The organism is Rhodococcus sp. OAS809, from assembly GCF_040546695.1.
GTDB classification, from domain to species: domain Bacteria; phylum Actinomycetota; class Actinomycetes; order Mycobacteriales; family Mycobacteriaceae; genus Rhodococcus_F; species Rhodococcus_F qingshengii.
Window position 1 is genome coordinate 117,844 of the sequence record NZ_JBEPOI010000002.1, and the last position, 115,343, is coordinate 233,186.

Below are 115,343 nucleotides of genomic sequence, written 5' to 3' on the forward strand. Positions count from 1 at the left end.
CGGTTTGGGCTTGGAGCAAGAGACGTTGCACCACACCGACTTCGGTCTCCGAACTGATGCCGCGCTCGACCAGCGCGACGAAGTCGCGTGCCTTCAGTTCGGCTTGACGGGTCATTTCCCACGCCGCCGACCAGACCAGGGTGCGGGGGAGTGAGTCGGTGATGTCGCCGACCCGCTCGATCGCCGTCGCCAACGATTCGGGATCGAGTCGCACGGAGCCGTAGGTGAGATCGTCGTCGTTGACCAACACGAGTGCACCGCGGGCGACGCCGACAAGTTCGGGGACATCCGTGCTTTCCACAGCATCGAGGTCGAGTTCGACGCGATGGCTTCGTACCAACTTGCCGTCGACGTCGTCGTAGATTCCGATGGCGATCCGGTGGATTCGACGCTCCCCGGCGCCTGGTGCAGCACCGTCCTGCAGGACGGCGAAGCGGGTGAACTTTCCGTCTGCGTCGACATCGAAGTCGGGGCGCAGGATGTTCAAACCGGTGGTCTTGAGCCACTGCCGACCCCAGTCGGAAAGGTCACGGCCCGAGGACTTTTCGAGTGAGCCCAGCAGATCGTCGAAGGTTGCGTTTCCGAATGCGTGCTCACGGAAGTACTCACGCAGTCCGGCGAGGAACGGCTCGAGTCCGACGTATGCCACCAACTGCTTGAGGACGCTGGCGCCCTTCGCGTACGTGATGCCGTCGAAGTTCACCTCGACGGCGGCCAGGTCCGGAATGTCCGCGGCAATCGGGTGCGTCGACGGCAACTGGTCCTGGCGGTACGCCCACGACTTCTCGACGTTGGCGAACGTCGTCCAGGCGTTCGCGTACTCCGTGGCCTCGGTCTGGCACAGGACCGAAGCGAAGGTCGCGAACGACTCGTTGAGCCACAGGTCGTCCCACCACGCCATCGTGACGAGGTCGCCGAACCACATGTGCGCCATTTCGTGCAGGACCGTTTCGGCACGACGCTCGTACGAGTAGCGGGTCACCTTGGAACGGAAGACGTAGTCCTCGAGGAATGTCACGGCGCCGGCATTCTCCATCGCGCCCGCATTGAATTCGGGGACGAAGAGCTGGTCGTACTTGCCGAAAGCATAGGGAACACCGAAGTTGCGGTGGTAGAAGTCGAATCCCTGCTTGGTCTCGGTGAACAGTCGCTCCTCGTCCATGAACTCGGCCAGCGAAGCGCGGCAGAAGATTCCGAGCGGGATGTCGCCGTGCTCGTCGGAGTAGTTGTCGGTCCACTGCGCGTAGGGACCGGCGATGAGCGCCACCAGGTACGTGCTCATCTTCGGGGTGGTCCTGAAGACGTGCTTGCCTGGATCGGCGGCAAGGGTCTCGACGACCGCGGAGTTGGAGATGACCTTCCACGACGTGGGAGCGGTGACGCGGACGTCGAACGTGGCCTTGAGATCAGGCTGATCGAAGCACGCGAACATGCGCTTGGCGTCGGCCGTCTCGAACTGTGAATAGAGGTAGACGGAGTCATCGGTCGGATCGACGAATCGGTGCAGTCCCTCGCCGGTGTGGGAGTAGATGCAATCGGCCTCGATGACCAACTCGTTGTCGGCAGCGAGGTCGGGCAGGCTGATGCCCGTCGACTCGTCGTAGCCGGAGACGTCGAGCGCGGTGCCGTTGAGGACCGCGGAATGGACTCTGGCCGCGACGATGTCGATGAAGCTGCTTGCTCCGGCCGTGGCGGTGAACGTGACGGTGGTCTTCGAGGAGAACGTCTCCTCGCCGGGTGCGTCTTTGCCGTCGGTGAGATCGAGTTCGATCAGGTAGTTCTCGACGGTCAGGATTGCTGACCGTTGCGCTGCGGTTTCGCGTGTCAGGTTCGGTGCGACCACAAAGATCTCCTCGTAGATGGTGCGGATCTATTACGTCCATCCCATCACGAAGAGAACGACTTCACTCAAGCGGACACTTCTGCCAGCGGAATCTCCGGGTCGGCCAACCGCTCCGGATCGACGGGACGCGAAGACGCGACCAATTCCTTGATGGCGTCACCGGCATCCCAGATGTTCACGTTCATGCCGGCGAGCACCTTGTTCGCGGAATCGAGCCAGAATGCCAGGAACTCGCGCTTGTCGACGTCGCCGCGAGTGACGACACGGGAGTAGCCGCCGTGCGGTGCGTGACCTACGTATTCCATTCCGAGGTCGTACTGATCGGTGAAGAAATACGGCATGCGTACGTACTCGGCGGGCCGTCCCAACATGGTCTCTGCGGCCGTCTCGGGTTGGTTGAGTGCGTTTGCCCAGTGCTCCACCCGAATTCGTGCATTCAGAATCGGATGCTGTGCGGCCGCGATGTCACCCACTGCGACCACGTCGGGGTCGCTGCTCTGCAGACCGGCGTCGACGAGAACCCCGTTCTCGACGTCGATACCCGCCTCCGATGCCAACTCGGTGTTCGGCAATGCGCCGACAGCGATCAACACGGCGTCGGCCGGAATCACGGTTCCATCGATCAAAGTGACGCCCGAGGCGTGACCGCCGTCGACAGAGATTGCGGTGACGTCCGTGCCGGTGCGTAAGTCCACCCCGTTCTGGCGGTGCAGTGCGGCGAAGACCTCACCCATTTCCGGGCCGAGGGTCGATTCGAGCGGAAGTCCGGCATGCTCGAGCACGGTGACGTCGACGTCGAAACCGCGAGCCGACGCGGCAATTTCGAGGCCGATCCAGCCGGCACCGATCACGACGAGCTTCTTGTCGGCGGCCAGGGTGCGCAGCAGCGCGGCGGCCTGATCGACTGTTCGCACGTAGTGAACGCCCTCGGCGTCGGATCCCGGGATGTCGAGGCGCCGCGACCGCGAACCGGTGGCCAAGGCGAGCTTGTCGTAGCTGATCGTGGAACCGTCCGGAAGTGACACGGTGTGCGCAGCGGGGTCGATGGCCGTTGCCGTCGTTCCCGGGCGAAGATCGACGCGATGGTCGCGAAACCACTCGCCGTCGTGGACGGTGAATTCGGGGAGTGTCTTCTTGCCGGCGAAGAACTCTTTCGACAGCGGCGGACGCTCGTACGGGAGGTGGTCTTCTTCACTCAATACGGTGATCTCACCGTCGAAATCTCTGTCACGCAGGGCTTCTGCGATCTTTGCGCCCGCGAGCCCGCCGCCGACGATCACGAATCTCCGGTTGGTGCTCATTACTGAACCACTCCTTCGTACTCGTTTCTTTTCGACACTACTGCGATCGGGAGGTGGTTCGGGGGAAAGCGCGGGAAGGATTGCGGGTTCATGATTGTTGGCAGAACGGGAGTATGTCCCCGAACTGATATGACCTGACCGACATGAACTGATAGGGAGTTTCTTCGTGAGCGCAACCTCGAGCAAGACCACGGACACTGCTGACTTCTGGTTCGATCCGCTCTGCCCGTGGTGCTGGATCACCTCACGCTGGATTCTCGAGGCCCAGCAGGTACGCGACATCGAGGCCAAGTTCCACGTGATGAGCCTTGCGGTTCTCAACGAGGGCCGTGACCTTCCCGACGAGTACCGGGAGATGATGACCAAGGCCTGGGGCCCGGTCCGTGTCGCCATCGCTGCAGCGCAGCTGAAGGGTGACGAGATCCTGCTGCCGCTGTACACGGCTATGGGGACGAAGATTCACAACGAGGGCAACAAGGACTTCGCCGACGTCATCAAGTCGTCCCTCGCCGAGGTCGGCCTGCCACCTGAACTGGCCGAGGCCGCCGACACCGACAAGTACGACGAGGCTCTGCGCGAGAGCCACCACAAGGGCATGGACGCCGTCGGACCCGACGTCGGAACCCCGACGATCCATGTCAACGGTGTGGCGTTCTTCGGCCCCGTGCTCTCACGCATCCCGCGCGGCGAGGACGCAGGCAAGGTGTGGGACGGCGCAGTCGCGCTGGCCGGCTACCCCCACTTCTTCGAGCTCAAGCGGACCCGCAACGAGGATCCTCAGTTCGACTGAGCGGCAGTGAGCGCCGGATTTCGGTAGAGCTGACCCGGCCGGAAGAACAGATGCCCTGGGTGCGTGCGGTTGCGAAGCGCAGCCGCACGCCAGGTCAGCACCGGATGCGACGACAAGATGTTGACGAACCACGGGAAAAACCCGGATTCGAGTGTCGCCCGATCGGCCAGTTCGTCGAACCCGACCAGACCCACCAGATACTTTCCCGCGCCGAGGACGCCCATCGCGCCCGGTGCACCCTGCGGACGCATGTGAAAGCCGAAGTTGTCCGCCGTGTACTCCATGGAACGCGACAGCGAAGACCCGATCACCGGAATGTAGTTCGACGCGAACTGTCCCCACTGGCGCCAGTACGACGCATGCCCGGCAGCGATGTGGCCGACCTCGTGGCCGATGATGAATGCGAGCGCATCGGGCTCGCGTGCCTGCCCACCGACTTCGAACAGGTCGCTGTAGACGACGACGAAACGGCGAAATCCGTGCCCCGACGCGAACGCGTTGATCCGTCCGTTCCCCAGCACGACGTAGGCATCCGGCGGAGTTTTCATGCCGAATCGTGCCGCAGCCTCGGCAACCAGCTGATACCCCTCCGGAAACTGTGAAGGCGTCATCTTGATTCCGTTGACCTGTTGCGATCCGTACAGCTGACCTCGCGCGAGGAACAGCAGGATCGGAGCCGCGAGCACCACGAGGATCCACGTCGACAGATCACCCGCAGCGATCAGAACGATCGCCACCACATAAGTGACGACCGTCGTCAGCACCGCGAGCACGAGTAGCGGGATTTCCCACGGGTGGCGAACGGCGTCACTGCCCGGTGACACACGAACGGCGGGTGCAGCGGCCTGGCCGTTGACGGGGTACATGGGCACCACGATAGGTGTGCTCGCGCGGTGATGCGTGTTCCTGAAAGTGTGACGTCGACCCGGGTGCGCCCGGCTGGTCGGGCCTGAGAGAATTGTCGCCATGCGCGTATACCTGGGTGCCGACCATGCCGGATTCGAACGTAAGAACGAGATCATCGAACACCTGAAAGCGAACGGCCACGAGGCCATCGACTGTGGTGCTCACGAGTACGACGCCGTGGACGACTACCCGGCTTTCTGCATCGAAGCCGCAAAGCGCGTCGTCGCCGACGAAGGCAGCCTGGGAATCGTCCTGGGTGGCAGTGGCAACGGCGAGCAGATCGCAGCGAACAAGGTTCCCGGCGCACGGTGCGCCCTCGCTTGGAGCGTCGAAACGGCGAAGCTGGCACGTGAGCACAACAACGCTCAGCTGATCGGCATCGGCGGGCGTATGCATTCCCTCGAGGAATCGCTTGCCATCGTCGACGCTTTCCTCGCCACCGCATGGTCGGGTGAAGAGCGCCACCAGCGTCGTATTGACATCCTGTCCGAGTACGAGAAGACCGGCGTCGCACCGGCTCTGCCGCAAGCCTGATCCGAAAGTTGTTCCGTGCCTGAAGGTCATACCCTGCACCGGCTGGCACGGTTGCATGCCCGCAAGTTCGTCGGTTCACCGGTCCGCGTCCTCAGTCCGCAAGGCAGATTCGCCGAGGACGCGCGCCTGGTGGACGGACACGTACTCACGTCCTCGGATGCCTGGGGAAAGCACCTCTGGCACACGTACGACAACGGTCTGACAGTTCACGTACACCTCGGGTTGTACGGAAAGTTCACCGACGCCGCCCTGCCGATGGAAGAACCGGTAGGCCAGGTCCGGATGCGAATGGTCGGTGCCGACTTCGGCACCGACCTTCGTGGTCCCACCGCCTGCGAAGTCCTGCTACCTCCTCAGGTCGCCGCGATCGAGGCCAGACTCGGGCCGGACCCACTGCGCCGCGACGCGGATCCAGAGAAGGCCTGGTTGCGAATCTCCAAGTCCAAGACGGCAATCGGCGCCCTGCTGATGGACCAGGCGGTCCTGGCGGGTGTCGGCAACGTCTATCGCGCCGAACTTCTCTTTCGTCACGGAATCAACCCTGAACGACCGGGGAATCTCGTCTCTCACGGCGAGTGGACCGCCATGTGGGCAGACCTAGTCGAATTGATGAAAGTCGGCGTCAGGCGGGGGAAGATGCACGTCGTTCGCGCCGAGCACGACAACGGAGATCCGGCGTACGCGAAGGATCGTCCGCGTACCTATGTCTACAGAAGAGCAGGATCGCCGTGCCGCGTGTGCGGCACACCGATCCTGCATTCCGTCATGAAGGCGCGAAACCTGTTCTGGTGCCCGGTGTGTCAGTCGGCTTAGAAGTCGAAGCCGCCGAAGTCCCCACCACCACCGAAGTCCCCGAAGTCGCTGCCCTCACCGTCGTAGCCGCCGTCTGCGGTGTAATCCGTGTTGTCCATACTTCCTTGGTCCGCACCGGAATCACCGGCGTCCATGCCCTGATCGCCGGAGTCGCCGGCTCCCGTATCGGCGCCGGGATCGCCACCCTGGGCGAAAGCTTCTGCGCCGTAAGGAACCCCGGCCATGCCGGAGAACATGGTCGAGAACAGCATCATCGAACCCAGACCCCAGGCGCCGGCGACGAGGGCAGGCTTCCACCAGGGTTCGGAGTACCAGCCGGCCGGGACCGGGCGTCCGGCGACTCGGCCACCGGGGTAGTAGTTGGGTGTGTGCGACGACGGATTGGGTGATGCGGCGACCTTGCGGCCCTCGAATTCGACCTCACGGTCTTCGGTGACCGAACCGGCAGCCTTCTGTCCGTCGATGGAAGGAACTTCCGGTCCCGGATCCATGCCCATCGCCACCCGTGCCGCGCGGATGTAGTAAAGCCCTTCCAGTGCAGTCTGTTTCGCGAGACGTGCTTGGACCGGCGTTGCGGCCTGATCGATCTGCGAGCCTGCGGCGTTGTACCGTTCGGCCGCGTCGGCGAGGGCTTGGCGCGACGCGTCGTCACTGCCGGTCAGGTTGTAGACCTGACCGCCGAGGCGTTCGATCGACTGCCGGGCATCGGCTTTCGCATCGTCGAGTTGTGTTGCGCTGTGGCCGGAACCGCGTTGCTGGCTTTTCATGACCAGGAATACGACTACGGCCAGAACGACGAGTATGAGAAGAATCGTGGTCACGTGGCCTCCCGAGCAGAATCGATCCGGACAACTCCAGGATACGTACCGCAGGGGAGTGGTCTGAGTGGACAAAGTCGGAATACAAAAGATCCGCACCGGCTGGGCCGATGCGGATCTTTTGTGGAGTTTCCCTCCTGATGGAGGGGATGACGGGAATCGAACCCGCGTGATCAGTTTGGAAGACTGAGGCTCTACCATTGAGCTACATCCCCGTGCATACGACAACTCGGGATCGCCGTGTTCGTCGTCTGCGATACGAAACTGTACCCAATGCCCCACCGGATTTCATAATCGGGGGGTCAGAGAAGTTCGAGACCGTCGTTCACCTGGGGAATTGGCGAATTGCTCGGCGAGTCGGGGTGTCTCGGCCGCAGGCGCGACTTCTGATTCCGGCTCTGAATGGCAGTTGAGGCAAGGCTGTATGTGGCTGCCGTCGGATGACATACTGACGGGGTCGACAGCCGGGCCGTGTACAAATGGCGGTCGGGTTCGTGAGAGAGTAGTGAGCGCGATAGGGTTGTGCGCGGTCACCGATGGTGGCTGCCCTTGGTGGCCCGCTGTCTTAGTGGCCTCGGATGGCCGTATCGTGTGTTTCATGTGATCGGAAACGGGATGTAGCGCAGCTTGGTAGCGCATCCGCTTTGGGAGCGGAGGGTCGCAGGTTCAAATCCTGTCATCCCGACAAGTACGTACATGGCACTTCACCTCCAGTAAGTCCGGGAGTGAAGTGCCGCGCCAGACAGCAGTACCGATTCAACACAAGTTGTGAGCAAGACCAGACGAAGGAGCGAAGTTTCGTGAAGAGCACCGTCGAGCAGCTCAGCCCGACGCGAGTCCGTATCAATGTTGAGGTGCCCTTCGCGGAACTCAAGTCTGATTTCGACAAGGCCTACAAGGCCCTCGCGCAGCAGATTCGTCTCCCCGGCTTCCGTCCCGGCAAGGCTCCGGCCCGCCTCCTCGAAGCGCGTGTCGGTCGCGGCGCTGTGCTCGAGCAGGTCGTCAACGACGCTCTGCCGTCGCGTTACTCCGAGGCTGTCACCAGCGCCGGCGTGAAGGCCATCGGCCAGCCCGAGATCGAGGTCACCAAGATCGAAGACGGCGAGCTCCTCGAGTTCACCGCCGAGGTCGACGTGCGCCCCGAGATCGAGCTCCCTGACTTCAGCTCCATCAACGTCGAGGTCGATCCGATCGAGATCACCGACGAAGCCATCGAAGAGCAGCTGCTTTCGCTGCGTCAGCGTTTCGGCACCCTCACCGGCGTCGACCGCGCAGTCGAGGACGGCGACTTCGTCTCCATCGATCTGTCGGCCACCGTCGACGGCGAGAACGTTGCCGAGGCAACCGCGAGCGGACTGTCGCACGAGGTCGGTTCGGGCCAGCTCATCGAGGGCCTCGACGAAGCCATCATCGGCCTCAAGGCGGGGGAGTCCAAGGACTTCACGTCGACGCTGGTCGCCGGCGAGTACGCAGGCAAGGAAGCTGTTGTCACCGTGACCGTGCAGACGGTCAAGGAGCGCGAGCTTCCGGCTGAGGACGACGAGTTCGCTCAGCTCGCCAGCGAGTTCGACACCCTGGAAGAACTGAAGGCTGACCTCCGTGAGCGCGTCGCACGCGTCCGCAAGGTCGAGCAGGCCGGTCAGATCCGCGACAAGGTTCTCGAGCAGCTGCTCGAGACCGTCGAGGTTCCGTTGCCGGAGGCTGTCGTCAAGGCTGAGGTCGACGCTGCACTGCACGACGCCGTTCACGGTCTCGATCACGACGAAGAGGCACTGAACAAGCTCCTCGAAGAGCAGGGCAGCAGCCGCGAAGAGTTCGACAAGGATGCACAGGAAGCCGCTGAGCGCTCCGTCAAGACGCAGCTCTTGCTCGACTCGATTGCCGATGCGGGCAACGTCACCGTCGGTCAGGACGAGCTCACCGAGCGCATCCTGTTCCAGGCGCAGCGTTACGGTATGGCTCCTGAGCAGTTCATCCAGCAGATCCAGCAGGCCAACCAGCTCGGCGCCGTCTTCGCAGACGTCCGTCGTGGCAAGGCTCTCGCGTCCGTCGTCGAGTCGGCCGGTGTCAAGGACACCTCCGGCGCAGTTGTCGACACCGCAGAGCTGTTCGGCAGCAGTGAGGCCGAAACCGAAGCGGACGAGTCTGATTCCGCCGAGAGCGAAGACAAGTAAAAACGCAGGCGGACGGGTGTTTTCACCACGATCGACTGCACTGAGTTTTCCGCTTTGAGCGAAGTAGGGCGGCACCGGGACTCCGGTGCCGCCCTACTTCGTTACTGTCTGTGTCAGTAGAAGTGTTTCGCATAGACGATCCACCGCACAAGTAGATCCACATAGAAGGCAGGTACCGTGACTTCCAATCACCTGGAGACTTTGCAGAGTCCCGCCATGACTTCAGCGACCGCTGGGTTGAACCTCAGCGACTCGGTGTACGAGCGCTTGCTGCGAGAGCGCATCATTTTCCTCGGTACCCAGGTCGACGACGACATCGCCAACAAGCTGTGCGCACAGATCCTGCTGCTCTCGGCCGAGGACCCGACGCGAGACATCTCGCTCTACATCAACTCGCCCGGTGGATCCGTGACCGCAGGTATGGCGATCTTCGACACGATGCAGTTCGCCGAGTGCGACATCGCCACCTTCGGCATGGGCCTTGCGGCGTCGATGGGTCAGTTCCTGCTCTCGGCAGGCACCAAGGGCAAGCGCTACGCGCTTCCTCACGCCCGCATCATGATGCACCAGCCGTCCGCCGGCATCGGTGGTTCCGCCAGTGACATCGCGATCATGGCCGAGCAGTTCAAGCACACCAAGCGCGAAATGGCCGAGCTGATTGCTCAGCACACCGGCCAGACGGTCGAGCAGATCACCGCGGACTCCGATCGTGACCGTTGGTTCACGGCGAAGGAAGCTCTCGAGTACGGCTTCGTCGACCACGTCGTCTCCCGTGCGAATCAGGCCGGCGGCACCGGCAACTGAGCCGGTACGCCCATCCTTTCGCTGCCCAATTCATACTTTGGAGAACTGATGACCAATCTTTTCGGAGCTAACTCGCTGGGCGGCCAGGCGCCGTCGGGCCCCCAATCGCGTTACATCCTGCCCCAGTTCACGGAGCAGACCAGCTACGGCGTCAAGACGTCCGACCCGTACAACAAGCTGTTCGAGGAGCGCATCATCTTCCTCGGCTCGCAGGTCGACGACGTGTCCGCCAACGACCTCATGGCGCAGTTGCTGGTTCTCGAATCGCAGGATCCGGACCGCGACATCACCATGTACATCAACTCGCCCGGTGGTTCTTTCACCGCGCTGATGGCGATCTACGACACGATGCAGTACGTCCGTGCCGACATTTCCACCGTCTGCCTCGGTCAGGCTGCTTCGGCAGCTGCCGTGCTTCTGGCCGGCGGTACGCCGGGCAAGCGCTTCGCGCTCCCCAACTCGCGCATTCTGATCCACCAGCCGGCTACGGGCGGCATCCAGGGTCAGGTTTCCGATCTGGAGATCCAGGCTGCGGAGATCGAGCGTATGCGTCGGCTCATGGAGAGCACGCTGTCGCTGCACACGGGCAAGGATCCGGAGACCATCCGCGTCGACACCGATCGCGACAAGATCCTCACGGCCGAGCAGGCCAAGGAGTACGGCATCATCGACGACGTGCTGGCTTACCGGAAGCTCAGCGCACAGAAGTAGTCGATTTCCGCCTCGTGTCGAGGATCTGTATCCCGATTCCCGACACGAGGCGGACACGTCGAGAAGTGCCTGGTGGAGCGCTCGCCAGGCTGAAATCTCGACTCTTTTCTTTTTTATCCGCAGGCGAAACGCCGAGAACAGGTCGACCCCGTTCGGGATCTGCGGGTACCGTCACTTCACGGGCTGGTTCTCGACCGGCGTTCTGCGATTGTTCGACCAGATTTGTTCGATCAGTTTGTCTGATCTGACAACTACCGAAGTACTGCGGAGCGTCTCGACCGATCGAGTGGCGGCGAGTGCACGTACATGATGGAAAGTAGGGACCTCACGAGATGGCACGCATCGGCGACGGCGGGGATCTGCTCAAGTGCTCTTTCTGCGGTAAGAGTCAGAAGCAGGTCAAAAAGCTCATTGCAGGACCCGGGGTGTACATCTGCGACGAGTGCATCGACCTCTGCAACGAGATCATCGAAGAGGAATTGGCCGAATCGAGCGAGGTCAAGCTCGACGAGCTTCCCAAGCCTGCGGAGATCCGAGAATTCCTCGAGAACTACGTCATCGGTCAGGACTCCGCCAAGCGGACGTTGGCCGTGGCCGTCTACAACCACTACAAGCGCATTCAGGCCGGCGACAAGGGCCGTGACGCGCGGGGTGAGACGGTTGAGCTCGCGAAATCCAACATCTTGATGCTCGGCCCCACCGGCTGTGGCAAGACGTATCTCGCTCAGACTCTCGCGAAGATGCTCAACGTCCCGTTCGCCATCGCTGACGCGACGGCGTTGACCGAGGCCGGTTACGTCGGTGAGGACGTCGAGAACATTCTGCTCAAGCTGATTCAGGCTGCCGACTACGACGTCAAGCGCGCCGAGACCGGAATCATCTACATCGACGAGGTCGACAAGATCGCCCGTAAGAGCGAGAACCCGTCGATCACGCGTGACGTGTCCGGCGAAGGTGTTCAGCAGGCGTTGCTGAAGATCCTCGAAGGTACGCAGGCGAGCGTCCCGCCGCAGGGTGGCCGTAAGCATCCGCACCAGGAATTCATTCAGATCGACACCACGAACGTGCTGTTCATCGTCGCGGGCGCTTTCGCAGGTCTCGAGCGGATCGTCTCCGATCGTGTCGGCAAGCGCGGTATCGGATTCGGTGCCGAGGTTCGGTCGAAGGCCGAACTGGATACGGTCGATCGTTTCGCCGAGGTCATGCCGGAGGATTTGATCAAGTTCGGTCTGATTCCGGAGTTCATCGGCCGACTGCCGATGATCGCGTCGGTGACCAACCTCGACAAGGAATCGCTCGTTCAGATCTTGTCGGAGCCCAAGAACGCTCTCGTCAAGCAGTATCGTCGCCTGTTCGACATGGACGGCGTCGAACTCGAGTTCACCGAAGAAGCGCTCGACGCTATCGCCGATCAGGCGATCTTGCGTGGAACCGGCGCTCGTGGCCTGCGCGCCATCATGGAAGAGGTTCTTCTTCCGGTGATGTACGACATCCCCAGCCGTGACGACGTCGAAAAGGTGGTCGTCACCGCGGAGACCGTCAACGACAACGTACTTCCGACCATCGTTCCGCGTAAGCCGGAACGTGGCGAGCGTCGCGACAAGACGGCGTAGAACTTCAAAACGACTGTGGCCCGGTATCTCTCGCGAGATGCCGGGCCACAGTGGTTCGTGCAACACAGTGGTTCGTGCAGGGTGTCTGTGGGGTGGTCGGCTAGATCGGGTTGCCGAGCTCCTTGAGGGGGGTGCGGAACGTCTCCTTGGCGGTGAACGCCGAGATCGCGCAGATGACGCAGGCCACCGAAGTCAGAATGGCAACGGGCATCCAGTGTGTCTTGTCGCCGCCCATGAGGGCGTTGCCGATGGCGGGGGCAAAGCCTGCGAGGGCGAAGCCGACCTGGGTGCCGATCGCAATGCCCGAGTAGCGGACCTTGGTGTTGAACATCTCGGAGTAGAACGACGGCCAGATGGCATTCGGGGCAGCGTAGAAGACGGACATCAATCCGATTGCGGCGAGGAAGATCAGGGGAACGTTGCCGCTGGCGATTGCGCCGAAGTACACGTAGATGAACACCGCGCTACCGAGGGCGCCACCGATGAACAGCGGCCTGCGACCGATCCGGTCGGAGAGCATCGCCCAGGCGGGCTGACTGAGCAGGGCTACGGCGTTGGCTGCGATGGCAACCCAGAGCATGGTCGACTTCGGAATCCCCACTTCTTCGGTGGTGGCGAAAGCGAGACCGAAGACGGAGAAGATGGTCGAGACGACGGCGATGAAAGCGCAGCAGATCACGCGAATCAGATTTGCGCTGTGGGTGCGAAGAAGATCGGCAACAGGCAATTTGGCGACGGTCTTGGATTCCTGCTGCTCGGTGAACTCTTCGGGCTCTTCGAGCTTGAGACGCATGATGTATGCCGCGACCAGAACGATCAGGCTGCCCCAGAACGGGATTCGCCAGCCCCACGTGTAGAGGATGTCGTCGGGGAGCGCGGCGATGGGCAGGAATACGAGGCTGGCGAGGATGAAGCCGGCCTGGGTGCCGTTGAGGGTCCAACTGCAGAAGAACGCGCGTCGGCCTTCGGGGGCGTGTTCGAGCGTCAGTGAGCTGGCACCGCTCTGTTCACCGGCAGCGGAGATGCCCTGGGCGATTCTCATCAGGACGAGAAGGATCGGTGCAAGAACTCCGATCGAATCGGCGCTGGGAATACATCCGATGAGGAAGGTGGCTGCGCCCATCAGAATGAGCGTGAGCAGCATGATCTTCTTGCGGCCGACGCGGTCACCGAAATGGCCGAGGACTACAGCGCCGAGGGGACGCGCGACGTACGCGACACCGAAGGTGGCCAGCGAAAGTAGAGCCGCATGCCCGCTGTCCGGGAAGAACACCGTGGGGAAGATGAGCGCAGCGGCGGAGGCGTAGATGTAGAAGTCGTAGTACTCGAGCATGCTGCCGAGAAACGACGACGTTGCGGCGCGCTTGACCTTGGTCGTGTCCGGCCTTGCCAAGGATCCCGCCTCGGGCCCGGACGGTGTAACCGTGCTAGCTGACATGCTCATCTCCTGGGTGGAAGCGTCGTGGAGGCTCTACATCCGCCGATTGTGTTCGTATAAAGAACGTCTGTGCGGAGAGCGATACAAGGAATGTAACCGACGCCACAGCAACTACACAAGATTATTAACCAAATAGTTCATAAAAATCTACTGGCGGTCACGCTGCTCGTCGAAACCGCAGTTCAGAGAGTTAGGAGGCCGGCTGTGCTGCGGCCGCCACCAACTGCTCCACCTGTTCCTCGGTGATCCCGAGGCCGAAGGTGGCGAGTTTTCCGAGCGGCATCGAGCCTGCGAGTGCCATCATCTCGGGGCTGACCGCCTGTGCACCGTCGCCCGCTGCGGCAGCCATGGCGGCGCCGAGAACTGCGCTGCCGACGGGATGGGCGAGCCATTCGCCGATGGTCGACATGGCGTCGAGCGTGCCGACGCCGACGTTCCCGGCCAGGGTGATCGTGTCGGTGGTTGCGATGTCCCGAGACGAGAAGCCGACGCGGATCTCGTAGTCGCCGGCCTCGATCGCCCAGTCCTTTTCCGTGACAGACCAATAGGCAAATGCCCTGCTGTCGAGCGTGATGGTCACAGTCGCGGATTCGTCGGGGTCGAGGTGGACCTTGGCAAAGCCTTTCAATTCCTGCGCGGGTCGATCGATGCTTGCCGAGGCGTCGTGGACGTAGACCTGAACGACGCTGCTGCCCGATCGGTCGCCGCTGTTGCGCACGGTGACGGTCACTTCGGCGGAGTTCTCACCGGCCTCGACGGAGGTATCGGTGATGTCGAAGGTGGTGTAGCTCAGCCCGAACCCGAACGGGTACGCCACTTCGCGCAGCGCGGAGTCGTAGTAGCGGTATCCCACGTACAGGCCTTCGCCGTAGCGGACGTGCTGCTGTGATCCCGGGAAATGCAGATACGACGGATTGTCTTGGAGGCGAAGCGGAATGGTCTCCGTCAGGCGGCCGGACGGATTCGTGAGGCCGAACAGAAGATCGGCAATCGCCGAGCCGCCCGCCTGGCCGAGTAGCCAGCCCTCGAGGATTGCGGCGGCATGATCCTTCCAAGGCTCGATCGAAACCACACCGCCGTTGGCGAGCACGACGACCGTGTTCGGGTTCGCGCCGTGGACCGCTTCCAGCAGGGCGATCTGGTCAGCCGGCAGTTCGATGTCGGTTCGGTCGAATCCTTCGGATTCCGTGGCGGACGGTAGTCCGAGGAACAGCACCGCGACGTCGGCGCGGCGTGCGGCGTCGACAGCCTCGGTGACCATGTCGTCGTCCGGAGTGCCGTCGAAGGTGAAGCCCGGTGCGAAAGTGACGCGGTCGGCGCCTTCGAGGTCGAGTATCGCGTCCAAGGCATTGTCGAGCTTGGTTGGAACCACCTGCGAACTGCCGGCCCCCTGGTACCGCGGGCTGCACGCGAATTCGCCGATCACCGCGACGGTTTGCCCGCCGGGGGTCAGCGGCAGCAGTTCTCCGTCGTTCGCCAGCAATACAGCGGACTCCGCTGCAGCGGTCCGCGCCAGTTCGTGGTGACGCTCGACGTCGTACGTGTGGCCCTCGGTGCGCGCGGCGGCGGTGCGTGCCACCAGCGTCGCCAGGCGCTCGGCGGCAGTGGTGAGCACTGATTCGTCCAGGTCGCCGCCGCGCACGGCGTCGACGATCTGGGTATCGGTTCCGGTCGGCGGCATTTCCAGGTCGAGGCCCGCGGCGAGTGCCGCCACGCGGTCGTTGACCGCTCCCCAGTCCGAAACGACGAGGCCGTCGAAGCCCCACTGTTCGCGGAGTACCTCGGTGAGCAGCCAATGGTTCTGGCTCGAGTACACACCGTTGATCTTGTTGTACGAGCACATGACCGTCGTCGGGGCCGCGGTCTTGACGGCGTATTCGAAGCCGGCCAGATAGATCTCGCGCAGCGTCCGTTCGTCGACGTCGGCACTGACTCTCATCCGGTCGTGTTCTTGGTTGTTGACAGCGAAGTGCTTGAGCGAGGTTCCGACGCCGCGAGACTGGATGCCGGTGATCAGCGCTGCCGCGACGCGGCCGGAGAGGAATGGGTCCTCGGAGACGTATTCGAAATTCCTGCCACACAAGGGTGATCGTTTGATGTTGATGCCTGGGCCGAGGAGGACCGAGACCTGTTCGGCTTTGGCTTCGTCGCCCAGAGCCTCACCGACCTGGCGGATGAGGTCGAGGTTCCACGACGAGCCCAACCCGACCGCCGGTGGGAAACATGTCGCTGGAATGCTGTGGCCGAGTCCGAGTGCGTCGCCGCCCTCGGGCTGTTTCCGGACTCCGTGCGGACCGTCGGTCAGGAGTATCGATTCGATTCCGGCAACGGACTGGCTGTGCCAGAAATCCGAGCCGGACGTCAACGACGCGTTCTCCTCGAGTGAAAGCCCGTCTACGTAATTCTCGGTCACGTCATTCCTCCCGGTGGCAGCTGTGAGTTCCACTCACCACCGTAGGGGGATTTTTCGGACTTCGGGGTGGGTCAGGACGGCGCCTTCGAGGTCAGGAAGGCAACAACCATGTCGCCGAGCATGGTTCGAAGATGCTCACGATGCGTCGAGTCGGTCAGGTCGCGGTCGAAGAGCGCTTTGAAGGTGTAACGATTGGCGATACGAAAGACGCAGTAACTGCTGATCAACATGTGAATATCGAGAGCATCTACGTCGGAGCGGAATGCTCCCGACTGCTGTCCGTCGTGGAGGATCTGCGAGACCAGGTCGGCGGCGGGGGCGCCGAGACCGCTGAGTAGCTCGGATTTCTCGATGTGCTCACCGCGGAGCATGTTCTCGTTGGCTACCAGCCGAATGAAGTTCGGGTGTTGTTCGTGGTGGTCGAAGGTGAGTTCGGCCAAGGCGCGGACTGCTGCCGTGGGTTTCAATCCCTCGAGGTCGAGTTCACGTTCCTGCGCACGAATGACGCTGTACGCGTGTTCGAGGACGGACTTGTACAGCCCTTCCTTGTCGGTGAAGTAGTAGTAGATCATGCGCTTGGTGGTGTGAGTCTTGGTTGCGATCTCGTCCACTCGGGCGCCGGCAAAGCCTTTGTCGGCAAACTCCTCGGTGGCGACGGCGATGATGTTCACCCTGGTCAGATCGCTGTTTCGGCGTCGTTTCTCCGGCTTCGACACCACGGAGTTCACTGACTGCTCGGAAACCATGTGCTCACTCTATCTGTCAGCAGTTTGTCGACTTTGCTTGTCGAGTCCGCGTCGGGGGAGTAACGTCCAGTGAACTAACTCACTAGTTCGTACATTAGTTTCGAGCGTCAACCCCGAGGTGCCCCTGATGACTTCATCTCTACCGATTCTGGTCCTCAACGGGCCCAACTTGAATTTGTTGGGCCAGCGCCAACCGGAGTTCTACGGGAGAGACACGCTGGACGACGTAGTTTCCCGCTGTGAAGCGGCGGCCGCGAAGTTCGGAGCGGTGGTCGAGGCAAGGCAGTCGAACCACGAGGGCCAACTGATCGATTGGATCCACGAGGCCAGGGGAAACGTTGCGGGCATCGTCATCAATCCCGGTGGGTACTCGCATACCTCCGTTGCGTTGCGTGACGCTCTGGTCACACTCGATGCCCCCGTCGTGGAGGTGCACATCAGCAACATCCACAGTCGCGAAGAATTCCGTCACCACTCGTATGTCTCCGGCATCGCCGACGCCGTCATCTGTGGATTGGGAATCGACGGATACAGCGCCGCAGTCGAATTCGTCTGCATCCGAGAAGGGAAGAACTGATGAGCGATTCGATGCTCTGCGGTCTGATCGGCACCGGAATCGGAGCCTCTTTGACTCCGATCATGCACGAGGAAGAAGGGCGCAGACAGGGTCTTCCGTACGTCTACCGCATCCTCGATCTCGACGTGATGGGCATGGCGCCGTCGGACATCGGTGAACTTCTCACCTATGCACGACGTTTCGGGTTCCGCGGCCTCAACATCACTCACCCGTGCAAGCAGTTGGTGATCGAGCACCTCGACGAGCTCTCGCCCGATGCGAGCCGGCTCGGCGCGGTGAACACGGTCCTCTTCGACTCCGGCAAGGCGATCGGACACAACACCGATTGGTCGGGCTTCGGCCGAAATTTCGACGACGGACTTCCCGGAGCACAGCTCGATCGTGTCGTGCAGCTCGGTGCCGGCGGAGCCGGTGCGGCGGTTGCCTATGCCGCGCTCACCCGTGGCGTCGGGACACTGACGTTGGTCGATTCGAGCCTGCCTCGCGCGCAGGAACTTGCACAAACCTTCGCGCAGCAGTTTCCGGCGCAGGTTGTCGAGGCGCGGCATACGAGCGACCTCGCCGAAGTGCTCGGCAAGGCAAACGGATTGATCCACGCGACGCCGATGGGAATGGCGGCTCATCCCGGAATGGCGTTCTCGCCAGATCTGCTTCGCCCTGATCTGTGGGTGGCCGAAATCGTCTACCGTCCACTCGAAACCGAACTGTTGCGTCAGGCAAGGTTGATCGGAGCCCCGACGCTCAGCGGAGGCGGAATGACTGTCTTCCAGGCCGTCGACGCGTTCCGGATCTTCACGGGCATCGAGCCCGACAGTAAGCGCATGCTCGCGCACATGACGGAACTTGTACACGGCGAACAGACTGCGGCAGCGCTGTGAGTGCCCCGGTCCGGACGTCGATCGCGACGGTATCGCTCAGTGGCACTCTCGAGGAGAAGCTCGACGCCATCGCTGCTGCCGGCTTCGACGGCTTCGAGGTGTTCGAGCCGGATTTTGTTGCTTCGCCGTGGTCCCCGAAGGAATTACGAACGAGGGCTGCGGATCTGGGCTTGACCCTCGATCTGTATCAGCCGTTCCGTGACTTCGACACGGTGGACGAGGCCCAATTTGCTCGGAATCTTGTTCGAGTGCAACGCAAATTCGAGCTCATGGATCAACTGGGGTGCGAGACGCTCCTGGTGTGCTCCTCGCCCCTGCCGACCGCAAGTCACGATGACGGTCAGTTGACAGAGCAATTCGGAGCTCTCGCCGAACTGGCGTCCGAGCACGGCAAGAAGGTTGCCTATGAGGCGCTCGCGTGGGGTGCCCACGTCAACACGTACGGCCATGCGTGGCAGATCGTCGAGGGCGTCGACCATCCTTCGCTCGGTACCTGTCTGGACAGCTTTCACATCCTCTCGCGCGGTGACGATCCCGCCGGAATTCGCGAGATTCCCGGCGAGAAGATCTTCTTCCTCCAGTTGGCGGACGCTCCGTTCTTGGCGATGGACATCCTCCAGTGGAGCCGGCATCACCGAAACTTCCCGGGGCAGGGCAGCTTCGATCTCAATGCGTTCGCTCAGCATGTCTACGCCACCGGTTACGACGGACCGTGGTCGCTCGAGATCTTCAACGACGTATTCCGCCGCGCCGACACCCAGCGGACGGCAATCGACGCTCATCGGTCGCTCCTGCATCTGGAAGAACAGGTCGCCGCCGCGAACCCTGCCGCCGGTGGACCCACGCTGTTCACCGCCCCGGAGCGCACACCGCTCGAAGGAATCGTGTCTCTGCGAATCGCGGCGGGTCCGGCGAAACAGGACCAGGTGCACTCGATGCTCTCCCGCGTCGGTTTTCATCTGGTCGGACGGCACCACGATCACGATTTGCAGTTGTGGCGGCACGGACCGCTCACCGTTGCCGTGGATGCGACTGCGGGCACGGTGTGGACGGCGCCCGGGCTGCCTGCGGATCTACCGGTTCTCACTCAGATCGGCATCCGGGCAACCGAACCCGAGGTGTGGGGAGAGCGCGCTCTGGCTCTCGAAGTGCCGGCGACGCGCGTGCAGTTGCCGGGGTCGAGCGACGAGAACTCCGAGGTACCGGACGTCGTACGCCTGAAGGTCACCGATGCGACATCGATCGACCTTCGTGGCCCCGGCAGCGCTGCAGCGTGGGAATCGGCATTCGAGATCTACCCGCTGCCCGCCGAGCGCAATCGTGAACAGGGCGCAGTGTTCACCGGGATCGACCACGTGGCACTGGCGGTTCCGGCCGAGAGCTGGGACGGCATCATGCTGCTCCTACGGTCCGTGTTCGAGATGCAACCACACGAGGGGCAGGACGTCACCGATTCTGTCGGCCTCATGCGAAGCCAGGCGCTCACGCTCGTTCAAGGCGGTGACGGACATACCCTGCGCATCTCGCTGAACATGGTGGAGGGAAGTCGAAGTGGGCTGCCGACGGTCCGTCGCGGCGGCGTCAGCCACGTCGCCTTCGCGTGTGAGAACATCTTCGGTGCCGCTGCGTCCATGCATGACTGGGGATTTGCTCCGCTACCCATTTCCCCGAACTACTACGACGATCTGGACGCGCGTTTCGGACTGAATCCGGAACTGCTCGACCGGATGCGCAGCACCGGAATTCTTTACGACGCGGACGCTCACGGCGAGTTCTTCCACCTGTTCACCCCGACCGTCGGGGGAGACCTGTTCTTCGAGGTCGTGCAGCGGGTGGGTGGATACGAGGGCTACGGGGAAGTCAACTCCGCTGTGCGACTGTCGGCTCAGTTGCGTGCGAGTTCGACGTGACCTCGACTCGGTGCGGGTGCGAGTAGACGTTCATCGAATCGCCGCGGATGAAACCGGCGAGAGTCAGCCCGGACTCCTGCGCTAGTTCCACTGCCAGCGACGACGGCGCGGAGACAGCACCGAGGATCGGAATGCCGGCCATGACGGCCTTCTGGACGAGTTCGAACGACGCCCGCCCGCTGACGATCAAGATCGTGTCGTAGAGGGGCACTCGGCCGTCGGTGATGGCCCAACCGATCACCTTGTCGACGGCGTTGTGACGGCCGACATCCTCGCGCAGTGCAAGGAGTTCGCCGGTGGCGGTGAACAATCCGGCCGCGTGCAGGCCACCGGTGCGCTCGAAGATCCGTTGGCTCTCCCGCAGTGTGACCGGCATGGCCGACAGGATGGTCGAGGTGACGGAAGTCGTGTCACCGACCAGCGGATGTCGCGTCGTGGTTCGGACGGCGTCGAGCGAGGTCTTGCCGCACACTCCGCACGCGGAACTGACGACGGTGTTGCGGTCGGTGGTGTGGTCGGGCAACGGCACTCCGGGAGCGAGAGCGATGTCGAGGACGTTGTACGTGTTCGCACCGGATTCGTCGACGCCGTCGCAGTAGCGGACGACGCTCACGTCGTCGCGGGTGGCGATGACACCTTCGCTGAGAAGGAATCCGTGCACGAGATCGACGTCGTTGCCGGGGGTCCGCATCGTCACTGCCAGCACCTGACCGCCAACTCTCATTTCGAGTGGTTCCTCGACGGCCAGCGTGTCGGGGCGCGTGACGACCCGATCACCCGAGATTCGAACGACCGGTGTTCGTGCGGTGACTCGTCCCATCTCAGGCGCCCGATGCTTCGAGTCGAACGGTGACGGCCTTCGACACCGGCGTGTTCGACTTGGCTGCAACGTGTTCGAGGGGAACGAGCGGATTTGTCTCGGGGTAGTACGCCGCAGCATTGCCGCGCGGGGTGTCGTAGGAGACGATGCGGAATTCCGTGACCCGACGCTCTTCGAGTGTGCCGTCGGGTGTTGTCCACTCGGACACGATGTCGACGAGATCGCCGTCACGGAATCCGAGCGCGGTGATGTCTTCGGCGTTGACGAGGATGACTTTGCGTCCGCCCTTGATGCCGCGGTATCTGTCGTCGAGGCCGTAGATCGTGGTGTTGTACTGGTCGTGGCTGCGCATCGTCTGCAGAATCAGGCGCCCACTCGGAGTGGGTATCCAGTGCAGGTCGTTCACGCCGAAGTTGGCTTTGCCGGTGTGCGTGCGGAACTCACGCGAGTCACGCGGCGGGTGGGGGAGTTGGAATCCGTCTGGCTCTCGAACGCGGGAGTTGTAGTTTTCGCAGCCTGGCACTACCCGTGAGATGGAATCGCGGATCAGATCGTAGTTGCCCTCGAAGGCCGACCAGCGGACGGAGTGATCGTTGCCGAGTAGTTCGCGGGCGAGTTGGCAGATGATGGCGACTTCGCTACGCAGGTAGGGGCTGACCGGTGTGAGGCGTCCGCGCGACAGGTGCACCATGGACATCGAATCCTCCACGGAGACAAGCTGCTTTCCGCCGGCTTGGACGTCGAGGTCGGTGCGTCCGAGGGTGGGGAGGATGATCGCGGTCTGCCCGTGGACCACGTGACTGCGGTTCAGCTTGGTGGACACCTGCACGGTGAGTTCGCATTGACGCAACGCTGTTTCAGTCGCTGCGGTGTCCGGGCTTGCCTGGATGAAGTTGCCGCCCATCGCCATGAAGAAGCTTGCCTTGCCTGCGTTCATGGCGCGGATCGCGTCGACGGTGTCCCATCCGTGCTTGCGGGGACTCGAGATCGAGAACTCGGTATCGAGCGCGGCCAGGAACTCTTCCGGCATCTTTTCCCAGATGCCCATCGTGCGGTCACCCTGGACATTGGAGTGTCCTCGCACCGGACAAACGCCGGCACCGGGTTTGCCCATCATTCCACGCATGAGCAGCAGGTTGACTGCTTCTTCGATGGTGGCGACTCCGTGTGTGTGCTGAGTGATCCCCATGGCCCAGCAGGTGACGGTTCGCTCGGATCGGGCAAGTGCGGCAGCCGTTTCCTCGAGCTGTGCCATCGACAGACCCGTTGCCTCGAGTACCGTGTCGAGATCGACCGCGCGGATGTGCTTCTCGTATTCGTCCCAACCGGCGCAGTACCGGTCGACGAAAGCGCGGTCGACGACCGTCCCGGGAGCGCGATCTTCCTGCTCGAGCAGCAGCTTCCCCAGGCCTTGGAACAGCGCCATGTCGCCGCCCAGCCGGATCTGCAGGAACTCGTCCGCGATGTCGACTCCGTGCCCGATCACGCCGGACACCTTCTGTGGATCCTTGAACCTGCGCAATCCCGCCTCGGGTAGAGGATTGATGGCAATGATCTTGGCGCCGTTGCTCTTTGCCTTCTCCAGCGTCGAGAGCATTCGAGGGTGGTTGGTGCCGGGGTTCTGTCCGGCGATGAGGATGAGATCGGCGTTCTCGAGGTCGGGAACCGTCACCGAGCCTTTGCCGATGCCGATGGATTCGGTCAGTGCGCTTCCGGACGACTCGTGACACATGTTGGAACAGTCGGGCATGTTGTTGGTGCCGTAGCTGCGAATCATCAACTGGTAGAGAAACGCGGCTTCGTTGGACGTGCGACCGGAGGTGTAGAACACCGCTTCGTCCGGCGATGCGAGGCCGTTCAGATGTTCGGCGATCAGTGCGTACGCGCCGTCCCAGTCGATCGGCCGGTAATGGGTTGCTCCCGGCGTCAGGACCATCGGGTGCGTCAGTCGCCCCTGCTGTCCGAGCCAGTAGTCGGTCTTGCCTTCGAGATCGGCGATCGAGTGCTCCGCGAAGAATTCGGGTGTGACGGTGCGAAGCGTTGCTTCCTCGGCAACAGCCTTCGCTCCGTTCTCGCAGAATTCGGCGGGCTTGCGATGTCCGGGAGTCTCCGGCCACGCACACCCCGGGCAGTCGAAGCCGTGTCGCTGGTTGAGTCTGGTGAGCGTTCGGGCGGTCCGCAAGGCTCCCATCTGCTCGATTCCTCGTTGCAGCGACACCAGAACGGCCGGAACTCCGGCGGCGTAGTCCTTGGGGTGCGTGACTTCGAGATCCGATTCGTCGATGTCCTTCGAGGGGCCCTGGCGCGTCATGTCTCCATAGTGGCCCGAACGGCGCGGTACTGCCATCGAATGGGCCGGTCGAACTAGCCGGAATGAAGCTTTCATCGGCTAGCCTTACCTACCGAACCAGCAGACTTTAAGGGGTAGGAACATGGATCGAACGGACGCAGGTCGGCTGACCCGGCGCGGATTTCTGATCGGCACGTCGGGAGCGTTGCTGGCATTCGCCGCAGCCTGCTCCAGTTCGAACGACGAGGACACACCTCCCAGCGGTGACTCTGCGGAATCGATCACCCACAAGTTCGGGGCTACGGAGTTGCCCAAGGATCCGCAGCGGATCGTCAGTGTCGGATACAACGATCAAGATGCGATCCTGGCGCTCGGTGGGACCTTGGTTGGAACCTTCGACTGGTACGGCGATTACCCCTACGGAGTGTGGCCCTGGGCGCAGCCGCTGCTGAACGGGGCGACTCCCGAGATCATCGGAACTGCGGGCACCACCATTCAGATGGAGAAGGTCGCTGCCACGACACCCGACCTCATTGTCGGCACCTACTCCGGGCTCACTCAGGCGCAATACGACAAACTCAGTGCCATTGCGCCGACGGTGGCGCAGCCCAAGGAGTTCGCGGATTACGGAATCCCCTGGCAGAACCAGACGACCATCATCGGCGAAGCGTTGGGGCAGCAGGGTAAGGCCACCGAGCTGATCGCCGGCGTCGACCAGAAGTTCGCCGACGTGAAGACGGCCAATCCGGCGTTTGCCGGCAAGACCGTTCTGGTCGGCGCGTTGAAGGGGCCGGGGCAGTTCGGGGTCTACGGACCGGAAGACCCGAAGGTGCGGTTCTTCACCGAACTCGGATTCGTGAATCCGCCTGTCACCGATCAGATCACGGGTAACTTCGCCGAGATCAGCACCGAGCAACTCTCGCTCGCGGACGTCGACGTACTCGTCTGGTACGCCGGTGGCGGCTACGGCGACAAGCTTCGCGCGGAGCTGGACAAGACCCCGATCTACCAGGAACTCGACGTCGTGAAGGACGGCCGCGCGATCATTCTGGAAGACGCTGCTGCCGAAGCCATGACGTGGAGCACCGTACTGAGCTTGCCGTACGCGCTCGAACAGATTCCGCCGCGGATTGCGGGCTTGCTCGTCTGATCGGTTCAAGGACAGCGCTGTTCAAAGTCCAGTGATTCGGACAGTCGGCGGTACTCTCGCCTCATGGGTGTACACGTACGGCCGGCTGTCCGATCCGATATTCCGGCACTGTCGGCAGTGTTGGCCGAGGCGTTCGAAGATGATCCCTTGATGGCGTGGATGTTGCCGGACGAGGCCACCAGGGCTGATCGCCTGACGAAACTGTTTGCCGCAGAAGCTCGTTACCACCACCTCGCCGGGGGCGGCGTCGAGGTGGCCACCGACGACAACGGCCTGATCGGCGGGGCAACTCTGTGGGATCCGCCGGGGCGGTGGAAGCAGTCGTGGATTTCCGGGCTCGTGAGCCTGCCCGCAATGGTGCGTGTCTTCGGCAGGGGCCTACGACACGCGGCCGAGGTCAGCTCCGTTCTCGAAGGAGCACACCCGAATTCGCCGCACTGGTATCTCGCGACCGTCGGGACCGGCAGCGCGGCGCGCGGTGGGGGATACGGCAAAGCGCTGCTGAACTCTCGGTTGGAGCGTTGTGACCGTCAACATGTCGACGCTTACCTCGAGAGCAGCAAGGAATCGAACATCCCGTACTACAACCGCTTCGGTTTCGAAGTGACCCGTGACATCGTCATGCCAGGCGGCGGGCCGACGATCTACGCAATGATGCGTCAACCGCGGGGCGCGTGATACGAACTAGTGGTGACCCAGATTCCCGAGCTCCACGCAGGCACACCGTTCGACGAACTCGACGACTACATCGCTCTGGCCAGGTTGTCCGGCCTGGTGTTGTCACCTGACGGCTCGCTGCTGATCTGCGCGCGCGCCGTTCTCGACGACAAGAGCGCCGAATACGTGTCCTCGTTGTGGGAGATCGACCCGGAAGGCCGGCGTCCTGCGCGTCGGTTGACCTGGGGTTCGACCAGCGAGTCCGGTGCTGCCTTCGCGTTCGACGGCGACGTGCTCTTCACTGCCACGCGAGCCGTGCCGGGCGAGAGTGATCCGCAACCAGCACTCTGGCGCCTACCAGCGGCGGGCGGAGAAGCTCAGCTGCTGATCTCGCGTCCCGGTGGTGTCTCGTCGGTATCAGCGGCGAAGGCGGCGCCGACGTTCGTGGCCCAGACGTCGGTCATGGCTTCGGCGATCAGCCTCGACCAGGACGATCAGGTGCGATCGGCGCGCAAGGACAAGAAAGTCACGGCGATGCTGCACACCGGTTATCCGGTGCGCCACTGGGACCACGACCTGGGCCCCGATCATCCGCATCTGGTTGTGGCCGAGACGGATTCGAAGGAATCCGTCGAGTTGCGGGACATCACACCGACGGCAGGCGCAGCGCTGCGGGAGACGTCGACCACGATTTCCGACGACGGTCTCTTCGTCGTGACCACGTGGACTGTCGGCGATGCGAGTGCCGCCCGCCGATCGACGTTGGTTCGGATCGACACGGTGACCGGTGACCGAGTCACGCTTGTCGACGAGGCCGACGCGGACGTCTACAACCCGGTGCTCTCGCCGGACGGAACCAAGCTCGCGTTCATCCGGGAGACACTCACCACACCGGAGTCCGCACCACGAATGACTCTGCAGCTCTACGACTTCGGATCCGGTGCCGTGACCGGCGTCGCCGACGGCTGGGATCGCTGGCCTACCTCACTTGCCTGGCTACCCGACGGATCCGGGCTGGTCGTCACCGCTGACGACGGCGGCCGCGGTCCGATCTTCACCATCGACCTGTGGGGCCAACCAGTGCGCCTGACAGCCGACGACGCGGCGTACACCGACGTTCGAGTGGCGCCGGACGGTGAGTCGATCTACGCGTTGCGAGCCTCGTACGAAGCGCCCCCGCACGTGGTGCGGGTCGATCTGCGATCAGGTGAGATCACCGCACTTCGTGGGCCCGACACTTTGCCGGAGCTGCCGGGAACACTGACCGAGATCACCGCGCGTGCCGAGGACGGTTCGACGGTGCGTAGCTGGTTGGCGCTGCCGACGGGCGCCGCGCCGCATGCACCGGTGCCATTGCTTCTCTGGGTCCACGGCGGCCCACTCGGTTCGTGGAACACCTGGTCCTGGCGGTGGAATCCGTGGCTGCTCGTCGCCAAGGGCTATGCAGTACTGCTACCAGATCCCGCGCTCTCGACCGGATACGGCCAGGACTTCGTCCAGCGGGGGTGGGGTCAGTGGGGCAAGGCGCCCTTCACCGATCTGATGGCGATCACCGATGCTGCTGTCGCCCAGCCCGAGATCGACCCCAAGCGAACAGGCGCGATGGGTGGTTCGTTCGGTGGTTACATGGCCAACTGGATTGCCGGACATACCAACCGTTTCGACGCCATCGTCACCCACGCGAGTCTGTGGGCACTCGATCAATTCGGCCCGACGACGGACGCTGCCTGGTACTGGCAGCGCGAGATGTCGCCTGAGATGGCCGTCGAGAATTCGCCGCATCTGTACGTCGCGGACATCACGACTCCGATGCTGGTCATCCATGGCGACAAGGACTACCGGGTTCCGATCGGTGAGGGCTTGCGACTCTGGTACGAACTGCTTGCCGAGTCAGGTCTGCCCGCCGACGACGACGGGAAAACGGACCATCGCTTCCTCTACTTCCCCGACGAGAATCATTGGGTGCTCAAGCCGCAGCACACCAAGATCTGGTACGAGGTGGTCACCGCGTTCCTCTCCGAGCACGTTCTCGGCGAAGATGTCGCGCTACCGGAGATTCTGGGCTGAACCCGCGCGTGCCTCGTTCGGATGAAACACCGAACGAGGCACGAGCGTCTTCGCGTGGATCCGGACCGGAATCAGGCGCCGGGGCAACGAACGGTGTACGACCACTCGGTGTGGTCAGGGCCCGTGACGCGAACCAGAACGGACGACGCCCCACCGGCGGGCACGTTGACGACAGCTGAACCAGTTCCCTCGTTGATGTTGTCGCCGATGTATCCGGTGCTGTGGATCAACCGACCTTCGTAGTACACCTCGATCAGGTCCGGGACGTTTTCGGTCTCGTAGCCGAGCACGAACGAGGTCGGGCCACCGCGGCCGAGTTCGTGCTTGGTGCTGGTGATTCCTGCGCCGCCCGAGACGGTCGAGGCGTCGCAGCGCTGCGTGGGCGCAAATGATCCGCCGCCGCCGCTGCCGCTGGCCAGGCCACTGAGAATGTCCCTGACGTTGCCACTGGCCAGGCCGTTGACGATGTCCATCGCGCTGGTCGAGCCGGCGTTCAGGCCGCCGAGGACGTCGTTGAGGTTCCCAGTGGCGATCCCGCCGACGATGTCACCCACGCTGCCGCTGGCGATGCCGTTTGCGATGTCGTTCCCGATATCGCCGACGCTTCCGTTGATCGTGGCGCTGCCACTGTCGATGCTTCCTTGCACACTTTCTTCGATGCCGGGGGCAGCAGACGCAGTCGCCGGAAGCACGAGGGCAACCGCCGCTCCGATCGTCGCGGCCGCCGCCAAGGTTCGAACGCCGGGACGGCGAGAACTCCAGTTGTTCAACATATTTGCTCCACAGGTCGTTGGTCGGTCGTCCTTCAGAGCGATCCTGTCAGCGGAGCGGATCGGTGAATATCGTTTGTTCGGCTGACCCCGGACTGCGGGGCAGTCGTTCGTGTGCGCTGCGGCGGCCGACGGGCGAATTCGTTCACGACGGGGGAGTCATTAGGATCAAGTGGTGACCAGTGCAGCTCCAGAGAACCCCCAGACCCCCGCCGACGCCCTACCCAAGAGCTGGGACCCCAGCGCGGTAGAGGCCGATCTGTATCAAGGCTGGGTAGACGCCGGGTACTTCCAGGCCGACGCGACCAGCGACAAGCCCGGCTACTCCATCGTGCTGCCGCCCCCGAACGTCACCGGCAGCCTGCACATGGGCCATGCCCTGGATCACACCCTCATGGACGTGCTCAGCCGTCGCAAGCGGATGCAGGGCTACGAGGTGCTGTGGCTGCCAGGCATGGACCACGCCGGTATCGCCACGCAGTCCGTCGTCGAGAAGCAACTCGCTGCCGACGGAAAGACCAAGGAAGATTTCGGCCGCGAGCTGTTCATCGACAAGGTCTGGGACTGGAAGCGCGAATCCGGTGGAACCATCGGTGGCCAGATGCGGCGCATCGGTGACGGCGTCGACTGGAGTCGTGATCGTTTCACGATGGACGAGGGCCTCTCCCGCGCAGTCCAGACAGTCTTCAAACGCATGTTCGACGAGGGCCTGATCTACCGCGCCGAGCGTCTCGTGAACTGGTCGCCGGTGCTGCAGACCGCGATCTCCGACATCGAGGTGAAGTTCGAGGACGTCGAGGGTGAGCTGGTTTCCCTGCGCTACGGCTCGCTCGACGACAACGAGCCGCACGTCATCGTCGCGACCACTCGCGTCGAGACGATGCTCGGTGACACCGCAGTAGCGGTCCATCCCGAGGACGAGCGCTACAAGCACCTCATCGGCACCACTCTCGATCATCCGTTCACCGGGCGTCAGATCCCGATCATCGCCGACGACTACGTCGACCCCGAGTTCGGAACCGGCGCTGTGAAGATCACGCCGGCTCACGATCCCAACGACTTCGAGATGGGCCTGCGGCACAACCTGCCGATGCCCACCATCATGGACAAGACCGGCAAGATTGCCGACACCGGAACCGAATTCGACGGAATGGACCGCTTCGAGGCTCGCGTCAAGGTTCGCGAAGCTCTCGCCGAGCAGGGACGCGTCGTCGCCGAGAAGCGCCCGTACCTGCACAGCGTCGGGCACTCCGAGCGCAGTGGCGAGGCCATCGAGCCTCGTCTCTCGTTGCAGTGGTGGGTCAAGGTCGAGACGCTTGCCAAGGCTGCGGGTGACGCGGTTCGCAACGGGGACACCGTCATTCACCCGGCGAGCCAGGAGCCACGCTGGTTCGACTGGGTCGACAACATGCATGACTGGTGCATTTCCCGTCAGCTCTGGTGGGGTCACCGCATTCCGGTCTGGTACGGCCCCGAGGGTGAAGTTGCGTGCTTCGGTCCTGACGAAACGGCGCCGGAAGGCTGGGTCCAGGATCCCGACGTCCTCGATACCTGGTTCTCCTCCGGACTGTGGCCCTTCTCGACGATGGGCTGGCCGGACAACACGCCCGAACTCGAAAAGTTCTATCCCACCAGCGTTCTCGTCACCGGCTACGACATCCTGTTCTTCTGGGTCGCCCGCATGATGATGTTCGGCACCTACGTGTCCGAGGACGAGTCGATCACCGCCGGTTCGGGTAAGTCCGGCGCGCAGATGCCGTTCAAGGACGTGTTCCTGCACGGACTGGTCCGCGATCAGTACGGCAAGAAGATGTCGAAGTCTCGCGGCAACGGTATCGACCCACTCGACTGGGTCGATCGTTTCGGCGCCGACGCCCTGCGATTCACACTTGCACGCGGCGCCAACCCGGGCAGCGACCTGTCCGTCGGTGAGGACTCGGCGCAGTCCTCGCGCAACTTCGCGACCAAGTTGTTCAACGCGACCAAGTTCGCTCTGATGAACGGCGCTGCCCCCGCGCCGCTGCCCGCTCGAAGCGAACTGACCGACGCCGATCGTTGGATCCTCGACCGTCTCGACACGGTCCAGGCCGAGGCGGACGCCGCATTCGATCGCTACGAGTTCAGCAAGGCGTGCGAAGGCCTGTTCCACTTCGCGTGGGACGAGGTCTGTGACTGGTACCTCGAACTCGCCAAGGTGCAGTTCGCCGCCGACGAGGCCGTCGCCGCGAACACCCGCGCCGTGCTCGGCAACGTTCTCGATGCACTGCTCCGCCTCCTGCACCCGGTCATTCCGTTCGTGACCGAAACCCTGTGGAAGGTGCTCACCGGCGGCGAGTCCGTCGTCGTCGCCGAATGGCCCGTGTTGTCCGGTGAGGCAGTCGACGCCCAGGCCGCAACCAGGATCGAAGACACGCAGAAGCTGATCACCGAGGTGCGACGATTCCGAAACGATCAGGGACTCAAGCCTTCCCAGAAGGTCCCGGCTCGTGCGTCCGGGCTCTCGGAGGCCGGCATGGACGGCCAGTTCGCCTACGTGGCGGCGCTGGCCAAGCTGACCGAACCCGAAGAGGGATTCACCGCGTCGATCTCCGTCGAGGTGCGCCTGAGCCAGGGCACCGTCACTGTCGACATCGACACCTCGGGCACCATCGACCTCGGCGCCGAGAAGAAGCGGCTCGAAAAGGACCTCGCGGCAGCGCAGAAGGAGCTCGTCACCGCTGACAACAAGCTGGCGAACGAGGCCTTCCTGGCGAAGGCGCCCGACGCCGTCGTGGACAAGATCAAGACACGTCGCCAGATCGCCGTCGAAGAGATCGAGCGCATCACGGGACGTCTGAAGGAGTTGGCCGACAAGTGAGTTCGTACGAACCGTCCCAATTCGACGCTCAGAGTTCGGTTCCGACTCCGGTCGACATCGCCGAACTGGCGCTGGTGGAAGCAGAACTCGACAAGCGTTGGCCCGAGACCAAGATCGAGCCGTCACTGACTCGTATCGAGGCGCTCATGGATGTCCTGGGCTCGCCTCAGCACAACTATCCGTCGGTGCACGTCACGGGAACCAACGGTAAGACGTCGGTGACGCGCATGATCGATTCGTTGATGACGGCTCTGCATCGTCGCACCGGGCGAACCACCAGCCCTCATCTGCAGATCGCGACCGAGCGGATCAGCATCGACGGTCATCCGATCTCGCCGCGGCTCTACGTGGACACGTTCCGCGAGATCGAGCCGTACGTGCAGATGATCGACGCACAGTCGGAGGAAGCCGGGGGACCGGCGATGAGCAAGTTCGAAGTGCTCACCGCCATGGCCTATGCGGCCTTCGCGGAGGCGCCGGTCGACGTCGCCGTGGTCGAGGTCGGCCTCGGCGGACGCTGGGACGCCACCAACGTGATCGACGGGCAGGTTGCGGTGATCACGCCGATCAGCCTCGATCACGCCGAGTACCTGGGCACCGACCTGGCCGGGATCGCGGAGGAGAAGGCCGGGATCATCAAGAAGGGCCGCGAGGACCTGGTTCCGGTGGACACCGTCGCGATCATCGCCGAGCAGACACCCGAAGTCATGGAGGTATTGCTGCGGCGTGCTGTCGAGGTGGAGGCCGCGGTCGCTCGTGAAGGCTCGGAGTTCAAGGTGCTTGCTCGCCAGATCGCGGTGGGCGGACAGCAGCTCGAACTTCAAGGCTTGAGCGGTGTGTACACCGACATCTTCCTCCCCCTTCACGGTGAGCATCAGGCGCGCAACGCCGCGCTCGCGCTCGCTGCCGTAGAAGCGTTCTTCGGTGCCGGTCCGGATCGACAACTGGATCAGGATGCAATCCGCAACGGGTTCGCCTCGATCGTCAATCCTGGTCGCCTCGAACGTGTTCGGAGTGCGCCGACGGTCTTTCTCGACGCCGCCCACAATCCAGACGGTGCCCGCGCTCTCGCGGCCGCACTGGCCGCCGAGTTCGACTTCCGCAAGCTCGTGGGAGTGGTCAGCGTCATGGCGGACAAGGACGTCGACGCCATCTTGACTGCATTCGAATCCGTCTTCGACGAGATCGTCGTCACCCACAACGGGTCACCCCGGGCGATGGACGTCGAAGAACTGGCGAACATCGCCGTCGCGAAGTTCGGCGACGAGCGCGTCGTCGTTGCGCCGGTGCTTGCCGACGCCTTGGAAGTCGCGATCGAAATCGCCGAGCAGGTCGCCGAACCCGGTGAGGCCGTATCAGGGGCGGGTGTGGTGGTGACGGGATCCGTCGTGACCGCAGGCGCCGCCCGCACGCTGTTCGGAAAGGACCCCGCGTGAGTACCCCGTCAGATGCCAATCCCGAGTCCGGAGACCACGAGCCCGGAGACACTGCCGGCGAGTTCGGGCCGCCGACCAAGGACCCGTGGAAAAGCTTCCGCGGAGTGATGGCCGGAACCCTGATCCTCGAGGCGATCGTCGTGCTGCTGGCTTTGCCGGTTGTCGCGGTCGTCGGCGGAGGCCTCACCGCGGCCTCCGCGGGATTCATCATCGGGTTGGCGGTACTGATGATTCTGGGTGCGGGCATCCAGGGCAAGCCGTGGGCGATGGGGTTCAACGTCGCGCTGCAGGTGATTCTTCTGTTCGGTTTCTTCGTCCACCCGTCGATCGCCGGTGTGGCGATCACCTTCGGGATCGTCTGGGGATACCTCGTCTACCTGCAGAGAGACATCAAGCGCCGGATGGACAAGGGCCTGCTTCCCGGTCAGCGGGACTGACCATTTAGGCTGTCCGCTGTGACTGAGCGCACCCTCGTACTGATCAAGCCCGACGCCGTTGCCCGTGGATACGTAGGAGAAATCCTCAGCCGTATCGAGCGCAAAGGCCTGACAATTGCAGCACTCGACCTCCGCGTAGCTTCCGAAGAGGTGGCTGGTAGCCACTACGCAGAACACGCCGAGCGTCCGTTCTACCCGAGCTTGTTGGAGTTCATCACCTCCGGTCCGCTGGTGGCCGCAGTGCTCGAAGGCCCCCGAGCCATCGCTGCTTTCCGTCAGTTGGCCGGCGGAACCGACCCGGTCGACAAGGCTCTTCCGGGTACGATCCGCGGCGACTTCGGACTCGAAGCGCAGCAGAACCTCGTTCACGGCAGCGACTCCGTGGAGTCGGCAGAGCGTGAAATCGCTCTGTGGTTCCCCGCGCTGTCGTCCATCTGAATCTCCGATCGGGCCTCTGGCCCACATGAACGGGCCTTCGGCCCACATCTCCACAGCGAATTCTCGGCACGTATCCCACATCGGTGCGCCCTTTGCAGTTGCAGGCGCGTTGGTGTGGGATACTGCTTTCAGTTGAACCGCAATTTGTTTTACGCACGTTCAACCGGATGACACCTAGGTTCGATGCCCTTTCATCGCTGCTCCAGGTCAACAGGAAATCCCTGGACCTCTGCACGCTGGATGATCAGGCGCTCGCGCACAGGACAACGGCCATCCAGCCAGGCACTTCATGTGCTCGCAGTGAATAACGGGCATTGCGGACCATGCGGAGCGAGACCTTACAATCTCGTACTCACTTCTGAGTGCGAGTACACACAGCACGCTCCCGCGTGGCCGCGTGACAACTCGACTTCTGGGTTGGACGCGCCCGGGGGCTGAGGAGACTTACGTGGCCGATCAATCCCCAACCGAATCAGATTCCAGCACCACCCCGGAATTTCCCGACAAGATGCGCGTACACGCGCTGGCGAAGTTGCTCGGCGTCACCAGCAAGCAGGTCCTTGCCGAAGCCGCAGCGCTCGGTACCGAATTGCGCAGCGCGCAGTCGAGTCTCCACCGTGACGTCGCTCAGCGGATTCATGCCTCGTTGACTTCCGCGGCCGAGGCCATCGAGCCCGTCGTCGCCGAGCTCGACACCCTCATCGACCCGGTTGTCGAGGCGCCTGTTGTCGAGGAGCCTGCTGCAGAAGCTCCCGTGGAGGCTCCTGTTGCAGAGGCTCCGGCCGAGAAGCCTGTCAGGGCTCGTCGCACCCGCAAAAAGGTCGTCGTCGAAGAACCTGCAGCAGAAGAAGCAGTGGATCCGGCTGTCGCCGAGATCAGCGCTGGACTCGACGCCGCTGCTGCGCTGCAGAGCAAGGAAGCCGAGCAGTCCGATCTGTTCACTTCCTTCGAGGCGCCGCAGACCCATCAGCCCGAGGTGGCTCCCGCCGCGCCGCAGGTCCCGCTGTTCCTGCAGCCGGATCTCGAAGCCGCCGAGGTAGCTCCGCGTCGCCGTCGCGCACGCCGCGAGCCTGCTGCACCGGCGGTCGTCGAAGAGAAGCAGACAACCGCGGAAGCCGAAACCGTCGTTCCCGAGGCAGCGCCGGTTGCAGTTCCTGCCGTCGAAGAGCCGGCTGTGACCGCACCGCAAACCGAGGGCGAGAGCGCCGAGTCCGAGGACGAGGACGACGATCAGCCGCGTCGCCGTCGTCGTGGACGCCGTGGACGTGGACGTGGTCGCGGTGAACAGGGTGGCGAGCAGGGTTCGGACGAAGAGTCGGATACCGCTACCGAATCGGAGCAGGAATCTGCCCCTGCGGCAGTCGAGAAGCAAACCGACGACGCTGCCGGCGAAGAATCCGGTGATAAGTCCGAGTCCACCGCTGATGCGGATTCCGAGAATGCCGACGATTCCGATCTCGATGCCGACGGATCGAGCCGCCGTCGCCGCCGTCGTCGTCGTCGCAAGACCGGCACCGACGGTGCCACCGACGCGACTGCGACGTCCGAGGACGATCCGCCGAACACCGTCGTTCACGAGCGCGAACCTCGCAACAAGACCCGCGTCAAGGACGAGGTCCAGGGCATCAGTGGTTCGACACGTCTGGAAGCGAAGCGTCAGCGTCGCCGCGACGGTCGTGACGCCGGCCGACGTCGCCCACCGATCCTGACCGAGTCGGAGTTCCTCGCGCGTCGTGAGGCCGTCGATCGCGTCATGGTTGTGCGCGATCGGGCAGACAGCGGTCAGCCGCATGCGACTACACAGGTAGCAGTCCTCGAAGACGGAGTGCTGGTCGAGCACTTCGTCACCAACTCGGCGTCCGCGTCGATGGTCGGCAACGTGTACCTCGGACGTGTCCAGAACGTGCTCCCCAGCATGGAAGCTGCGTTCATCGACATCGGACGTGGCCGCAACGGTGTTCTCTACGCCGGTGAGGTCAACTGGGAGGCTGCCGGTCTCGGTGGCAACTCGCGCAAGATCGAGCAGGCTCTCAAGCCTGGCGATCAGGTGCTCGTTCAGGTCAGCAAGGATCCGGTCGGCCACAAGGGTGCTCGACTGACGACACAGATTTCGCTTGCCGGTCGTTTCCTCGTCTACGTGCCCGGTGGTACGTCCACGGGTATCAGCCGCAAGCTTCCGGACACCGAGCGCAAGCGTCTCAAGGAAATCTTGCGCGACATCGTGCCCGCCGACGCGGGCGTGATCATTCGCACGGCGTCCGAGGGCGTCAGCGAAGAAGAGTTGGCGCGCGACGTGACTCGTCTGCAGGCTCAGTGGGCCGGCATCGAGGAGCAGGCTGCGGCTGCGGACACCGGTAAGTCCGGCAACCCGCAGGCGCTGTACGAAGAGCCTGACATGCTGGTCAAGGTCATTCGTGATCTGTTCAACGAGGACTTCTCCAAGCTGGTCATCGAGGGCGAGAAGGCGCACACGACGGTCGAGAACTACATCAACTCCGTTGCGCCCGACCTGCTTCCGCGGCTCGAGAAGTACACGCCGAACAACGGTATCGACGTCTTCGCGGCTCGCCGTATCGACGAGCAGTTGGCCAAGGCACTCGATCGCAAGGTGTGGCTGCCGTCCGGCGGCACCCTGGTGATCGACCGCACCGAGGCCATGACCGTCGTCGACGTCAACACCGGCAAGTTCACCGGAGCCGGCGGAAACCTCGAAGAGACCGTCACCCGTAACAACCTCGAAGCGGCCGAGGAGATCGTTCGCCAGATGCGCCTGCGGGACATCGGCGGAATGATCGTCGTCGACTTCATCGACATGGTTCTCGAATCGAACCGGGACCTGGTCCTGCGTCGGCTCACCGAATGCCTGGGTCGCGATCGCACGCGCCATCAGGTGTCGGAGGTCACGTCACTCGGGCTCGTGCAGATGACGCGCAAGAAGTTGGGCACCGGATTGGTCGAGGCCTTCTCGACCACCTGTGAGCACTGCCACGGCCGCGGCATCATCGTCCATTCCGAGCCCGTCGAGGTGAAGTCCTCGGACGACGGAGGATCGCGTTCGGGCTCGCAGCGCAGTGATTCCGGTACCTCGCGCAAGAACAAGCGTGGCCGCGGAGACAAGTCGGCTTCGACCGAGTCCAACGGACAGGAAGCTCCGGCGCCGGAGGTTCCGGCCGTCGACGCGACGGTCAAGCGGGCTCATCCGGTGGCATTGGCGATGGCCTCGCATCACCACGACGACGACGAGACCGTCGCGGCCGACTCGACCGAGTCTGATTCCGCCGGTGTGTCTTCGGGGGACGATGCATCCAAAAGTGCCGATCGGCAACAAGATCGGCCGATACATACTCCTGCTGCTGCTGAGCACCATGACGTTCCTGTTGTGGACTCTGCTGCGGAAGAAGTATCCGCAGTGGACAACGAGTCGGCCGCAGCTTCGACCGAAGCAGCTCCGCGCGGTCGTCGGCGTAGTCGCCGGGCGTCGCGGGCAGCGTCGGCACCGGTTGCCGAGGCAGCTCCCGAGGTGGGCACGGTCTTCGTGATTCCGACTCCGGAACCCGTGGTGGACGCGGTCGCGGAAAACGTTCCGGCTCCGGCCACCGAAGTTCCGGCTGAGGAAGAAGTTGTCGTCGTCAAGAGACCCCGTCGCAGGCGTGCAGCAGCACGTCCCGCAGGTCCTCCGGTAGACGGAGAGTAAGAACTACTGGCTTTCGGTCGGTTGGATGACTTCGCGATGAGCGAGGACATCCAACCGCTATCCGAAGTTTCAGCTGGTAGAAGCAGTACAGAGTAGTAAGCACCACCCCTCGGCGGGGCGGTTTGACCCTGACGGTTGCTTTCCCGTAACCTTGGAGGGTCGCCACCCGGCGGTAGAGATTCCGTGTGCCTAGAGTGCGCGTGAATGTCCCGGTACGTCAGTGCCGAGCCGAGGTGACATAAACCAGACCAGTCGCGATGCATTTGAAGCCTCAGGCAGCAGCGCGAGCAAGTTCGAAGAAGCAAGGGGTAGCCCTCCGATGGCAACGTACGCGATCGTCAAGACCGGCGGAAAGCAGTACAAGGTCGCTGTTGGTGACCTCGTCAAGGTCGAGAAGATCGAGGGTGAGCCCGGCACTGCTGTCTCGCTTGCTCCCGTTCTCGTGGTCGACGGATCTGACCTGACCACCGACGCGGCCAAGCTGGCCAAGGTCGCAGTCACCAGTGAGATCGTCGAGCACACCAAGGGCCCGAAGATCCGCATCCACAAGTTCAAGAACAAGACCGGTTACCACAAGCGTCAGGGCCACAGGCAGCCGATCACGGTGCTCAAGGTCACGGGCATCAAGTAACCAGTTCTTTCTAGCTAATTTCACCCGAGGAGGGTCAATAGCATGGCACATAAGAAGGGTGCATCCAGCTCCCGTAACGGTCGCGATTCAAACGCCCAGCGCCTCGGCGTGAAGCGCTTCGGCGGCCAGTCGGTCAGCGCAGGCGAAATCCTGGTTCGCCAGCGCGGCACGCACTTCCACCCCGGCGTCAACGTCGGCCGTGGCGGCGACGACACCCTGTTCGCTCTCGCTGCCGGCGCAGTCGAGTTCGGCCAGAAGCGTGGACGCAAGACCGTGAACATCGTTCCGGCCGTCGTTGCGGCTGAGGTCTAGTCTTTCTCGCTAGTTGTGCGTCATCGGTTCTACTTCGGTAAGCCGGTTCTGCTTTCGGTAAGAGAGTGACGCGTTCCAAGCTCCCGATAGGGGCGGACCAGGGTTGAAATAACCCGGTCCGCCCCTATCGTTTGTTTGAGCAGTACCCGTTTTGCCCCGAGCAACCCTGCTCACCAGAAGTTCAGCTCATCGCGTGAGACCCGCAATTGACTGAGGAAGGATCCGGCAGTCATGTCCCGATTCATTGACCGTGTTGTGCTGCACGTCAGCGCTGGAAAAGGCGGCAATGGTTGCGCCTCCGTACACCGCGAGAAGTTCAAACCGCTCGGCGGTCCGGACGGTGCCAACGGAGGTCGCGGTGGCGACGTCATCCTCGTGGTCGACGAGAACATCCACACCCTCCTCGACTTTCACTTCCATCCCAACGCGAAGGCGACCAACGGCAAGCAGGGCGCCGGCAGTAACCGCGAGGGTGCAAACGGTGAAGACCTCATCCTCAAGGTTCCGGATGGAACTGTGGTTCTCGATACCGACGGCAACGTGCTTGCCGACCTCGTGGGAGTCGGTTCACGCTTCGACGCCGCTCAGGGTGGCCGCGGCGGACTCGGCAACGCAGCACTCGCCTCGAAAGCCCGCAAAGCTCCCGGTTTCGCACTCCTCGGTGAGGACGGTGTCGAGCGTGACCTGGTTCTCGAACTCAAGTCGGTAGCCGACGTCGGTCTGCTCGGATTCCCCTCCGCCGGTAAGTCTTCGCTTGTGTCCGTTCTCTCTGCGGCTAAGCCGAAGATCGCCGACTACCCCTTCACCACTCTGGTCCCCAACCTCGGCGTCGTCTCGAGCGGTGACACCACCTTCACCGTCGCCGACGTGCCCGGGCTGATCCCCGGTGCAAGCGAAGGCCGCGGTTTGGGCCTGGACTTCCTGCGCCACATCGAACGCTGCGCCGTATTGGCGCACGTGATCGACTGCGCCACCCTCGATCCGGGACGTGACCCGATCTCCGACATCGACGCCTTGGAAGCAGAGCTGGCCGCGTACACGCCCGCGCTCTCCGGCGATTCGGGACTCGGTGACCTCGACAAGCGCCCGCGCGTCGTCATCCTCAACAAGACCGACGTTCCCGAGGCCGCCGAATTGGCCGAAATGGTCACGCCTGAGATCGAAGCTCGCGGATGGCCGGTCTTCACCATCTCGGCGGTGAGCCGAGAAGGATTGCGACCGTTGACATTCGCGCTGGCGAAGATGGTCCGCGACTACCGCGAAGCTCATCCGAAGCCCGAGCCGAAGCGCCAGGTCATTCGCCCGGTCAAGGTCAAGGATTCCAGCTTCACCATCGAGAAGGATCCCGATATTCCCGGTGGGTTCGTCGTCCGAGGCACCCGCCCGGAGCGGTGGATTCGTCAGACCGCCTTCGACAACGACGAGGCCGTTGGCTACCTCGCCGACCGTCTTGCTCGATTGGGCGTCGAGGACGCATTGGTCAAGAAGGGCGCTCAGCCAGGAGCTTCCGTCACCATCGGCGACGTCAGCTTCGAGTGGGAGCCGATGACGCCGGCCGGTATCGATCTGACCCGCACGGGCCGTGGAACCGACCCGCGTCTCGATCAGGTGGAGCGCATCGGCGCCGACGAGCGCAAGCACGCGCGTCGTGTCCGCCGCGGCTTGCTCGACGAAGACGCCTGACCCACGCGATTTCAGGACGAAAACCGAAGAGAGGGAACGGGACTGTGCTCGGGTCCACCAGGGAGTCGATAGCGTCGGCTCACAGTATCGTCGTGAAGATCGGGTCGTCTGCGCTCACCAGTCTGGTGGCGGGACTCGATACTCACCGACTCGATCTGTTGGCCGACGCCATCGAGGCTCGCATGCGTGCGGGTTCCGATGTCGTCGTCGTCTCGTCCGGTGCCGTCGGCGCCGGACTGGCGCCGCTGGGACTGACCAAGCGGCCTCGCGATCTCGCGACCAAGCAGGCTGCGGCCAGCGTCGGTCAGTTGGCTCTGGCTCACGCCTGGGGTACGTCGTTCGCCCGTTACGGCCGTACCGTCGGGCAGGTTCTACTCACGGCTGACGACATCGCTCGACGGACGCAGCACCGCAACGCCCAACGGACACTCGATCGTCTACGGGCATTGCACGCGGTGGCGATCGTGAACGAGAACGACACCGTTGCCACCACCGAACTTCGATTCGGTGACAACGATCGGCTGGCTGCACTGGTTGCTCATCTGGTCGGCGCCGACGCGTTGATCCTGTTGTCGGATGTGGACGGACTGTACGACGGGGATCCCCGAAAGGGCGATGCCACACTGATTCCCGAGGTCAACAGTCCCGAGGATCTCGACGGTGTGGTTGCCGGTTCGGGTGGCGCCCTCGGTACCGGAGGCATGGCGTCGAAGCTCTCAGCAGCACGCCTGGCCGCTGATTCCGGCGTGCCGGTTCTGCTCGCGGCAGCATCGGATGCTGCGCAGGCACTCAGTGGTGCCGATGTCGGAACGGCATTTGCGCCCCGGCCGACGCGATTGTCGGCCCGCCGATTCTGGGTTCGTCACGCCGCTGACACATCGGGTGACCTCCACCTCGACGAAGGCGCCGTCCGCGCGGTCGTGTCCAAGCGTCGAAGCCTTCTGTCCGCTGGCATCGTCGGTGTATCCGGTGACTTCCACGCCGGCGACGTCGTGTCCCTGATGGGGCCGGGGGAGAAGCCCGTCGCCCGGGGTGTCGTTGCGTTCGACGCTGCGGAGATCGAGGAGATCCTGGGGCGCTCCACCACCGATCTACCGGCCGACATGCAGCGTCCTGTGGTTCACGCGGACGACTTGGTGGCGCTGTAGCTTTCGTGCTCGACGAGGGCGGAAAGTGCTTCAGCGCAACCGACTTCGAGCTTGAGGTCGGCGAATTCGTCGCCGCGAGTCGTGCCTCGATTGACGATGGCGATCGGCTTCCCGGTCTTGGCGGCATGCCGGACGAAACGTAGGCCGGACATCACGGTCAACGACGACCCGGCTACCAACAGTGCGTCGGATTGGTCGACAAGGCTGTATGCACGGGCGACGCGTTCCTTGGGGACGGATTCGCCGAAGTAGACGATGTCCGGTTTGAGTAAGCCACCGCACACGGCGCAATCCACGACGCGAAAGTGTGCGGTGGATTCGATCACGGCATCTGCGTCGGGTGCGATTTCGACTCCTGTTGCAGCAGCGACTGTTTCGGCGAATCCGGGATTGGCTTCTTCCAGCCTCTCCGCGAGAGTGGTGCGGGAGATCAGCCGCTGGCAGCTCAGGCATCGAACCTGCGCGTAGGTGCCGTGGAGGTCGATGACGTTTCGCGCGCCGGCCTTGGTGTGCAGGAGGTCGACGTTCTGGGTGATCACGCCGACGGCTCGCCCTGTTCGTTCCAGTGCCGCGACGGCCCGGTGGCCCTGGTTGGGGCGGGAGCTGTCCATGTATCGCCAGCCGATGTGGTTGCGCGCCCAGTAGTGCCGCCGAAACGCCGGATCGCCGATGAACTGTTGGAACGTCATCGGATTGCGCGGGGGTGAATCAGGTCCGCGGTAGTCCGGGATTCCGGAGTCGGTGGAGATGCCGGCGCCCGTCAGAACTGCCAGGCGACGGCCGGCCAGGAGCTCGGGGAGGGCGTCGAGGCGGCTGTTGTCGGTAGGCACCGTTCCAGGATAGGCGCGTGTGCGAGACGGAGGCGCGGAGGAAGTCCGAAATGTTCAATAGAACACGTGTGCGATCGCCAATACTCGTACACATGAACACAGTGAACCCGATCCCTGCTGGTTACCGCACGATCACTCCCTACCTTGCGGTGCCGGACGGCCATGCCGCACTCGACTACTACAAACGAGCACTTGGAGCTGAGATAGTCGATGCGATGAACGCACCTGACGGCTCCCTCATGCATGCGGAGATCCGGATCGGCGATTCGATGCTGCAGCTTTCGCGGGAGATGCCGGACTTCGGTCTCAAATCACCGCAGGACGGCTGGGTGCATTCGTCGATCGTCGTCTACACCGAGGACACGGACGAGTTTGTCGCTCGGGCAGTCGCCGAGGGAGGCATGCTGGTCACGGCTGTGGCCGATACATTTTCGGGCGACCGGCATGGAGTGTTTCTCGATCCGTTCGGCCACAGGTGGGCAGTATGCACGAAGGTCGAGGATGTACCTGCCGAAGAGGTCGCTCGCCGGGCGCGGGCGCTTTTCTTTCCGGAGACGCAGTCGTCACAGTAATTTGTGGCAACCGTCGTCCGAGCATTCGAGCTTCGGCGGCGTGCTCAGTATCCGGCTACGGGGTCCACGAGGGCAGCCAGCGCCTCACCCTTCGCGAAGCGGGTCACGTTCTTGGAGACGTGATCCGCGAACGCGGCGGGGCGAACGCCTGGCGGATTGGAATCGTGGGGTGTGATGATCGCATTCGTCAGATCCCACAGTGGGTGACCGTCCGGGAGGGGTTCGGGATCGGTGACGTCGAGACCGGCGCCGCCGATCTGTTCCGACTCGATGGCCTCGACCAGTGCGTCGGTGTCGACCAGTGATCCTCGCGCGACATTGATCACCCAGGAATGGGGTTGCATCGCCGCCAACTGCGCACGACCCACGAGGTGACGGGTGGCCGGGGTGGCGGGCGCAGCAATCACGAAGTGATCTGCGCGAGAATAGATTTCATCCATTCTGGATGCGGGGTACGTGGAGATCGCCCCGGGGACCGGGCTACCGGAACGATTGACTGCGATGCTGTCCGCCCCCTGCGCGGCCAGCATCGGAATCAGCGCGCGGCCGATACCGCCTGCGCCGATGATCGCAACCGTCGAGCCACGGAGGGTGCCGATCTTGGGAAAGAACTCGAACTGACGCCACGTTCGAGCCTCGATGTGTGCAGGCAAGTGACGAACTCCGGCCAAGAGAAGCATGAGTGCATGCTCGGCCACCGACGCCGAAAATGCACCGGCCGCCGAGGTCCACGTGATTTCTGTGTCCTTCGGAATCACACCGGAGTCGAACCAATCCTCGATTCCCGCCGACGGAAGCTGCACCCACCTGACCGACGCCGGTAACTCCGACGGAAAGGTCTCGGGTGAGCCCGCCCAGATCAGGGCGTCCGCAGTGTCGATCGGACTGATCAGACCACCGCCCCGAAGCACCGCGCTGTCGAGCAGTGCATCGGGGACGGGGCCGATCGCTACGCGTGGAGAGGTGTCAGTCGCCATGACTAGACGCTACGCGGGGACCTCCACCAGTGGGTAGACACCGTTCTCGTCGTGCACCTCACGCCCGGTGACCGGCGGATTGAACACGCACAGCATGCGCATCTGCGTGTCCGGCTCGACGCGGTGACGCTCGTGGCCGTTGAGCAGGTACATCGACCCCGGTGCGAGATCGTATTCCTTGTTGTTGTCGAGGTCGATCAGCTTGCCGGTGCCCTCGACGAGCCAGACAGCCTCGACGTGGTTGGCGTAATGGAACTCGTTGACCGAACCCGCCTTGATGGTGGTCTCGTGGAACGAGAACCCGACGCGGTCGCCGCCGAGGACGATGCGCTTGCTGCGCCAGTTTCCGTCCTCACTCGTGATGTCGCGGTCGGTGTCGGTGATCTCGGTGGTGGTGCGAACGATCATGGGAGAGTCCTTCCTCTAGCTGCAGACCTTGAGTGTCGCCTCGGCCAGAATGGAGAGGCCGTGCTCGAGCTCGTCGTCGGTAATCGTCAGTGCGGGAAGCAGTTTCACAACCTGGTCGGAGGGTCCGGAGGTCTCGGCGAGCAATCCCTCGTCGAATGCCAACTGGCAGACCTTGCCGGCGCGCTCGGGCTGTTCGAAGACGAGGCCCTGAACCAAGCCACGCCCGCGGTGCGAGACCTCGCCGGGGAACTGATCGGAGAGGTTGGCGAAGCATTCGCTGATGCGTGCGCCCTTCTTCAACGTCGTCTTGGTGAGGGCGTCGTCGGACCAGTAGTGGTCGAGTGCCACCTTGGAGGTGACGAACGCCGGGTTGTTGCCGCGGAATGTGCCGTTGTGCTCGCCCGGTCCCCAGACGTCGAGTTCACGCTTGAACAGCGTGAGCGCCATCGGCATTCCGTAGCCGCTGATCGACTTGGACAACGTGACGATGTCGGGAACGATTCCGGCCTCTTCGAAGGAGAAGAACGGGCCGGTACGGCCGCAACCCATCTGGACGTCGTCGACGATCAACAGGATTCCGCGATCCGAGCACAGTGTTGCCAGCGCCCGAAGCCATTCGGGGCGGGCGACATTGACGCCACCTTCACCCTGCACGGTTTCGACGATCACTGCCGCGGGGCGGTTGATTCCACTGCCGGAATCATCGAGAACGCGGGAGAACCACTGGAAGTCCTCGGTGACGCCGTCGAAGTAGTTGTCGAAGGGCATCGGTGTCGTGTGCACGAGGGGGACACCGGCGCCCGCGCGCTTCATCGAGTTGCCGGTCACGGAGAGTGCACCAAGTGTCATTCCGTGAAATGCGTTGGTGAAGTTGATGACTGCCGAACGTCCGGTGACCTTGCGGGCCAGCTTCAGTGCAGCCTCGACGGTGTTCGATCCGGTCGGGCCGGGGAACTGGACCTTGTAGTCCAGGCCGCGTGGCTCGAGGATGTTGCGCTGAAAGGTCTCGAGGAATTCGCGTTTGGCGACTGTCGACATGTCGAGGCCGTGCGTGATGCCGTCGCTCATGATGTAGTCGACCAGTGCGGATTTGAGCACCGGGTTGTTGTGGCCGTAGTTGAGGGCGCCGGCACCGGCGAAGAAATCGAGGTAGTCGCGTCCGTTCTCGTCACGAATCCAGGATCCGGATGCGCTGGTGAACACTGCGGGCCAGTCACGGCAGTAGCTGCGAACCTCGGACTCGAGGGTTTCAAAAATGCTTGCTTCGTTGATATTCATATCTTCTTTGTTCCTCCGGGGCATGCTGTATGCCGAGCGCGAAGTGCGCTAGGCGCCGATCGTGTAAAGATCTTCGGCTTCGTGTCCATCGGGAAAATCGTTGGGCGAGAACAAGGTCTGCCTGGTTATCGGTACTTCGCGCCGACGTGCGAGCGCGGTGAAGAGTGCGATCGAAGCCTCGTTGTCGGGGCTGATCGTGGTCTCCAGATGTGTAACACCCAGTGGGGCAGTGCGATCCATCAAATCGGACAGCATGCGGGCAGCAATTGCCTTGCCGCGCTGGTCTTCGTCGACCGCAACTTGCCACACGAACAGGGTTTCCTGCGCGCTGGGACGGGTATAACCGGAAACGAATCCGACTACGCGGCCGTCTACCTCCGCGACGATGGACGTCGCGCTGAAATCCCTGCACCACAACAGGTATGCATAACTCGAATTGAGGTCGAGCACCTTCGAATCACGTGCGATCTCCCAGAGCCGGACTCCGTCATCGATCTGTGGGCTTCTGAACAACACCGCGTCCGGCGCGGTGGTCGGGATAGCTCTCGTATCAACAGGCTTCATCGGTCATCTGAACGTAACAATCATTGCTGTCGAAGTCATGCAGATGTCCGTTTCGGGCCGTGTGGAACCCGTTGCGCCCCAGGTGAGGACATGAATGTGATGGTGCTCACATTATGTAACTTTTGCCGTTGTCGGAGCGACTATTTCGGGCAAAAACTCGCTATTTCGGGCTTGCGAGCGCCAACGGAAGTACAGAGTGAGCACCAGCCTGTCGAAGTGCGCGCGCGGCCATCGTGAAAGTCCAACCGGTATCGGCGATTGCGTCGACAAGAAGTATCGGTCCCTGGTGGATGCTCATGTCCGGGACTTCCCAAACATCGACCAGTCCGGACACGCGGTAGGCGGAGTTCGCTGCCGACACCGGAGGGTGGTCGGGTCGCAAGCGAAGGGTGCCCAGGTCGGTCAATCGCCCGACCTCGGCCAACTTGGCAGCCAGGCTCGACACCAACAAAGGATGCGTCGTGGATTCGAGGGCCATGACACCGGTGGGTCGCTCGGCCCAATTCCAGGCGGCCAGAACGCTGATACACGCGCTGACCACCGCATCGGGTACCTCGGCGTCGGGACCGTCGAAAAGCGCGCGGAGACGTTGACCCCAGCCCAGGTCCGACATCCGTCCGAGAATGCGCCCGGTTTCGGGCCCCTCGGTGATCTTCCCGGACAGCTTGACGCCCAGCTTGCTCAGGCCGGTCGGCCACATCTTGCGCGGCTCCAGGTCGAATCCGGGGCGCTGCAAGCGCGCCCGAGTCTCGTCGAGGGCGGCGGTGTCGACAGTGGTGTCGTAGCGATTGCCTGTGCAGTTGTCACAGCGACCGCACTGTGAGTTCTCCGAGGTCAGACCAGGATCGTCGAGTTGTTCACGCAGGAAGGTCATTCGACACGTCGTGATGCTCTGGTACTCGACCATTGCGGCCTGCTCGGCCTGGCGGGCGTCGTCGAGTCGGCCGTAGCGCTCGGCGTCGTACACCCAGGTTTCGCCGGTGCTGATCCACCCGCCCTTGACGCGTTTGACCGCGCCGTCGACGTCGAGGACTTTGAGGACCATCTCGAGACGCGTGCGATTGAGCTCCACCAGAGGTTCGAGTGCCGGTGTCGACGTGGCCTTTTCGGTGTCGAGGTGTTCGATGACGCTGCGGACCAGGTGCTCGCGGGGGAAGGCGACCGAGGCGAAGTAACTCCAGATCTGCTTGTCCTCGGCGCCAGGCAGGAGGATCACGTCTGCCCTGTCGGTGGAACGACCGGCGCGGCCCACCTGCTGGTAGTACGAGATCGGCGACGACGGTGCGCCGAGGTGGACGACGAACCCGAGATCAGGCTTGTCGAAGCCCATCCCGAGTGCCGAGGTGGCCACCAGAGCCTTGACGCGATTACCCAACAAGTCCTGCTCGAGAGATTCACGTTCAGTGGGATCGGTCTGGCCCGTGTAGGCGGCGACGGTATGGCCGCGCTCGGAGAGCAGGCTTGCGAGGTCGCGCGCGGCCGAAACCGTCAGCGTGTAGATGATGCCCGAACCCGGCAGCGTCTCGAGCATGTCGGCAAGCCAGGCAGCGCGCGCCGTCGCCTCCGGAATGTGGACTACAGAGAGGTGAAGCGACTCGCGTTCGAGCCCGCCGCGAAGGACGAGGGTTTCCTCACCGCCGACGCCGAGTTGGGCGGACACGTCCTCGACGACGCGGTTGTTGGCCGTCGCCGTGGTTGCGAGGACGGGAATGCCCTCGCCGAGTTCGGCGATCAAGGTCCTGATGCGGCGGTAGTCGGGACGGAAGTCGTGGCCCCAGTCGGAAACGCAGTGAGCCTCGTCGACTACGACCAGGCCGGCATCAGCTGCCAGGGCCGGGAGCACCTGATCGCGGAAGTCAGGGTTGTTCAGGCGCTCGGGGCTGACCAGAAGGACGTCGAGATCATTGGCTGCGACGCGGGCATGGATGTCGTCCCATTCGGTGACGTTGCCCGAATTGATGGTTGCGGCGCGCACTCCGGCACGTTCGGCAGAACTGACCTGGTTTCGCATCAGGGCCAACAACGGAGAGACGATGACGGTGGGGCCGTGGCCCGTTGCCCGGAGCAGCTTCGCCGAGATGAAGTAGACCGCAGATTTGCCCCAGCCGGTCCGCTGTACGACGAGCGCGCGTTTGCGCTGCACCACCAGCGCCTCGATGGCCGTCCACTGGTCCTCGCGTAGGCGGGCATCCGGCCCCGCGAGTTCGCGGAGCAGCCGCTCGGCTTCGTCGCGCATGGCTGGGGCAGTGGCGGTGGTCATGGACCCCATGGTGCACGACCCTGCCGACACGTGCGGGCTTCAGGCCTTGGCAACAGGTTCCTGCAGTTCGGTGACCCAGCCGTCGACATCCTCCGGGCACGCCAGCGTCACCTCACGGCTGGGGCCGGCATTGCGGTATCCCGCTGCGTCGATCCATTGGGCCAACGCCTGATAAGCGGGCAGGCAGTTGTCCATCGAACCCTTGTGCAGCAGCGAGGCCACGTGCTCTTCGGCCCGCAGGTCTACCACAGCGAACTCGTAGTCGCCATCGGGATTCGCGTCTACCGGTAGCGCCGCATGGACGACGACGTTCTCGTCGTCACCGGCATCCTCGTAGTAAGCGACAGCGGGTCCGATCGCGGCGATACCGGCACGATCCAGACCGGTACAAAGGCGCTCGTACAACCCGCGAACCACCGGGCCGATCGACGACGGATCCATCGTCTTGGCGGTACCGGTCAACTCCGCGACCCGCAGCGCCGGAACTGACTTGATCACAACCTCGTATGCGGACATCTGTCCCTCACTTTCGATGATCCGTAGGCGCGCCTGTACATGCGCCAGTCGCGCGGTGTCTTCCTGGATTCGGGTTTCGAGTTCTGCTCGGCGAAGCGTGAGCATCCCGCGGATCTCGTCGACGGTGACCGCCGACTCCACCACTTGCTGGACCTGGGCCAGAGTCAGGCCCAACTCCTTGAGAGCGACGATGCGGTTGAGCAGCGCCAACTGGCCCGCGGTGTACGAGCGATACCCGGTGGATGCGTCGACCCTCGCGGGTCTGAGCAGACCGATGGCGTCGTAGTGGCGGAGCATGCGCACCGACACACGACCGGCTCTCGCGAAGTCTCCGATGCTCAACATCCTTGATCGCCCCGTTTCTCTCTCACAAACCCGATACCTACAGGTTTACGACCTCACACGGTGTCAGAGTCAAGCTGTCGGTTCAGGACTTTTTCGATCGCAGCGCGAGTGGGTGACGACACCGACGCGCCGCGGACCGTCGTCGCCAGACTTCCCGCCGTGGCAGCGAACTGCAGGGCGCGGTCCTGGCCCTGCACCCACTCCACGGCGAAGGCGCCGGTGAAAGCATCGCCTGCGCCAGTTGTATCCACGGGTGTCACGGCCGGGGAGTCGGCGTGGATTGTCTCCTCGCCCGACCGGAGATCCGCGCCGCCGGCCCCGAGCGTCGTGACGAGGTATCGGACGCGACCGGTGACCGCGGCCAACTGCTCCGACTCGGTCTGGTTGACGATCAGGATGTCGACAGACTCGATCAGGGCGCCCGGAAGGTCTTGTACCGGTGAAGGATTGAGGATGACAGTTGTTCCGTTGGCACGCGCGTGCCGGGCCGCTGTGGTGACCGTGTCGAGGGGTATTTCGAGTTGGCACAGGAGAACGTCGGCGTGTGCGATCGCGTCGAGGTCTACTTCGGACAACGAGGTGACCGAGGAATTGGCGCCCGGGACGACGATGATGTTGTTCTCCGCGTCCTCGCTCACGGTGATGGCGGCAACGCCGCTCGGGCCGTCGACACTACGAAGCAACGCGGTGTCGACCCCGGCGTCTTGCAGGGTCTCGCGCAATTGGGTGCCGAAACCGTCGTCGCCGACCGCGCCGACGAACGACACGTCCCCACCGGCTTTCGCGGCGGCGATGGCCTGGTTGCTGCCTTTGCCTCCCGCCGCGGTGGCAAAGGCAGTGCCGAGTAGCGTTTCTCCCGGAGCGGGGAATCTGGACACTGACGTGGTCAGATCCATGTTGATACTGCCGACGACGACGATTCGAGGCGTGCTCATACCTCGAGGTTATCGGCCTTCATTCTCTTTCGACGAACCTTGCGGATGATCCGACGTGCTTCCTCGTCGGTGGCGACAGAGGGCGGAGAGCCGTCGAGTGGCTTGCGTGCGGTCTCGGGGATCATCAGGACTGCGATACCGCCGATCACGGCGGCGATCATCATGTACATCGGTGCGACCAAGTTGCTGCCCGTTGCACTTTCGAGGGCGGTGAGCACCAGGGGAGTGGTCCCGCCGAAGATGGAGACCGCGAGGTTGTATCCGATTGCCAAGCCGCCGTACCTGATTCCGGTCGGAAACAGTGCGGGAAGCACGGACGGGAACACTCCGACGAACAGCAGGAGCAAGCCGCCGAGAATTGCGAGTCCCAGGAAGACCGTCACGTAGTTGCCGACGCCGATCAGCAGGTAGGCAGGCAGGGACAGGACGAAGAATCCGATGAAACCGCTGAGCAGCAAGGGTTTACGCCCGACGCGGTCCGAGAACTTTCCGACGTAGCTGATTCCCATCATCATCACGATCATGACGATGATCATCAGAACGAGTCCGTGGGATTCGTCGTAACCCAACGTGTTGGTCAGATACGTCGGCATGTAGCTGAGCAGGCCGTAGTGAGCGATGTTGTACGTGGCCACCAGGACGATGCACAGAACAAGCGGACGCCAGTTGTCGACGAGAGTTTCGCGTAGTTTCTTGCCTGTGGATTCATCTGCGAGGGAGCGCTCTTCGGCCTGCTCCATCATCTGGAATGCGGGAGTTTCCTCCAAACGCAGACGGAGGTACAGGCCGATGAGACCCAGAGGTCCGGCGATGAGGAAGGGGATGCGCCAGCCCCACTGGAGGAGGTCCTCGGCACTGACGACGGTCTGGATGATCGTCACGATGCCCGCTGCCGCCACATATCCTGCCAGAGTCCCGAATTCGAGGAAGCTGGCGAAGAAACCCCGGCGCTTGTCCGGTGCGTATTCGGCGACGAACGTACTGGCTCCGCCGTATTCGCCGCCGGTGGAAAAGCCCTGCAGTAGGCGTAGGAGTACCAGCAGGATCGGGGCGGCGATACCGATGGATTCGTAGCTCGGGATGAGGCCGATGGCGAAGGTGCTGCCCGCCATCAGAATGATGGTGGTGGCCAGGACTTTCTTGCGTCCGATGCGGTCACCGAGTGGACCGAAGAACAATCCGCCGAGTGGGCGGACGATGAAGGCTGCCGCAAAAATTGCAAAGGTAGAGAGGAGTTGAGCGCTGCCGCTCGCGTCCGGGAAGAACACTTTTCCTATGGTGGTAGCTAGATATGCGTAAACGCCGAAATCGAACCACTCCATGGCATTTCCGAGCATCGTTGCCTTGACAGCGCGCTTGACGGACGCATTGTCGGTGACGCAGACATCGGGTGATTCGGCCACTTCGAGAGCGCTGATCGAGTTCTCTGGTGTAGTCATGACATGCGCTCCCCAGCGCAATCATCGAACCGAGCGGGGCACGTACCTGATGCACGCATCTTTTCGTTGCCCACTCGCCGATGAGCCGGTCGGGAAATCGAGCGTCCGCGTGCCCTGTGGCTCGTTGCGACCCCCGTCGCACGGCTCTGGCCCGCGGCAGTGTCCGGAGCCCACAGGGCTCCGGACTACCGGCAAGTAAGACGCTTACGCTATCAAAGTTGTGCGCGGGAGCCGATTTTCGGGCTAGAAGGCGCGGGCGTACTGCGACGGGATATGCGGTCCTACCTCGGCGTTCAGTTCACGGGCCGCCCGGCGCGCCCAGTAGGGATCACGCAACAGTTCGCGGCCGAGGAGCACCGCCACTGCGCTTCCGTCTTCGACGATCTTCTCGGCCTGCTCGGGTTCGGTGATGAGGCCGACGGCGGCGGCCGGTAGCAGGCTCTCGTTCTGCAGGCGACGGGCGAACGGAACCTGGTATCCCGGCTCCACCGGAATCTTGGCTGCCGGTGAATTACCGCCGGTGGACACGTCGACGAGATCGACGCCGTAGTCGGAGAGGATGTTGGCGAGGGCAACGGTCTGATCCGCGGTCCAGCTGTCGACGTCGAGCCCACGTTCTTCCGTGAGCCAATCGGTCGCCGAGACCCGGACGAAGAGCGGTAGCTCGGCCGGCCACACCTCGCGGACTGCGCTCAGGATTTCGAGGAGCAATCGAATGCGGTTCTCGAAGCTGCCTCCGTAGCGGTCCGTTCGCTTGTTGCTCTCGGGGGAGAGGAACTGATGGATCAGGTATCCGTGGGCCGCGTGAATTTCCACGACCTTGAATTCGGCCTTCAATGCGCGGGTAGCCGCCGCTGCGAAGTCCGCGACGACCTTCTCGATGCCTTCCGTGGTGAGCTCGACCGGATCGGCAAGGTGACCGAACGGAACCGCGCTCGGGGCCACCGTCTGCCACGAGAGTCGGTCGTCGGCGGGCAGACTCTTGCCGCCGCGCCACGGAACCTGCGTCGACGCTTTGCGTCCGGCGTGCGCCAGCTGAATTCCGGGCACTGCGCCGAAGTACGCGAGTTGCGCGTTGATCTCGGCGAAGGCTTGCGCCTGCGTGTCGTTCCAGATCCCCAGATCAGCTGCCGATATGCGGCCTTCGGGATTGACGGCCGTCGCCTCGGTGAGAATCAGGCCGGTGCCGCCGATTGCACGGCTCACCAGATGCGTGCGATGCCACTCGTTGGGCACTCCGACCTGGTCGCCGATGACGTCAGCGGAGTACTGGCACATCGGTGCCATCCAGACGCGGTTCGGGATGGTGACGCCGCGCAGGGTCAAAGGCTCGAACAACACACTCACGGATGGCTCCTGACTCGAAGAAGAAGGTCGGTGGGTGCAACAGTGTCGCGCGCCGGAATTGTTCCCCGGCGGTCCGCCGAAATGTTCGCAGGCGGTCCGCCGAAATGTTCGCAGGCGGTCCGCCTAAATGTTCGCAGGCGGTCCGCCTAAATGTTCGCAGGCGGTCCGCCGGAATGGTCCCGGGTGGTCACAGCCTCGTTCCGCCGAGCAGGCCGTCACGGTGGGTGGTTAATGTGTATTCATGACCGCTGTGACTTCCAACGCAGAAACCGTCGACTCGGACGCGTCCGACACCAAGTCCGTCGTGCACGACGCCGCACGCCGAGCCCGTAAGGCTTCGCGTGTCCTGGCTCTGCTGACCACGGCGCAGAAGGATGCTGCGCTCCACGCCGCAGCCGACGCGGTACTCGCGGCAAGTGATCGGATTCTCGCGGCCAACGCTCTCGATATCGACACCGCGAAGGCGGGCGGCACCGAGGAATCGCTGCTCGACCGTCTTCGTCTGACCGCTGACCGGATCGAGGGCATCGCGTCGGGTTTGCGTCAGGTTGCCGGACTACCCGATCCGATCGGTGAAGTGCTTCGTGGATCCACTCTGCCGAACGGTTTGGAACTACGTCAGCAGCGCGTTCCGCTCGGTGTCGTCGGTATGGTGTACGAGGCTCGTCCTAACGTGACCGTCGATGCCTTCGGGCTGACTCTCAAGTCGGGAAATGCTGCGCTGCTTCGTGGTTCGTCCTCGGCGGTCAAGTCCAACGAAGCGTTGGTGGCGGCTCTGCGTGCGTCGTTGGTTGATCAGGGACTGCCCGAGGATTCCGTTCAACTTCTGCCGAGTGCGGATCGCTCCACGGTCACTCATTTGATTCAGGCCCGTGGCCTCGTCGACGTCGTCATCCCGCGCGGTGGCGCCGGCCTCATCAGCGCCGTCGTGCGTGATGCCACCGTGCCCACCATCGAGACCGGTGTCGGTAATTGCCACGTCTATGTTCACTCGGCCGCCGATCTACTGATGGCCGAGAAGATTCTTCTCAACTCCAAAACCCGTCGGCCCAGTGTGTGCAACACGGCAGAGACGGTGCTGGTCGACGCCGCTATTGCCGAGACGGCCGTGCCGAAGCTGCTCCAAGCGCTCCAGATGCACGACGTCGTCGTGCACGGTGATCTGCCGGGACTGGTTCCCGCGACCGAGGACGACTGGTCGAAGGAATACCTCACCCTCGACGTCGCCCTCAAGGTCGTCAAGGACTTGGACGCTGCCGTCGAGCACATCGACCAGTACGGGACCGGCCACACCGAAGCCATCGTGACGTCCGATCTCTCGGCTGCCCGCGAGTTCACCGCTCGAGTCGACGCTGCGGCAGTGATGGTCAATGCGTCGACTGCCTTCACCGACGGTGAGCAGTTCGGGTTCGGCGCCGAGATCGGCATCTCCACCCAGAAACTGCATGCGCGTGGCCCCATGGGGCTACCGGAACTGACGTCCACCAAGTGGATCGTCTGGGGCGACGGGCACACCCGACCCGCCTGAAAAAGTTCACCAGACTTGCCCCACCTCTCAAGGAGTTAACCGTGGACCGAGCACTTCCCGACACGACGCCGTTCTTCTCGACCGTCGACGACGTGATCGAACGGCTGGCCGAAACCGGCTATCTGTCCGACAAGGCCACCGCGACGGCAGTCTTCCTGGCCGATCGTCTGGGCAAGCCGCTGCTCATCGAGGGCCCGGCCGGTGTCGGAAAGACGGAACTCGCCCGCGCAGTCGCCCAGACCACGGGCGCAGAACTGGTGCGTCTGCAGTGCTACGAGGGCGTCGACGAGGCTCGTGCACTCTACGAGTGGAACCACGCGAAGCAGATTCTTCGGATTCAGTCGGGCGGGGCGAGCGGAGCGAGGGGTGATGTCGCGGTCGACCACAGCTGGGATTCGACGAAGGCGGATGTCTTCTCGGAGGAGTTCCTGCTCGCACGTCCACTGCTCAAGGCCATTCGCCGCGAGGACCCGACGGTGCTGTTGATCGACGAGACGGACAAGGCAGACGTCGAGATCGAAGGTTTGCTCCTCGAAGTGCTCAGCGACTTCGCGGTCACGATCCCCGAGCTCGGAACCATTACCGCCACCCGCAAGCCGTTCACGGTGTTGACCTCGAATGCCACTCGCGAACTCTCGGAGGCTCTGAAGCGTCGTTGCCTCTTCCTGCATCTCGACTTCCCGGACGCCGACCTCGAGCGTCGCATCCTCGCAAGCCGTGTGCCGGAGCTTCCTGAAGCGATTGCCGAGCAGCTGGTCAACACCATTCGTGTTCTTCGCGGAATGCAGCTCAAGAAGGTCCCTTCGGTATCCGAGACCATCGACTGGGGACGCACCCTTCTTGCTCTGGGCATGGACACTCTCGACGACGATGCCGTTCGCGCCACGCTCGGCGTGATCCTCAAGCACCAGTCGGACCAGGTGCGTGCCGCCGCTGAACTTCGGCTGAACTGAGGTCTGACATGGCTCCCGCAGCATCGACGTCGCCGCTCTCACCTGGCGGCCTGGCAGCGCCGCACGGGATTCCCGGTCACCTCGTCGATTTTGTCGAGGCTTTGCGACGACGCGGAATCATGGTCGGCCCGTCCGAGACAGTCGACGCCGGTCAGGTCATGTCTGTTCTCGACCTGCTCGATCGTGAAGCGCTTCGTGAAGGGCTGGCATGCTCGCTCCTGCGCAGGCCGACCCACCGGGCGACGTTCGACGCCGTCTTCGACCTGTGGTTCCCCAAGGCGATCGGTGACCGTGCGGTCGGCGACGTCGACGTCACACTGCCGCGCAAGCCAGACGGCTCGATCGACCTGCAGGCCTTGCGTGAGCTCATTGCCGAACTGCTGACAGACGGCAGTGACGAGGCGATGGAGATGACCGAACTCCTGACCGCCGCGATGGTCGAGGAACTCGGGCAGTACCAGTCGAGTAACGGCCCGTCGTTCTCCGCCTATCAGGCGCTGCGTGACGTCGCCCCGGAGACGTTGCTCAACAAGATCCTGCAGGGCCTGCTCGGCAACCAGGAGGGTTCCGGGTCAGAGGGCAAGGACAACTCCGACTATCAGTCCGAGGTCGCCAAGCGCACGGCAGCGCAGCGCATCGCGGACTTCCGCAAGATGGTCGAGAAGGAAACGCGTCGACGCACAGCCGAGAATTTGGGCAAGGAGCGGGTCGCCACGTACGGCGTTCCGAAACTCGCCGAGGAAGTCGACTTCTTGCGAGCGTCCGATGCCGAACTCACCACGCTGAAGAAGAACGTCGCACCCCTGGCTCGCTTGTTGGCCAGTCGTCTCGCCGTGCGTCGCAGCCGCTCTCGCGCGGGTTCGATCGACCTACGTCGTACGTTGCGCAAGTCCATGTCGACGGGCGGAGTGCCGATCGATCTGGTGCAGCGCAAGCCGAAGCGGGCGCGGCCCGAACTTGTGGTGATGTGTGACGTATCCGGCTCGGTGGCGGGGTTCAGCCATTTCACTCTGCTGCTCGTGAACGCTTTGCGTGAGCAGTTCTCGCGCGTGCGGGTGTTCGCGTTCATCGACACGACCGACGAGGTCACGCGGTTCTTCGACTCGAACGCAGACCTCGGATCAGCGATGTCACGGATGGTGCGTGAGGCCGAACTGATCACCTACGACGGCCACTCAGACTACGGACACGCCTTCGGAGTGTTCCAGGAGAAGTTCGCGCAGTCGATCACCAGTCGCACGTCGCTACTGGTACTCGGCGACGGTCGCAACAACTACCGCGATCCCAACCTTCAGTCGCTGTCGCAGATGGTGGCAGTAGCCAAGCACGCGCACTGGCTCAACCCCGAGCCGAAGGGGCAATGGGGAACGGGTGACTCCGCGGCGAAGGTCTACAACGAGGTCATCAGCATGCACGAGTGCCGCTCGGCCCAGCAGCTTGCCGACGTCGTGTCCCGTCTGCTGCCGGTCTGACCCGTAAGCTCGACACTCGTGCAGAAGGGACTATCGGTGGAACGTGCTCGACGCCTAGGAGTGATGGGTGGCACCTTCGACCCCATTCACCATGGCCACCTCGTTGCGGCCAGTGAGGTCGCCGACCGGTTCGGACTCGACGAAGTGATCTTCGTCCCCACCGGGCGGCCCTGGCAGAAGCAGGGGAAGGGCGTCAGTCCTGCCGAGGACCGGTACCTCATGACGGTCATCGCCACCGCCTCCAACCCGCGGTTTTCCGTCTCTCGGGTCGACGTCGACCGTGAAAAAGTGACGTACACCGTGGACACGCTGCGAGACCTCCGGGCCTACCACCCTGACGCCGAACTCTTCTTCATCACCGGTGCCGATGCGCTGGCCAGCATCCTTTCCTGGCAAGATTGGGAAGAGTTGTTCGCATTGGCGAAGTTCGTCGGGGTATCGCGACCGGGTTTCGATCTCAATGCAGAGCACCTGGCCGGTCACCTCGACACCATGCCCGCCGACGCGGTCACGTTGATAGAGATTCCGGCACTTGCCATTTCGTCGACCGAATGTCGGCGTCGGGCAAGTGAAGACCGCCCCGTCTGGTACCTGGTGCCGGACGGAGTGGTGCAGTACATCTCGAAGCGGAACCTGTATCGACCTGTCGACGCGGAGCGCCGCGACGGAGCTACAACGATGTCGGAGCCCGCACCGGGGAAGTCGGAAGCCGTCCCGGGCGCCGAATCGAGCTAGCCGAGCACAACAAGTACTTTCTGAAGACGAAACTGGAGAACATCGAGTGAGCGCAAACACCGAAGCCATCGACATGGCACGCATCGCGGCCTTGGCAGCCGACGAGAAGCTGGCCACCGAAGTGGTGGTGCTCGATGTGTCCGAACAGCTGGTCATCACGGACTGCTTCGTCATCGCATCTGCGACGAACGAGCGTCAGGTCAACTCGATTGTCGAGAACATCGAAGACCGTCTCCGCGAAGCGGGACACAAGCCGGTCCGCCGGGAAGGCACCCGCGAGGGCCGCTGGGCACTGCTCGACTACGCCGACATCGTCGTCCACGTCCAGCATGACGAGGAGCGCAACTTCTACGCTCTCGATCGACTGTGGAAGGACTGCCCGACGGTCGAGGTCGAAGGCCTCGGACAGAACCGTCCCGGCCCCGCCGACGCCAACACGGTGTTCGAGACCGACACGGTTTCCGAGCCGGACGCGCAGGATCCCTCGCTGTGACTTCGTCGGCGCCCAGTGCGGCGTCGAACCCTGTCCGCCGGCTCATCCTGCTGCGTCACGGACAGACCGAATACAACGCCGACTCTCGGATGCAGGGGCAACTCGACACCGACCTGTCGGAGTTGGGACGCACGCAGGCCAAGAGTGCAGGTCCGGTGATCGCCGATCGCAGGCCGTTGACGATCGTGTCCTCGGATCTGCGTCGGGCGTACTTCACGGCCGTCGCTGTCGGTGATTCCGCCGGACTTCCGGTCCTCACCGACACGCGTCTGCGTGAGACACACCTGGGGGAATGGCAGGGCCTGACTCATCATGACGTCGACGAGCGCACTCCCGGTGTGCGATCTGCGTGGCGAGCGGATGCCACGTTGGCGCCGCCCGGCGGCGAAAGCCGAATCGACGTCGCGAATCGCAGCCTCCCCGTAGTTCACGAATTGCTCGACACGCACCCGGACTGGGCCGAGCGGCCCGTGGTTCTGGTGGCGCACGGAGGCTTGATCGCGGCACTGACAGCGGCATTGCTCGACCTACCCGTCGATCGCTGGGCCGTCCTCGGCGGATTGGGAAACACCAGTTGGGTGCAACTCAGTGGACATGGTGACGTCAAGTCGATCGAGTGGCGACTCGACGTATGGAATGCTTCTGCGAGTGTCGCAAATGACGTCCTCTGAAAGTGCCGACGGGCAGCGCCCCGTCCTCCTCGTACTCGCGGATTCGCTGTCGTATTTCGGCCCCAAAGGCGGCCTCGCGGCAGATCATCCACGCATCTGGCCCAACATCGTGGCCGACGAACTCGGCTGGGACGTCGAGTTGGTCGCCCGTATCGGCTGGACGTGCCGCGATGCGTGGTGGGCACTGACTCAGGATCCTCGTGTGTGGGCGGCGGTGCCGCGGGCAGGCGCCGTCGTGTTCGCGGTCGGCGGTATGGACTCGCTACCGTCTCCGCTGCCTACCGCGCTCCGCGAGACCATCCGCTACGTTCGGCCACCCGCGCTTCGACGCGTGGTGCGCGAGGGTTATCAGTGGCTGCAGCCGCGGCTTGCACCTCTGGGCCGCCCGGTCGCACTTCCGCCCAAGCTGAGCGTCGAGTATCTGGAAAGCTCGCGAAATGCGTTGGAGTACATGCGGCCGGAACTGCCGATGATCGCGACCTTGCCGTCAGTGCATCGCAGCGATGCCTACGCGAGCGTGCATGCCGGCCGGCCGGCCGCCGTGTCCGCGATCACCGAGTGGGCTACGGAGAAAGACGTTCCCGTAGTCGACCTTGCAGATGCAGTGCGTGACAACGTCTTTTCCGAGAACGGCAATCCTGACGGCATTCACTGGGGTTGGGACGGTCACCTCGGCGTAGCCCGCGCGATGATCGCTGCGATTCGCGGGGTCGAGGCGCAGAAAGTGGTTTCGCCGGAACTGGTAGCACCGCCGAGCGAAGTCGGGTAGCAGAATGCCGGTCGTCGTCGTCACGGATTCCTCCGCCTGCATCCCGCAGGAGTCGGCCGACGCATGTGGCATTCAGGTTGTTCCGCTCCACGTGCTCCGTGACGGTTGCGACTTGCGAGAGGGCGTCGACGCAATGCCGAGCGACCTGTCGGGAGTGACAACGGCCGGAGCGTCGCCCGCCGAGTTGTCCGAAGCGTATGCACGCGCCCTGGACATGAGCGACGGTGACGGCGTTCTCGCCGTTCACATTTCACGTCAACTGTCGGGAACGTGGGAAGCCGGACGAGTCGCAGCCCAGGAATTCGGTGGCGCCGTCCGGATCGTCGATTCACAGTCCGCCGGTATGGGTTTGGGCTATCCGGCTCTCGAAGCTGCACGCTTGGCCGAGAAGGGCGCTTCACTCGAAGAGGCGTACGGCCGGGCGGTCGACGTCGCCAGCCGTGGGCGCTGCTACATCGTCGTCGACAAACTTGATCAATTGCGTCGGGGCGGACGAATCGGAACCGCCGCTGCGTTGCTGGGTACTGCATTGGCGATGAAGCCGATCCTGCATCTGGTGGACGGCAAACTCGTGCTCGGCGAAAAAACGCGCACCACCACCAAAGCGCTTGCACGCTTGGTTGATTCGGCAGTCGAGCGCGCCGGTCTCGGCCGCGTGGCGATAGCCGTGCATCACATGCGAGCACGAGAGCGTGCCGACGGGATAGCGGAACAGTTGGCCGAGCGCATTCCCGATGTAGCGGAATCCGTGGTTACCGACTTCAGCGCGGTTATCGGAGCGCACGTCGGCGTCGGCGCGATCGGTGTTGTGGTGTGCCCGTTGCCGGAGATCGACGCGAACACCTGATCGTTTCTCCACAATCCCCGAGTTCTCCACAGGTCGAAATTCATCGTCTTCGGTGGCGAGGTCTCTCGTTAGCGTCCAGTCATGAGGATCAGCGAGGAGCGCGAGCGGGCGCGTGATCGCCTCGCGGCGATGGACGGAAACTACCGGCAGCGACCGGCCGTCGACGAATTCGAGGATTCAGGGTCTTTCGAGAGGTCCCCCGAGTGGCTTCGGGACTTCGACGAGGACGACTACGACGCTCAGCCCGACTCGTCACGGTTCGACCGATTGCCCGAACATTGGCGCGGTACACGTTGGCGCCCGAGTCGGTCGGCGACCTGGGTGTTGGCGATCGTTGCAGTTCTGGCCACGGGAATCGGCTTGTTCGCCGTGTGGTGGGATTCTCCGAGCATGCAGGCGGTCCCAACGTTGCCCTCGCCCCAGAATGTCACGGAGAAGAATGTGACTGCCGGCGATGGTGAATCAGCCAGTCCTGTACCGACCGGCGTCGTGGCAGAGCAGCCGCCCGAGGCTGTGGTGGTCAGTGTCGTCGGGCTCGTGCGCACGCCTGGGCTTGTCAATCTTCATTCGGGCTCGCGCATCGCCGACGCGCTTGCTGCGGCAGGTGGCGTGCTCGACGGAGCGGAGACGGTGGGCCTGAATCTGGCTCAGAAACTTGTCGACGGCGATCAGATCGTGGTTGGTGCGGCCGATCAGTCCGGTGGTGTTTCTTCGAGTACCACTGCAGGAGGGACCAGCCCCGCAGCTACGGGGGAATCCGGCGGGGCTGGGCTGGTGAACCTCAATACCGCCACCGAGGCCGAACTGGACGAGCTTCCCGGGGTAGGGCCGGTAACGGCTGCGGCGATCATCTCCTGGCGCACATCCAACGGAAAATTCACGGACATAGAACAATTGGGGGAAGTCGACGGGATCGGCCCGGCAAGGTTGGCCAAATTGCGAGTGCTGGTGTCGGTGTGAACGAACCGGAAGCCTCGCCGGTCCTCGACGCTCGACTGCTTCCGTCTGCCGTCGCGGTGTGGGGGAGCAGTGCGGTGGGGATCCTGTTCGGCCCGGTCGCCGCGTGGGTACTGGCGGTGGCGTGTGCGGTTCCAGCGGCACTCCTCACTTACGTGGTTGTGCGCCGGACATCAGCGGGGTGGGTACGAATCATGTTGGTTGCATTGCTGTTCGGTGCCGGGTGTAGTGCCGTCGGCGGGTGGCGGGCGTCCGAGGCGGAGAGGCACCCACTGACCCGAGCTTCTCTCGAGGGAGCTTGGGTGAGTGTCGAAGTGGAACCCTCGGAGGATCCGCACGCGGTCTCCGGCGCGGTGGGTCAAGGTCAGGTCGTCTTCAGGGCAACCGTCAATTCGGTGACTGCCCAGAACCGCAGGTACTCCGGAGGCGGCTTGGTCACCATCCGGGCGCCCAGTTCGTCGTGGCTCGAAGTTGTTCCAGGGCAGAGCCTCACGGTTCGTGGCCGGGCGAGTCAGCCATGGCGTAGCGATTCCACGCTCGCCGTGATCACGTCCGAAGGGCCTCCCGTCGCGGTGGGAGAAGTGCCCTGGTATCAGCGATGGGCAAGTGTGGTGCGCATTCGTTTCGCGGCTGCGTGCTCGGCTGCACTCCCGCCGGATCAGGCGGGTCTGCTGCCTGGCCTCGTCGTCGGAGACACGTCGGCGCTGTCGCCGGTGGTGAAGGACAACTTCACCGTTGCCGGACTTTCCCATCTCACCGCGGTGTCCGGCGCCAACATCAGCATTCTGCTCGGGGCCGTTCTGCTGTTGGTCAGAGCCGCGGCGCTCAGTCCACGGGTCGGCGCCGCTTTGGCGGTGGTAGCCCTCGTTGCCTTTGTTGTCGTCGCGAGGCCGTCGCCGAGTGTTCTACGCGCGTCGGTGATGGGCTTGGTAGGCCTGCTCAGTCTGGTCACTGGTCGGCGCAAACAGGCGCTGCCTGCGCTTGCCGCCGCCGTCATCGTTCTGGTAGTCGTGAGGCCCGAGCTGGCCGTCGACTGGGGATTTGCGCTGTCGACTACTGCGACGGGCGCGCTGGTGATCATTGCTCCGGTGTGGGTGGACGTGCTTCGCCGAAGAGGCTGGCCCCGTTGGTTTTCGGAGATGACAGCTGTCTCGGGTGCTGCGTTTGTCGTGACTGCACCGTTGGTGGGCGCCATGGCGGGAACCTTCAGCGTGGTCACGATTGCCGCGAACATGGCGGTGGCGCCGGTGATCGGAATCATCACGGTGTTCGGTGCGGTGATTGCCTTGTGTGCGCTGATCTGTCCACCGATCGCGGTGTTCGTCGCGCCATTGGTGCGGCCGCCGATGGGGTGGCTGCTGTGCGTGTCCGAGCGGGCGGCGGCGCTTCCCGGAGCGTCGGTGGTAGTGCCGTCAGGACTCATCGGTGCCCTCGTCGTCGTGGGAGTCCTACTGGCGACGACCCTGACGCTGTGGAATCGGATTTCGAGATGGGTGCTCGGCGTTCTCGTTCTGGGAGTTGTTCTGGCCCTGATCTTTCAGCACGTGTTCGGGGGTGGCCGTATTGCTCCGGGGTGGGCACTGGTGATGTGCGACGTCGGTCAGGGGGACGGTCTTGTGCTCTCGACTGGAGACGGCAGGGTGATCGTGATCGATGTCGGTCCTGATCCCACGTCGATGGATCGTTGCCTGAACATGTTGGACGTCAACGACATCGCGTTGCTGGTGATCAGTCATTTTCATGCCGATCACATCGGTGGATTGGAAGCAGTCCTGAGTGGGCGTTCGGTCGCTGCGATCGGAGTCGGGTCGATGTTGTTGCCGGAGTCAGGTTTTCGGGCGGTGAAGGATGCCGCCGACTCGCAGGCCGTTCCGGTTGTCTCGTTGCTCGCAGGTATGGAGTTGACGTTGGGATCGGTGAACGTGGAGGTTCTCGGTCCGTTGGTTCCAGCTCCCCGCGATTCCGTCGGTGCCGCAGATGCAGCCAACGATCAGTCGCTGGTGGTGATGGCGCACACGGGCGCGGGTCGAATTCTGTTGACGGGCGACGCCGAAGTTGCGGGGGAGGAGGCGATCCTCCGATCGGGAGCGGACGTGAAGGCCGATGTGTTGAAGCTGCCCCATCACGGTTCTCGGACCACGTCGTCGGCATTTCTGGAAGCGGTGCGTCCGAGGTTGACGATGATCAGCGTCGGCGTCGGCAACAGTTTCGGGCACCCGAATGCGGAGGTTCTCGATGAACTGGATTCATTGGGCGGGGCGGTGGTTCGGACCGACGTCGACGGCACCGTCGCTGTGTACGGCGGGGGCGGCGGGTCTGTGTCGATCGTGTCGGTTCCTCGTGGGACCATCTTCGGGTGAGTAATCCGTCTGGAGTCGATCCGCTGCATCTTGTTCTCGGGGACGACGAGTTCCTGATCGACCGTACGGTATCGCAGCTCATCAGAGCCGTCCGCGGTGACCGCGGCCAGGGTATTTCGGATCTCCCGGTGACCAAGATGCGTGCGGGCGACACCAATGCTCCCGAGTTGGCCGAGTTGCTCAGCCCTTCTCTTTTTGCCGAAGACCGTGTGATCGTCCTGGAATCGGCTGCAGAAGCAGGCAAAGATGCCGTAGCGCTTGTCCTGGAGGCTGCACGCGAGCCGGCAGAAGGTGTGGTTCTGATCGTCGTGCACTCGGGCGGCGGTCGCGCGAAAGCGTTGGCTCCGGCCCTCGAGAAGCTCGGCGCGACGGTTCACAACTGCGGAAAACTGAACAAGAGTCAGCTTGTCGACTTCGTCCGGGGTGAGTTCCGGACCGCAGACGTCAGGGTTGCGCCAGATGCGATCGCCGCGATGATCGAAAGCGTCGGCTCCAACCTCCGCGAACTCGCGTCGGCCTGCTCGCAATTGGCGGCAGATACGGGCGGCAAGATCGACGTCGATGCGGTCCACAAGTATTACTCGGGCAAGGCCGAGGTTTCCGGATTCGACGTGGCCGACAAAGTCATCGTCGGCGATACCCGGGGTGCGCTCGAGGCGCTCCGATGGGCAGATCAGATCGGAACAGCCCATGTTCTGCTCGCGGATGCCCTCGCCGACGCAGTCCACACCATCGCGAAGGTCGGCCCGTTTGCACGGGGCGGTGACCCGTTCCGGTTGGCGTCGGATCTCGGAATGCCGCCGTGGAAGGTCAAGAAGGCGATCAAGGAGGTCGGCGGCTGGGATCCCACGTCGATCGGCGCTGCGATGCAGATCGTCGCTGCCCTCAACGCCGACGTGAAGGGTGCCGCAGTCGACTCGTCCTTCGCCCTGGAGATGGCAGTGCGGAAAGTGTGCGCGTTGCGGAAGAACTGAGTACAACGTGGCCTACTGCGCGTCCGGCCAGAAGTAGTCCGACGACAGTGGCGGCCGTGGCCTCGCCCGCCCGGTAGTCGAGGCGTTTCACGCAGGCTTGCTCCAACTGAGTATGCGGAATGGCCTGAGGCCGTGTCGTTGGTTCACCTGTTCTGATGTCGGTCACCCGTAGTGAGTCGTGCGACACCGGATTCACCACACTGCCGCAGGCAATGGTTTCTTGGCCGATGCTGTCCACCGGCACCTTCACGGTGGTGAGTACCGCTCGTCCAACGGCGAGAAACGCCAGAATCGCAACGAGTGAACACATCACGCCGAAGAAGATCCGGAATTCGCTACGTTGCCTGCGCCTACACCATCCGTAGCTTGCGGCACCTCCGACGACTGCAACCGTCAATGATTCCCACCAACGAGGGATTTCCCAGGGCGGCCACTACGCCGAAAGCGACGACCGCCCAGAAGACAGTCGTGAACAACCAGCTGCGAGGGCGCTTCCCGTGCCCGTTGATCGCCATCATCAGATGGTTGCAGCCCGCTCCACATATTCGCTGCAAGACATGGATGGCGGGTCTTCGCACTGACCCGATTGAATACGCAAAATAGCCGCCTGGTCTTTCGACCTGGCGGCTATCGAGACGAACCAGTGTGACGGCGAACCGTCACAGTGGAAACGTCAGAGCTTGTTGGCAGCCTGCGAGAGTGCAGACTTCTTGTTGGCAGCCTGGTTGGCGTGAATGACGCCCTTGCTGGCTGCCTTGTCGAGCTTGCGGCTGGTGGAGACGAGGAGCTCGTTGGCCTTGTCCTTGTCACCGGCTGCCGCAGCCTCGCGGAATGAACGGATCGCGGTACGCAGCGAGGACTTCACCGACTGGTTACGGAGTCGGGCCGCCTCGTTGGTACGGATTCGCTTCACCTGGGACTTGATGTTGGCCACGCGTAAAATCCTTGTCGTCTTTAGCTGGTTACGGTCGAGAAAGCTGTGGGCGCACTGATGCACCGACTGGCAAGATTACCAGCCGAGGGCCCAAGAACCCAAACCGTCGCACGTTGCGTCTGTCGAGAAGGGTACACCGAGCGCCCGATTTCTCGCCGCGCTGCCGAATAGCCCCACTTGTAGCAGCATGTTGCCCTATGACGCCGCCGCCTTCGAAAAGTTCGAGTAAAACAGGTTCGACCACCACCCGAGCGCGTCCTGCCGCAGTGTTCGACGGATATTCAGACATCGGTCGCTACGAGTTGGCTTTCGACGAGATGTTCGAGCCCGACGGCTCGGTGCGTGGTCCGTACAAGGGTGTGTACAAAGCCCTGGCGCCGACGAGCAGCGCCGACCTTGCCGCGCGTGCCGACGCACTCGGACGCGCATTCATCGACCAGGGCGTGACGTTCTCGCTGTCCGGGCAGGAGCGACCGTTTCCGTTGGATCTGGTGCCGCGCGTCATCGCCGCGCAGGAGTGGTCGCGGCTTGAAAAGGGCATCAAGCAGCGAGTGAAGGCGCTCGAGTTGTTCCTCGCGGACATTTACGGCGAGCAGCGAATCCTGCGCGATCACGTGTTGCCGCGCCGCTTGGTGACCTCGTGCGAGCACTTCCACCGTGAAGCGGCCGGCATCGTGCCGCCCAACGGTGTGCGAATTCACGTCGCGGGTATCGACCTGGTCCGAGACGAGGCGGGAGAGTTCCGAGTCCTCGAGGACAATCTGCGATCTCCGTCCGGTGTCTCCTATGTGATGGAAAACCGTCGCACCATGACTCGGGTGTTCCCGGATCTGTTCATGTCCCACAAGGTGCGGGCGGTCGGTGATTACGCAACACACCTGCTGAGGGCGCTGCGTGCGGGTGCTGCACTCAACGAAGCGGACCCGACAGTGGTTGTTCTCACACCGGGTATCGCCAATTCCGCCTATTTCGAGCATTCGTTGCTCGCTCGTCAGATGGGTGTGGAACTCGTCGAAGGTCGCGACCTGTTCTGCCGCGACAACATGGTGTACATGCGCACGACGGAAGGCGAGCGCCAGGTCGACGTCATCTATCGCCGCATCGACGACGAGTATCTCGACCCGATGCACTTCCGTCCGGATTCGATTCTCGGCGTCGCAGGCCTACTGAATGCGGCGCGGGCGGGCAACGTGGTGATCTCGAGCGCCGTCGGCAACGGAGTCGGTGACGACAAACTCGTCTATACCTACGTTCCGCAGATCATCGACTACTACCTCGGTGAGAAGCCGCTCTTGCAGAACGTCGACACGTTCCGCTGTTGGTTGGACGAGGAGTGCGAGCAAGTCCTCGACCGCGTCGCCGAACTGGTCATCAAGCCGGTGGAAGGGTCCGGCGGCTACGGAATCGTCTTCGGACCCGACGCGAGCCCCAAGGAACTGGCCGCGATCACCCGCAAGATCAAGGCAGACCCGCGCGGGTGGATTGCGCAGCCACTCGTGCAGTTGTCCACGGTGCCGACCAAGATCGACGATGTTCTCTCGCCGCGCCACGTGGACTTGCGGCCCTTTGCCGTCAACGACGGTGAGGACGTGTGGGTGTTGCCCGGCGGCCTGACCCGGGTGGCACTTCCGGAAGGTTCGCTGGTGGTCAACTCCAGCCAGGGCGGCGGAAGCAAGGACACGTGGGTGCTTGCGAGTCGCACCTCTGACGAAGACCCAGAGTTGTCAGGCGAGGAACTGGTGTCCGAGCCCCCGGAATCCGCGGAGCCGGTGCAGGGTCCCGAACTGAGCACCTCGCAGCAACAACAGCAGCAGCAACAGTGAACACCTCGGAAGTGCCCAGCTACCAAGAACTATCAGTGAACGGAGCGTGGTGACCGATGCTTGCTCGCAACGCAGAGTCCCTCTACTGGATCGGCCGCTACGTCGAGCGCGCCGACGACACTGCTCGGATCCTCGACGTCGCCGTCCATCAATTGCTCGACGACGCCACCGTCGACCCGGACCGCACGTCGCGTCTGCTCCTGCGTGTCCTCGGCATCGAGGCGCCGGAGGGCAAGCTCGACGTGCGCTCGCTCACCGATCTGGTTGCGTTCAGCCGCAACCAGGTTGGTTCGATCGTGGACTCGCTGGCAAGTGCTCGTGAGAATGCTCGCGGGGCGCGTGAGGTCACGTCGAGTGAGATGTGGGAGTGCCTGAACACCACGTACAACGGACTGGCCGAGCGTGAACGTGCCTCACGCAGGCTGGGGCCACACGAGTTCTTCCGCTATGTGGAGGAACGCGCAGCGATGTTCGCGGGCCTGGCGGATTCCACGCTCAGTCGCGACGACGGCTATCGGTTCCTTCTGCTGGGCAGGTCGATCGAACGTGTCGACATGATCGTGCGGATGCTTCTGGCGCGCGCCGGTGACCGCCCGTCGTCGCCGGCATGGGTCAGCGTTCTTCGCTCGGCGGGCGCACATGACACGTATCTGCGTACGTATCGCGGAGCGCTCGACGCCAATCGCGTCGTCGAGTTCATCTTGTTGGACAGGCTCTTTCCGCGCTCGGTGTTCCACTCGATCAGGCAGGCCGAGAAGTGCCTGCAGGAGCTCGACCCGCAGCCGGGCAGTCGCGTCGGAATCCGGGCGGAGGCGCCGAGGCTTCTGGGCCGCGCACGCAGCGAACTCGAGTTCCTGCCGCAGGGCGTGTTGCTCGAGGATCTGCAGGGACGGTTGCTCGGTTGGCAGGAGACCTGCCGCGAACTGGGTGAGGCAATTGCATTGCAGTACTTCCACGCTGCGCCGTGGGTCGCGTGGACGGATGCCGGCGCCGCGTATGCGGAGTCGACGGTGGAGGGAGAGCTGTGAGCTGGCGGATGAGGGTCGTGCACACCACGGGATATGCGTACGACGCCCCGGTGACGTCGTCGTACAACGAAGCGCGATTGACACCTCGCGGCGACACCAGGCAGACGGTGATACTCACGCGCGTCGAAACCCAGCCGGCAACGCGTTCCTACCGATACACCGATTACTGGGGCACCGCGGTGACCGCCTTCGACTTGCACGCCCCGCATACGGAACTCGAAGTGACCGGACTGTCGGTGGTCGAGACGGAACCGTTCGTTCAGCCCGAGGAAACCGTCGACTGGGATGAATTGTCGGGAAACGCGATTAAAGATCGATTCAACGAACAACTGAGTTTCACGAGATATGTTCCGCGTGATCGTAAGCTGGCGACAATTGCCAAGGAATTGCGCAAAGATAAATCACCTGAAGATGCAGTAGTGGCTGCGTCGCAATGGGTTTACGGTGAGATGTCATATGTGCCGGGTACGACCGGAGTGCATACGTCGGCGGTCGAGGCGTGGTCGGCACGGAAAGGCGTCTGCCAGGACTATGCGCATCTGACCTTGGTATTGCTTCGAACGATGGGGATACCGTGTCGATACGTTTCCGGCTATCTCCACCCCAAACGTGATGCGGCAGTCGGGGACACGGTGGTCGGCGAATCGCACGCGTGGATCGAAGCGTGGACCGGCGCGTGGTGGGGATACGACCCGACCAATGCGATAGCTGTGAATGAACAGCATGTCTCGGTCGGAATAGGAAGGGACTATTCGGATGTGCCGCCTTTGAAGGGAATCTTTTCCGGTGGACGCTCCACAGATCTCGAAGTTGTTGTGGAGATCACCAGGCTTGCGTAAAGTCCGGCAAATCTAGGCGCGTGAGCATTACTACCGTTCGATGAGAAGAAGGTGGGAATATGTCTCCAACTGCACAGGAATTGACTGAGATCGAACCGATCTCGGATGTGAAGAAGTATGCGGCCGAAGCGGTGGGAACATTTGTGCTCGTGTTCTCCGCAGTCGGAACTGCCGTCTTTGCAGGTGCGAAAGTCGGCAATCTCGGAGTTGCCTTCGCATTCGGCCTGACCCTGCTGTTCCTCGTATATGCGATCGGACCGATTTCCGGTTGCCACGTCAACCCAGCAGTGACTCTCGGCCAATTCGTGATCGGGCGAATCTCAGCCGTCAATGCGGCGATTTACGTTGTCGCGCAAGTGATCGGCGGCTTGGTCGCAGGCGTCGTGATCTACACGGTGGCCAACAGTCTCCCGGCGTACAACCGTGCTGCTGACGGTTTGGGTGCAAACGGTTGGGGCGCACACAGTCCGTCTGCCGAGAAGAATCTTCTCGGAAAGGTGGTTTCCGACGGTTACGGCATCGGTGCCGCGATGATCATCGAGATTCTCCTGACCGCTCTGCTCGTGTTCGTCGTTCTCGCGTCGACCGACCAGATCTCCGACGTGCCGCTCGCCGGGGTGTCCATCGGCTTCACCCTGGCCGTCATTCACCTGATCTCGATCCCGATCGACAACACCTCCGTCAACCCCGCTCGAAGCCTCGCTGTCGCGCCGTTCCAGGACGGTGCACTCGGCCAGGTGTGGTTGTTCATCGTGTTCCCGCTCATCGGCGGTGCGCTCGGTGCACTCATCTATCGAGCACTCTTCGGACGGTTCAACCGTATGGACAGCTGATCGACACTGTTTCCATCGTCCGGGTCGGCTTCAGCTCCAGCTGAAGTCGGCCCGAAGTTTTGCCGCGACCGCGTCGAACTTCTTGTGATCCATGACGGCGCCCTCGCGCCGGATCCCGCTCTCGGGAACGTCGAGCACCCGGTCGAGCCGGACCCAGCTGGGCCTTCCCTCGCCGTCCCATGGACCCGAACCGATTGCGAGCCAATCGCGCTCGCCCTCGCGTTTACTCTGCGAAGACAACATCAGGCCGAGCAGCGTGTCGCCGTCGCGGCCGACAACCAGCACCGGGCGGTCTTTGCCCTGGGTCGGATCCTCCTCGTAGGCAACCCAGGTCCAGACGATCTCGCCCGGATCGGCCTTGCCGTCGAGGTCGGGGGAGTACTCGACCTTGCGGGCGCGATGTGCGGTCGGAGACGTTCGCGCGGCGATCGGGCGGCCGGTCGGACCCGGCTTCGAGGCAGACGACTGGGACGTGGACGACTGCAGCTGGCGCAGCAACGCAGGGCCCTTCTCCACCGCGAGGGCGCCGAGGGTTCTGCCGATCTGCTTCCACATGCTTGCCATAGCGTTCGAGCATAATCACCCACCCGTGGGAACCCCTGGTACGGCGGCGCCGAGACTTGGATATCCTGAGGGTTGACAGTGGCCCGGATCCGGGCCGGTGCCGGTCCGACTAAGGGGTCTCCCATCAGCAGCTTCGCCGACAAGACGTTCACGGATCCTGCGCAGATCCGGAACTTCTGCATCATCGCGCACATCGACCACGGTAAGTCGACGCTGGCAGATCGCATGCTTCAGCTCACCGGTGTGGTCGAAGAGCGGGCGATGCGTGCGCAGTACCTGGACCGCATGGACATCGAGCGTGAACGCGGCATCACCATCAAGGCTCAGAACGTTCGTCTGCCCTGGACCGTCGACGGCGAAGAGTTCGTCCTCCACCTCATCGACACACCCGGCCACGTCGACTTCACGTACGAGGTCTCCCGCGCGCTCGAAGCATGTGAGGGTGCAATTCTGCTGGTCGACGCTGCTCAGGGCATCGAAGCTCAGACGCTGGCGAACCTCTACCTGGCGATGGAGAAGGATCTCAAGATCATTCCCGTCCTCAACAAGATCGACCTCCCGGCCGCGGATCCCGACCGCTATGCCGAAGAGATCGCGCACATCACGGGCTGCGAGCCCGGTGATGTCCTGCGCGTCTCGGGTAAGACCGGCATGGGCGTCAAGGAACTGCTCGACGAGGTCATCAAGCAGGTACCTGCGCCTGTCGGCGATGCTGACGGTCCCGCCCGCGCGATGATCTTCGACTCCGTCTACGACGCCTACCGCGGCGTGGTCACCTACGTGCGTGTGGTCGACGGTCGGATCCGTCCCCGCGAGAAGATCACGATGATGTCCACGGGCACCACACACGAACTGCTCGAGGTCGGCATCATCTCGCCCGAGCCGAAGGCCAGTATCGGTCTGGGCGTCGGCGAGGTGGGCTACCTCATCACGGGTGTGAAGGATGTCCGCCAGTCGCGCGTCGGTGACACCGTCACCACCACCCGCAACGGCGCGACCGAACCGCTGGTCGGCTACCGCGATCCCAAGCCGATGGTCTACTCGGGCCTCTACCCGATGGACGGCTCGGACTACCCCGTGCTGCGCGATGCCCTCGACAAGCTCCGTCTCAACGACGCGGCGCTGGCGTATGAACCCGAGACGTCGGTTGCCCTCGGATTCGGCTTCCGCTGCGGCTTCCTCGGCCTGCTCCACATGGAGATCACCCGCGACCGCCTCGAGCGTGAGTTCGGCCTCGAACTGATTTCCACCGCGCCCAACGTCGTCTACCGCGTCGTGATGGAGGACGGGGCCGAGGTCATCGTCACCAACCCGTCGTACTGGCCGGAAGGCAAGGTTCGCGAGGTCTACGAGCCCGTCGCCAAATGCACCGTCATCGCCCCGAGTGAGTACGTCGGCGCCATCATGGAGCTGTGCCAGTCCCGTCGCGGTGAGCTCGGCGGCATGGACTACCTCTCCGAGACTCGCGTCGAACTGCGCTACGAACTGCCCATGGGCGAGATCATGTTCGACTTCTTCGACGCCCTCAAGTCCCGCACCAAGGGTTATGCCAGCCTCGATTACGAGGAGGCCGGTGAGCAGCAGGCCGATCTGGTGAAGGTCGACATCCTGCTGCAGGGCGAGGCCGTCGACGCGTTCTCCTCGATCGTGCACCGTTCCAACGCCGGCGCTTACGGCGGACGCATGACGTCGAAGCTTCGTGAGCTGATTCCTCGCCAGCAGTTCGAGGTTCCGATCCAGGCCGCGATCGGCGCGAAGATCATCTCGCGCGAGAACATTCGCGCAATCCGCAAGGACGTTCTTGCCAAGTGCTACGGCGGCGACATCAGCCGTAAGCGCAAGCTGCTCGAGAAGCAGAAGGAAGGCAAGAAGCGCATGAAGACCATCGGTCGCGTCGAGGTGCCGCAGGAAGCATTCGTGGCGGCCTTGACGTCGGAATCGGTCGGCGAGAAGCCCAAGAAGTAGGAGCGCATGGTCACCACCTGGTTGTCCCGAGAGTTCGGAATCGAAATCCCGGTTCTCGGGGCGCCCATGGGTGGTCGCGCGGGCGGCGCGCTCGCCGGAGCTGTATCGGCGGCCGGCGGGTTGGGGCTGCTCGGCGCGGCTCGGTACAACACACCGGAGTGGATCGAGGCCGAAGCCGAAGTGGCCCGCTCGATCGGCGGAAAGTTCGGCGTCGGCCTGATGACGTGGTCGCTGCCCGAGAACGAGTTGATGCTCGACGCCGCGATTGCCGTCGAGCCGACCATGATCACCTTGTCGTTCGGTGATCCCGCCTCGTATGTCGGACGAATCCACGATGCGGGCATTCCCGTTGTGTCACAGATCAATACGCTCGAAGACCTTCGCATTGTCGAGGCCGCGGGTGTCGACGGCGTGATCGCGCAAGGCGGTGAGGCAGGCGGTCACACGGGCCGAATCGGAACCTTGCCGCTGCTGCAGGAGATCCTCGAAACGACATCACTTCCAGTACTGGCGGCCGGCGGAATCGGGACCGGCCGCGGTTTGGCCGCAGTCCTGGCGGCAGGCGGGGAAGGCGTGATGATCGGAACGGCGCTGCTCGCCAGCCCGGAGACGGTCGGGCCGGGCTATGCCCGCGAGCGCGTCGTCGAAGCCGGAAGTGCCGACACGATTTACACCTCGGTGTTCGACCGAGCGCGCAGTCAACCGTGGCCGCAGCGGTGGGGTGGCCGCGCGGTGGCCAACGAGTTCACTGCCGCCTGGCACGGAGTCGACGCCGATGAGGAAATGCTGGCAAAGGCGTACGACCCGTCGGATCCCCACAGCGGAGTCGTCTACGCCGGAGAAGCTGTCGGACTCGTACACGGAACCCATCCGGCCGGCGACGTGGTTCGACGCATCGGCGCCGATGCGGAGCGTCTGCTCTCTCGTTTCGCCTGAAAGCAAGGTCGGACACAGCCGGATCCCATATGAGAAGGTAAGCCTCTGCTAACTAGTGGAGGAGTATTTTCGTGCGTGCGATGAAGTTTTCGGCGGTGGCTCTCTTGGGAGCGCTGGTCGTAGGTATCAGCGGATGTTCGTCCTCGGACGCCGACGAGATCGCGGGCGGTCGGGTCACCACGATCGACCACAAGTTCGGCGCCACCACGATCACCGGGACGCCGACGCGCATCGTCGCGGCCGACACCCAGTGGCTCGACGCTCTGCTCGAACTCGGAATCCAGCCGGTGGGGTACCTGGCTGCCGGCCCGATGGGCGACGAGCGTGGTCTGTTCCCGTGGGAGAGTGGCGTGGACGCGTCGGCGAAGGAACTCGATCGCTCGGCGATCCAGCAGTTCGGTGTCCCGCTCAAAGCTGAAGAAATTGCAGCCTTGGATCCCGATCTGATTCTCGGCGGGTTCTCCGTCGCCGATCAGGACGATTTCGACCAGTTGAGCAAGATCGCTCCGACAATTGCCGGTCTGTCCGACGTCCAGGTCGATCCGTGGCAGGACCAGGTGGAGATTCTCGGCCGGGTTCTCGACAAGGAGTCGCGAGCCGACGAGATCGTCGAGGCGACAAACGGGCAGATCGATGCGCTCGCGCAGCGGTTGCCGGGGCTGAAGGGTAAGACCGCTCTTTTGTCGCAGTACGTCTTCCCGACGTCGCAGTTGGTGATCGTCGCTGATCCCAAGGACGGTGCTTCGGGACTGTTCACGCGTCTGGGAATGTCGTTGCCGCCCAAGCTGGTCGACGAGGCCGGTGTGACCGGTGGCCGGCTGATACTCAGCCCGGAACGGGTCGACGCTCTCAGCGCCGACGTCGTGGTGCTGCTGCCCAACGGCGGGTCGCTCGACGACATGATGAAGCTGCCGGGGTTTGCCGACCTGCCTGCAGTCAAGGGTGGCGGATTGGCCATCGTCGACTATCCGACTGTTGCCGGCCTGAACACTCCGTCGTCGCTGTCGCTGAAGTACTCGCTCGAATCGATCACGCCGCAGCTCGAAGCGGTGGCCGGCTAGACCTGCTGTGCGCCTTTATTAACCGCGGGCGGTTAATAAAGGCGCACAGCAGGGGGTCTAGGTCGCGTTGTGCGCGGGCTGGAAAGCTCCGGCTTCGGCAGCTTCCTCGGCGCGGATCACGTGGACCACGGCGTTGATCAGCGCCAGGTGTGTGAACGCCTGCGGGAAGTTACCCAGATGGCGACCGGTGTGCGCGTCGATCTCCTCCGCGTACAGCTTGAGCGGGCTCGCGAACCCGAGCAGACGCTCGCAGAGATGCTTTGCCCGATCCAGTTCGCCGATCTCGACGAGGGCGGAGACGAGCCAGAAGGAGCAGATGGTGAACGTGCCCTCTTCTCCGCTCAATCCGTCGTCGGTGGTGTCGACGCGATAGCGCAGGACCAACCCCTCTTCGGTGAGCTCGTCGGCGATCGCCAGCACCGTCGCCCGGATGCGCGGATCGTCGGCCGGCAGGAAGCGCAGCAGCGGTGCCAACAAGAGCGACGCGTCGAGTGAATCGTGGCCGTACCGCTGCGTCAGAACTCCGCGCGAGTCGACACCGTGCGCGAGGATGTCGGCCTTGATCTCGTCCGCGATGGCTGTCCATTGCTGTGCAAAGCTCTTCTCGCCCTGCATCTCTGCCAGCTTGGCGCCGCGATCGAGAGCGACCCAGCACATGATCTTCGACGACGTGAAGTGCTGCGGTTCACCGCGCACCTCCCAGATCCCGCGGTCGGGCTGGCGCCAATGCTTGATCGCTTCCTCGACCTGCTTCTTGAGCAGCGGCCACAACGCCTCGGGGACGCGCTCGCGGGTACGGATGTGGAGGTACACCGAGTCGAGCATGGTGCCCCAGATGTCGTGCTGCTGTTGATCGAACGCCCCGTTGCCGATACGCACCGGACGGGCGCCGTCGTAGCCGGACAGATGGTTGAGTTCGGATTCCTCGAGCGTGCGCTCGCCGCCGATGCCGTACATCACCTGCAAAGGATGCGGCTGACCGTTGTCCGAACTCGACACGTCGTAGATGAAGTTGAAGAAGTCGTTGGCCTCACGGTCCAACCCGAGCGTGTAGAGGCCCCACAGCGCGAAGGTGGAATCGCGAACCCACGCGTAGCGATAGTCCCAGTTGCGTTCTCCGCCTGGTGTTTCCGGTAGCGAGGTCGTCGAAGCCGCGAGTAGGGCTCCGGTCGGTGCGTAGGTGAGCCCCTTGAGTGTGAGCGCACTGCGCTGTAGGTATCCGCGCCACGGGTGATCGGGGAACTTGCCGATCGTCACCCACTCACGCCAGGACTTGGACGTCTGCCACATCTTGTCGGCGGCCTCGTCGAACGTCTGCGGCGCGGGAAGATCCGACCACGAGAGCGCGACGTACACGTTGTCGCCTTCGACCAGTCGCGTCCGCGCTCGTGCTTCACGACCTTCCAGACCCAGTCGTAGGTCGGTGGTCAAGCGCAGAGTGGGATGGTCTCCGGGCTTGGCGGAGCGACACGTTGCCGTTGCTTCCTCGTAGACCTTTCCGGTGTACTCCCAATTCGCCGTGCCACGGTGATAGTCGAACGCGGGCTCACAGCTCATCTCGAGTTCGACGGTGCCGCTGACGCATTTGACCGTACGGAGAAGGGTGTGTTCGGCATCCCAGTCGGTCGGTGTGCGCTTGTGCGTGTTCGATCGCTTGTCGACGTTGTGCCAGGGACCGAGAACCAGGGCGTCGCGGACGACGAGCCAGCCGGTCTCGGTCTGCCAGGTGGTCTCGAGAATGAGTCCACCCGGCAGATAGCGCCGAGCGGCCGGCACGTTCTGGCCGTAGGGGCCGATACGGAAATGGCCTGCGCTGCGGTCGAGGATGGCACCGAACACGCTGGGGGAGTCCGGGCGGGGAACGCACATCCACTCGACAGATCCGTTACGGGCAATCAGGCACGAGGTTTCGCAATCGGAAAGAAACGCATAGTCGTCGATCGGGGGAAAGTTGCTTCGATGGTGACCCGTGGAGGCGGGAGGAATCGTCTGCACCACTTCGTCGTCAGCACTCATTCGGCCATCATCCGGCCAGAATCGGCACACGTCCAATCCACACGCTGTCGGGACCGTATCGTCCGAAGGATAGGGTGTTGGCGTGGATCGGATTGCGGATTGGTGGGACAGCTTCGAGCTGTGGATGGCGGGGCTCCCGTTCATCCCGCAGGTCGCGTTGGTCCTGATCGTCGTCGTTCCGCTGTGCCGCCTGGTGGCCATCGGTCTGGATCGCGTGTTGGCCGCCGTTCTCGCTCTGCCGCTCTTCGGCTGGTTGCGTACGAATTCTCGAGAAGTAGAGGAAAGCTGATGCCCCGCTCACGGGTCACTCTCGCCCTGATAGCCCTGATTCTCCTCGTGATCGTCGCGTGGCTTCTCACCCGTTAGTTCTCCCGATTAGAGCGGGCGCCGGTGCTCTGCTAAAGTCCACCGCGTGTCCGAAGCAACAGCTCCCGTAATCCGCCACCAGTTGGCGTTGATTGCTGTCGGCATGCTCGACGTCGCTGACGTCGCCTGTTGTTGATTTCCTGAGTTCGACCTCTCCGGTGGTGCTGCGCACCCCACTCGAACTTCTCTGCGCGTAACTCGCGCCCCCGATTCAGGGCTCATCGCCCGTCGGCTCTCCATGTCTGAACATCCCGATGGAATCAGCCCCAGAGGTCTCGGACTTGTCGTTTGACCAACCCTCGTTTGTCAGTCCTTTCAGGAAGGTATCTGCAATGAAACGCCGTTCCCGCACACTTCTCACTGCTATCGCGACCATGGGGGCCGTGGTACTCACAGCGTGCAGTGGTGGCTCGAGCGACACCGTGGGTGGTGACAGCGCCGCCAGCGACGGTAGCGCCGGCACGATCAACCTGTTCGCCTACGCCGTGCCGAAGCCTGGCTTCGACAAGCTCACCGCAGCCTTCCAGGCGACCGACGAGGGCAAGAACGTCAACTTCAATCCTTCCTACGGCGCCTCGGGCGACCAGTCGCGCAAGGTGAAGGACGGTGCCGAGGCAGACTTCGTCAACTTCTCCGTCGAGCCCGACATCACCCGTCTGGTCGATGCCGGTCTGGTAGATCAGAACTGGAACCAGGACGCCTACAACGGAATTCCGTTCGGATCGGTAGTCACCATCGTGACGCGTCCGGGCAACCCGAAGGGCATCAAGGACTGGGACGACCTGCTTCAGCCCGGCCTCGAGGTCGTCACGCCGAACCCGTTCAGCTCCGGCTCGGCCAAGTGGAACCTCTTGGCGCCGTACGCCGCCAAGAGCGACGGTGGCAAGAACCCGCAGGCGGGTCTCGACTACGTCACCGCCTTGGTCAACGACCACGTCAAGATCCAGCCCAAGTCGGGACGCGAGGCTTCGGAAGCCTTCCTGCAGGGTAGCGGTGACGTTCTGATCAGTTACGAGAACGAGGCACTGTTCATCGAAGGCAACGGCGACCCGGTCGAGCACGTCACCCCGCCCACGACCTTCAAGATCGAGAACCCCGTTGCCGTGATCTCGAACAGCAAGGTCCTCGACAAGGCGACCGCGTTCAAGGACTACCTGTACACGACCGAGGGTCAGACGCTCTGGGCCGAAGCAGGATTCCGTCCCGTGGATCCCGCCGTCGCTGCCAAGTTCACCGACAAGTTCCCCGAGCCGACCAAGCTGTGGACCATTGCAGACCTCGGCGGCTGGAAGGCCGTGGACAGTGCTCTGTTCACCAAGGACACCGGTTCGATCGCAGTGATCTACGACAACGCGACCAAGTAAGACTGACGTGACTGACACTATTGACCCCACCCCCGTGGCTCGTCGGCGAAAACTCGCGCGGGTCACGGGGAGTGTGGGGCCGCTCGGAATCGGAGTGGCCACCCTGTGGCTCTCCGTCATCGTTCTGCTTCCGCTCGCCGCGTTGACCGCCACCGCGTTCGACGAGGGGATCTCCGGATTCTGGGACGCCGTCACCGCACCCGTCGCCTTGGCGTCGTTGCGCGTGACGTTGTTGGTCTCGGTGATCGTGGCATTGATCAACGTCGTGATGGGCACGATCATCGCGTGGGTGCTGGTCCGGGACGACTTCCCGGGCAAGCGCATCGTCAACTCGATGATCGATCTGCCGTTCGCGCTACCGACCATCGTGGCATCGATCGTGCTGCTGTCCCTCTACGGCCCGCAGTCACCGATCGACATCCATCTCAATGCAACTCAGCCCGGACTGATCGTGGCATTGGCCTTCGTGACCTTGCCGTTCGTCGTCCGTTCCGTGCAGCCGGTGCTGATGGAGGTCGACCGCGAAGTCGAGGAAGCCGCTGCGTCGTTGGGAGCTTCCAACTGGACGATCTTTCGCTCGGTTGTTCTCCCGACGTTGGCGCCTGCCGTCATCTCCGGTGCGGGCCTCGCGTTCGCCAGAGCGATCGGTGAATACGGCTCGGTCGTTCTGATCGGCGGCAACATCCCACGCGTGACACAGATGACGTCGCAGTACATTCAGCAGCAGATCGAGATCGATCGTCCGACCAACGCCGCTGCCGTCTCGGTAGCGTTGCTGGCCATCGCATTCGTGACGCTGTTCGTCCTGCGAATCTTCGCCTCGCGGGGACAGCGACGTGAGGAGAGTTCCCGATGAACGTGTCCAGAGGATCGAAGATCGGTCTGCGGACCATCGCTCTCGTCTACCTGTTCGTGTTGCTGGTCGTGCCGATCGGTGTGATCCTGACGCGAACGTTCGAGAACGGAATCGGCCCGTTTCTCGAATCGATCACGACACCGGCAGCGATTTCCGCGCTGAATCTTTCGCTGATCATCGTGGCGATCGTGGTTCCGATCAACGTGGTGTTCGGTGTCGTCACGGCTCTGGCACTCGTGCGTGGGCGTTTCCCGGGCCGCGGAGTTCTGCAGTCGGTGGTCGACCTGCCCTTCGCGGTCTCGCCCGTCGTCGTCGGTGTGTCGTTGATTCTCCTGTGGGGTGCCAACGGTTGGTTCGGCGGCATCGAATCGTTGGGGTTCAAAGTCATCTTCGGGTTGCCAGGCATGGTGATCGCGACGATTTTCGTGACGCTGCCCTTCGTCGTCCGGGAAGTCGAACCCGTACTTCACGAGATCGGCGACGAGCAGGAACAAGCAGCCGCGACGCTCGGTGCCTCGGGCTGGCAGACGTTCTGGCGGATCACATTGCCCGCGATCCGTTGGGGCCTGACGTACGGAATCGTGTTGACGGTGGCGCGTTCGCTCGGTGAATTCGGCGCAGTCATCATGGTCTCTTCCGGCTTCCCGGGGGTATCCCAGACACTGACATTGCTGGTGCACTCGCGATACATCGACGACCACAACACCTTTGGTGCGTATTCGGCGGCAACGCTGCTGATGGGCATCGCCATCATTGTCCTGTTGCTGATGACGCTGCTGGACCGTAAGAGGAGCACCACATGATCACAGTGACCGGGGCCCGCAAGAACTACGGTGATTTCGCGGCGCTCGACGACGTGACGGTCAACATTCCCTCGGGTTCGTTGACGGCATTGCTCGGGCCCAGTGGCTCGGGAAAGTCGACGTTGCTGCGTTCGATCGCAGGGCTCGAAGAACTCGATTCGGGAACCATCACCATCGCAGGCAAGGACGTCACCGGCGTCTCGCCGCAGAAGCGTGACATCGGTTTCGTGTTCCAGCACTACGCGGCGTTCAAGCACATGACCGTGCGGGACAACGTGGCGTTCGGGCTCAAGATCCGCAAGCGCCCGAAGCCGGAGATCGAGAAGAAGGTCAACGAACTACTGGGGATCGTCGGTCTCGACGGGTTTCAGCATCGGTACCCCGCGCAGCTCTCCGGCGGTCAGCGTCAGCGCATGGCGTTGGCGCGCGCTCTGGCTGTGGATCCACAGGTGCTCCTGCTCGACGAGCCCTTCGGCGCGCTCGACGCGAAGGTGCGTGCCGACCTGCGCACGTGGTTGCGTCGCCTGCACGACGAGGTGCACGTCACCACCGTCCTGGTCACCCACGACCAGGAAGAGGCTCTCGACGTCGCCGACCGCATCGCGGTGCTGAACAAGGGGCGGATCGAGCAGATCGGTGAACCTGCCGACCTGTACGACCGCCCGTCCAACGACTTCGTGATGTCCTTCCTCGGATCCGTCGCGAAGCTCAACGGGCAGTTGGTCCGTCCGCACGACATCCGCCTCGGCCGCGATCCGAGCATGGCTCTCGCGCAGGAATCCGGAACGGCCGAGTCGCTCGGCGTCACACGCGCAACAGTCGAGCGCGTCGTGTACCTCGGCTTCGAGGTTCGAGTGGACCTGCGCAACGAGGCAACCGGCGAGCTCTTCTCGGCTCAGGTCACGCGCGGTGACAGTGCAGCGCTGCACCTCGAGGCGGGGGAGACGGTGTACGCGCGTGCTACCCGGGTGCCGGATCTGCCGGAGACCCCGGTGTCGACGCCGGTGCAGGAGCCAGTCACGGTGAGCGTGGTCGGCCAGGTGTGACCCGCTCGCCCTGTTTGACCTGTTGTACCCCCACTCCTGTTTGAGCGAACGGCACTTTCGGACTCCTGATGGCGCCGAAAGTGCCGTTCGCTCAGAGTTGGGGGCCGGGCAACAGCGAGACGAGTTCAGCCCTCTCGGCAGACGAGGACCGGGCATTGGGCGTGGTGGATGAGGCTCTGACTGGTCGATCCGACTATCGACGCCATGAACGGGCTGCGGCCGTGGCTACCGACGACTACGAGTTGCGCTTCCGCCGAGTGCTCGAGCAGTGCCTTCATCGGTCCGCTGCGCTGGACACTGCGGGTGACTTCGACATCGGGGTACTTCTCCGTCCAGCCGGCGAGGCACTCGGACAGCAGTGCATGCTCATGCTGTTCGTACGGACCCCAGTCGACGAAGCGCCTGGCTTCGGAGTACCCACCCAGCGAGGCGTGCTCGTTCCACGTGTGGACCGCAACCAAAGGTGCGCCGAGGAACGCGGCAAATTCGAAGGCATGCGCGACGGCGAGTTCGCTGAGCTTGCTCCCGTCGACGCCGACGACGATGGGCCTGGTATCGGCCATCGCGTGATCACCCGTACCTCGGAATACGGCCACGGGACAGTGCGCACGGTTGACCACCCGAATGGTGTCGGATCCGAGAAACACGGACTGCATTTCGCTGGTGCCGGCCTGACCCAGTGCAACGATGCGAGCCGACTTCGAGAGTTCGACGAGTGTGGTTGCGGGAGTACCAGTCACGAGGCCACGTTCGACGGTGACGTCGGTGTGATCATCGCGGATGGCGTCCTCGGCCTCGTCGAGCAGTTTTGCACCCTCGACGCGAAGGTGGTGGTCGAACATCTCTTCGTCGGTGACGTTGGTACCGCCACTGGACTCGGGTTGTCCTGGCAGCACGTGGGTCAGGCGAAGTGGTTCGTCGAATCTCTTTGCAGCCGATGCTGCCCACCTCGCGGCGTTGACCGCGCTTGCCGAGCCGTCGATACCGGCCACGATTCCGTGTCGAACAGATGCACTGGTCATGGAAGTCTCCTCGCGTCGCCTCCTTACCAGTGTGTCCCTGCTCACCCCCGGTTCGCTACAAACCGGTCAGCTCCCGTGGTGCGAGAACGTCGGTGGGCACTGCTGCGCGAGATCGACGCGGGCGCAACGACAACAGAGCGGTGATGAATCCGTTACCGGGCAGTGTCAGTTCCACGTTCTTCAACACGGTTCGGCGCATCAACGCGAGCAGGGCTGCGACGCCGGTGACGGCCATCCACATCGGCAGTGGGTACAGCGTCAGGCGTTCACCAAGGCCGAAGGTGAGGGTTCGTCCGAGAAGCAGTACGGCGCCGACGATTCCGGTAGCCGCGCACAGCCCTGACCACACTGCGATCCATTTGCTGTGCTTCCAGAATTGAATTGCCATGAGTACGAGAACGGCATGACGTGCGACGAAGCCGGGAAGTACGGCGGTCCAATGAACGAAGGTCCCGTCGTTGGCCGGGAAGAGGCCGGTGGCTGCGGTGCTCAATGCAACGACGACGGCCAGACCGAGAATCCACTTTTTTGCACGACCGTCCGGAATGTACTTGTGCAGCAAGGCCGCACCGAGGATGGTGAGCGCACCGAGGATCATGAAGGCCGCGTTCATGACGTCGTGCATCGGCGAACACGAATCCACGCTGCACGTCGTCACACCGAGCGAACTGATGGAGTCGCGCGCGAAGCTGTAGGGCGTCTTCCATGCTCCGGCTGTGAAGATTTCGACAAGCAGGTAGAGCACCGACAGGACCCATGCGATGCCAGCTGTGCCGAGGCGAAGATTGTGAGTGATGGTGTTCCCTCTCGCGGCGCTCTGAGGGGATTGCACCCAAAGATCTGTTTCGCAGGCGAAGGAGGTACCTTCGCGAGCTGGACAGATCCAACACTACGGTAACAATCTGATAACGGCCTGTGAAACCGGATCAGGCGGAGCGGACCAGACGGTCGGGTAGTGCATCAGCGACTTGTCGGTAACGGTCGATCATCGTTTCGATCAGTAGAGAGTGCCCACCGATCGTGTCGGCGAAACGCGCGCGCGGACATGCAGTTGCTGCGGCAGCGCTGAGTCGATCGGTCAGTAGGCCGGGAGCCAAGAACCACGGCGCGACGACAACACGTTCGGCGCCGTCCTGCTCGAGTGCGGAGATCGCCTGGGTAACTGTCGGTTCCGCGGATGTCGCGAAACAGATTCGAACGCCCGACCAGTTGGTTCCGCCGAGGAGAGTGGACGCCAATTCTGCGGTCGCGGCATTGGCGCGCGCGTCGGACGAGCCGACTGCCGCAAGAGCGACACCGACCGACGGATCGTCCGGCCGGGCACCCACTTCGAGAATTCGCTCGCGTACTGCCTCGATCAGCCGAGCATCGCGACCCAGCACGTCTGCTTGGAACACGGTCAACTGGGGGTGGCGTGTCGCGGCAGCGGCCAAGAGTCCGGGCAGATCTACCCGGGCGTGGAAGGCATTGCCCAGCAGCATCGGAACAACAACGGCGTGAGTGTGGCCGTCGTGTGCAACTCCGTCCAGGACCTGATCGATGGACGGTGCATTGAGGTCGAGGAACGCCAGCCGGACATCGAGGTCTGGCCGGACTTCACGAAGAGCTGCCACAGCAGCCGCGATCACCCGAGCAGAACGGGGGTCACGGCTGCCGTGCGCAACAGCGATGAGCGGAACCATCGACTTAGACGCGCTCGCCCAATTCGACAGCGGAAATGACGTCGCCCACCAGGCCGGCTGCGAGAGTGTTTCCACCAGCGGGATCGATCAGCAGGAAGCTGCCGGTGTGGCGGTTGACGGCGTAGTCGTCAGCCACGATCGGCTCGGCCACCCGGATCGAGATCTTGCCGATCTCGTTGAGCTCGAGAGTGTCCGGGCCCTGATCCGTGGTGAGGTCCTGCTCGTTGAAGCGTTCCACCAAGCTGCCCACGATGGCCTGCGTCGTTCGCGTGCCGTGCTTGAGCAGCAGACGTGCACCGGGGCGCAGCGACTTCTCGGCCAGCCAGCAGACAGTGGCGTCGAATTCGCCGATCGGCTCGGGTGCGTCGGACGGCGATGCGATGGTGTCGCCGCGAGAGACGTCGACGTCGTCGGCCAGGATCAGCGTGACGCTGCGTCCGGCGTGGGCGACGTCCAGTTCGCCGTCGGCCGTGTCGATACGTGTGACGGTGGTGCGCGTACCCGAGGGCAGGATCACCACTTCGTCGCCGGGCACGACGGAACCGGCAGCGACCTGACCGGCGTAGCCGCGGTAGTCAAGGAACTCTGCGGTGCGGGGGCGGATCACGTACTGCACCGGGAAACGCAGACCGACGCGATGTGGCTCGGCGTCGACCGGAATCGACTCGAGGTGCTCGATCAGCGTGGGGCCGGTGTAGTACGGGGTCTTGTCGGAGCGGATGGCGACGTTGTCACCGTGCAGTGCCGACACCGGGATCTCGACGACGTCTTCGCTTGCCCAGCCCAGTGAGCTGGTGAGTTCGTTGAACTCGGCGGAGATCGAGGTGAAGACCTCTTCGGGGTTCTCGACGAGGTCGATCTTGTTCACGGCGAGAACGAGCTTCGGGACACCGAGCAACGCGAGAACCGCTGCGTGCCTGCGAGTCTGCGCGATGACGCCCTTGCGAGCATCGACCAGCAGGATCACGAGCTGAGCCGTCGAGGCACCGGAGACCGTGTTGCGGGTGTACTGCACGTGGCCCGGTGTATCGGCGAGCACGAAGGTGCGCTTGGGGGTCGCGAAGTAGCGGTACGCCACGTCGATGGTGATGCCCTGCTCACGCTCGGCGCGCAGTCCGTCCACCAGGAGCGACAGGTCAGGGGTGTCGAGACCGCGGTCCACCGACGCACGGGTCACGGCGTCGATCTGGTCGGCGAGAACGGATTTCGTGTCGTACAACAGGCGGCCCACGAGTGTGGACTTTCCGTCGTCGACGCTGCCGGCAGTTGCCAGTCTGAGCAGATCGCTCATCAGAAGTAGCCCTCTCGCTTGCGGTCTTCCATGGCCGCTTCGGAAACTCGGTCGTCGCCACGGGTCGCGCCGCGCTCGGTCAAACGTGATGCCGCAACCTCGGCGAGGATCGCTTCGTTGTCGGCCGCATCGGAGAGAACAGCACCGGTGGTCGAACCGTCGCCGACGGTGCGGTATCGCACCGAAAGGGTCTGCAGCTCTTCGCCGTCAGCCGGCCCACCCCAGACTCCGGGGGTCATCCACATGCCGTCGCGCTGGTACACCGGACGCTGGTGGGCGTAGTAGATGCTGGCGAGTTCGACGTTGTCGCGAGCGATGTAACGCCAGATGTCCAGTTCGGGTGAAGTTGCTGAGCGGGAAGACGCGCACCTGCTCGCCGGGGGAGTGGCGACCGTTGTAGAGGTTCCACAGCTCCGGGCGCTGCTTCTTGGGATCCCACTGGCCGAAAGCGTTGCGCAGTGAGAAGATCCGCTCCTTGGCACGTGCCCGCTCCTCGTCGCGGCGAGCGCCACCGAAGACGGCGTCGAAGCGATTCTCCGAGATCGCGTCCAGCAACGGCACGGTCTGCAGAGGATTGCGGATACCGTCGGGACGCTCGGTGAGGCGGCCGTCCGCGATGTACTCCTCGACGCTGGCCACGTGCAGGCGCAGGTTGTACTTGGCCACCACGTGGTCGCGGAAGTCGAGGACTTCCTGCAGGTTGTGGCCGGTGTCGACATGCAGCAGGGTGAACGGCAACGGCGCAGGCCAGAAGGCCTTGATCGCCAGGTGCAGCAGCACGGTGGAGTCCTTACCGCCCGAGAAGAGAATGACCGGGCGTTCGAATTCGCCGGCCACCTCTCGGAAGATGTGGATCGCTTCGGACTCGAGGGCGTCGAGAGTATCGAACTGTGTGCCGTCGAGCTGAGGCCGTGAAGGTGTCAAGTCAACTGTCATGATGCGTGCAACCCGCATTCTGTCTTGGAGGCACCGGCCCAACGACCGCTACGCGGATCGCTGCCGGGGGCTGGCTTGCTGGTGCAGGGTGCGCAGCCGATGGACGGATATCCCTCGTCGACAAGGGGATTGACGAGGATGGAATTGGTGTCGATGTAGTTCTGCATCTCCTCGTCCGACCAGGGAGCGATCGGGTTGATCTTCACGAGTCCGAAGGCTTCGTCGAAGGAGATCAGGGGAGCGTTGGCGCGGGTGGGCGCTTCGACGCGGCGGATGCCGGTCACCCACGCGCTGTAGCCGGACAGTGTCTGCTTGAGCGGCGCGACTTTGCGTAGTGCGCAGCAGCGGTTGGGATCACGGGCGAACAGATCCTTGCCCTCGGCGACATCCTGCTCGGCGACGCTTGCCAGCGCACGAGCGTTGATGACGTTGACGCCGTACACCTGCTCGACCGCGTCACGCGTGCCGATGGTTTCGGGGAAGTGGTAGCCGGTGTCGAGGAAGAGTACGTCGACGCCCGGATGAACTTGTGCGGCAAGGTGAACCAGCACTCCATCCTGCATGTTCGACGCCACGATGTACGAGTCGCCGAACGTGTCCTCGGTCCACTGCAACAGTTCCTGCGCGGTGGCTCCGTCGAGTTCTACTGCACCGCGCTCGGCGATGGCCCGAAGCTCGTCGGCAGTTGCTCGCGAAATGTCCACTGTCATCGCAAATCTCCTTCGTCTGCGCGCACTGCCCATTCGGCGAACCGTTCACCTTCGTTGCGGTTCTTGACGAACTGACGTACGACGCGGTCGATGTAGTCACCCATCTCGACGCTGGTGACCTTGTGCTGGCGCAGCTTGCGTCCGAAGGCGCTGTCGAATCCGAGGCTGCCTCCCAGGTGAACCTGGAAACCCTCGACTTGATTCCCCTCACCGTCGTCGACGAGCTGGCCCTTGAAGCCGATGTCGGCGATCTGCGAGCGAGCGCAGGAGTTGGGGCAACCGTTGATGTTGATGGTGATCGGCACGTCGAGCTGGCTGTTGATGTCGGCGAGACGCTGCTCGAGTTCGGGCACGAGCACCTGCGAACGCTTGCGGGTCTCGGCGAACGAGAGCTTGCAGAACTCGATGCCGGAGCAGGCCATCAGGTTCTTGCGCCAGTGTGACGGTCGGGCGGGAAGGCCCAGCGCGTCGAGATCGGCGATGAGCGGCTCGAGCGTCTCGTCGGCGACGTCGAGGATGATCAGCTTCTGGTACGGAGTGAAGCGGATCCGGTCGCTGCCGGCCTTCTCGGCGGCGTCGGCGACCTGAGCCAGGATGTCTCCCGAGACGCGGCCGGCGATCGGAGCGAAACCGACTGCGTTGTGGCCGTTGCGGGTCTTCTGGATACCGACGTGATCGATCGGGCGCTTGGGCTTCTCGGGCGCGGGGCCGTCGATGAGCGGACGCTTCAGGTACTCGGTCTCGAGAACCTCGCGGAACTTCTCGATACCCCAGTCCTTGACGAGGAACTTGAGCCTGGCCTTCGCGCGCAGACGGCGGTAGCCGTAGTCACGGAAGATCGAGACGACGCCCTCCCAGACATCGGGGACCTCGTCGAGCGGAATCCAGGCGCCGACGCGCTGCGCCAGCATCGGGTTGGTGGACAGTCCGCCGCCGACCCAGAGGTCGAGGCCCGGGCCGTGCTCGGGGTGGTTCACGCCGATGAAGGCGATGTCGTTGATCTCGTGAACAACATCCTGCTGACCGGAGATAGCGGTCTTGAACTTGCGCGGCAGGTTGGAGTACTTGGGGTCGCCGATGTAGCGGCGCACGATCTCGTCGATCGCCGGGGTGGGATCGAGGACCTCGTCGAGCGATTCGCCGGCCAGGGGAGAACCGAGGACGACGCGAGGGCAGTCACCGCACGCTTCGGTGGTCTTGAGCCCGACGGCTTCGAGGCGCTTCCAGATCTCCGGGACGTTCTCGACTTCGATCCAGTGGAACTGAACGTTCTCACGATCCGACAGGTCGGCGGTGTTCCGGCCGAATTCCTTCGAGATACCGGCGATGGTGCGCAGCTGCTCGACGTTCAGAGCGCCGGCGTCGCAACGCACGCGCATCATGAAGTACTTGGCCTCGAGCAGGTCGATGTTCTCGTCGCCGGTGAAGGTGCCGTCGTAGCCTTCTTCGCGCTGGGTGTAGAGACCCCACCAGCGGAAGCGGCCGCGAAGGTCGCCCTTGTCGATGCTGTCGAAGCCCTGCTTGGAGTAGATGTTCTCGATGCGGGCCCGAACGTTGAGCGGGTTGTCGTCCTTCTTGGCCTGCTCGTTGGCGTTGAGAGGCTCGCGGTAACCGAGGGCCCACTGACCTTCGGCGCGACGCTTGGCGGGACGCGCAGCGCGTGCAGGCCGGGCTTCGGCAGCTGCCGAATCGGCGGGTGTGGCGGCGTCGGTGGTCGACGTCATCGATGAACTCCTGGATCTGGGCGGTTGATCGGCACGCGGCACGCACTATCGATGAACTGTGGCGGTGTCTGATCGGGACGCACCGGTCCGTGTCGGAAATCGAGGGGGCTGTCCTCGGTCTCGGAAAGCTCGCGGCCGGCAGGTGTGCTCACGAAAACGAACAGCTGGAGAAGCTGCGTCCCTGAAAAGGCATTTCTCTGCAGAGAGTATTTCGGTGAAGCAGATGGAGATGAGCGGGAAAGGCTGGAAGATCAGTGAAAGATCAACAGCTACACAGGTGCAGACACGACGAGCTGCACACACGCTTGAAGTCGACATGGCGACGCGCCACAAGTCGCACTCCGAGTCCGGTCATGCGGACCATTGTGCCACGTCAACTCGATAATTCCGACTCGGGTGCGTATTTCCACGAAAAACGGGGGAAATATCGAGTTCAAGCCGTACGCCGACCTGCATCGCAGGCTGAATAGGTGTGCGTTCCGGATGCTGGGACACTGGAGGCGTGAATGCCACCAGCACGACTCCCACTCGACAGAGCGAGGCGACGCCCTTCGCCTTGCCCGCGCGATCGCTCGAGGGTGTCGGGAAACGGCCGTTCGGGATCTACATCCACGTCCCGTTCTGTGCCACCAGGTGTGGGTACTGCGATTTCAACACCTACACGGCCGGAGAGCTCGGAACTTCCGCCTCGCCGCAATCGTGGTTGGAAGGTCTGCGGCGCGAACTCGATCTCGCGGCCGAGATGACGGGCGCCCCGGCGGCGGAGACCGTGTTCGTGGGCGGTGGAACGCCGTCGCTGCTCGGTGGTGACGGATTGTCCGACGTGCTGTCGGCGGTGCGGAGCAGCTTCGGCCTGGCGTCCGGCGCCGAAGTGACCACGGAATCGAACCCCGAATCGACGTCGCCGGAGTTCTTCGGTGCTCTCCGCAGCGCTGGATTCACCCGGATTTCCCTCGGCATGCAGTCGGCCGCCCAGCACGTTCTGAAGATCCTCGACCGCACGCACACCCCCGGTCGCGCCGTCGCTGCCGCGAAAGAGGCTCGCGCAGCTGGTTTTTCGCACGTGAATCTCGATTTGATCTATGGAACCCCGGGGGAGCGCGATCAAGACCTGGACGCCTCACTCGATGCGGTCCTTTCCGCCGATGTCGATCACGTCTCGGCCTACGCGTTGATCGTCGAGGACGGCACCGCCATGGCTCGCAAGGTCAGGCGCGGCGAGCTGCCCGCCCCGGACGACGACGTGCTGGCCTCGCGGTACGAACGAATCGATTCACGCCTGTCCGAGGCAGGCTTGCGGTGGTACGAGGTCTCCAACTGGGCAAAGGCGGAAACCGCGGACTCCGGTGACACCCGGTGTCGTCACAACCTCGGCTACTGGGACGGCGGTGACTGGTGGGGTGCCGGTCCGGGCGCGCACAGCCACGTCGGCGGAGTGCGGTGGTGGAACGTCAAGCACCCGGCGCGGTACGCGGAACAGTTGGCGCTCGGCGAACTTCCCGTCGGCGGCAGCGAAGAACTGACCGCCGAGGACGAACACATGGAGCGAGTCATGCTGACCGCACGGTTGCGTACGGGACTTCCGTTGTCGGAACTGTCTGCATCCGAACGTCTTTCGGCCGAACAGGTGGTAGTCGACGGGTTGGCCGTGATCGAGAACGATCACGTGGTTCTCACCGACCGTGGTCGCCTGCTCGCCGATGCGGTGATTCGCACGATCCTGACCTGACGCGCAACCATCCTTCGCCGCGTAATGTGGCCGTGGTGGCCATCATTCATCGTGCGCAGCTGAATCCGTCCAAGAACGACCTGCTCCGAGCGTGGGTGCCCAAGCAGCCGTGGCTCGGGTCGGTCGACTGTTCGACGCTCGAACGCGTCGACGCCTATCGTTTCGACGACCCGGACGGCGAGGTCGGAATCGAGACGCACCTGATGCGCTCTGCCGACGGTCGAATTCTTCAGGTCCCGCTCACTTATCGTGGTGCTCCGCTGGACGGGGCGGAGACCGCACTGATCGCAACCATGGATCATTCGGTACTCGGCGAACGGTGGGTGTACGACGCATGCTGTGATCCGGTCTACGTCAGCGCGGTGGCGACCGCGATTCTGACGGGTGGGGCCGGAGTCGAACTGGTCTTCGCGGACACCGCCGATCGCATCCCCGTGACGGCTCACGTAGTAGGCAGCGGTACGGCCGGCGCTTCCGTACCGGCAGTGGAATCCGTGACCTGCTCGACAGTCGGCACCGACACGATCATCCGCGCGGGAAGCCTGGAACTGACTGTGGCGAGAGTGATCGACGCAGATCGAGTCTCGGACTCGGAGACGCTCACCGGAACCTGGCCGGGGCAAACGACACCTGCGTTGCTCGTGACTATCGCCTGAGCGTCAGCGGACTCCCTCGATGACACCGGGCATCGCGTCGAAGTCGAAGACACGCGCGTGCAGCACGACGCGGTTTCGCAGGGCCGAACGAACCGCTCGGTGCAGACCGTCCTCGAGGTAGAGAGTGCCGCGCCACTGCACTGCGTGCGGGAACAGATCGCCGTAGAAGGTCGAGTCCTCCGACAGCAGGCGATCGAGTTCGAGGACCTTCGTGGTGGTCACGATCTCGTCGAGTCGAACCTGACGTGGAGGGAACTTCGACCAGTCGCGTAGAGACAGTCCGTGATCGGGATACGGTTTGCCGTCCATCACGCCTTTGAAGATCATGTGCCGCCTTGTCCATGGTTGTGCGATCGACCTTTCGCCGATCTCACTCCACAGTAAGGGCAACAGCCGTCTCTGGCGCTCGGGCGATTAGACTGCCAGTGGAAACCGATGTGTAAATGTCGGTGTTCGTTCTTTTCAGGAAACGGAGGTGGCAACGATGTCGAGTACCGACGACAGGCGTTTCGAGGTCTTACGTGCAATCGTGGCCGATTACGTCTCCACCCAGGACCCGGTGGGATCCAAGGCACTGGTCGAGCGTCACAACCTCGGAGTGTCGAGCGCCACTGTGCGCAACGACATGGCATTCCTCGAGGCCGAGGGCTACATCGCCCAACCGCACACCAGTTCCGGCCGCGTCCCCACCGACAAGGGATACCGCGAATTCGTCGATCGCATCGCCGACGTCAAGCCCATGTCCGGGCCCGAGCGTCGAGCGATCCTCGAGTTCTTGGAGTCGGGTGTCGATCTCGACGACGTTCTGCGTCGTGGTGTGCGACTGCTCGCGCAACTGACCCGTCAGGTCGCGGTTGTCCAGTACCCGTCGCTGTCCGCGTCGTCGGTTCGCCACCTCGAGGTGGTCGCGTTGACGCCGGCGCGCCTGCTTCTCGTTCTCATCACCGATTCCGGCCGCGTCGATCAGCGAATCGTCGAACTCGGAGACGTCCTCGAAGACGAAGACCTTTCCCGGTTGCGCACGCTTCTCGGCGGAGCACTGGAAGGCAAGCGCCTGGCCGCCGCGTCGATTGCCGTGGCGGAACTGGCCGACGAGTCGCCGGCCGACCTTCGCGACGCCGTGATCCGCTCGGCAACGGTGCTGGTCGAGACCCTGGTCGAACATCCGGAAGATCGTCTCGTTCTGGGCGGAACCTCGAATCTCACGCGCAATGCCGCCGATTTCTCCGGTCTGGCCGGCTTCCCCGGTTCGCTGCGCGCAGTGCTCGAAGCACTGGAAGAGCAGGTAGTGGTCCTCAAACTGCTCGCTGCGACGCAGAACTCCGGCACGGTCACCGTTCAGATCGGTGAAGAGACGCAGGTCGAACAGATGCGCGGAACCTCCGTGATTTCGACTGGCTACGGCGCGGCCGGTACCGTTTTCGGTGGTGTCGGTGTGCTCGGACCCACTCGGATGGACTATCCGGGAACAATTGCATCGGTTGCCGCCGTTGCCAGATACATCGGCGAAGTTCTCTCCGAGCGATGACGGACGTCGACATTCGTCGGCACGCCTCCTCGCGAGGACTGAGGAAAACCTAGAAGTAAGAGAAGGACGAGAGACTCAACGTGGCACGGGATTACTACGGATTGCTCGGCGTCGACAAGAACGCGACAGACCAGGAGCTCAAGCGCGCTTACCGCAAGCTGGCACGCGAACTGCACCCGGACGTCAACCCTGACGAGGCGGCGCAGGCCAAGTTCAAGGAGATCTCGACGGCCTACGAGGTCCTGACCGACCCGGAGAAGCGTCGCATCGTCGATCTCGGCGGAGACCCGCTCGAGTCCGGTGGTGGCGGCGGTGGTGGCTTCGGCGGCGGATTCGGTGGCGGCGGCCTCGGCGACGTCTTCGAAGCATTCTTCGGCGGCGGTGGCGGCGCAGGTCGTGGGCCGCGCGGTCGCGTTCAGCCCGGAGCCGACTCGTTGCTTCGCACCAAGCTGACCCTCGCAGAATGTGCGACGGGAGTCAGCAAGCACGTGACCGTCGAGACGGCCATTCTGTGCGACAGCTGCACCGGAGCCGGAACCAACGGCGACTCCAAGCCTGTCCGCTGTGAGACCTGCAACGGTGCCGGCGAAGTTCAATCCATCCAGCGCTCGTTCCTCGGTCAGGTCATGACCTCGCGTCCCTGCCCGACGTGCCGCGGTGCCGGTGAGACCATCCCGGATCCCTGCCACAAGTGTGGCGGCGACGGCCGAGTTCGGGCCAAGCGTGACATCACCGTGAAGGTTCCCGCGGGCGTCGCCGGTGGCATGCGCATCCGTTTGACCGCGCAGGGTGAAGTGGGCCCGGGCGGCGGACACCCCGGCGACCTCTACGTCGAGATCGTCGAGCAGCAGCACGATGTCTTCGTTCGAGACGGTGAAGACCTGCACTGCACGATCCGCGTTCCGATGGTCGACGCAGCGCTCGGTACGACTGTCACCGTCGACACCATCATCGACGGCCCCAAGGAAATCACCATCGAGCCAGGCACCCAGCCCGGACACGTTGCTGTTCTTCGCGGTCATGGCATGCCGAAACTGCGGTCGGGAGTGCGCGGCGACGTGCACGCTCACCTCGAGGTGGTCATCCCGAGCCGTCTCGATCACAAGCAGTCCAAGCTGCTCAAGGAATTCAAGCTGCTCCGCGATCGCGACGAGGCCGAGGTTGTCTCGACGGCCTCGCAGAACAGCGGTGGATTGTTCTCGCGTCTTCGCGAAGCATTCAGCGGCCGCTGACGGTGGCCGCAACGGTCTTCTTTCTCGACCCGGTTCCCGGCGTCGGTGAAATCGCAGTTCTGGACGGACAGGAGGGTCGCCACGCGGCCACTGTCCGCCGGATCGGCGTCGGCGAGCGATTGGTGTTGGCCGACGGCCGTGGCCGGGTAGCCGACGCCGAGGTGACGAGCGTCGGCAAGGACCGCCTGGAACTGTTGGTCAGTGACGTTCAGGTTCTCGAGCAGCCCAAGCCGTTGGTGACCCTCGTTCAGGCACTTCCCAAGGCCGAGCGTTCCGAGTTGGCCGTCGAACTGGCGACCGAGGCGGGGATCGACGCGGTGATCCCGTGGCATTCCTTGCGTTGTGTCGCCAAGTGGGAGGGCCCCAAGCTCGCCAAGGGCGTCGCACGCTGGCGAAGTGCGGCAGTGTCTGCGGCAAAGCAGTCCAGACGCGCGTTCGTCCCGGAAATTGCGGAACTGCACAAGACGCCGGCGGTGATCGCGTTGGTTCGTGACGCCGTTGCCCGCGGCGCTGTGGTTGCGGTGCTTCACGAATCGGCGACGACGCCGTTGGCCGGTTTGCCGCTGGCGAGCGCGGACGAGGTATTTCTGGTTGTCGGTCCCGAAGGTGGGCTGGACGATTCGGAGATCAACGCGTTGTCGGAGGCCGGGGCCACTCCGGTGCTTCTCGGCCCGACGGTCCTGCGCACGTCGACCGCCGGGGCTGTTGCTCTGGGCGCGATCGGAGTGCTGACCGATCGCTGGGGACCACGGCCACTGCACTGATCTTGTTGTGATCCCGAGCTGAATCGGATCCGGCGCTCAGCGAAGTGTCAGATTTGCGCACTATCGTAAGGACGTCGGGGGTCGCCTTCGGCGTGAGTTGGTTCGGGGATTTCAGGAGGCCAGATGTTGTCACGTGCGCATATGCGAATCGTTGGAGCGGTGTGTGCCGCGGCGGCGTTGATGCTCGTCGCGGGGTGCACGGTCTCCACCGGAGACAACACGGGTTCCTCCAGCAGCGCCGTCGCCACTACCCCGACCAGCGAGGCGCTCGTCACCGTCACACCGGCGGACGGCGGAACTCCGGTGAGTCCACTCGACCCCATCGAGGTCCAGGTCGCGAAGGGAACACTGACGACCGTCGCGCTGACCAATCCCGAGGGTAAGGAAGTCGCCGGTATCACCACGCCGGACAAGACGTCCTGGAAACCGAGCGAACCACTCGGATACGGCAAGACTTACAAGCTGGTCGTCGACGTCGTCGACGCGAATGGTGTTGCCACGACCAAGAACACGACGCTGACCACCGTCGCGCCGAGTAACCAGACCCGGGCGTACATCAACACCACCGGTGGCGCCTCGATATCGGACGGTGGCACGTACGGTGTCGGCACCGTCGTCGCCGTTCATTTCGACGAGTTGATCGGTGACAAGGCCGCGGCCGAGAAGTCTCTGCTGGTCACAACCAATCCGCCCGTACAGGGATCGTGGTACTGGGTCGACGGTCAGAACGTTCACTGGCGACCGCAGAACTACTACGCACCAGGCACGACGGTCTCGGTGAATGCGAACATCTACGGCAAGCAGCTCGGCAACGGACTGTACGGCCAGCAGGACGACACCGTGTCCTTCAAAATCGGCGACTCCCACGTCTCGGTCGCCGACGACAACACCAAGATGGTGACCGTCTACGAAAACGGTCAGGTGATCAAGGAAATGCCGACCTCGATGGGAATGGGCGGCACCGAGACGATCGGCGGCACGACGCTCTCGTTCTGGACCCAGCCCGGCACGTACACCGTGATGGACAAGGCCAACCCCGTCATCATGGATTCGTCGACCTACGGTCTGCCGATCAACTCGCGCCTCGGCTACAAGGAATCCATCAACTGGGCCACCCGCATCAGCACCGACGGTATCTATCTTCACGAGTTGGAGAGCACCGTCTGGGCGCAGGGAAACACCGACACCTCGCACGGTTGCCTCAATCTCAGTGCGGCCAATGCCAAATGGTTCTTCGATTTCTCGCAGCCAGGAGATGTCGTCGAGATCAAGAACACCGGCGGCGCTCCGCTGGAGGTGTGGCAGAATGGCGACTGGACCCTTTCCTGGGCAGACTGGGCCGCAGGCAGCGCCCTCGCCTGAGATAGATTTCCTCGGTGCCTCGATTCAAGATTCCGTACGGCCGACACGAGCAGCAGTTCGGGCATCTCTACGTTCCCGACGGAGTCGCTGACGGCCCGATCCCGGTCGTCATGCAGATCCACGGCGGCTTCTGGAGCGGGCAGTACGGATTGACTCTGGGCACCGCATTTGCCGTCGAACTCGCGCGGCACGGCGTCGCGGTGTGGAACATCGAATACCGCCGTCTCGGGGCGGGCGGTGGTTGGCCGGAGATGTCCGCCGACGTGAAAACGGCGTACGACGAAATCCCCGGACTGGTTGCCGGGAAGTCCTCGGCCGAATTGGATCTGAATCAGATTCGCTTGCTCGGGCATTCGGCCGGAGGACATCTTGCAGTGTGGCTGGCGGGGGAGAAGGACACGTTTACCCGGCCTGAACGGGTCATCGCACAGGCGGCCGCACTCGATCTGGCGTCGGCAGGCGAGCGTGGACGACGGATCAGCTTCATCGAGGATCTGTTCGGCGTTCCGTTCGACGCGGACCCGGATCTGTATCGCAGTGCGTCGCCGCAGCATCGATTGCCGATCGGCGTCCCCGTTGTGTGCGTCACGGGTGCGGAGGACCTGCAGGTGCCGGCCAAGGTGAGCTCCCGGTACGCGAAAGCCGCGGAAGCGGCTGGTGATCCCGTGGCACTGCGTGTGATCGAGGGCGAAGGACACGACGCATTTCTCTCACCCTCGACCGAGTCGTGGCGGGTCTCCCGCGAGTTGGTTCTCGCCGAAGACCCGCTGGCTCCGAGCACGTCAGACTGACGCGGGGTCCACTTCCACAGGGGCCTTCTTGCCCGGCAGGATGAACGCCACGACAACTGCCCCCACGAACAGTGCAAGACCGCCCGCCCAACTGGCCGCCGAAATCGCGTCGGCGTAGGCACTGCCTGCGGCGTCGAGCAACGGCCCTGCCTGAGCTGCAGCCAACGGGTTGCCTGCCATCTCTTCGGCGACCAACGAAGCGCCGCCGACGGATTCGCCCGACACCTCCATCGCGTACGCGGCCTGTTGTGCAAGTTCGCCCGTCAACTGCGGAACCTGCATTCCATCGATGAATCCGGCAATCGAATCCTTGTAGCTCGCAGCGAGGATCGAGCCGAGGATCGCGATACCCAGCGAGCCGCCGAGTTCGATGGCGGTGTCGTTGAGGCCACCCGCAGCACCGAGATCGTCCTCGGAGAAGTTGTCCATGATGGCGTCGGTGGCCGGCGGTTCGCTGAGACCGATGCCCAGGCCGAGCAGGATCAGTGGGACTGCGAACATCCAGTAGCCCGAATCGCCGTCGACCTGCGTGAGAATCAGAACGCCGATCGCGGCGACCACCATGCCGCCGACGATGGACGCCCGGACGCCGATCAGCGGAGTGATCCGCCCACTGACAACGGCGCCGATCGAAACGGCAATTGCCAAGGGCAGCAAACGAACACCGGTTTCGAGTGCGCCGTAGCCGAGGATGAACTGGAACTGCTGTGAGATGAAGTAGATGGCGCCGAAGGCGGCCAGGAACAGCAGAAGTACGGCGAGCGTCGCGCCGCCGACCATGCGCTGGCCGAGCTTACGGACGTCGAGCAGTGGCTGCGGGTGACGCAGTTCCCAGACGACGAACGAGACGAGGCCGATCGCAGCGAGTACCGCGGCACCGATGGGTCCGCCGGTCCACCCGAAGTGGAATCCGTTGATGATCGAGTACACGAGCGAGCCGATGGTGACCACCGAGAGTGCGCCGCCGATCCAGTCGATCCGGCCCAGGTGCTCGGCCTTGCTCGGCGGCACCAGAATTACGGCGGCGACGGCAGCGACTGCGGCGATCGGGACGTTGATCAGGAAAGTGATGCTCCAGGAATGACTGTCGAGAATCCATCCGGCCAACAGCGGACCGAGTGCAATCGCGAGACCCGACGTCGCCGCCCACGCCGCGATGGCGCGTGATCGCTCCGCTTTGGGAAAGGTAGCGACCAGAAGCGAAAGCGTCGCGGGCATGATGATCGCGGCGCCGACGCCCATGATCATTCGTGCCGCGATGACGGCGTTGGTGGTGTCCGCGATGCTGCCGAAGACGGCGCCGCCGGCGAACACGGCGAGTCCGGCGAGAAGTGCGCCGCGGCGACTGTACTTGTCACCGATCACGCCGAACAGCAGCATCAATGCGGCGTAGGGGACGGTGTAGCCGTCGATGACCCATTGAAGTTGCGTGCTGGTGAGGCCGAGGTCTCTGGTCATGTCCGGCGCCGCGACGATCAGCGCGGTATTCGCCATCACGACGATCAGCAGACTCAGGCACAACACCCCGAGCGCGGCCCACCGCCGTGAGTACGGCTGGTCCATCTCCGAGACAGGTTTGCTCATGAGTGTCGTCATGACGCGACTCCGTTCCTGATGATCGAAGACACTCCTCGATCTATTTGCACACTGATGTGTAAGTTAATAACTTGCACACCGATGTGCAACTATGATTGACCTAGATCACAGTTGGGCAGTCGAAAGAGGTGGAACGCGCGTTGACGCATTCGGGCACAGTCGTTTCGGGAACTGCCGAATCGGGCGGACGGCAGCGTCGTAGTCAGGCCGCGGCCAATCGCAATCGCATCATCGAGGCGGCGATCACGGCGTTCGCTGCTGATCCGGATGCGAGCATGGACGACGTCGCAAAGGCCGCCGGTGTGGTCAGGCGAACCGTGTACGCGCATTTCGACAGCCGAGAGGCGCTGATCAACGGCATCGTGGACGAGGCGTCGACCGATCTCGTAGCTGCGCTGAGCCAAGCCGGCGAGCCGCCCGAGCGCCCGGATCTGGCGACTGCCGTACTGGCATTGCTGTCATGGCCGGTCGGTGATCGCTTCCGGATGCTGCTCAGCTTTGCTCGCAAAGAGTTGGGGGAGCAGCGGATTCTCGATCTGATGGAGCCCGCGCGCGCCGTGAGTATCAGCGTCGTCGAGCGCGGTCAGCTTGACGGAACCTTCTCGAAATACCTGCCGGCCGAGACTCTGGTAGCGATGACCGAGGCGATCACGATCACTTTGTTCGATCAGGCCAACAGTGGGCTCATCACGGACTCGGGCGAATCCTTTGCCGCCGTGTGCCTGGTCATCGCGGGTATCAGTCCGGACAGAAGCTCCGAGATCGTCGCCGAAGCGTCGGAGTGGATCCGCGAATCGCTGCCGTCCGGTCGCCGCGAGGATTAGGCCGGGACGATTAACAAGTGGGCCGTGTCCGACTCTGGCGCTAGACTTCGAAGTATCGAGGCTCACGAGTCGAGTGGGCTGATCGGACCAGAAAGCAGGCCATATTCACCACGTGAGTGAACACAGTGAACTCGACGGGAACCGTGTAACCACCATCACCGAGCGCGCTCTGCCCGCAGAGCGCACCGTCCGTTCGAGTATGGATCTGGCGCCGGAGACCGTGCGTCAAATCCTGGGGGCGACGGACGAGAATCTCACCGCGATCGAACGTGAGCTTCGTGCCGACATTCATGTACGTGGCGGAACCATCTCCTTATCGGGGACGGCTGCAGACGTGGCGCTGGCAGAACGTGTGTTCAGTGAATTGGCGTCGCTGGCCGGTCGGGGGCAGCCCATTGCCCCGGACGCTGTTCGACGAACCATCGGCATGCTCACCAACGAGGTCGGCGAGTCTCCGGCCGAGGTGCTCTCCCTCGACATTCTTTCGCGTCGGGGCAAGACGATTCGGCCGAAGACCCTCAACCAGAAACGCTACGTCGACGCCATCGACGAGAACACCATCGTGTTCGGAGTCGGCCCGGCCGGTACCGGCAAGACCTACCTCGCCATGGCCAAGGCCGTTCAGGCGTTGCAGGCCAAGCAGGTCTCTCGGATCATCTTGACCAGGCCGGCAGTCGAGGCCGGGGAGCGACTGGGCTTTCTGCCCGGCACGCTGCACGAGAAGATCGATCCGTATCTCCGCCCGCTGCACGACGCATTGCACGACATGATGGATCCCGAGGCGATTCCGAAGTTGATGCAGGCCGGAGTCATCGAGGTCGCTCCGCTCGCCTACATGCGTGGCCGGACGCTCAACGACGCCTTCATCATCTTGGACGAAGCGCAGAACACCACGGCCGAGCAGATGAAGATGTTCCTGACCCGCCTCGGGTTCGGTTCCAAGATCGTGGTCACCGGAGACGTGACCCAGGTCGATCTGCCGGGCGGGGCCCGTTCGGGTCTGCGCGCGGCATCCGAAATCCTCACCGGGATCGACGATATTCATTTCGCCACTCTCGACAGCAGCGACGTCGTACGTCATCGGCTGGTCTCTCACATCGTCGACGCTTACGAGCGTCACGAATCGGATCGGTCCGGCGAGTTGGCGGTCGGAAACCGGGCGCAGCGCCGCGCTGCACATGCTCATTCACCGCGACGGTAGGCTGAGCGACGCATCAACCCCTACTTTTCCCAGGAAAGAGCGTCGCACATGAGCATCGAGGTCTCGAACGAATCGGGCATGGACATCTCCGAACCGGAGTTGATCAGCGTTGCCCGTTTCGTGATCGCTCGGATGGATGTCCATCCGGCGGCCGAGCTGTCGATGGTTCTCGTCGACTCCGCGACGATGGCGGATCTGCACGTTCGCTGGATGGACCTGCCGGGCCCGACCGACGTCATGTCGTTCCCGATGGACGAACTCGAGCCTGGTGGCCGTCCCGATTCCCCCGAGCCGGGGCCGTCGATGCTCGGCGACATCGTGCTGTGTCCGTCTTTTGCCGCGGATCAGGCTGACAAGGCCGGGCATTCACTGGCTCACGAACTTGCCCTCCTGACCGTCCACGGTGTGTTGCACCTCCTCGGCTACGACCATGCGGAGCCGGAGGAGGAGAAGGAGATGTTCGGCTTGCAGAACAACCTCCTCGAAGAGTGGTACGAAGACCTTCGCCGTATCGACCGCGAAGCAGCACTGGCCGAACGCGATCAGAAGCTGCTCGGTAAGACCGGTTTCGTCGACGGAGTGGACCGATAACAGTTATCCGGGGGTTCTGTAGTGAGTAGCGCCATAGCGCTCTTTGTTCTGGCGATTGCTCTTGTCCCGGTCGGTGGTGTGTTCGCGGCCGTCGACTCGGCGCTCAACACCATTTCGTCGGCGCGGATCGACGAGATGGCAAAGGAAGAGCGAGCCGGCGCCGCGCGAGTGCAACGCATCCTGACCGATCGTCCGCGATACGTGAATCTGATGGTCCTGCTTCGCATTTTGTGCGAGATCACGGCCACCGTCGTACTCGTGGGCGGCCTGATCGACGTCCTCTCGCTGGGCTGGGCACTGACCGTCACCGCGGTGATCATGGTTCTCGTCTCGTACGTGGTCATCGGCGTCGGACCGAGAACGCTTGGGCGCCAACATGCGTACTCCATCGCGATGGCCGCGTCGCTGCCACTGCTGTGGATCGGGGTTCTGCTCGGGCCGATCAGTCGCGTCCTGATCCTCGTGGGTAACGCATTGACCCCGGGTAAGGGCTTCCGCAACGGCCCGTTCGCGTCGGAAATCGAGTTGCGTGAACTCGTGGACATGGCGCAGGAACGTGGCGTCGTGGCCGACGAAGAACGCCGAATGATCCAGTCCGTCTTCGAACTGGGAGACACGTCGGCGCGCGAGGTGATGGTGCCCCGCACCGACATGGTGTGGATCGAGAACGACAAGAATGCCGGGCAGGCAACGTCGTTGGCCGTCCGCAGTGGTCACTCGCGCCTGCCGGTCATCGGGGAGAACGTCGACGACGTGCTCGGTGTCGTCTACCTCAAGGATCTGGTCAAGCAGACCTACCACCTGCCCGACGGCGGCCGGAACGTCAACGTCTGCGACGTCATGCGGCCCGCCGTCTTCGTTCCCGACTCGAAGCCGCTCGACAGCTTGCTGGCCGAGATGCAGCGCGACCGCAACCACATGGCGATACTCGTCGACGAGTACGGCGGAATCGCCGGGCTCGTCACGATCGAGGACGTCATCGAAGAGATCGTCGGTGAGATCGCCGACGAGTACGACGAGGACGAGACGCCGCCCATCGAGGATCTCGGTGACGGAATGTTCCGCGTATCCGCGAGACTTCCCATCGAAGACCTCGGTGAATTGTTCGATCTCGAACTCGAACTCGACGAGGTGGAGACCGTCGGCGGGCTGATCGGATACGTACTCGGCCGAGTGCCACTTCCCGGTTCCGAAGTGGAGTACGACGGTTTGATCCTGCGCGGCGAGGGAACCAATACGGGCCGAGGCCGGGTACGCATCAGCACGGTGTTCGTGCAGCGCATCCCGCCGTCCGAAGACGAAGAGACAGAAGACACCGATGACTGAGCGAGAGTTCAGCGAGGAGCAGTTATGAGCAAGAACGAATTCCGGTCAGGCTTCGTGTGTTTCGTGGGTCGACCCAATACGGGCAAGTCCACGCTGACCAACGCGTTGGTCGGCAGCAAGATCGCGATCACGTCCTCGCGCCCGCAGACGACGCGCCACACGATTCGCGGCATCGTTCACCGCGAGCATGCGCAGCTGATCCTGGTGGACACCCCTGGACTGCACAAGCCCCGCACTTTGCTCGGGCAGCGCCTCAATGACCTGGTTCGCGACACGTACTCCGAGGTCGACGTCATCTGCCTGTGCATCCCGGCCGACGAGGCCATCGGGCCCGGAGACCGCTGGATCGTGCAGCAGGTCCGTCAGATGGCGCCCAAGACCAAGCTTGTCGGCATCGTGACCAAGATCGACAAGGTCAGCCGCGACGCCGTCGGAAAGCAGTTGCTCGCGCTGTCCACCCTGCTCGGCCCCGAATCCGAGGTCGTTCCGGTGTCCGCGAAGTCGGGTGAACAGGTCGAGATCCTGGTCGACGTCCTCGCCGGTCTGATGGACGAGGGCCCGGCCTTCTACCCGGACGGGGAACTGACGGACGAGCCCGAAGAGGTGCTCATGGCCGAACTGATCCGTGAGGCTGCGCTCGAGGGGCTCGGCGAAGAATTGCCGCACTCCCTGGCTGTGGTGATCGAGGAGGTCATCCCGCGCGAGGGACGCACCGAGAAGCAGGGCGAGATGCTCGACGTGCATGCCCTGCTCTACGTCGAGCGGCCCAGTCAGAAGGGCATCGTCATCGGTAAGGGCGGAGCGCGTCTGCGGGAAGTCGGTACCAGTGCGCGCCTGCAGATCGAGAAGCTGCTCGGTGTGCGGATCTTCCTGGAGCTGCACGTCAAGGTCGCCAAGGACTGGCAGCGCGACCCGAAGCAGCTCGGCCGGCTGGGCTTCTAGGGCCGGAGGACCCTGAGGATTGCCGCGCCGATGTCCTGCTCGTCGACGCCGGTGGCCAGGCGTCGGAGTTGGAGGCCGGTGATGACGGCGACGAGCGTCGATGCAATCGACTCCGGATCAGGTACACCGAGTGCCGTCAGAATCGTGACGGTCAAATCGTCGTAGGCGGCGAAGCATTCGACGGCGACTTCGTGGAGTTCGTGGTCGCGCCCGGCGGCGATGTACATCTCGAACGGCGCGATCCGCTCGGCCGAGAACGAAAGATCTCGCGTCACCTTTTCGGCTATTGCCGCGGCGTCCTCGACGCTCAGACCTTTGTCGCGGTACTCCTCGGCCAAGGCGCGCAGGCGCGTCGTCTCGTCGGTCACGAAACGAGACAGCGCGGCCCGCAGCATGTCCGACTGGCTGGCGAAGTGATACGTGATCGATCCGAGTGAGACGCCGGCCTGCGCGGCGATGCGCCGGTTGCTCACACCCGGGATGCCGTCGGTACCGACGACGTGCAGAACGGCGTCGAGTATTCGCTCGCGAACGTCCCGGTTACTCATCGGGTCACCACCACGGCTCGGGTCGGACCTGATCCCAACGCAGGACCGATTCCAACTGTGAAGCGAGGGAGACCAACAGAGGTTCGGTGTTCTCGTTGCCCATCAACTGCGCACCGATGGGCAGGCCGGCCTTGCTGAATCCGGCCGGCACGTTGACCGAGGGCCAGCCGAGGACGTTCCACGGCCACGCGTAGGGGCAGGCGCCGGTCATGACCTTGTCGGTGTCCCAGCCACCGATGCCGTCGATCGCGGTCGCCATGATCGGTGGAGTTGCCGTCGTGGGTGCCAGGACGACGTCGTAGGTGTCGAAGATCGCTCCGATCCGCTTTCGCATCCGCGGCTCGGCCGCGCGGGCCGCGCGCAGAGGTGCGCCGCGAAGTAGCTTGCCGTTCTGGGCATTTCCGCGTGTTCTGGCATCGACCAGTTTCGGGTCGGGAACGCGTCCGAGCCAGTCGTGGACCCCGACGAGCGAGCGGGGCAGAAAGTTCAGGCCGAAGATCAGGCCGTATGCGGGATCGTCGACGACGACATGGTGTCCGAGTTCCCGCAGCGTTTCGGCGATCGAATGCACGGCCAGGCGCACTTCCGGGTCCAGCTTCACGGGAGTGGCGGTGAACGGATTACGAAGGGAAAGAGCGATTTTCAGCTTTCCGGGGTCGCGTCCCACCGCGTCGCTGACCGTCACCGGTGTCGGCTTGTGGAGGTCGCCGTCATGGTTGCCGGCAGCGACGTCGAGCAGCAGTGCCGCGTCGGCGACGGTGCGAGCGAGCGGTCCGTTGACCGTCAGGCCGTAGAACGCTTCGGCGTCGGGCCAGGTTGAGATGCGCCCGCGCTGCGGTTTGATTCCGACGAGGTTGGTCCAGGCCGCAGGGATTCGGATGGAACCGGCACCGTCGGAACCGATTCCGGCGCTGACCAATCCGGCGGCGACGGCCGCGGCGGTGCCGCCCGACGATCCGCCTGGAGTGTGGTGACGCGACCACGGATTGCGCGTGTAACCGAAGGCTGAACCGCTCGTGAGCGGCCACTGGCCCAATTCCGGACTGTTGGTCTTGCCCACGATCACTGCGCCGGCGTCGCGGAGGCGTCGAATCATCTCCGAGTCCTCGGTCTTGGCCGGGAAATCGCCAGGGCAACCGAAGGCCGTGGGTTCGCCGGTGATGTCGACGTCGTCCTTCACTGCGATCGGCACACCGAGCAGCGGCAGACGCTCGCCGAGTGCGAGACGTCTGTCGGCCTCGGCAGCTTCCTCGAGTGCCTTCTCTCGCCGCACGATCTTGAACGCATTGAGGTGAGGCTGAGTGGCCTCGATCCGGCTCAGCGTTGCCTCCGTGGCCGCGACGGACGAGGTGGCGCCCGAGGCCAGACTCGCAACCTGGTCGACAAGACCGGGGGCGAGATCGTGGTCGGTTCGAGAAGTCATCAGGTTCCCTTCGCAAAACTGTTCGTTCGAACGAACAGTAACTTGTTTCAGTATTAGTGAACTTCGGTTTCGCGTCAAGATCGCGTCAAGACGCCAGGTCAGTGCGTAAGCGGATCGTCAGAGACGCGGAATCGGCCTTTCCGGAGGTCGAAGCTGAGAGAGCGCATCCGGTCGAGGGCGACCGCGCGTCATGGCTGCGATGCACAGCAGCACGGCAAAAGATTTCGAAGAGGGAAGCTCATGGCCGATCTGGCCTACGTTGCTCTGATTCTCGGCGGTTTTCTCGTGTGCGCGCTGGTACTGCGCGCCCTACAGGCGAGCGCTCCCAAATGACGGTTGCCGGTGTGGTCAGCGTGGTTCTGATCGCCGTCGCCGCGGCATTGGTCATTTACCTGCTCGTTGCACTCGTAGATCCTGAGAGGTTCTGATGTCGCCCGCTCTTGCAGCCGGCCTGCAGATCGCTTTTGTCCTCGTCGTTCTGGCAATCGCCTACGTTCCGGTGGGCGACTACATGGCGCGTGTTTACTCGTCGACGCGAGATCTTCGGGTCGAGAGTGTGATCTACCGCGTCGGTCGGATCGACTCCAGGGCCGAGCAGACGTGGTACGGCTACGCCGCAAGCGTTCTCGGATTCTCGCTGGCCAGCGCATTGTTCCTGTACTTCCTGCAACGGATTCAGGGAGTACTGCCGCTCAGTGACGGTCTGTCCGGGGTCAGTCCCGCCGTAGCGTTCAACACCGCGATTTCGTTTGTGGCGAACACCAACTGGCAGTCGTACACGCCGGAAACGACGATGAGCAACTTCGTTCAGCCCGTCGGTCTGGCGGTGCAGAACTTCGTCTCGGCAGCGGTCGGCATGGCGGTGGCCATCGCATTGGTTCGCGGCTTCATTCGGGTGGCCAGGGGCGGCGAGATCGGCAACTTCTGGGTCGATCTGACGCGTGGTTCTCTGCGCATCCTCCTCCCGTTCGCCTTCGTGATCGCCCTGATCCTGTTGAGCCAGGGTGTGATCCAGTCGTTCCACAGCGGTTTCGCCTCCACCGGCCTCGACGGCAATGCGGTGACCAATGCACTGGCCCCCGTCGCGTCCCAGGAAGCGATCAAGGAACTCGGCACCAACGGTGGCGGGATCTTGGCTGCCAACTCGGCGCACCCGTTCGAGAACCCCACCCCGTTGAGCAATGTCGTCGAGATCCTGGCGATCCTGTTGATTCCGGTCTGCCTCACCCGAACGTTCGGAACTCTCGTCGGGGATCGTAGGCAAGGCCTCACCCTGCTGGCAGTGATGGGAATCCTGTGGAGCGGGCTGCTCGCAGTCACGCTCGCTGCCGAATCCGGCGCACGCGGTGTTGCCGCCACAGCAGCTGGTTCGATGATGGAGGGCAAGGAAGTTCGCTTCGGAATCCCCGGATCGGCGTTGTTCGCGGTGGCGACCACGGGAACGTCGACGGGCGCGGTGAACTCGGCCCACGACAGCATGTCACCCCTCGGCGGCGGCGCGGTCCTGCTCAACATGTTGCTCGGCGAAATTGCGCCAGGTGGAGTCGGAACCGGCCTCTACGGGATTCTTGTGCTGGCATTGATCGCAGTGTTCGTCGGCGGACTGCTGGTCGGTCGCACGCCCGAATATCTCGGCAAGAAGTTGGGTCGACGCGAGATCACCCTTGCGGCGCTGTCGATTCTGGTCATGCCCGCGCTGGTCTTGATCGGTACCGCCATCACCGTCATCCTCGGTTCGACCACCGGTTATCAAGGCAATGGGGGAGATCCGGGCACGCCGGGATCGATCCACGGGTTCAGTGAGGTGCTTTACGCCTTCGCCTCCGCCTCCAACAACAACGGCAGCGCCTTCGGCGGTCTGACGGTCACCAGCGACTGGTTCCAGTCGTCTCTCGGAATCTGCATGCTTCTCGGCCGATTCCTGCCGATCATCTTCGTTCTCGCTTTGGCCGGTGCTCTTGCCTCGCAGAAGAAGGTGGCGCCGACGGCCGGCACCCTCCCGACGTCCGGACCGATGTTCACCGGTTTGTTGACCGGCACCGTCGTTCTTGTTGCTGCACTTACATTCTTCCCGGCCCTCGCGCTGGGCCCGCTAGCGGAGGCTCTTCAATGACCGTGCGTATCAGTGAGAAACCCGTGGTAGCGCAAGACGCCGCCGACAAGGCTGATCCAGGGCAGTCCCGTCAAGTACACGCAGGCGTTTTCAACCCGCGGCAGATGATCACCGCGTTGCCGGGGGCCGTGCGCAAACTCGACCCACGCCACCTCGCCCGCAACCCGGTCATGTTCGTGGTGTTGGTCGGTTCCGTCATCACCACTGTCATGGCGATCGCCGATCCCTCGGTGTTCTCCTGGGTGATCACCCTGTGGCTCTGGTTCACGGTGATCTTCGCGAACCTCGCCGAATCCGTGGCCGAAGGGCGCGGCAAGGCGCAGGCGGCGAGCCTGCGAAAGGTGAAGCAGGACACCACAGCACATCGGATCACGATGAGCGGTGCGATCGAATCGGTTTCCGGCACCGAACTGGTGGTCGGCGATCGGGTGATAGTGGTTGCCGGCGAGGTCATCCCCGGCGACGGCGACGTGGTCGAAGGTATTGCCTCCGTAGACGAATCGGCGATCACCGGTGAATCCGCGCCGGTGGTCCGTGAATCCGGTGGTGACCGGTGCGCCGTCACCGGTGGTACGACGGTTCTCTCGGACCGCATCGTCGTGGAAATCACCGCAGCACCGGGCAGTTCGTTCGTGGACCGGATGATCGCGCTCGTCGAGGGTGCTTCACGTCAGAAGACACCCAACGAGATTGCGCTCAACATCCTGCTCGCGTCGTTGACCGTCATCTTCCTCCTCGCCGTCGTAGCCATCGGCCCGATGGGCTTGTACGCGGGGCACGAGCAGGATCCGATCAAGCTGATCGCACTTCTCGTCTGCCTGATCCCGACGACCATCGGAGCGCTGCTCTCGGCGATCGGTATCGCGGGCATGGACCGCCTCGTCCAGCGCAATGTTCTCGCGATGTCGGGGCGCGCGGTGGAAGCTGCGGGCGACATCGACACCCTGTTGATGGACAAGACCGGAACCATCACTTTCGGTAACCGCCGGGCCACCGCACTCCATCCGGCGCCCGGTGTATCCGCCGACGATCTTGCTGCGGCAGCTCGCTTGTCGAGCCTTGCCGACGGAACTCCCGAGGGACGGAGCATCGTCGAGCTGTGCGCAGCGGAGTTCGGTCTCGCTGCCGAGCCGACGCTGGACGAGGAACGCGCAGAGTTCGTTCCGTTCACGGCACAAACCCGGATGAGCGGACTCGACCACTCCGGACGCCAAATCCGAAAGGGTGCAGCAGATGCGGTGATGAACTGGGTCGTCAGTGGCGGTGGACACGCGGAGAGCGCGGTGACCGACACCGTGAACGACATCGCCCAAGCGGGCGGAACGCCGCTGGTAGTTGCCGTCAAGCATGGTGAGAGTACCTCGATCCTCGGCGTGATCGCGTTGTCCGACGTCGTCAAGCCGGGAATGGCTGACAGGTTCGCCGAACTCCGGGCGATGGGTATTCGCACGATCATGATCACCGGCGACAATCCGTTGACCGCGAAGGCGATTGCCGACGAGGCGGGCGTCGACGACTTCATGGCGGAGGCCACCCCGGAAGACAAACTGGCCCTGATCCGGAAGGAACAGGAAGGCGGACGTCTCGTCGCGATGACCGGTGACGGGACCAATGATGCTCCCGCCCTTGCCCAGGCGGATGTCGGGGTCGCGATGAACACGGGAACCTCGGCAGCCAAAGAGGCCGGGAACATGGTCGATCTCGATTCCGATCCCACCAAGCTGATCGAGGTGGTGGAAATCGGCAAGCAATTGCTGATCACCCGCGGCGCGTTGACCACATTCTCGTTGGCGAACGACCTGGCGAAGTATTTCGCAATCCTGCCGGCCTTGTTCAGCGGCATCTACCCGCAGCTGGACGCGTTGAACATCATGCGTCTCGCCACCCCCGAATCGGCGATCGTCTCGGCCGTGATCTTCAACGCCTTGGTGATCATCGGTTTGATTCCGTTGGCACTCAAGGGTGTTCGATACCGACCGTCGACGGCATCGCAGTTGCTCGGACGTAACCTGCTCGTCTACGGTCTCGGCGGTGTGATCACACCGTTCGTCGGTATCTGGTTGATCGATCTCGTCGTACGTTTGATTCCTGGAATTGGGTGACCTGACATGCGTTTCACTATCGGTTTTGCCAAACAGGTGTGGGCGGGTTTGCTCGTATTGCTCGCGCTCACCGTCGTTCTCGGTGTGGTCTATCCCGCCGCGGTGTGGGGTGTCAGCCGGATCAGCTCCGGATCTGCCGAAGGCTCACCGGTCACCGATGCCACCGGTTGCGTGGTCGGCAGTGCCTGGGTGGGTGTCGATCCGCAGGTCGCCGAAGGGCAGCAGGACCCGTTCTTCCACAATCGTGTTGTCGGATCCGTTTCGGACGAGGATCCGTTTGCCACCGGTGATCCCGCTGCGGCACTGCCGTCCAACCAGGGGCCGAGCAGCGAGATTCTGGCCGGATTCGTCATCGAGCGCCGGGCAGCCATCGCGGCACGTGAGGGTGTCGACCCGGCATCGGTTCCCGTCGACGCAGTCACCGGTTCGGGCTCGGGTATCGATCCCCACATCAGTCCGGCGTACGCCGAACTGCAGGTCGCGAGGGTGGCGGCCAACAACGGCATCTCGGAAGACCAGGTGCGGGACTTGGTGGCCGAGCACACCGACGGTCGGCAACTCGGATTTCTCGGAGCCGAGCGAGTCAACGTACTGGAATTGAACCTGGCACTCGGATTGACGGCACCTACGTGTGCTGCACCGACGACTGGTGGATGATTGTCACGTGAGTTCTTCGGAGAAGGTCGGTCAATCTTTCGGTAGGGCACGCAAACGTGGTGAATTGCGTATCTACCTCGGCGCTGCGCCCGGCGTCGGAAAGACCTTCGCGATGCTCGGTGAGGCTCATCGGCGTCGAGATCGTGGCTGTGACGTGGTCGCGGCCGTCGTGGAGACACACGGCCGCGCCCGCACCGCGGCGCAGATCGGAGACCTCGAAACAGTGCCGCCCAAGCTGGTGGATTATCGCGGAACACGGATGCCGGAACTGGACGTCGAGGCCGTGTTGGCTCGGCGTCCGGCCCTTGTCCTGGTGGACGAGTTGGCACATACCAACACGCCAGGGAGCAAGAATCACAAGCGCTGGCAGGACGTACAGGAACTGCTCGAAGCCGGGATCGACGTTCTGTCCACGGTCAACGTGCAACACCTCGAAAGCCTCAACGACGTTGTCGCGCACATCACCGGCGTGGTTCAGCAGGAGACGGTTCCGGACGCGGTAGTGCGTAGTGCGGCGCAGGTCGAGCTGGTCGACATCACCCCGGAGGCGCTGCGCCGCAGACTTTCTCACGGAAACGTGTATTCACCAGAACGGGTCGATGCGGCCTTGGGCAATTACTTCAGACGCGGAAACCTCACGGCGCTACGCGAACTGGCTCTGCTGTGGGTGGCCGATCAGGTGGACGCCGCACTGGCGAAATACCGGGCCGAGAACAAGATCACCGATACCTGGGAAGCGCGCGAGCGTGTCGTCGTTGCCGTGACCGGGGGACCGGAGTCGGAAACCCTGGTACGACGCGCATCTCGAATCGCGTCGAAGTCGAGCGCCGAGCTGATGGTGGTCCACGTCGTACGCGGTGACGGACTCACCGGCGTCTCGGCCCCCGAGATGGGCAAGGTGCGCGCGTTGGCTGTCGGAGTCGGCGCCACGCTTCACACCGTTGTCGGTGACGACGTACCGTCGACGCTCCTCGAGTTCGCGCGTGAGGAGAACGCCACACAGTTGGTGCTGGGAACGTCGCGGCGTTCCCGCCTGGCTCGCATCCTCGACGAGGGGATCGGCGCTGCGGTGGTTCAGCAGTCCGGTGGTATCGACGTTCACATGGTCACGCACGAGGAAGCGACGGCGCGACGACGCATTTCGGTGCTGGGGCGCTCGGAGCGCCGGGTCCTGTCGTGGATTGCGGCGATCGTCGTGCCTTCGCTCGCGGCCGCGATCATGGGTCTCGTCGACCGAATCTCCGGGGTCAACGGCGAGAACGCGCTGTTCTTCGTCGTGGTCGTTCTGGTCGCCCTCCTCGGCGGCGTCGGCCCGGCGATATTGTCGGCCCTGATCTCGGGACTGCTGCTCAATTACTTCTTCACCGATCCGCGGTACAGCTTCACCATCGCCGAACCTGACAACTTCATCACCACTGTCGTGCTGTTGATCGTGGCTGTGGCAGTTGCCGTTCTGGTCGACGCCGCAGCAAAGCGCGCCCGCGAGGCGAAGCGCGCATCCGAGGAAGCCGAACTGCTCACACTGTTCGCGGGATCAGTTCTCCGCGGAGCGGATCTGTCGACACTTCTGGCGAAGGCACTCGAAATCTATCGCCAGCGAGGGGTTTCCGTCATTCATCACGACGACGGAGTCATCGCCGCCGTGGGTACGCAGCCGCCGACCACGGACGACGAAGCGGATACGGTCTGTGAGGTCAACGACGGGGAATACGCGCTGTTGTTGGCTGGGCCCGACCTGAGTGCGCGGGATCGACGAGTGCTGACGGTGGTGGCTCACCAAGCAGTTGGGATGATCCGCCAGGAGAAACTGACAGTCGAGGCGAGCAAGGCTGCCGCGCTCACCGAGGCTGATCAACTGCGTCGAGCCCTGCTGTCAGCGGTAAGCCATGACCTGCGAACGCCTCTCGCCGGAGTGAAGGCGGCGGTGTCGAGTCTGCGCAGCGACGACATCGAGTTCTCGCCCGAAGACACCGCTGAATTGTTGGCAACCATCGAGGAGTCGGCGGATCAGTTGACGGCGCTGGTCGGGAACTTGCTCGACTCGTCCCGACTTGCCGCCGGGGTGGTGAAACCCACGCTGCGGCCGGTGTATCTGGACGAGGTGGTTCACCGCGCGTTGCTGGGCCTCGGCATCGGTGGACGCTCGGATTCGCGGGCTCGAAGTGTAGTCGTCGACGTGGGTACCGTTGCAGTGCAGGCAGATCAAGGTCTGCTCGAGCGGGTGATTGCGAACATCGTCGACAACGCTCTGCGCTACGGGGGAGAAACCCCGGTGCGCGTCGGGGCGGCGCAACTCGGTGATCGTGTGGTGATCAGTGTTGCCGATACGGGCCCAGGTGTTCCGCGAGGTGAGGCCGAAACGATGTTCCAGCCGTTCCAACGGATGGGAGATCGCGACAACACCGGCGGAGTGGGCCTCGGACTTTCCGTGGTGCGCGGATTTGTCGATGCGATGGGCGGAACAGTCAGCGCCACAGACACACCTGGTGGGGGATTGACGATGATCGTGGAGTTGGCTGCGGCCGGTACGAATGGGAATGGATCATGAGTCGAATCCTGGTAGTGGACGACGAACCGCAGATTCTGCGAGCTCTGCGTATCAATCTTTCGGTGCGCGGGTACGAGGTGGTGACCGCGTCGACGGGCGCCGGTGCCTTGCGGGCTGCTGCCGAGCGTCCACCGGACGTCGTGGTACTCGATCTCGGACTGCCCGACATGGACGGCACCGAAGTGCTTGCCGGCCTGCGTGGCTGGTGCACGGCGCCGGTCATCGTGCTGTCGGCGCGCACGGATTCCGCGGACAAGGTCGAGGCTCTCGACGCCGGTGCGGACGACTACGTCACCAAGCCCTTCGGGATGGACGAGTTTCTGGCCCGCGTGCGCGCTGCGGCGAGGCGGGGAACCTCCGCGGCGGACACTTCGGAACCGTCGGTCGAGACCGCGTCCTTCACGGTGGACTTGGCTGCGAAAACAGTGAGTCGGCGCGGTGAACAGGTGCACCTGACTCCGACCGAGTGGGGCATGCTCGAGATGCTTGTGCGCAACCGCGGAAAGCTGGTCGGGCAGAAGGAGTTGCTTCGGGAAGTGTGGGGACCGGCGTACGACACCGAGACCCACTATCTACGTGTCTACCTGGCTCAACTTCGTCGGAAGCTCGAGGATGACCCGGCGAACCCCAAGCATCTGATCACCGAGGCAGGAATGGGTTATCGATTCGTGGTGTGAGAAGCCAGGTCAGAGCACAACTACCAATTTGCCACGTGCCGTACCGGCTTCCATCTTGGCATGTGCTCGCGCGATGTCCTCGAACGCGAACACCTCGTCGATCGGTACCACCGCCTCGCCTGACGCCACAGCGGAGAGGAAGTCTTGCAGTACGCCGGCAGGCAGGTCGGACGCGTCCCCACCGTACGAGGTCAATCGCACTCCGCGTGGAATGTAGTCGATCGGATAAAAGTCTTTGACTGTCCACTCGTTGGACAGCATTCCCGTGAAACACACGGTGCCGTGAACGCGGGTCGCGCGCAACGTGTCGGGAAGTGTTGGTGTTCCGACCAATTCGAGGGCCAGATCAACACCGCCCGGGAGGATGTCTCGAACCTGGCCGGCCACAGCACCGTCGTCGACGATAACGTGGTCAACCCCGATCGCGGTCAACGACGACGCTTTGTTCGCATCTCGGGTGGTCGCAAGGACAGTGAGTCCCCACTGCTTCGCCAGGACTGCGGTTGCCATGCCGACCGAGGAGGTTCCTCCCCGGATCAACAGGGATTGACCGGATTTCGCGTCCAGTCCTACCGTCAGCGAGCCGTAGGACGTCTGCAGCATCTCGGGAACAGCTCCCACTGTCGACCAGTCCAGTTCGCTCGAGAAGGGAACGACCTGACTGACGGGAACGCACGTGTACTCGGCATAACCGCCGTCGAACGTCCTCCCCATCCCACCCATCATGGCGGCGACTTGCCGGCCTTCGGTGAGCTCCCCGCCGGGGCAGTTCACCACTTCGCCGACGGCCTCGATGCCCAGCACCCTCGGGAATGTCACGCCTTCGGCGAGGCCGAGGCGGGTGTGAAGTTCGGATCGATTGAGGCCGAAAGCCTTCACCCGGACCAGTACCCAGCCCGCAATCGGCACCGGTATCGGAATCACTTTGATAGTCAATGCTTCTGGCGGGCCGGGGGCGTCGAGCACGATTGCGCGCATTGTGTCGGTCATGCTTTTTCCTTCGTGGTCGGTGTCAGGTTTCGATTGGCTTCACGCAGCGTGGCCAGTGTGGCGCCGAACCGATCGAGAGCGTCGGGCGTCAGCACGGAACCGAGACGGCGCTCCAATTCGTCGTCGAACGTTGCCTTCGCCCGCCGCAACAGCTCATTGCCCTCGGGAGTCAACTCGATGAGTGAGGATCGTTTGTCGGTGGGATTGGATTTTCGACGGCAGTGTCCAGCCGCTTCGATTCGATCCACCAGCTTGCTCGTGCCACCGACGGTGATCGCGAGGGCCTCGGCGATGTCGAAGACCCGACAGGAGCCGAGCCTGTCGATGATCTGCATCGGCTCGAATCGACTTAGTGGCAGGTCGTGCTCGATTCGGAGTCGCTGGTCGACGGCCGTCCACAGTTCGGTTTCGAAGCGGACGAGGTTGTCGAAGTGCCTGCTCAGGGCTGATCTGGTCACGAGCAGACTCCGAACCGATATGCATTCCATGGAATCATTCTTTCACCGTACGTCCGATTCGTGATTAATTCCATGGAATCTATTTCCGAACCTTACGCAGTGTCGGTGGGTCATGGGAACATATGTTCGTGTCATATGAACCGCTGGACCAAGAAACGCCAGGTGAGCACCCCGGCGATACTCGTTCCGGCGGTAATCATTCTGGCGGTAGTCGGTCCACAGGTGACGCAACAATCCTGCATGCGGACCTCGATTCGTTCTACGCATCAGTCGAGCAACGCGACGACCCGACTCTGGCCGGCAGGCCGGTCATCGTCGGTGGTGGGGTGGTCTTGGCGGCAAGCTACGAGGCCAAGGCGTTCGGGGTTCGCACAGCCATGAGCGGTGGTCAGGCCCGATCACTGTGTCCTCAGGCGATAGTCGTCCCTCCGCGAATGTCGGCGTACTCGCAGGCGAGCAAAGACGTGTTCGACGTCTTTCACGACACGTCGCCGCTGGTCGAAGGAATCTCCATAGACGAGGCCTTTCTCGAGGTCGGCGGGCTCGCCAAGATCGTGGGAAACCCGCTGCAGATCGGAGCCAACCTCAGACGCGATGTGGCCGAGCAGGTCGGACTACCGATCACGGTCGGAATCGCACGCACCAAGTTCCTGGCCAAGGTCGCCAGTGCATTCGCGAAACCCGACGGATTGCTGCGAGTGCCGCCGGAGGGCGAGACCGAGTTCCTGCATCCCTTGCCGGTCGAGAAGCTGTGGGGCGTCGGCAAGATCACGGCCCAGAAGCTGCGAAACTTCGACATCGTGACGGTGGGTGACATCGCGCGGCACGACGAATCCTCGATCGTCTCGATTCTCGGGGGCGGCGCCGGTCGCCATCTCTACGCACTCTCACACAATCGAGATCCGCGCCCCGTCCGCGCCTATCGTGGCCGCAGTTCGATGGGTGCTCAGCATGCGCTGGGTCGCGGATCCCATCCCCGCGCAGAACTCGATGCGTCGTTGATGTCCCTTGTCGACCGTGTCAGTCGACGCATGCGTTCGGCGCAGCGGACGGGGCGCACGGTCACGCTCCGGCTCCGCTTCGCGGATTTCACGCGGGCAACTCGATCTCACACGCTGCGCCGGTCCACCGCCGACACAGCGGAATTGCTGAACGCCTCGATGGTGCTGCTGGACGAAGCGATACCGATGATCGCGGACAAGGGCATCACGTTGATCGGCGTCGCTGTCTCCAACCTGGATCGGGACGGCGCCGAACAACTCGAATTGCCCTTCGACGGTCCAGGATTCGCGGGTCCGGACACTGCCGCCCTCGACTCGGCAATGGACAGTGTCCGGAAGAAGTTCGGCTCCGCGGCCCTTACGAGGGGAGTGCTCCTGGGACGCGATCCGGACCTGTCGGTGCCGCTACTGCCGGACTAGGTGAGGTTTTCTCGCAGAGTCGCTCCCTCGTATTCGCGACGGAACAACCCACGCGCCTGCAGCACCGGAATCACGTGATCGACAAAATCTTCCAGACCCTGCGGATAGGTCGGCGGCATCAGATTGAAACCGTCGGCACCGCGGCCGTTCAACCAGGATCCCATCTCGTCGGCAAT

General features: G+C 63.3%; 102 protein-coding genes, 2 tRNA genes and 1 pseudogene (2 of these 105 only partly in view). 67 read left to right on the top strand and 38 right to left on the bottom strand.

Going from position 1 to position 115,343, the window contains the following annotated elements; genetic code table 11:
- Together pepN and ABIE52_RS03710 are read right to left on the bottom strand one after the other, a co-directional pair.
- On the bottom strand, positions 1-1,843 hold the 5' portion of the coding sequence (pepN, locus tag ABIE52_RS03705) for an aminopeptidase N (RefSeq protein WP_192712949.1). The gene continues 737 nt to the left of window position 1, outside the view; the window shows 1,843 of its 2,580 coding nt (coding positions 1-1,843); its start codon is at positions 1,841-1,843; its stop codon lies beyond the left edge, outside the window.
- 65 nt (positions 1,844-1,908) lie between these two features.
- On the bottom strand, positions 1,909-3,144 hold the full coding sequence (locus ABIE52_RS03710) for an NAD(P)/FAD-dependent oxidoreductase (RefSeq protein ID WP_007730948.1): 1,236 nt from the start codon (positions 3,142-3,144) through the stop codon (positions 1,909-1,911).
- Between the two features lie 166 nt (positions 3,145-3,310).
- On the opposite strand from ABIE52_RS03710, the gene ABIE52_RS03715 reads away from it, so the two are divergent.
- Positions 3,311-3,934, top strand: a complete 624-nt coding sequence (locus ABIE52_RS03715) for a DsbA family oxidoreductase (RefSeq protein ID WP_003944541.1) — start codon at positions 3,311-3,313, stop codon at positions 3,932-3,934.
- Here ABIE52_RS03715 and ABIE52_RS03720 read toward each other — a convergent pair.
- Positions 3,922-4,800: a M48 family metallopeptidase gene (locus ABIE52_RS03720; protein WP_192712950.1), complete on the bottom strand. Its 879-nt coding sequence runs from the start codon at positions 4,798-4,800 to the stop codon at positions 3,922-3,924. The two genes, ABIE52_RS03715 and ABIE52_RS03720, sit on opposite strands and share 13 nt — an antisense overlap.
- A 100-nt stretch (positions 4,801-4,900) precedes the next feature.
- On the opposite strand from ABIE52_RS03720, the gene ABIE52_RS03725 reads away from it, so the two are divergent.
- Together ABIE52_RS03725 and ABIE52_RS03730 are read left to right on the top strand one after the other, a co-directional pair.
- Positions 4,901-5,374 carry a ribose-5-phosphate isomerase gene (locus ABIE52_RS03725; protein ID WP_003944571.1) on the top strand — a complete coding sequence of 158 codons (474 nt, stop codon included), beginning with the start codon at positions 4,901-4,903 and terminating at the stop codon, positions 5,372-5,374.
- 15 nt (positions 5,375-5,389) lie between these two features.
- The gene (locus ABIE52_RS03730; RefSeq protein WP_003944531.1) at positions 5,390-6,187 is read left to right on the top strand and encodes an Fpg/Nei family DNA glycosylase; all 798 of its coding nucleotides are present in this window, start codon (positions 5,390-5,392) and stop codon (positions 6,185-6,187) included.
- Here the strand turns inward: ABIE52_RS03730 and ABIE52_RS03735 are convergent.
- Positions 6,184-6,954, bottom strand: a complete 771-nt coding sequence (locus ABIE52_RS03735) for a hypothetical protein (RefSeq protein ID WP_065352974.1) — start codon at positions 6,952-6,954, stop codon at positions 6,184-6,186. The genes ABIE52_RS03730 and ABIE52_RS03735 overlap by 4 nt on opposite strands.
- Before the next feature lie 192 nt (positions 6,955-7,146).
- Positions 7,147-7,220, bottom strand: a tRNA-Gly gene (locus ABIE52_RS03740).
- A 396-nt stretch (positions 7,221-7,616) separates the two neighbouring features.
- Between ABIE52_RS03740 and ABIE52_RS03745 the strand changes: the two genes are divergently transcribed.
- The 5 genes from ABIE52_RS03745 to clpX all read left to right on the top strand — a co-directional run bounded on the left by ABIE52_RS03745 (position 7,617) and on the right by clpX (position 12,307).
- Positions 7,617-7,690 (top strand) — tRNA-Pro (locus tag ABIE52_RS03745).
- A 115-nt stretch (positions 7,691-7,805) separates the two neighbouring features.
- Positions 7,806-9,179 carry a trigger factor gene (tig, locus tag ABIE52_RS03750; protein ID WP_007730958.1) on the top strand — a complete coding sequence of 458 codons (1,374 nt, stop codon included), beginning with the start codon at positions 7,806-7,808 and terminating at the stop codon, positions 9,177-9,179.
- Between the two features lie 216 nt (positions 9,180-9,395).
- Positions 9,396-9,983 (top strand): ATP-dependent Clp protease proteolytic subunit, encoded by a 588-nt coding sequence (locus ABIE52_RS03755; protein WP_007730960.1) that lies wholly within the window; start codon positions 9,396-9,398, stop codon positions 9,981-9,983.
- Between the two features lie 48 nt (positions 9,984-10,031).
- Positions 10,032-10,694: an ATP-dependent Clp protease proteolytic subunit gene (locus ABIE52_RS03760; protein ID WP_003944539.1), complete on the top strand. Its 663-nt coding sequence runs from the start codon at positions 10,032-10,034 to the stop codon at positions 10,692-10,694.
- Between the two features lie 332 nt (positions 10,695-11,026).
- Positions 11,027-12,307 (top strand): ATP-dependent Clp protease ATP-binding subunit ClpX, encoded by a 1,281-nt coding sequence (clpX, locus tag ABIE52_RS03765; protein ID WP_003944582.1) that lies wholly within the window; start codon positions 11,027-11,029, stop codon positions 12,305-12,307.
- Between the two features lie 100 nt (positions 12,308-12,407).
- Here clpX and ABIE52_RS03770 read toward each other — a convergent pair whose 3' ends face one another.
- The 3 genes from ABIE52_RS03770 to ABIE52_RS03780 form a co-directional block, all read right to left on the bottom strand.
- Positions 12,408-13,745, bottom strand: coding sequence for an MFS transporter (locus ABIE52_RS03770; RefSeq protein WP_003944496.1), 1,338 nt, complete (start codon positions 13,743-13,745; stop codon positions 12,408-12,410).
- A 190-nt stretch (positions 13,746-13,935) separates the two neighbouring features.
- Entirely contained in the window at positions 13,936-16,158 is a 2,223-nt protein-coding gene (locus tag ABIE52_RS03775) for a glycoside hydrolase family 3 C-terminal domain-containing protein (RefSeq protein WP_192712951.1), read from the bottom strand.
- A gap of 71 nt (positions 16,159-16,229) precedes the next feature.
- Complete coding sequence (locus tag ABIE52_RS03780; RefSeq protein ID WP_007730968.1) at positions 16,230-16,904, bottom strand: TetR/AcrR family transcriptional regulator; 675 nt, start codon at positions 16,902-16,904, stop codon at positions 16,230-16,232.
- A 127-nt stretch (positions 16,905-17,031) separates the two neighbouring features.
- Here ABIE52_RS03780 and aroQ point away from each other — a divergent pair, with 127 nt between their 5' ends.
- Genes aroQ through ABIE52_RS03795 form a run of 3 tightly spaced genes read left to right on the top strand, consistent with a single transcriptional unit; the run spans position 17,032 to position 20,269 of the window.
- On the top strand, positions 17,032-17,481 hold the full coding sequence (gene aroQ, locus ABIE52_RS03785) for a type II 3-dehydroquinate dehydratase (RefSeq protein WP_054187688.1): 450 nt from the start codon (positions 17,032-17,034) through the stop codon (positions 17,479-17,481).
- Complete coding sequence (locus ABIE52_RS03790) at positions 17,481-18,359, top strand: shikimate dehydrogenase (RefSeq protein WP_054187687.1); 879 nt, start codon at positions 17,481-17,483, stop codon at positions 18,357-18,359. Before aroQ ends, ABIE52_RS03790 begins: the two co-directional genes overlap by 1 nt.
- Positions 18,356-20,269: a sugar phosphate isomerase/epimerase and 4-hydroxyphenylpyruvate domain-containing protein gene (locus ABIE52_RS03795; RefSeq protein ID WP_192712952.1), complete on the top strand. Its 1,914-nt coding sequence runs from the start codon at positions 18,356-18,358 to the stop codon at positions 20,267-20,269. The genes ABIE52_RS03790 and ABIE52_RS03795 overlap by 4 nt, the downstream gene beginning before the upstream one ends.
- Here the strand turns inward: ABIE52_RS03795 and fdhD are convergent.
- Both fdhD and ABIE52_RS03805 read right to left on the bottom strand, forming a co-directional pair.
- The gene (gene fdhD, locus ABIE52_RS03800; protein WP_003944453.1) at positions 20,220-21,089 is read right to left on the bottom strand and encodes a formate dehydrogenase accessory sulfurtransferase FdhD; all 870 of its coding nucleotides are present in this window, start codon (positions 21,087-21,089) and stop codon (positions 20,220-20,222) included. The two genes, ABIE52_RS03795 and fdhD, sit on opposite strands and share 50 nt — an antisense overlap.
- Before the next feature lies 1 nt (position 21,090).
- On the bottom strand, positions 21,091-23,400 hold the full coding sequence (locus ABIE52_RS03805; RefSeq protein ID WP_030536640.1) for an FdhF/YdeP family oxidoreductase: 2,310 nt from the start codon (positions 23,398-23,400) through the stop codon (positions 21,091-21,093).
- Positions 23,401-23,521: 121 nt separating this feature from the next.
- On the opposite strand from ABIE52_RS03805, the gene ABIE52_RS03810 reads away from it, so the two are divergent.
- The 3 genes from ABIE52_RS03810 (at position 23,522) to ABIE52_RS03820 (ending at position 27,253) form a co-directional block, all read left to right on the top strand.
- Positions 23,522-24,529 (top strand): iron-siderophore ABC transporter substrate-binding protein, encoded by a 1,008-nt coding sequence (locus ABIE52_RS03810; protein WP_030536639.1) that lies wholly within the window; start codon positions 23,522-23,524, stop codon positions 24,527-24,529.
- Between the two features lie 63 nt (positions 24,530-24,592).
- The gene (locus ABIE52_RS03815) at positions 24,593-25,207 is read left to right on the top strand and encodes a GNAT family N-acetyltransferase (protein ID WP_042450225.1); all 615 of its coding nucleotides are present in this window, start codon (positions 24,593-24,595) and stop codon (positions 25,205-25,207) included.
- A 12-nt stretch (positions 25,208-25,219) separates the two neighbouring features.
- Positions 25,220-27,253 (top strand): S9 family peptidase, encoded by a 2,034-nt coding sequence (locus tag ABIE52_RS03820; protein WP_030536637.1) that lies wholly within the window; start codon positions 25,220-25,222, stop codon positions 27,251-27,253.
- A 71-nt stretch (positions 27,254-27,324) separates the two neighbouring features.
- On the opposite strand, the gene ABIE52_RS03825 is transcribed toward ABIE52_RS03820, so the two are convergent.
- Positions 27,325-28,026: a hypothetical protein gene (locus tag ABIE52_RS03825; RefSeq protein WP_007730988.1), complete on the bottom strand. Its 702-nt coding sequence runs from the start codon at positions 28,024-28,026 to the stop codon at positions 27,325-27,327.
- Between the two features lie 172 nt (positions 28,027-28,198).
- Here ABIE52_RS03825 and ABIE52_RS03830 point away from each other — a divergent pair, with 172 nt between their 5' ends.
- The 9 genes from ABIE52_RS03830 to proB all read left to right on the top strand — a co-directional run bounded on the left by ABIE52_RS03830 (position 28,199) and on the right by proB (position 40,659).
- Positions 28,199-30,880 carry a valine--tRNA ligase gene (locus ABIE52_RS03830; protein ID WP_050654661.1) on the top strand — a complete coding sequence of 894 codons (2,682 nt, stop codon included), beginning with the start codon at positions 28,199-28,201 and terminating at the stop codon, positions 30,878-30,880.
- Positions 30,877-32,316, top strand: coding sequence for a bifunctional tetrahydrofolate synthase/dihydrofolate synthase (gene folC, locus ABIE52_RS03835; RefSeq protein WP_003944455.1), 1,440 nt, complete (start codon positions 30,877-30,879; stop codon positions 32,314-32,316). The genes ABIE52_RS03830 and folC overlap by 4 nt, the downstream gene beginning before the upstream one ends.
- Positions 32,313-32,753, top strand: a complete 441-nt coding sequence (locus ABIE52_RS03840; RefSeq protein WP_003944448.1) for a DUF4233 domain-containing protein — start codon at positions 32,313-32,315, stop codon at positions 32,751-32,753. The genes folC and ABIE52_RS03840 overlap by 4 nt, the downstream gene beginning before the upstream one ends.
- 18 nt (positions 32,754-32,771) lie before the next feature.
- The gene (gene ndk / locus ABIE52_RS03845; RefSeq protein ID WP_003944527.1) at positions 32,772-33,191 is read left to right on the top strand and encodes a nucleoside-diphosphate kinase; all 420 of its coding nucleotides are present in this window, start codon (positions 32,772-32,774) and stop codon (positions 33,189-33,191) included.
- A 448-nt stretch (positions 33,192-33,639) separates the two neighbouring features.
- Positions 33,640-36,885: a translation initiation factor IF-2 N-terminal domain-containing protein gene (locus ABIE52_RS03850; RefSeq protein WP_192712953.1), complete on the top strand. Its 3,246-nt coding sequence runs from the start codon at positions 33,640-33,642 to the stop codon at positions 36,883-36,885.
- Positions 36,886-37,204: 319 nt separating this feature from the next.
- Entirely contained in the window at positions 37,205-37,516 is a 312-nt protein-coding gene (rplU, locus tag ABIE52_RS03855) for a 50S ribosomal protein L21 (protein WP_003944533.1), read from the top strand.
- A gap of 42 nt (positions 37,517-37,558) precedes the next feature.
- On the top strand, positions 37,559-37,828 hold the full coding sequence (gene rpmA, locus ABIE52_RS03860) for a 50S ribosomal protein L27 (protein ID WP_003944532.1): 270 nt from the start codon (positions 37,559-37,561) through the stop codon (positions 37,826-37,828).
- Positions 37,829-38,059: 231 nt separating this feature from the next.
- Positions 38,060-39,511 (top strand): GTPase ObgE, encoded by a 1,452-nt coding sequence (obgE, locus tag ABIE52_RS03865; RefSeq protein ID WP_003944579.1) that lies wholly within the window; start codon positions 38,060-38,062, stop codon positions 39,509-39,511.
- Between the two features lie 44 nt (positions 39,512-39,555).
- On the top strand, positions 39,556-40,659 hold the full coding sequence (gene proB, locus ABIE52_RS03870) for a glutamate 5-kinase (RefSeq protein ID WP_003944552.1): 1,104 nt from the start codon (positions 39,556-39,558) through the stop codon (positions 40,657-40,659).
- On the opposite strand, the gene ABIE52_RS03875 is transcribed toward proB, so the two are convergent.
- Positions 40,632-41,489: an NAD-dependent protein deacetylase gene (locus ABIE52_RS03875; protein WP_042450219.1), complete on the bottom strand. Its 858-nt coding sequence runs from the start codon at positions 41,487-41,489 to the stop codon at positions 40,632-40,634. The two genes, proB and ABIE52_RS03875, sit on opposite strands and share 28 nt — an antisense overlap.
- 50 nt (positions 41,490-41,539) lie before the next feature.
- Here ABIE52_RS03875 and ABIE52_RS03880 point away from each other — a divergent pair, with 50 nt between their 5' ends.
- Complete coding sequence (locus ABIE52_RS03880) at positions 41,540-42,061, top strand: VOC family protein (protein WP_192712954.1); 522 nt, start codon at positions 41,540-41,542, stop codon at positions 42,059-42,061.
- Between the two features lie 44 nt (positions 42,062-42,105).
- On the opposite strand, the gene ABIE52_RS03885 is transcribed toward ABIE52_RS03880, so the two are convergent.
- From ABIE52_RS03885 to ABIE52_RS03925, 9 genes are all read right to left on the bottom strand, one after another.
- A complete protein-coding gene (locus tag ABIE52_RS03885) occupies positions 42,106-43,038 on the bottom strand; it encodes a D-isomer specific 2-hydroxyacid dehydrogenase family protein (RefSeq protein ID WP_007731007.1) in 933 nt (310 codons plus the stop codon).
- Between the two features lie 9 nt (positions 43,039-43,047).
- A complete protein-coding gene (locus ABIE52_RS03890) occupies positions 43,048-43,446 on the bottom strand; it encodes an ectoine synthase (protein ID WP_003944463.1) in 399 nt (132 codons plus the stop codon).
- Positions 43,447-43,461: 15 nt separating this feature from the next.
- Positions 43,462-44,724 carry a diaminobutyrate--2-oxoglutarate transaminase gene (ectB, locus tag ABIE52_RS03895; RefSeq protein WP_007731008.1) on the bottom strand — a complete coding sequence of 421 codons (1,263 nt, stop codon included), beginning with the start codon at positions 44,722-44,724 and terminating at the stop codon, positions 43,462-43,464.
- Positions 44,725-44,772: 48 nt separating this feature from the next.
- Positions 44,773-45,288, bottom strand: coding sequence for a diaminobutyrate acetyltransferase (gene ectA / locus ABIE52_RS03900; RefSeq protein ID WP_003944572.1), 516 nt, complete (start codon positions 45,286-45,288; stop codon positions 44,773-44,775).
- 160 nt (positions 45,289-45,448) lie between these two features.
- Positions 45,449-47,548, bottom strand: coding sequence for a RecQ family ATP-dependent DNA helicase (locus ABIE52_RS03905; protein WP_192712955.1), 2,100 nt, complete (start codon positions 47,546-47,548; stop codon positions 45,449-45,451).
- A gap of 39 nt (positions 47,549-47,587) precedes the next feature.
- Complete coding sequence (locus ABIE52_RS03910; protein WP_007731010.1) at positions 47,588-48,409, bottom strand: MerR family transcriptional regulator; 822 nt, start codon at positions 48,407-48,409, stop codon at positions 47,588-47,590.
- A 53-nt stretch (positions 48,410-48,462) separates the two neighbouring features.
- On the bottom strand, positions 48,463-49,344 hold the full coding sequence (locus ABIE52_RS03915) for a ribokinase (protein WP_030536629.1): 882 nt from the start codon (positions 49,342-49,344) through the stop codon (positions 48,463-48,465).
- Entirely contained in the window at positions 49,341-50,783 is a 1,443-nt protein-coding gene (locus tag ABIE52_RS03920; RefSeq protein WP_003944479.1) for an MFS transporter, read from the bottom strand. Before ABIE52_RS03920 ends, ABIE52_RS03915 begins: the two co-directional genes overlap by 4 nt.
- Positions 50,784-51,026: 243 nt before the next feature.
- Positions 51,027-52,130: an NADH:flavin oxidoreductase/NADH oxidase gene (locus tag ABIE52_RS03925; protein WP_070161359.1), complete on the bottom strand. Its 1,104-nt coding sequence runs from the start codon at positions 52,128-52,130 to the stop codon at positions 51,027-51,029.
- A gap of 241 nt (positions 52,131-52,371) precedes the next feature.
- Here ABIE52_RS03925 and ABIE52_RS03930 point away from each other — a divergent pair, with 241 nt between their 5' ends.
- The 11 genes from ABIE52_RS03930 (at position 52,372) to holA (ending at position 63,889) form a co-directional block, all read left to right on the top strand.
- Entirely contained in the window at positions 52,372-53,658 is a 1,287-nt protein-coding gene (locus ABIE52_RS03930; protein ID WP_192712956.1) for a glutamate-5-semialdehyde dehydrogenase, read from the top strand.
- Positions 53,659-53,699: 41 nt separating this feature from the next.
- Positions 53,700-54,611 (top strand): AAA family ATPase, encoded by a 912-nt coding sequence (locus ABIE52_RS03935; protein ID WP_003944506.1) that lies wholly within the window; start codon positions 53,700-53,702, stop codon positions 54,609-54,611.
- Positions 54,612-54,619: 8 nt separating this feature from the next.
- Complete coding sequence (locus tag ABIE52_RS03940; RefSeq protein ID WP_007731020.1) at positions 54,620-56,083, top strand: vWA domain-containing protein; 1,464 nt, start codon at positions 54,620-54,622, stop codon at positions 56,081-56,083.
- Between the two features lie 18 nt (positions 56,084-56,101).
- Positions 56,102-56,818: a nicotinate-nucleotide adenylyltransferase gene (gene nadD / locus ABIE52_RS03945; protein ID WP_003944462.1), complete on the top strand. Its 717-nt coding sequence runs from the start codon at positions 56,102-56,104 to the stop codon at positions 56,816-56,818.
- A gap of 46 nt (positions 56,819-56,864) precedes the next feature.
- On the top strand, positions 56,865-57,311 hold the full coding sequence (gene rsfS / locus ABIE52_RS03950) for a ribosome silencing factor (protein WP_003944502.1): 447 nt from the start codon (positions 56,865-56,867) through the stop codon (positions 57,309-57,311).
- Complete coding sequence (locus ABIE52_RS03955; protein WP_064444111.1) at positions 57,308-57,982, top strand: histidine phosphatase family protein; 675 nt, start codon at positions 57,308-57,310, stop codon at positions 57,980-57,982. Before rsfS ends, ABIE52_RS03955 begins: the two co-directional genes overlap by 4 nt.
- Positions 57,969-58,751 (top strand): diglucosylglycerate octanoyltransferase, encoded by a 783-nt coding sequence (octT, locus tag ABIE52_RS03960; RefSeq protein ID WP_042924057.1) that lies wholly within the window; start codon positions 57,969-57,971, stop codon positions 58,749-58,751. The genes ABIE52_RS03955 and octT overlap by 14 nt, the downstream gene beginning before the upstream one ends.
- Positions 58,752-58,755: 4 nt before the next feature.
- Positions 58,756-59,598, top strand: coding sequence for a DegV family protein (locus ABIE52_RS03965; protein ID WP_050654643.1), 843 nt, complete (start codon positions 58,756-58,758; stop codon positions 59,596-59,598).
- 81 nt (positions 59,599-59,679) lie between these two features.
- The gene (locus ABIE52_RS03970; RefSeq protein WP_050654644.1) at positions 59,680-60,558 is read left to right on the top strand and encodes a ComEA family DNA-binding protein; all 879 of its coding nucleotides are present in this window, start codon (positions 59,680-59,682) and stop codon (positions 60,556-60,558) included.
- Positions 60,555-62,915 (top strand): ComEC/Rec2 family competence protein, encoded by a 2,361-nt coding sequence (locus ABIE52_RS03975; RefSeq protein ID WP_064444112.1) that lies wholly within the window; start codon positions 60,555-60,557, stop codon positions 62,913-62,915. Before ABIE52_RS03970 ends, ABIE52_RS03975 begins: the two co-directional genes overlap by 4 nt.
- Entirely contained in the window at positions 62,912-63,889 is a 978-nt protein-coding gene (holA, locus tag ABIE52_RS03980; RefSeq protein WP_003944476.1) for a DNA polymerase III subunit delta, read from the top strand. Before ABIE52_RS03975 ends, holA begins: the two co-directional genes overlap by 4 nt.
- Positions 63,890-64,562: 673 nt before the next feature.
- Here holA and rpsT read toward each other — a convergent pair.
- The gene (rpsT, locus tag ABIE52_RS03985) at positions 64,563-64,823 is read right to left on the bottom strand and encodes a 30S ribosomal protein S20 (RefSeq protein WP_003944567.1); all 261 of its coding nucleotides are present in this window, start codon (positions 64,821-64,823) and stop codon (positions 64,563-64,565) included.
- A gap of 197 nt (positions 64,824-65,020) precedes the next feature.
- Here rpsT and ABIE52_RS03990 point away from each other — a divergent pair, with 197 nt between their 5' ends.
- Genes ABIE52_RS03990 through ABIE52_RS04005 form a run of 4 tightly spaced genes read left to right on the top strand, consistent with a single transcriptional unit; the run spans position 65,021 to position 69,346 of the window.
- Positions 65,021-66,646: a circularly permuted type 2 ATP-grasp protein gene (locus ABIE52_RS03990; protein ID WP_003944471.1), complete on the top strand. Its 1,626-nt coding sequence runs from the start codon at positions 65,021-65,023 to the stop codon at positions 66,644-66,646.
- Between the two features lie 56 nt (positions 66,647-66,702).
- Positions 66,703-67,674: an alpha-E domain-containing protein gene (locus ABIE52_RS03995; RefSeq protein ID WP_003944483.1), complete on the top strand. Its 972-nt coding sequence runs from the start codon at positions 66,703-66,705 to the stop codon at positions 67,672-67,674.
- Between the two features lie 8 nt (positions 67,675-67,682).
- A complete protein-coding gene (locus ABIE52_RS04000) occupies positions 67,683-68,513 on the top strand; it encodes a transglutaminase family protein (protein ID WP_007731033.1) in 831 nt (276 codons plus the stop codon).
- Positions 68,514-68,572: 59 nt separating this feature from the next.
- A complete protein-coding gene (locus ABIE52_RS04005) occupies positions 68,573-69,346 on the top strand; it encodes an aquaporin (protein ID WP_030536621.1) in 774 nt (257 codons plus the stop codon).
- Between the two features lie 30 nt (positions 69,347-69,376).
- On the opposite strand, the gene ABIE52_RS04010 is transcribed toward ABIE52_RS04005, so the two are convergent.
- Positions 69,377-69,910 carry a type II toxin-antitoxin system PemK/MazF family toxin gene (locus ABIE52_RS04010; protein ID WP_007731034.1) on the bottom strand — a complete coding sequence of 178 codons (534 nt, stop codon included), beginning with the start codon at positions 69,908-69,910 and terminating at the stop codon, positions 69,377-69,379.
- 72 nt (positions 69,911-69,982) lie between these two features.
- Here ABIE52_RS04010 and lepA point away from each other — a divergent pair, with 72 nt between their 5' ends.
- The 3 genes from lepA to ABIE52_RS04025 all read left to right on the top strand — a co-directional run bounded on the left by lepA (position 69,983) and on the right by ABIE52_RS04025 (position 73,872).
- Positions 69,983-71,875: a translation elongation factor 4 gene (gene lepA, locus ABIE52_RS04015; RefSeq protein WP_003944564.1), complete on the top strand. Its 1,893-nt coding sequence runs from the start codon at positions 69,983-69,985 to the stop codon at positions 71,873-71,875.
- Positions 71,876-71,881: 6 nt separating this feature from the next.
- On the top strand, positions 71,882-72,811 hold the full coding sequence (locus tag ABIE52_RS04020; RefSeq protein WP_192712957.1) for an NAD(P)H-dependent flavin oxidoreductase: 930 nt from the start codon (positions 71,882-71,884) through the stop codon (positions 72,809-72,811).
- Positions 72,812-72,891: 80 nt separating this feature from the next.
- Entirely contained in the window at positions 72,892-73,872 is a 981-nt protein-coding gene (locus tag ABIE52_RS04025) for an ABC transporter substrate-binding protein (protein WP_207624322.1), read from the top strand.
- 57 nt (positions 73,873-73,929) lie between these two features.
- Here the strand turns inward: ABIE52_RS04025 and ABIE52_RS04030 are convergent, their stop codons facing one another.
- A complete protein-coding gene (locus tag ABIE52_RS04030) occupies positions 73,930-75,888 on the bottom strand; it encodes a glycoside hydrolase family 15 protein (RefSeq protein WP_003944557.1) in 1,959 nt (652 codons plus the stop codon).
- Between the two features lie 82 nt (positions 75,889-75,970).
- On the opposite strand from ABIE52_RS04030, the gene ABIE52_RS04035 reads away from it, so the two are divergent.
- The 6 genes from ABIE52_RS04035 (at position 75,971) to ABIE52_RS04060 (ending at position 80,323) form a co-directional block, all read left to right on the top strand.
- The gene (locus ABIE52_RS04035) at positions 75,971-76,177 is read left to right on the top strand and encodes a hypothetical protein (RefSeq protein ID WP_192712958.1); all 207 of its coding nucleotides are present in this window, start codon (positions 75,971-75,973) and stop codon (positions 76,175-76,177) included.
- A 123-nt stretch (positions 76,178-76,300) separates the two neighbouring features.
- Positions 76,301-76,390, top strand: coding sequence for an Ms4533A family Cys-rich leader peptide (locus tag ABIE52_RS04040; RefSeq protein WP_309599318.1), 90 nt, complete (start codon positions 76,301-76,303; stop codon positions 76,388-76,390).
- Between the two features lie 196 nt (positions 76,391-76,586).
- The gene (locus tag ABIE52_RS04045; RefSeq protein WP_003944569.1) at positions 76,587-77,618 is read left to right on the top strand and encodes a sulfate ABC transporter substrate-binding protein; all 1,032 of its coding nucleotides are present in this window, start codon (positions 76,587-76,589) and stop codon (positions 77,616-77,618) included.
- 7 nt (positions 77,619-77,625) lie between these two features.
- Positions 77,626-78,474, top strand: coding sequence for a sulfate ABC transporter permease subunit CysT (gene cysT, locus ABIE52_RS04050; RefSeq protein ID WP_030536617.1), 849 nt, complete (start codon positions 77,626-77,628; stop codon positions 78,472-78,474).
- The gene (gene cysW, locus ABIE52_RS04055; protein ID WP_003944503.1) at positions 78,471-79,277 is read left to right on the top strand and encodes a sulfate ABC transporter permease subunit CysW; all 807 of its coding nucleotides are present in this window, start codon (positions 78,471-78,473) and stop codon (positions 79,275-79,277) included. The genes cysT and cysW overlap by 4 nt, the downstream gene beginning before the upstream one ends.
- Positions 79,274-80,323: a sulfate/molybdate ABC transporter ATP-binding protein gene (locus ABIE52_RS04060; RefSeq protein WP_007731046.1), complete on the top strand. Its 1,050-nt coding sequence runs from the start codon at positions 79,274-79,276 to the stop codon at positions 80,321-80,323. The genes cysW and ABIE52_RS04060 overlap by 4 nt, the downstream gene beginning before the upstream one ends.
- 125 nt (positions 80,324-80,448) lie before the next feature.
- On the opposite strand, the gene ABIE52_RS04065 is transcribed toward ABIE52_RS04060, so the two are convergent.
- The 7 genes and pseudogenes from ABIE52_RS04065 to ABIE52_RS04095 all read right to left on the bottom strand — a co-directional run bounded on the left by ABIE52_RS04065 (position 80,449) and on the right by ABIE52_RS04095 (position 87,688).
- Complete coding sequence (locus tag ABIE52_RS04065; RefSeq protein ID WP_075833635.1) at positions 80,449-81,345, bottom strand: universal stress protein; 897 nt, start codon at positions 81,343-81,345, stop codon at positions 80,449-80,451.
- A 55-nt stretch (positions 81,346-81,400) separates the two neighbouring features.
- The gene (locus tag ABIE52_RS04070; RefSeq protein ID WP_054801921.1) at positions 81,401-82,177 is read right to left on the bottom strand and encodes a DUF998 domain-containing protein; all 777 of its coding nucleotides are present in this window, start codon (positions 82,175-82,177) and stop codon (positions 81,401-81,403) included.
- A gap of 94 nt (positions 82,178-82,271) precedes the next feature.
- Complete coding sequence (locus tag ABIE52_RS04075) at positions 82,272-83,027, bottom strand: sirohydrochlorin chelatase (RefSeq protein WP_192712959.1); 756 nt, start codon at positions 83,025-83,027, stop codon at positions 82,272-82,274.
- Positions 83,028-83,031: 4 nt separating this feature from the next.
- Positions 83,032-84,318, bottom strand: coding sequence for a sulfate adenylyltransferase subunit 1 (locus tag ABIE52_RS04080; RefSeq protein ID WP_020969973.1), 1,287 nt, complete (start codon positions 84,316-84,318; stop codon positions 83,032-83,034).
- Positions 84,318-85,254: pseudogene (gene cysD, locus ABIE52_RS04085) on the bottom strand (sulfate adenylyltransferase subunit CysD). Before cysD ends, ABIE52_RS04080 begins: the two are co-directional and overlap by 1 nt.
- Entirely contained in the window at positions 85,251-85,964 is a 714-nt protein-coding gene (locus tag ABIE52_RS04090; protein ID WP_192712960.1) for a phosphoadenylyl-sulfate reductase, read from the bottom strand. Before ABIE52_RS04090 ends, cysD begins: the two are co-directional and overlap by 4 nt.
- Complete coding sequence (locus tag ABIE52_RS04095) at positions 85,961-87,688, bottom strand: nitrite/sulfite reductase (protein ID WP_063316224.1); 1,728 nt, start codon at positions 87,686-87,688, stop codon at positions 85,961-85,963. The genes ABIE52_RS04090 and ABIE52_RS04095 overlap by 4 nt, the downstream gene beginning before the upstream one ends.
- A 502-nt stretch (positions 87,689-88,190) precedes the next feature.
- Between ABIE52_RS04095 and hemW the strand changes: the two genes are divergently transcribed.
- Together hemW and ABIE52_RS04105 are read left to right on the top strand one after the other, a co-directional pair.
- Positions 88,191-89,417 (top strand): radical SAM family heme chaperone HemW, encoded by a 1,227-nt coding sequence (hemW, locus tag ABIE52_RS04100; protein ID WP_042450186.1) that lies wholly within the window; start codon positions 88,191-88,193, stop codon positions 89,415-89,417.
- A gap of 35 nt (positions 89,418-89,452) precedes the next feature.
- Entirely contained in the window at positions 89,453-90,073 is a 621-nt protein-coding gene (locus tag ABIE52_RS04105; RefSeq protein ID WP_075835347.1) for a CG0192-related protein, read from the top strand.
- Between the two features lie 3 nt (positions 90,074-90,076).
- Here the strand turns inward: ABIE52_RS04105 and ABIE52_RS04110 are convergent, their stop codons facing one another.
- Entirely contained in the window at positions 90,077-90,400 is a 324-nt protein-coding gene (locus tag ABIE52_RS04110) for a type II toxin-antitoxin system VapB family antitoxin (protein WP_003944521.1), read from the bottom strand.
- A 157-nt stretch (positions 90,401-90,557) separates the two neighbouring features.
- Between ABIE52_RS04110 and hrcA the strand changes: the two genes are divergently transcribed.
- The 5 genes from hrcA to ABIE52_RS04135 all read left to right on the top strand — a co-directional run bounded on the left by hrcA (position 90,558) and on the right by ABIE52_RS04135 (position 95,750).
- On the top strand, positions 90,558-91,601 hold the full coding sequence (gene hrcA / locus ABIE52_RS04115; protein ID WP_003944583.1) for a heat-inducible transcriptional repressor HrcA: 1,044 nt from the start codon (positions 90,558-90,560) through the stop codon (positions 91,599-91,601).
- A gap of 80 nt (positions 91,602-91,681) precedes the next feature.
- Positions 91,682-92,833 carry a molecular chaperone DnaJ gene (dnaJ, locus tag ABIE52_RS04120; protein WP_003944460.1) on the top strand — a complete coding sequence of 384 codons (1,152 nt, stop codon included), beginning with the start codon at positions 91,682-91,684 and terminating at the stop codon, positions 92,831-92,833.
- A 2-nt stretch (positions 92,834-92,835) separates the two neighbouring features.
- A complete protein-coding gene (locus ABIE52_RS04125) occupies positions 92,836-93,597 on the top strand; it encodes a 16S rRNA (uracil(1498)-N(3))-methyltransferase (RefSeq protein WP_192712961.1) in 762 nt (253 codons plus the stop codon).
- A gap of 123 nt (positions 93,598-93,720) precedes the next feature.
- On the top strand, positions 93,721-94,959 hold the full coding sequence (locus tag ABIE52_RS04130) for a L,D-transpeptidase (RefSeq protein WP_192712962.1): 1,239 nt from the start codon (positions 93,721-93,723) through the stop codon (positions 94,957-94,959).
- Between the two features lie 14 nt (positions 94,960-94,973).
- Positions 94,974-95,750 (top strand): alpha/beta hydrolase family protein, encoded by a 777-nt coding sequence (locus ABIE52_RS04135; protein ID WP_042924086.1) that lies wholly within the window; start codon positions 94,974-94,976, stop codon positions 95,748-95,750.
- On the opposite strand, the gene ABIE52_RS04140 is transcribed toward ABIE52_RS04135, so the two are convergent.
- A complete protein-coding gene (locus ABIE52_RS04140; RefSeq protein ID WP_054187677.1) occupies positions 95,742-97,346 on the bottom strand; it encodes an MFS transporter in 1,605 nt (534 codons plus the stop codon). The genes ABIE52_RS04135 and ABIE52_RS04140 overlap by 9 nt on opposite strands.
- Positions 97,347-97,474: 128 nt before the next feature.
- On the opposite strand from ABIE52_RS04140, the gene ABIE52_RS04145 reads away from it, so the two are divergent.
- The 5 genes from ABIE52_RS04145 to era all read left to right on the top strand — a co-directional run bounded on the left by ABIE52_RS04145 (position 97,475) and on the right by era (position 102,230).
- Positions 97,475-98,170: a TetR/AcrR family transcriptional regulator gene (locus tag ABIE52_RS04145; RefSeq protein WP_192712963.1), complete on the top strand. Its 696-nt coding sequence runs from the start codon at positions 97,475-97,477 to the stop codon at positions 98,168-98,170.
- A gap of 112 nt (positions 98,171-98,282) precedes the next feature.
- The gene (locus ABIE52_RS04150; protein ID WP_003944580.1) at positions 98,283-99,371 is read left to right on the top strand and encodes a PhoH family protein; all 1,089 of its coding nucleotides are present in this window, start codon (positions 98,283-98,285) and stop codon (positions 99,369-99,371) included.
- Between the two features lie 48 nt (positions 99,372-99,419).
- Positions 99,420-99,962: an rRNA maturation RNase YbeY gene (gene ybeY, locus ABIE52_RS04155; protein WP_192712964.1), complete on the top strand. Its 543-nt coding sequence runs from the start codon at positions 99,420-99,422 to the stop codon at positions 99,960-99,962.
- 21 nt (positions 99,963-99,983) lie between these two features.
- Positions 99,984-101,288: a hemolysin family protein gene (locus ABIE52_RS04160; RefSeq protein ID WP_003944509.1), complete on the top strand. Its 1,305-nt coding sequence runs from the start codon at positions 99,984-99,986 to the stop codon at positions 101,286-101,288.
- A 24-nt stretch (positions 101,289-101,312) separates the two neighbouring features.
- Positions 101,313-102,230, top strand: a complete 918-nt coding sequence (gene era / locus ABIE52_RS04165; RefSeq protein ID WP_003944451.1) for a GTPase Era — start codon at positions 101,313-101,315, stop codon at positions 102,228-102,230.
- Here era and ABIE52_RS04170 read toward each other — a convergent pair.
- Both ABIE52_RS04170 and ABIE52_RS04175 read right to left on the bottom strand, forming a co-directional pair.
- Positions 102,227-102,778 (bottom strand): TetR/AcrR family transcriptional regulator, encoded by a 552-nt coding sequence (locus ABIE52_RS04170; RefSeq protein ID WP_030536607.1) that lies wholly within the window; start codon positions 102,776-102,778, stop codon positions 102,227-102,229. The genes era and ABIE52_RS04170 overlap by 4 nt on opposite strands.
- Before the next feature lie 4 nt (positions 102,779-102,782).
- A complete protein-coding gene (locus tag ABIE52_RS04175) occupies positions 102,783-104,201 on the bottom strand; it encodes an amidase (protein ID WP_136471195.1) in 1,419 nt (472 codons plus the stop codon).
- Positions 104,202-104,530: 329 nt separating this feature from the next.
- Here ABIE52_RS04175 and kdpF point away from each other — a divergent pair, with 329 nt between their 5' ends.
- Genes kdpF through ABIE52_RS04205 form a run of 6 tightly spaced genes read left to right on the top strand, consistent with a single transcriptional unit; the run spans position 104,531 to position 112,298 of the window.
- On the top strand, positions 104,531-104,629 hold the full coding sequence (gene kdpF / locus ABIE52_RS04180) for a K(+)-transporting ATPase subunit F (protein WP_007731078.1): 99 nt from the start codon (positions 104,531-104,533) through the stop codon (positions 104,627-104,629).
- The gene (gene kdpA, locus ABIE52_RS04185; protein ID WP_166502425.1) at positions 104,629-106,314 is read left to right on the top strand and encodes a potassium-transporting ATPase subunit KdpA; all 1,686 of its coding nucleotides are present in this window, start codon (positions 104,629-104,631) and stop codon (positions 106,312-106,314) included. Before kdpF ends, kdpA begins: the two co-directional genes overlap by 1 nt.
- Positions 106,311-108,416 (top strand): potassium-transporting ATPase subunit KdpB, encoded by a 2,106-nt coding sequence (gene kdpB / locus ABIE52_RS04190; protein WP_192712965.1) that lies wholly within the window; start codon positions 106,311-106,313, stop codon positions 108,414-108,416. The genes kdpA and kdpB overlap by 4 nt, the downstream gene beginning before the upstream one ends.
- 6 nt (positions 108,417-108,422) lie before the next feature.
- Entirely contained in the window at positions 108,423-109,073 is a 651-nt protein-coding gene (locus tag ABIE52_RS04195; RefSeq protein ID WP_192712966.1) for a potassium-transporting ATPase subunit C, read from the top strand.
- A gap of 7 nt (positions 109,074-109,080) precedes the next feature.
- Positions 109,081-111,621, top strand: a complete 2,541-nt coding sequence (locus tag ABIE52_RS04200; protein WP_003944466.1) for a sensor histidine kinase — start codon at positions 109,081-109,083, stop codon at positions 111,619-111,621.
- Entirely contained in the window at positions 111,618-112,298 is a 681-nt protein-coding gene (locus ABIE52_RS04205) for a response regulator (RefSeq protein ID WP_003944545.1), read from the top strand. Before ABIE52_RS04200 ends, ABIE52_RS04205 begins: the two co-directional genes overlap by 4 nt.
- A gap of 9 nt (positions 112,299-112,307) precedes the next feature.
- Here ABIE52_RS04205 and ABIE52_RS04210 read toward each other — a convergent pair whose 3' ends face one another.
- The gene (locus tag ABIE52_RS04210) at positions 112,308-113,288 is read right to left on the bottom strand and encodes a zinc-binding alcohol dehydrogenase family protein (RefSeq protein WP_042924097.1); all 981 of its coding nucleotides are present in this window, start codon (positions 113,286-113,288) and stop codon (positions 112,308-112,310) included.
- On the bottom strand, positions 113,285-113,746 hold the full coding sequence (locus ABIE52_RS04215) for a MarR family winged helix-turn-helix transcriptional regulator (protein ID WP_030536603.1): 462 nt from the start codon (positions 113,744-113,746) through the stop codon (positions 113,285-113,287). Before ABIE52_RS04215 ends, ABIE52_RS04210 begins: the two co-directional genes overlap by 4 nt.
- A gap of 122 nt (positions 113,747-113,868) precedes the next feature.
- On the opposite strand from ABIE52_RS04215, the gene dinB reads away from it, so the two are divergent.
- Positions 113,869-115,167, top strand: coding sequence for a DNA polymerase IV (gene dinB / locus ABIE52_RS04220; RefSeq protein ID WP_082920632.1), 1,299 nt, complete (start codon positions 113,869-113,871; stop codon positions 115,165-115,167).
- Here dinB and ABIE52_RS04225 read toward each other — a convergent pair.
- Positions 115,164-115,343 carry the final stretch of an LLM class flavin-dependent oxidoreductase gene (locus ABIE52_RS04225; protein ID WP_192712967.1) on the bottom strand. The gene runs 1,101 nt beyond the window's last position, so the window shows 180 of its 1,281 coding nt (coding positions 1,102-1,281); its start codon lies beyond the right edge, outside the window; it ends in the stop codon at positions 115,164-115,166. The genes dinB and ABIE52_RS04225 overlap by 4 nt on opposite strands.

Bases quoted from the DNA above. Each gene is read 5' to 3' on its own strand.
- ABIE52_RS04205 (WP_003944545.1), top strand. From the start codon at position 111,618: ATGAGTCGAATCCTGGTAGTGGACGACGAACCGCAGATTCTGCGAGCT.
- ABIE52_RS03770 (WP_003944496.1), bottom strand. From the start codon at position 13,745: ATGTCAGCTAGCACGGTTACACCGTCCGGGCCCGAGGCGGGATCCTTG.
- ABIE52_RS03790 (WP_054187687.1), top strand. From the start codon at position 17,481: ATGAGCGATTCGATGCTCTGCGGTCTGATCGGCACCGGAATCGGAGCC.
- ABIE52_RS04195 (WP_192712966.1), top strand. From the start codon at position 108,423: ATGCGTTTCACTATCGGTTTTGCCAAACAGGTGTGGGCGGGTTTGCTC.
- ABIE52_RS03905 (WP_192712955.1), bottom strand. From the start codon at position 47,548: ATGACCACCGCCACTGCCCCAGCCATGCGCGACGAAGCCGAGCGGCTG.
- ABIE52_RS03725 (WP_003944571.1), top strand. From the start codon at position 4,901: ATGCGCGTATACCTGGGTGCCGACCATGCCGGATTCGAACGTAAGAAC.
- ABIE52_RS04170 (WP_030536607.1), bottom strand. From the start codon at position 102,778: ATGAGTAACCGGGACGTTCGCGAGCGAATACTCGACGCCGTTCTGCAC.
- ABIE52_RS04000 (WP_007731033.1), top strand. From the start codon at position 67,683: ATGAGGGTCGTGCACACCACGGGATATGCGTACGACGCCCCGGTGACG.
- ABIE52_RS03940 (WP_007731020.1), top strand. From the start codon at position 54,620: ATGGCTCCCGCAGCATCGACGTCGCCGCTCTCACCTGGCGGCCTGGCA.
- kdpB (WP_192712965.1), top strand. From the start codon at position 106,311: ATGACCGTGCGTATCAGTGAGAAACCCGTGGTAGCGCAAGACGCCGCC.
- ABIE52_RS03735 (WP_065352974.1), bottom strand. From the start codon at position 6,954: ATGAAAAGCCAGCAACGCGGTTCCGGCCACAGCGCAACACAACTCGAC.
- aroQ (WP_054187688.1), top strand. From the start codon at position 17,032: ATGACTTCATCTCTACCGATTCTGGTCCTCAACGGGCCCAACTTGAAT.
- ABIE52_RS04095 (WP_063316224.1), bottom strand. From the start codon at position 87,688: ATGACGTCGACCACCGACGCCGCCACACCCGCCGATTCGGCAGCTGCC.
- ABIE52_RS04020 (WP_192712957.1), top strand. From the start codon at position 71,882: ATGGTCACCACCTGGTTGTCCCGAGAGTTCGGAATCGAAATCCCGGTT.
- ABIE52_RS03810 (WP_030536639.1), top strand. From the start codon at position 23,522: ATGGATCGAACGGACGCAGGTCGGCTGACCCGGCGCGGATTTCTGATC.
- ABIE52_RS03805 (WP_030536640.1), bottom strand. From the start codon at position 23,400: ATGACGCGCCAGGGCCCCTCGAAGGACATCGACGAATCGGATCTCGAA.
- ABIE52_RS03890 (WP_003944463.1), bottom strand. From the start codon at position 43,446: ATGATCGTTCGCACCACCACCGAGATCACCGACACCGACCGCGACATC.
- ABIE52_RS03915 (WP_030536629.1), bottom strand. From the start codon at position 49,344: ATGAGCACGCCTCGAATCGTCGTCGTCGGCAGTATCAACATGGATCTG.
- ectB (WP_007731008.1), bottom strand. From the start codon at position 44,724: ATGAATATCAACGAAGCAAGCATTTTTGAAACCCTCGAGTCCGAGGTT.
- octT (WP_042924057.1), top strand. From the start codon at position 57,969: ATGACGTCCTCTGAAAGTGCCGACGGGCAGCGCCCCGTCCTCCTCGTA.
- kdpF (WP_007731078.1), top strand. From the start codon at position 104,531: ATGACGGTTGCCGGTGTGGTCAGCGTGGTTCTGATCGCCGTCGCCGCG.
- ABIE52_RS04060 (WP_007731046.1), top strand. From the start codon at position 79,274: ATGATCACAGTGACCGGGGCCCGCAAGAACTACGGTGATTTCGCGGCG.
- clpX (WP_003944582.1), top strand. From the start codon at position 11,027: ATGGCACGCATCGGCGACGGCGGGGATCTGCTCAAGTGCTCTTTCTGC.
- ABIE52_RS03880 (WP_192712954.1), top strand. From the start codon at position 41,540: ATGTTCAATAGAACACGTGTGCGATCGCCAATACTCGTACACATGAAC.
- ABIE52_RS03930 (WP_192712956.1), top strand. From the start codon at position 52,372: ATGACCGCTGTGACTTCCAACGCAGAAACCGTCGACTCGGACGCGTCC.
- ABIE52_RS04075 (WP_192712959.1), bottom strand. From the start codon at position 83,027: ATGGTTCCGCTCATCGCTGTTGCGCACGGCAGCCGTGACCCCCGTTCT.
- ABIE52_RS04130 (WP_192712962.1), top strand. From the start codon at position 93,721: ATGTTGTCACGTGCGCATATGCGAATCGTTGGAGCGGTGTGTGCCGCG.
- ABIE52_RS04110 (WP_003944521.1), bottom strand. From the start codon at position 90,400: ATGATCTTCAAAGGCGTGATGGACGGCAAACCGTATCCCGATCACGGA.
- ABIE52_RS04030 (WP_003944557.1), bottom strand. From the start codon at position 75,888: ATGAGTGCTGACGACGAAGTGGTGCAGACGATTCCTCCCGCCTCCACG.
- ABIE52_RS04025 (WP_207624322.1), top strand. From the start codon at position 72,892: ATGAAGTTTTCGGCGGTGGCTCTCTTGGGAGCGCTGGTCGTAGGTATC.
- ABIE52_RS03720 (WP_192712950.1), bottom strand. From the start codon at position 4,800: ATGTACCCCGTCAACGGCCAGGCCGCTGCACCCGCCGTTCGTGTGTCA.
- ABIE52_RS04090 (WP_192712960.1), bottom strand. From the start codon at position 85,964: ATGACAGTGGACATTTCGCGAGCAACTGCCGACGAGCTTCGGGCCATC.
- ABIE52_RS03825 (WP_007730988.1), bottom strand. From the start codon at position 28,026: ATGTTGAACAACTGGAGTTCTCGCCGTCCCGGCGTTCGAACCTTGGCG.
- ABIE52_RS03970 (WP_050654644.1), top strand. From the start codon at position 59,680: ATGAGGATCAGCGAGGAGCGCGAGCGGGCGCGTGATCGCCTCGCGGCG.
- ABIE52_RS04080 (WP_020969973.1), bottom strand. From the start codon at position 84,318: ATGAGCGATCTGCTCAGACTGGCAACTGCCGGCAGCGTCGACGACGGA.
- fdhD (WP_003944453.1), bottom strand. From the start codon at position 21,089: ATGGGACGAGTCACCGCACGAACACCGGTCGTTCGAATCTCGGGTGAT.
- dinB (WP_082920632.1), top strand. From the start codon at position 113,869: ATGTTCGTGTCATATGAACCGCTGGACCAAGAAACGCCAGGTGAGCAC.
- hrcA (WP_003944583.1), top strand. From the start codon at position 90,558: ATGTCGAGTACCGACGACAGGCGTTTCGAGGTCTTACGTGCAATCGTG.
- ABIE52_RS03920 (WP_003944479.1), bottom strand. From the start codon at position 50,783: ATGACTACACCAGAGAACTCGATCAGCGCTCTCGAAGTGGCCGAATCA.
- ABIE52_RS03995 (WP_003944483.1), top strand. From the start codon at position 66,703: ATGCTTGCTCGCAACGCAGAGTCCCTCTACTGGATCGGCCGCTACGTC.
- ABIE52_RS03760 (WP_003944539.1), top strand. From the start codon at position 10,032: ATGACCAATCTTTTCGGAGCTAACTCGCTGGGCGGCCAGGCGCCGTCG.
- ABIE52_RS03990 (WP_003944471.1), top strand. From the start codon at position 65,021: ATGACGCCGCCGCCTTCGAAAAGTTCGAGTAAAACAGGTTCGACCACC.
- ABIE52_RS03910 (WP_007731010.1), bottom strand. From the start codon at position 48,409: ATGTTGAGCATCGGAGACTTCGCGAGAGCCGGTCGTGTGTCGGTGCGC.
- ABIE52_RS04010 (WP_007731034.1), bottom strand. From the start codon at position 69,910: ATGGCAAGCATGTGGAAGCAGATCGGCAGAACCCTCGGCGCCCTCGCG.
- ABIE52_RS03965 (WP_050654643.1), top strand. From the start codon at position 58,756: ATGCCGGTCGTCGTCGTCACGGATTCCTCCGCCTGCATCCCGCAGGAG.
- ABIE52_RS03755 (WP_007730960.1), top strand. From the start codon at position 9,396: ATGACTTCAGCGACCGCTGGGTTGAACCTCAGCGACTCGGTGTACGAG.
- era (WP_003944451.1), top strand. From the start codon at position 101,313: ATGAGCAAGAACGAATTCCGGTCAGGCTTCGTGTGTTTCGTGGGTCGA.
- ABIE52_RS04005 (WP_030536621.1), top strand. From the start codon at position 68,573: ATGTCTCCAACTGCACAGGAATTGACTGAGATCGAACCGATCTCGGAT.
- rplU (WP_003944533.1), top strand. From the start codon at position 37,205: ATGGCAACGTACGCGATCGTCAAGACCGGCGGAAAGCAGTACAAGGTC.
- ectA (WP_003944572.1), bottom strand. From the start codon at position 45,288: ATGAAGCCTGTTGATACGAGAGCTATCCCGACCACCGCGCCGGACGCG.
- ABIE52_RS03885 (WP_007731007.1), bottom strand. From the start codon at position 43,038: ATGGCGACTGACACCTCTCCACGCGTAGCGATCGGCCCCGTCCCCGAT.
- kdpA (WP_166502425.1), top strand. From the start codon at position 104,629: ATGTCGCCCGCTCTTGCAGCCGGCCTGCAGATCGCTTTTGTCCTCGTC.
- ABIE52_RS03710 (WP_007730948.1), bottom strand. From the start codon at position 3,144: ATGAGCACCAACCGGAGATTCGTGATCGTCGGCGGCGGGCTCGCGGGC.
- ybeY (WP_192712964.1), top strand. From the start codon at position 99,420: ATGAGCATCGAGGTCTCGAACGAATCGGGCATGGACATCTCCGAACCG.
- ABIE52_RS04175 (WP_136471195.1), bottom strand. From the start codon at position 104,201: ATGACTTCTCGAACCGACCACGATCTCGCCCCCGGTCTTGTCGACCAG.
- ABIE52_RS04065 (WP_075833635.1), bottom strand. From the start codon at position 81,345: ATGACCAGTGCATCTGTTCGACACGGAATCGTGGCCGGTATCGACGGC.
- obgE (WP_003944579.1), top strand. From the start codon at position 38,060: ATGTCCCGATTCATTGACCGTGTTGTGCTGCACGTCAGCGCTGGAAAA.
- cysW (WP_003944503.1), top strand. From the start codon at position 78,471: ATGAACGTGTCCAGAGGATCGAAGATCGGTCTGCGGACCATCGCTCTC.
- ABIE52_RS03815 (WP_042450225.1), top strand. From the start codon at position 24,593: ATGGGTGTACACGTACGGCCGGCTGTCCGATCCGATATTCCGGCACTG.
- ABIE52_RS03780 (WP_007730968.1), bottom strand. From the start codon at position 16,904: ATGGTTTCCGAGCAGTCAGTGAACTCCGTGGTGTCGAAGCCGGAGAAA.
- ABIE52_RS04045 (WP_003944569.1), top strand. From the start codon at position 76,587: ATGAAACGCCGTTCCCGCACACTTCTCACTGCTATCGCGACCATGGGG.
- ABIE52_RS04140 (WP_054187677.1), bottom strand. From the start codon at position 97,346: ATGACGACACTCATGAGCAAACCTGTCTCGGAGATGGACCAGCCGTAC.
- rpmA (WP_003944532.1), top strand. From the start codon at position 37,559: ATGGCACATAAGAAGGGTGCATCCAGCTCCCGTAACGGTCGCGATTCA.
- ABIE52_RS04210 (WP_042924097.1), bottom strand. From the start codon at position 113,288: ATGACCGACACAATGCGCGCAATCGTGCTCGACGCCCCCGGCCCGCCA.